At 63.6% G+C, this 112156-nt stretch carries 112 protein-coding genes and 1 pseudogene (2 of these 113 running past the window's edge); 57 read left to right on the forward strand and 56 right to left on the reverse strand.

The features are described 5' to 3' along the window. The 5 genes from NKH38_RS04420 to NKH38_RS04440 all read right to left on the reverse strand — a co-directional run. Nucleotides 1-13, reverse strand: partial view of a DUF2277 domain-containing protein gene (locus NKH38_RS04420; RefSeq protein ID WP_023668432.1) — the beginning only. It extends 254 nt beyond the left edge of the window; 13 of the gene's 267 nt are visible here — the first part of the coding sequence; the start codon lies at nucleotides 11-13; the stop codon falls past the left edge of the window. A 38-nt stretch (nucleotides 14-51) separates the two neighbouring features. Beyond that, entirely contained in the window at nucleotides 52-303 is a 252-nt protein-coding gene (locus NKH38_RS04425) for an exodeoxyribonuclease VII small subunit (protein ID WP_023668433.1), read from the reverse strand. A gap of 3 nt (nucleotides 304-306) precedes the next feature. Beyond that, on the reverse strand, nucleotides 307-1233 hold the full coding sequence (locus NKH38_RS04430; protein ID WP_023747548.1) for a histone deacetylase family protein: 927 nt from the start codon (nucleotides 1231-1233) through the stop codon (nucleotides 307-309). Between the two features lie 71 nt (nucleotides 1234-1304). Continuing rightward, the gene (locus NKH38_RS04435) at nucleotides 1305-2288 is read right to left on the reverse strand and encodes a hypothetical protein (RefSeq protein WP_352760752.1); all 984 of its coding nucleotides are present in this window, start codon (nucleotides 2286-2288) and stop codon (nucleotides 1305-1307) included. A gap of 94 nt (nucleotides 2289-2382) precedes the next feature. Continuing rightward, nucleotides 2383-2991 (reverse strand): TetR/AcrR family transcriptional regulator, encoded by a 609-nt coding sequence (locus tag NKH38_RS04440; protein ID WP_352760905.1) that lies wholly within the window; start codon nucleotides 2989-2991, stop codon nucleotides 2383-2385. A gap of 118 nt (nucleotides 2992-3109) precedes the next feature. On the opposite strand from NKH38_RS04440, the gene NKH38_RS04445 reads away from it, so the two are divergent. Then, nucleotides 3110-4333 carry an MFS transporter gene (locus NKH38_RS04445; protein ID WP_031209622.1) on the forward strand — a complete coding sequence of 408 codons (1224 nt, stop codon included), beginning with the start codon at nucleotides 3110-3112 and terminating at the stop codon, nucleotides 4331-4333. Nucleotides 4334-4652: 319 nt separating this feature from the next. Here NKH38_RS04445 and ribB read toward each other — a convergent pair whose 3' ends face one another. Together ribB and aroC are read right to left on the reverse strand one after the other, a co-directional pair. Beyond that, a complete protein-coding gene (gene ribB / locus NKH38_RS04450) occupies nucleotides 4653-5753 on the reverse strand; it encodes a 3,4-dihydroxy-2-butanone-4-phosphate synthase (protein WP_023668438.1) in 1101 nt (366 codons plus the stop codon). Nucleotides 5754-5827: 74 nt separating this feature from the next. Continuing rightward, nucleotides 5828-6942 (reverse strand): annotated as a pseudogene (aroC, locus tag NKH38_RS04455) (chorismate synthase). A gap of 184 nt (nucleotides 6943-7126) precedes the next feature. Between aroC and NKH38_RS04460 the strand changes: the two are divergent. Beyond that, entirely contained in the window at nucleotides 7127-7381 is a 255-nt protein-coding gene (locus tag NKH38_RS04460; RefSeq protein ID WP_352760759.1) for a DUF1344 domain-containing protein, read from the forward strand. 82 nt (nucleotides 7382-7463) lie between these two features. On the opposite strand, the gene NKH38_RS04465 is transcribed toward NKH38_RS04460, so the two are convergent. The 3 genes from NKH38_RS04465 to mddA form a co-directional block, all read right to left on the reverse strand. Then, complete coding sequence (locus NKH38_RS04465; RefSeq protein ID WP_352760762.1) at nucleotides 7464-8051, reverse strand: histidine phosphatase family protein; 588 nt, start codon at nucleotides 8049-8051, stop codon at nucleotides 7464-7466. Nucleotides 8052-8097: 46 nt separating this feature from the next. Continuing rightward, the gene (fabI, locus tag NKH38_RS04470) at nucleotides 8098-8919 is read right to left on the reverse strand and encodes an enoyl-ACP reductase FabI (RefSeq protein ID WP_352760765.1); all 822 of its coding nucleotides are present in this window, start codon (nucleotides 8917-8919) and stop codon (nucleotides 8098-8100) included. Between the two features lie 224 nt (nucleotides 8920-9143). Continuing rightward, entirely contained in the window at nucleotides 9144-9878 is a 735-nt protein-coding gene (gene mddA / locus NKH38_RS04475) for a methanethiol S-methyltransferase (RefSeq protein ID WP_352760768.1), read from the reverse strand. Between the two features lie 187 nt (nucleotides 9879-10065). Between mddA and NKH38_RS04480 the strand changes: the two genes are divergently transcribed. Further along, on the forward strand, nucleotides 10066-10701 hold the full coding sequence (locus tag NKH38_RS04480) for a TetR/AcrR family transcriptional regulator (RefSeq protein WP_023818972.1): 636 nt from the start codon (nucleotides 10066-10068) through the stop codon (nucleotides 10699-10701). A gap of 19 nt (nucleotides 10702-10720) precedes the next feature. On the opposite strand, the gene NKH38_RS04485 is transcribed toward NKH38_RS04480, so the two are convergent. Together NKH38_RS04485 and NKH38_RS04490 are read right to left on the reverse strand one after the other, a co-directional pair. Beyond that, nucleotides 10721-11650, reverse strand: a complete 930-nt coding sequence (locus tag NKH38_RS04485) for a DnaJ C-terminal domain-containing protein (RefSeq protein WP_352760770.1) — start codon at nucleotides 11648-11650, stop codon at nucleotides 10721-10723. Between the two features lie 123 nt (nucleotides 11651-11773). Then, nucleotides 11774-12235 carry an RT0821/Lpp0805 family surface protein gene (locus NKH38_RS04490; protein WP_023687129.1) on the reverse strand — a complete coding sequence of 154 codons (462 nt, stop codon included), beginning with the start codon at nucleotides 12233-12235 and terminating at the stop codon, nucleotides 11774-11776. A gap of 28 nt (nucleotides 12236-12263) precedes the next feature. On the opposite strand from NKH38_RS04490, the gene pdxH reads away from it, so the two are divergent. Next, a complete protein-coding gene (gene pdxH / locus NKH38_RS04495; protein ID WP_081725434.1) occupies nucleotides 12264-12893 on the forward strand; it encodes a pyridoxamine 5'-phosphate oxidase in 630 nt (209 codons plus the stop codon). Between the two features lie 8 nt (nucleotides 12894-12901). Here pdxH and NKH38_RS04500 read toward each other — a convergent pair whose 3' ends face one another. After that, the gene (locus tag NKH38_RS04500; RefSeq protein ID WP_031197384.1) at nucleotides 12902-13654 is read right to left on the reverse strand and encodes a crotonase/enoyl-CoA hydratase family protein; all 753 of its coding nucleotides are present in this window, start codon (nucleotides 13652-13654) and stop codon (nucleotides 12902-12904) included. A 31-nt stretch (nucleotides 13655-13685) separates the two neighbouring features. Beyond that, the gene (locus NKH38_RS04505; RefSeq protein WP_352760776.1) at nucleotides 13686-15455 is read right to left on the reverse strand and encodes an acyl-CoA dehydrogenase family protein; all 1770 of its coding nucleotides are present in this window, start codon (nucleotides 15453-15455) and stop codon (nucleotides 13686-13688) included. Nucleotides 15456-15903: 448 nt separating this feature from the next. On the opposite strand from NKH38_RS04505, the gene NKH38_RS04510 reads away from it, so the two are divergent. Further along, nucleotides 15904-17016 carry a glycoside hydrolase family 25 protein gene (locus NKH38_RS04510; RefSeq protein ID WP_352760908.1) on the forward strand — a complete coding sequence of 371 codons (1113 nt, stop codon included), beginning with the start codon at nucleotides 15904-15906 and terminating at the stop codon, nucleotides 17014-17016. Nucleotides 17017-17019: 3 nt separating this feature from the next. On the opposite strand, the gene purD is transcribed toward NKH38_RS04510, so the two are convergent. Next, on the reverse strand, nucleotides 17020-18306 hold the full coding sequence (purD, locus tag NKH38_RS04515; RefSeq protein ID WP_352760779.1) for a phosphoribosylamine--glycine ligase: 1287 nt from the start codon (nucleotides 18304-18306) through the stop codon (nucleotides 17020-17022). A gap of 133 nt (nucleotides 18307-18439) precedes the next feature. Next, on the reverse strand, nucleotides 18440-19234 hold the full coding sequence (locus tag NKH38_RS04520) for a phytanoyl-CoA dioxygenase family protein (RefSeq protein ID WP_352652549.1): 795 nt from the start codon (nucleotides 19232-19234) through the stop codon (nucleotides 18440-18442). A 91-nt stretch (nucleotides 19235-19325) separates the two neighbouring features. On the opposite strand from NKH38_RS04520, the gene NKH38_RS04525 reads away from it, so the two are divergent. Continuing rightward, on the forward strand, nucleotides 19326-20237 hold the full coding sequence (locus tag NKH38_RS04525; protein WP_352760783.1) for a LysR family transcriptional regulator: 912 nt from the start codon (nucleotides 19326-19328) through the stop codon (nucleotides 20235-20237). A gap of 51 nt (nucleotides 20238-20288) precedes the next feature. After that, the gene (gene ubiA / locus NKH38_RS04530; protein WP_023706640.1) at nucleotides 20289-21272 is read left to right on the forward strand and encodes a 4-hydroxybenzoate octaprenyltransferase; all 984 of its coding nucleotides are present in this window, start codon (nucleotides 20289-20291) and stop codon (nucleotides 21270-21272) included. A 173-nt stretch (nucleotides 21273-21445) separates the two neighbouring features. Here the strand turns inward: ubiA and NKH38_RS04535 are convergent, their stop codons facing one another. The 3 genes from NKH38_RS04535 to NKH38_RS04545 all read right to left on the reverse strand — a co-directional run bounded on the left by NKH38_RS04535 (nucleotide 21446) and on the right by NKH38_RS04545 (nucleotide 24611). Beyond that, complete coding sequence (locus NKH38_RS04535; protein ID WP_352498423.1) at nucleotides 21446-22012, reverse strand: DUF6101 family protein; 567 nt, start codon at nucleotides 22010-22012, stop codon at nucleotides 21446-21448. Nucleotides 22013-22196: 184 nt separating this feature from the next. After that, nucleotides 22197-23627 carry an FAD-binding oxidoreductase gene (locus NKH38_RS04540; protein ID WP_352760787.1) on the reverse strand — a complete coding sequence of 477 codons (1431 nt, stop codon included), beginning with the start codon at nucleotides 23625-23627 and terminating at the stop codon, nucleotides 22197-22199. 18 nt (nucleotides 23628-23645) lie between these two features. Next, entirely contained in the window at nucleotides 23646-24611 is a 966-nt protein-coding gene (locus NKH38_RS04545; RefSeq protein ID WP_352760790.1) for an L-threonylcarbamoyladenylate synthase, read from the reverse strand. 371 nt (nucleotides 24612-24982) lie between these two features. Here NKH38_RS04545 and NKH38_RS04550 point away from each other — a divergent pair, with 371 nt between their 5' ends. Continuing rightward, on the forward strand, nucleotides 24983-25435 hold the full coding sequence (locus NKH38_RS04550; RefSeq protein ID WP_352760793.1) for a hypothetical protein: 453 nt from the start codon (nucleotides 24983-24985) through the stop codon (nucleotides 25433-25435). A gap of 165 nt (nucleotides 25436-25600) precedes the next feature. Beyond that, nucleotides 25601-25984 carry a hypothetical protein gene (locus NKH38_RS04555; protein ID WP_245270717.1) on the forward strand — a complete coding sequence of 128 codons (384 nt, stop codon included), beginning with the start codon at nucleotides 25601-25603 and terminating at the stop codon, nucleotides 25982-25984. Nucleotides 25985-26104: 120 nt separating this feature from the next. Here the strand turns inward: NKH38_RS04555 and glyS are convergent, their stop codons facing one another. From glyS to NKH38_RS04570, 3 genes are all read right to left on the reverse strand, one after another. Further along, a complete protein-coding gene (gene glyS, locus NKH38_RS04560; RefSeq protein WP_352760796.1) occupies nucleotides 26105-28573 on the reverse strand; it encodes a glycine--tRNA ligase subunit beta in 2469 nt (822 codons plus the stop codon). A gap of 306 nt (nucleotides 28574-28879) precedes the next feature. Then, complete coding sequence (locus NKH38_RS04565) at nucleotides 28880-29281, reverse strand: endonuclease domain-containing protein (RefSeq protein ID WP_023668463.1); 402 nt, start codon at nucleotides 29279-29281, stop codon at nucleotides 28880-28882. A 397-nt stretch (nucleotides 29282-29678) separates the two neighbouring features. Next, nucleotides 29679-30623, reverse strand: a complete 945-nt coding sequence (locus tag NKH38_RS04570) for a glycine--tRNA ligase subunit alpha (protein WP_352760800.1) — start codon at nucleotides 30621-30623, stop codon at nucleotides 29679-29681. 176 nt (nucleotides 30624-30799) lie between these two features. Here NKH38_RS04570 and NKH38_RS04575 point away from each other — a divergent pair, with 176 nt between their 5' ends. Further along, nucleotides 30800-31261, forward strand: coding sequence for a GNAT family N-acetyltransferase (locus NKH38_RS04575; protein ID WP_023687114.1), 462 nt, complete (start codon nucleotides 30800-30802; stop codon nucleotides 31259-31261). A gap of 204 nt (nucleotides 31262-31465) precedes the next feature. Here the strand turns inward: NKH38_RS04575 and NKH38_RS04580 are convergent, their stop codons facing one another. From NKH38_RS04580 to NKH38_RS04600, 5 genes are all read right to left on the reverse strand, one after another. Further along, nucleotides 31466-33241, reverse strand: a complete 1776-nt coding sequence (locus tag NKH38_RS04580; RefSeq protein WP_023692102.1) for a tetratricopeptide repeat protein — start codon at nucleotides 33239-33241, stop codon at nucleotides 31466-31468. A 192-nt stretch (nucleotides 33242-33433) separates the two neighbouring features. Then, a complete protein-coding gene (locus tag NKH38_RS04585) occupies nucleotides 33434-33850 on the reverse strand; it encodes a DUF1284 domain-containing protein (RefSeq protein WP_023692103.1) in 417 nt (138 codons plus the stop codon). Nucleotides 33851-33959: 109 nt separating this feature from the next. Continuing rightward, nucleotides 33960-34553 (reverse strand): biotin transporter BioY, encoded by a 594-nt coding sequence (locus NKH38_RS04590; protein ID WP_023826012.1) that lies wholly within the window; start codon nucleotides 34551-34553, stop codon nucleotides 33960-33962. 349 nt (nucleotides 34554-34902) lie between these two features. Then, entirely contained in the window at nucleotides 34903-35571 is a 669-nt protein-coding gene (locus tag NKH38_RS04595; protein WP_023687112.1) for a GntR family transcriptional regulator, read from the reverse strand. Between the two features lie 87 nt (nucleotides 35572-35658). Next, nucleotides 35659-36675 (reverse strand): polyprenyl synthetase family protein, encoded by a 1017-nt coding sequence (locus NKH38_RS04600; protein ID WP_023668471.1) that lies wholly within the window; start codon nucleotides 36673-36675, stop codon nucleotides 35659-35661. A 221-nt stretch (nucleotides 36676-36896) separates the two neighbouring features. Between NKH38_RS04600 and NKH38_RS04605 the strand changes: the two genes are divergently transcribed. The 7 genes from NKH38_RS04605 (at nucleotide 36897) to NKH38_RS04635 (ending at nucleotide 41169) form a co-directional block, all read left to right on the forward strand. Beyond that, a complete protein-coding gene (locus NKH38_RS04605; RefSeq protein WP_023692106.1) occupies nucleotides 36897-37121 on the forward strand; it encodes a putative signal transducing protein in 225 nt (74 codons plus the stop codon). After that, nucleotides 37121-37915, forward strand: a complete 795-nt coding sequence (locus NKH38_RS04610; RefSeq protein ID WP_023668473.1) for a tRNA1(Val) (adenine(37)-N6)-methyltransferase — start codon at nucleotides 37121-37123, stop codon at nucleotides 37913-37915. Before NKH38_RS04605 ends, NKH38_RS04610 begins: the two co-directional genes overlap by 1 nt. A gap of 121 nt (nucleotides 37916-38036) precedes the next feature. Continuing rightward, nucleotides 38037-38894, forward strand: a complete 858-nt coding sequence (locus NKH38_RS04615) for a S49 family peptidase (protein ID WP_352760808.1) — start codon at nucleotides 38037-38039, stop codon at nucleotides 38892-38894. Between the two features lie 72 nt (nucleotides 38895-38966). Continuing rightward, complete coding sequence (locus NKH38_RS04620) at nucleotides 38967-39152, forward strand: membrane protein (protein WP_023668475.1); 186 nt, start codon at nucleotides 38967-38969, stop codon at nucleotides 39150-39152. A gap of 26 nt (nucleotides 39153-39178) precedes the next feature. Beyond that, complete coding sequence (locus tag NKH38_RS04625) at nucleotides 39179-40072, forward strand: 4-(cytidine 5'-diphospho)-2-C-methyl-D-erythritol kinase (RefSeq protein ID WP_352760812.1); 894 nt, start codon at nucleotides 39179-39181, stop codon at nucleotides 40070-40072. Further along, nucleotides 40059-40613: a molybdenum cofactor biosynthesis protein B gene (moaB, locus tag NKH38_RS04630; protein ID WP_352760815.1), complete on the forward strand. Its 555-nt coding sequence runs from the start codon at nucleotides 40059-40061 to the stop codon at nucleotides 40611-40613. The genes NKH38_RS04625 and moaB overlap by 14 nt, the downstream gene beginning before the upstream one ends. Before the next feature lie 124 nt (nucleotides 40614-40737). Further along, nucleotides 40738-41169, forward strand: a complete 432-nt coding sequence (locus NKH38_RS04635) for a GFA family protein (protein WP_352658811.1) — start codon at nucleotides 40738-40740, stop codon at nucleotides 41167-41169. Here the strand turns inward: NKH38_RS04635 and NKH38_RS04640 are convergent. Together NKH38_RS04640 and NKH38_RS04645 are read right to left on the reverse strand one after the other, a co-directional pair. Next, nucleotides 41159-42133, reverse strand: a complete 975-nt coding sequence (locus tag NKH38_RS04640; protein ID WP_023823457.1) for a hypothetical protein — start codon at nucleotides 42131-42133, stop codon at nucleotides 41159-41161. The genes NKH38_RS04635 and NKH38_RS04640 overlap by 11 nt on opposite strands. Nucleotides 42134-42386: 253 nt before the next feature. Further along, complete coding sequence (locus NKH38_RS04645; protein WP_352711091.1) at nucleotides 42387-42890, reverse strand: glycosyltransferase; 504 nt, start codon at nucleotides 42888-42890, stop codon at nucleotides 42387-42389. 150 nt (nucleotides 42891-43040) lie between these two features. On the opposite strand from NKH38_RS04645, the gene NKH38_RS04650 reads away from it, so the two are divergent. Further along, nucleotides 43041-44195 carry a PA0069 family radical SAM protein gene (locus NKH38_RS04650; RefSeq protein WP_352460056.1) on the forward strand — a complete coding sequence of 385 codons (1155 nt, stop codon included), beginning with the start codon at nucleotides 43041-43043 and terminating at the stop codon, nucleotides 44193-44195. Nucleotides 44196-44349: 154 nt separating this feature from the next. Further along, nucleotides 44350-45048: a ribonuclease HII gene (gene rnhB / locus NKH38_RS04655; RefSeq protein WP_023726390.1), complete on the forward strand. Its 699-nt coding sequence runs from the start codon at nucleotides 44350-44352 to the stop codon at nucleotides 45046-45048. 246 nt (nucleotides 45049-45294) lie between these two features. Here rnhB and NKH38_RS04660 read toward each other — a convergent pair whose 3' ends face one another. The 7 genes from NKH38_RS04660 to NKH38_RS04690 form a co-directional block, all read right to left on the reverse strand. Continuing rightward, nucleotides 45295-45786 carry a F0F1 ATP synthase subunit B gene (locus NKH38_RS04660; RefSeq protein ID WP_023732127.1) on the reverse strand — a complete coding sequence of 164 codons (492 nt, stop codon included), beginning with the start codon at nucleotides 45784-45786 and terminating at the stop codon, nucleotides 45295-45297. Between the two features lie 10 nt (nucleotides 45787-45796). After that, nucleotides 45797-46396 carry a F0F1 ATP synthase subunit B gene (locus NKH38_RS04665; protein ID WP_023684380.1) on the reverse strand — a complete coding sequence of 200 codons (600 nt, stop codon included), beginning with the start codon at nucleotides 46394-46396 and terminating at the stop codon, nucleotides 45797-45799. 92 nt (nucleotides 46397-46488) lie between these two features. Next, nucleotides 46489-46713 (reverse strand): F0F1 ATP synthase subunit C, encoded by a 225-nt coding sequence (locus NKH38_RS04670; RefSeq protein ID WP_006206606.1) that lies wholly within the window; start codon nucleotides 46711-46713, stop codon nucleotides 46489-46491. 68 nt (nucleotides 46714-46781) lie between these two features. Continuing rightward, a complete protein-coding gene (locus NKH38_RS04675) occupies nucleotides 46782-47540 on the reverse strand; it encodes a F0F1 ATP synthase subunit A (protein WP_023668485.1) in 759 nt (252 codons plus the stop codon). A gap of 65 nt (nucleotides 47541-47605) precedes the next feature. After that, nucleotides 47606-47998 carry an AtpZ/AtpI family protein gene (locus tag NKH38_RS04680; protein WP_023668486.1) on the reverse strand — a complete coding sequence of 131 codons (393 nt, stop codon included), beginning with the start codon at nucleotides 47996-47998 and terminating at the stop codon, nucleotides 47606-47608. Nucleotides 47999-48263: 265 nt separating this feature from the next. Further along, a complete protein-coding gene (locus NKH38_RS04685) occupies nucleotides 48264-49448 on the reverse strand; it encodes a cell wall hydrolase (RefSeq protein ID WP_352444409.1) in 1185 nt (394 codons plus the stop codon). 136 nt (nucleotides 49449-49584) lie between these two features. Then, complete coding sequence (locus tag NKH38_RS04690) at nucleotides 49585-50880, reverse strand: MFS transporter (RefSeq protein WP_023754075.1); 1296 nt, start codon at nucleotides 50878-50880, stop codon at nucleotides 49585-49587. A 117-nt stretch (nucleotides 50881-50997) separates the two neighbouring features. Between NKH38_RS04690 and NKH38_RS04695 the strand changes: the two genes are divergently transcribed. Next, nucleotides 50998-51906: a LysR substrate-binding domain-containing protein gene (locus NKH38_RS04695; RefSeq protein WP_023732130.1), complete on the forward strand. Its 909-nt coding sequence runs from the start codon at nucleotides 50998-51000 to the stop codon at nucleotides 51904-51906. 234 nt (nucleotides 51907-52140) lie between these two features. Here NKH38_RS04695 and der read toward each other — a convergent pair whose 3' ends face one another. Both der and NKH38_RS04705 read right to left on the reverse strand, forming a co-directional pair. Further along, nucleotides 52141-53571, reverse strand: coding sequence for a ribosome biogenesis GTPase Der (gene der, locus NKH38_RS04700; protein WP_023668490.1), 1431 nt, complete (start codon nucleotides 53569-53571; stop codon nucleotides 52141-52143). A 76-nt stretch (nucleotides 53572-53647) separates the two neighbouring features. Continuing rightward, complete coding sequence (locus tag NKH38_RS04705; protein ID WP_352760827.1) at nucleotides 53648-54310, reverse strand: tetratricopeptide repeat protein; 663 nt, start codon at nucleotides 54308-54310, stop codon at nucleotides 53648-53650. Nucleotides 54311-54503: 193 nt separating this feature from the next. On the opposite strand from NKH38_RS04705, the gene NKH38_RS04710 reads away from it, so the two are divergent. Then, nucleotides 54504-55508 carry a polysaccharide deacetylase family protein gene (locus NKH38_RS04710; protein WP_352760830.1) on the forward strand — a complete coding sequence of 335 codons (1005 nt, stop codon included), beginning with the start codon at nucleotides 54504-54506 and terminating at the stop codon, nucleotides 55506-55508. A gap of 26 nt (nucleotides 55509-55534) precedes the next feature. On the opposite strand, the gene sbmA is transcribed toward NKH38_RS04710, so the two are convergent. The 3 genes from sbmA to NKH38_RS04725 form a co-directional block, all read right to left on the reverse strand. Beyond that, nucleotides 55535-56803: a peptide antibiotic transporter SbmA gene (gene sbmA, locus NKH38_RS04715; protein WP_023704870.1), complete on the reverse strand. Its 1269-nt coding sequence runs from the start codon at nucleotides 56801-56803 to the stop codon at nucleotides 55535-55537. 115 nt (nucleotides 56804-56918) lie between these two features. Continuing rightward, nucleotides 56919-58076 (reverse strand): YbfB/YjiJ family MFS transporter, encoded by a 1158-nt coding sequence (locus NKH38_RS04720; protein ID WP_352760833.1) that lies wholly within the window; start codon nucleotides 58074-58076, stop codon nucleotides 56919-56921. A gap of 82 nt (nucleotides 58077-58158) precedes the next feature. Further along, nucleotides 58159-58362, reverse strand: coding sequence for a hypothetical protein (locus NKH38_RS04725; RefSeq protein ID WP_023692120.1), 204 nt, complete (start codon nucleotides 58360-58362; stop codon nucleotides 58159-58161). Between the two features lie 95 nt (nucleotides 58363-58457). Here NKH38_RS04725 and NKH38_RS04730 point away from each other — a divergent pair, with 95 nt between their 5' ends. From NKH38_RS04730 to NKH38_RS04740, 3 genes are all read left to right on the forward strand, one after another. After that, nucleotides 58458-59372: a LysR substrate-binding domain-containing protein gene (locus tag NKH38_RS04730; RefSeq protein ID WP_352760836.1), complete on the forward strand. Its 915-nt coding sequence runs from the start codon at nucleotides 58458-58460 to the stop codon at nucleotides 59370-59372. 85 nt (nucleotides 59373-59457) lie between these two features. Further along, a complete protein-coding gene (locus tag NKH38_RS04735) occupies nucleotides 59458-60714 on the forward strand; it encodes an aminopeptidase (protein WP_023684389.1) in 1257 nt (418 codons plus the stop codon). 15 nt (nucleotides 60715-60729) lie between these two features. Next, nucleotides 60730-61086 carry a DUF488 domain-containing protein gene (locus NKH38_RS04740; RefSeq protein WP_023704867.1) on the forward strand — a complete coding sequence of 119 codons (357 nt, stop codon included), beginning with the start codon at nucleotides 60730-60732 and terminating at the stop codon, nucleotides 61084-61086. Nucleotides 61087-61224: 138 nt separating this feature from the next. On the opposite strand, the gene NKH38_RS04745 is transcribed toward NKH38_RS04740, so the two are convergent. Next, nucleotides 61225-61572, reverse strand: a complete 348-nt coding sequence (locus NKH38_RS04745) for an ArsC family reductase (RefSeq protein WP_023687095.1) — start codon at nucleotides 61570-61572, stop codon at nucleotides 61225-61227. Between the two features lie 165 nt (nucleotides 61573-61737). On the opposite strand from NKH38_RS04745, the gene NKH38_RS04750 reads away from it, so the two are divergent. Together NKH38_RS04750 and NKH38_RS04755 are read left to right on the forward strand one after the other, a co-directional pair. Beyond that, entirely contained in the window at nucleotides 61738-62094 is a 357-nt protein-coding gene (locus tag NKH38_RS04750) for an ArsR/SmtB family transcription factor (RefSeq protein ID WP_023684392.1), read from the forward strand. Beyond that, the gene (locus NKH38_RS04755; protein WP_023668501.1) at nucleotides 62091-62570 is read left to right on the forward strand and encodes an SRPBCC family protein; all 480 of its coding nucleotides are present in this window, start codon (nucleotides 62091-62093) and stop codon (nucleotides 62568-62570) included. Before NKH38_RS04750 ends, NKH38_RS04755 begins: the two co-directional genes overlap by 4 nt. Before the next feature lie 89 nt (nucleotides 62571-62659). Here the strand turns inward: NKH38_RS04755 and NKH38_RS04760 are convergent, their stop codons facing one another. Further along, on the reverse strand, nucleotides 62660-63013 hold the full coding sequence (locus tag NKH38_RS04760) for a nuclear transport factor 2 family protein (RefSeq protein ID WP_023684393.1): 354 nt from the start codon (nucleotides 63011-63013) through the stop codon (nucleotides 62660-62662). A gap of 186 nt (nucleotides 63014-63199) precedes the next feature. Between NKH38_RS04760 and NKH38_RS04765 the strand changes: the two genes are divergently transcribed. Continuing rightward, nucleotides 63200-63904 carry an SOS response-associated peptidase gene (locus tag NKH38_RS04765; RefSeq protein WP_023684394.1) on the forward strand — a complete coding sequence of 235 codons (705 nt, stop codon included), beginning with the start codon at nucleotides 63200-63202 and terminating at the stop codon, nucleotides 63902-63904. Between the two features lie 440 nt (nucleotides 63905-64344). Here NKH38_RS04765 and NKH38_RS04770 read toward each other — a convergent pair whose 3' ends face one another. From NKH38_RS04770 to NKH38_RS04795, 6 genes are all read right to left on the reverse strand, one after another. Next, the gene (locus NKH38_RS04770) at nucleotides 64345-65430 is read right to left on the reverse strand and encodes an ABC transporter ATP-binding protein (RefSeq protein ID WP_352760844.1); all 1086 of its coding nucleotides are present in this window, start codon (nucleotides 65428-65430) and stop codon (nucleotides 64345-64347) included. Beyond that, nucleotides 65420-66019 carry a helix-turn-helix domain-containing protein gene (locus tag NKH38_RS04775; protein ID WP_023684396.1) on the reverse strand — a complete coding sequence of 200 codons (600 nt, stop codon included), beginning with the start codon at nucleotides 66017-66019 and terminating at the stop codon, nucleotides 65420-65422. Before NKH38_RS04775 ends, NKH38_RS04770 begins: the two co-directional genes overlap by 11 nt. A 281-nt stretch (nucleotides 66020-66300) precedes the next feature. Next, nucleotides 66301-67407 carry an ABC transporter substrate-binding protein gene (locus NKH38_RS04780; RefSeq protein WP_023668506.1) on the reverse strand — a complete coding sequence of 369 codons (1107 nt, stop codon included), beginning with the start codon at nucleotides 67405-67407 and terminating at the stop codon, nucleotides 66301-66303. 25 nt (nucleotides 67408-67432) lie between these two features. Continuing rightward, nucleotides 67433-68260 carry an ABC transporter permease gene (locus NKH38_RS04785; protein WP_502896591.1) on the reverse strand — a complete coding sequence of 276 codons (828 nt, stop codon included), beginning with the start codon at nucleotides 68258-68260 and terminating at the stop codon, nucleotides 67433-67435. Then, a complete protein-coding gene (locus tag NKH38_RS04790; protein ID WP_023747934.1) occupies nucleotides 68257-69138 on the reverse strand; it encodes an ABC transporter permease in 882 nt (293 codons plus the stop codon). Before NKH38_RS04790 ends, NKH38_RS04785 begins: the two co-directional genes overlap by 4 nt. 96 nt (nucleotides 69139-69234) lie before the next feature. Beyond that, nucleotides 69235-70512: an NAD(P)/FAD-dependent oxidoreductase gene (locus NKH38_RS04795; protein ID WP_352760849.1), complete on the reverse strand. Its 1278-nt coding sequence runs from the start codon at nucleotides 70510-70512 to the stop codon at nucleotides 69235-69237. A gap of 176 nt (nucleotides 70513-70688) precedes the next feature. On the opposite strand from NKH38_RS04795, the gene NKH38_RS04800 reads away from it, so the two are divergent. The 7 genes from NKH38_RS04800 (at nucleotide 70689) to NKH38_RS04830 (ending at nucleotide 78835) form a co-directional block, all read left to right on the forward strand. Further along, entirely contained in the window at nucleotides 70689-71846 is a 1158-nt protein-coding gene (locus NKH38_RS04800; protein WP_023729292.1) for a fumarylacetoacetate hydrolase family protein, read from the forward strand. 138 nt (nucleotides 71847-71984) lie between these two features. Then, entirely contained in the window at nucleotides 71985-73529 is a 1545-nt protein-coding gene (locus NKH38_RS04805; protein WP_050589233.1) for a sugar ABC transporter ATP-binding protein, read from the forward strand. Further along, entirely contained in the window at nucleotides 73526-74455 is a 930-nt protein-coding gene (locus NKH38_RS04810) for an ABC transporter permease (protein WP_352760854.1), read from the forward strand. The genes NKH38_RS04805 and NKH38_RS04810 overlap by 4 nt, the downstream gene beginning before the upstream one ends. Before the next feature lie 394 nt (nucleotides 74456-74849). Continuing rightward, nucleotides 74850-75782 carry a substrate-binding domain-containing protein gene (locus tag NKH38_RS04815; RefSeq protein ID WP_023687083.1) on the forward strand — a complete coding sequence of 311 codons (933 nt, stop codon included), beginning with the start codon at nucleotides 74850-74852 and terminating at the stop codon, nucleotides 75780-75782. Nucleotides 75783-75890: 108 nt separating this feature from the next. Beyond that, the gene (locus tag NKH38_RS04820; RefSeq protein ID WP_023668514.1) at nucleotides 75891-76877 is read left to right on the forward strand and encodes an ABC transporter permease; all 987 of its coding nucleotides are present in this window, start codon (nucleotides 75891-75893) and stop codon (nucleotides 76875-76877) included. A gap of 4 nt (nucleotides 76878-76881) precedes the next feature. Next, a complete protein-coding gene (locus NKH38_RS04825; protein ID WP_023668515.1) occupies nucleotides 76882-77676 on the forward strand; it encodes an ATP-binding cassette domain-containing protein in 795 nt (264 codons plus the stop codon). Nucleotides 77677-77812: 136 nt separating this feature from the next. Beyond that, nucleotides 77813-78835 (forward strand): LacI family DNA-binding transcriptional regulator, encoded by a 1023-nt coding sequence (locus NKH38_RS04830; RefSeq protein ID WP_023668516.1) that lies wholly within the window; start codon nucleotides 77813-77815, stop codon nucleotides 78833-78835. A 436-nt stretch (nucleotides 78836-79271) separates the two neighbouring features. On the opposite strand, the gene NKH38_RS04835 is transcribed toward NKH38_RS04830, so the two are convergent. After that, nucleotides 79272-79853: a TetR/AcrR family transcriptional regulator gene (locus tag NKH38_RS04835; RefSeq protein WP_023668517.1), complete on the reverse strand. Its 582-nt coding sequence runs from the start codon at nucleotides 79851-79853 to the stop codon at nucleotides 79272-79274. A gap of 242 nt (nucleotides 79854-80095) precedes the next feature. On the opposite strand from NKH38_RS04835, the gene NKH38_RS04840 reads away from it, so the two are divergent. The 8 genes from NKH38_RS04840 (at nucleotide 80096) to NKH38_RS04875 (ending at nucleotide 90399) form a co-directional block, all read left to right on the forward strand. After that, nucleotides 80096-80356, forward strand: coding sequence for a hypothetical protein (locus NKH38_RS04840; protein WP_352760860.1), 261 nt, complete (start codon nucleotides 80096-80098; stop codon nucleotides 80354-80356). Next, nucleotides 80350-83538, forward strand: a complete 3189-nt coding sequence (locus NKH38_RS04845; RefSeq protein ID WP_352760863.1) for an efflux RND transporter permease subunit — start codon at nucleotides 80350-80352, stop codon at nucleotides 83536-83538. Before NKH38_RS04840 ends, NKH38_RS04845 begins: the two co-directional genes overlap by 7 nt. Nucleotides 83539-83552: 14 nt before the next feature. Next, on the forward strand, nucleotides 83553-84707 hold the full coding sequence (locus NKH38_RS04850; RefSeq protein WP_023692135.1) for an efflux RND transporter periplasmic adaptor subunit: 1155 nt from the start codon (nucleotides 83553-83555) through the stop codon (nucleotides 84705-84707). Nucleotides 84708-84887: 180 nt separating this feature from the next. Further along, nucleotides 84888-85595 carry a GntR family transcriptional regulator gene (locus NKH38_RS04855; protein ID WP_352760867.1) on the forward strand — a complete coding sequence of 236 codons (708 nt, stop codon included), beginning with the start codon at nucleotides 84888-84890 and terminating at the stop codon, nucleotides 85593-85595. A gap of 17 nt (nucleotides 85596-85612) precedes the next feature. After that, on the forward strand, nucleotides 85613-86716 hold the full coding sequence (locus tag NKH38_RS04860) for a mandelate racemase/muconate lactonizing enzyme family protein (protein WP_352760870.1): 1104 nt from the start codon (nucleotides 85613-85615) through the stop codon (nucleotides 86714-86716). A 161-nt stretch (nucleotides 86717-86877) separates the two neighbouring features. Beyond that, nucleotides 86878-88200, forward strand: a complete 1323-nt coding sequence (locus NKH38_RS04865; RefSeq protein ID WP_023668524.1) for an NAD(P)H-dependent oxidoreductase — start codon at nucleotides 86878-86880, stop codon at nucleotides 88198-88200. Nucleotides 88201-88220: 20 nt separating this feature from the next. Further along, a complete protein-coding gene (locus NKH38_RS04870) occupies nucleotides 88221-89708 on the forward strand; it encodes a xylulokinase (RefSeq protein ID WP_352760874.1) in 1488 nt (495 codons plus the stop codon). A 97-nt stretch (nucleotides 89709-89805) separates the two neighbouring features. Next, nucleotides 89806-90399 (forward strand): hypothetical protein, encoded by a 594-nt coding sequence (locus NKH38_RS04875; RefSeq protein ID WP_031204575.1) that lies wholly within the window; start codon nucleotides 89806-89808, stop codon nucleotides 90397-90399. A 17-nt stretch (nucleotides 90400-90416) separates the two neighbouring features. On the opposite strand, the gene NKH38_RS04880 is transcribed toward NKH38_RS04875, so the two are convergent. After that, a complete protein-coding gene (locus NKH38_RS04880; protein ID WP_023668527.1) occupies nucleotides 90417-91379 on the reverse strand; it encodes a sugar-binding transcriptional regulator in 963 nt (320 codons plus the stop codon). A 285-nt stretch (nucleotides 91380-91664) separates the two neighbouring features. Here NKH38_RS04880 and NKH38_RS04885 point away from each other — a divergent pair, with 285 nt between their 5' ends. The 10 genes from NKH38_RS04885 to NKH38_RS04930 all read left to right on the forward strand — a co-directional run bounded on the left by NKH38_RS04885 (nucleotide 91665) and on the right by NKH38_RS04930 (nucleotide 103347). Continuing rightward, the gene (locus tag NKH38_RS04885; protein WP_050588086.1) at nucleotides 91665-92648 is read left to right on the forward strand and encodes an ABC transporter permease; all 984 of its coding nucleotides are present in this window, start codon (nucleotides 91665-91667) and stop codon (nucleotides 92646-92648) included. Nucleotides 92649-92777: 129 nt separating this feature from the next. Continuing rightward, entirely contained in the window at nucleotides 92778-93716 is a 939-nt protein-coding gene (locus tag NKH38_RS04890; protein WP_023684414.1) for a sugar ABC transporter substrate-binding protein, read from the forward strand. A gap of 29 nt (nucleotides 93717-93745) precedes the next feature. Further along, on the forward strand, nucleotides 93746-95254 hold the full coding sequence (locus NKH38_RS04895) for a sugar ABC transporter ATP-binding protein (protein WP_023752582.1): 1509 nt from the start codon (nucleotides 93746-93748) through the stop codon (nucleotides 95252-95254). Nucleotides 95255-95360: 106 nt separating this feature from the next. Then, a complete protein-coding gene (locus NKH38_RS04900) occupies nucleotides 95361-96125 on the forward strand; it encodes an SDR family oxidoreductase (protein ID WP_023752581.1) in 765 nt (254 codons plus the stop codon). Further along, nucleotides 96103-96921, forward strand: coding sequence for a glucose 1-dehydrogenase (locus NKH38_RS04905; protein ID WP_050586867.1), 819 nt, complete (start codon nucleotides 96103-96105; stop codon nucleotides 96919-96921). The genes NKH38_RS04900 and NKH38_RS04905 overlap by 23 nt, the downstream gene beginning before the upstream one ends. A gap of 425 nt (nucleotides 96922-97346) precedes the next feature. Further along, complete coding sequence (locus NKH38_RS04910; protein WP_023709181.1) at nucleotides 97347-98321, forward strand: ABC transporter substrate-binding protein; 975 nt, start codon at nucleotides 97347-97349, stop codon at nucleotides 98319-98321. Between the two features lie 70 nt (nucleotides 98322-98391). Continuing rightward, the gene (locus NKH38_RS04915; RefSeq protein WP_023825995.1) at nucleotides 98392-99471 is read left to right on the forward strand and encodes a quaternary amine ABC transporter ATP-binding protein; all 1080 of its coding nucleotides are present in this window, start codon (nucleotides 98392-98394) and stop codon (nucleotides 99469-99471) included. Then, nucleotides 99468-101447, forward strand: a complete 1980-nt coding sequence (locus NKH38_RS04920; RefSeq protein ID WP_023834836.1) for an ABC transporter permease — start codon at nucleotides 99468-99470, stop codon at nucleotides 101445-101447. Before NKH38_RS04915 ends, NKH38_RS04920 begins: the two co-directional genes overlap by 4 nt. A 7-nt stretch (nucleotides 101448-101454) precedes the next feature. Further along, nucleotides 101455-102255: a hypothetical protein gene (locus NKH38_RS04925; RefSeq protein WP_023825993.1), complete on the forward strand. Its 801-nt coding sequence runs from the start codon at nucleotides 101455-101457 to the stop codon at nucleotides 102253-102255. Between the two features lie 297 nt (nucleotides 102256-102552). Continuing rightward, complete coding sequence (locus NKH38_RS04930) at nucleotides 102553-103347, forward strand: hypothetical protein (RefSeq protein ID WP_352760882.1); 795 nt, start codon at nucleotides 102553-102555, stop codon at nucleotides 103345-103347. Nucleotides 103348-103388: 41 nt separating this feature from the next. On the opposite strand, the gene NKH38_RS04935 is transcribed toward NKH38_RS04930, so the two are convergent. Beyond that, nucleotides 103389-104747 carry a trimethylamine monooxygenase gene (locus NKH38_RS04935; protein ID WP_023819016.1) on the reverse strand — a complete coding sequence of 453 codons (1359 nt, stop codon included), beginning with the start codon at nucleotides 104745-104747 and terminating at the stop codon, nucleotides 103389-103391. Nucleotides 104748-105014: 267 nt separating this feature from the next. Between NKH38_RS04935 and NKH38_RS04940 the strand changes: the two genes are divergently transcribed. After that, nucleotides 105015-105725, forward strand: coding sequence for a helix-turn-helix domain-containing protein (locus NKH38_RS04940; RefSeq protein WP_023687066.1), 711 nt, complete (start codon nucleotides 105015-105017; stop codon nucleotides 105723-105725). Between the two features lie 165 nt (nucleotides 105726-105890). On the opposite strand, the gene NKH38_RS04945 is transcribed toward NKH38_RS04940, so the two are convergent. From NKH38_RS04945 to NKH38_RS04960, 4 genes are read right to left on the reverse strand one after another with little or no spacing between them, the layout of a single operon-like run. After that, nucleotides 105891-106931 carry a heme-dependent oxidative N-demethylase family protein gene (locus NKH38_RS04945; RefSeq protein ID WP_023735617.1) on the reverse strand — a complete coding sequence of 347 codons (1041 nt, stop codon included), beginning with the start codon at nucleotides 106929-106931 and terminating at the stop codon, nucleotides 105891-105893. 9 nt (nucleotides 106932-106940) lie between these two features. Then, a complete protein-coding gene (locus tag NKH38_RS04950) occupies nucleotides 106941-107906 on the reverse strand; it encodes a PDR/VanB family oxidoreductase (RefSeq protein WP_352760887.1) in 966 nt (321 codons plus the stop codon). Further along, on the reverse strand, nucleotides 107903-108499 hold the full coding sequence (locus NKH38_RS04955; RefSeq protein ID WP_023668542.1) for a dimethylamine monooxygenase subunit DmmA family protein: 597 nt from the start codon (nucleotides 108497-108499) through the stop codon (nucleotides 107903-107905). The genes NKH38_RS04950 and NKH38_RS04955 overlap by 4 nt, the downstream gene beginning before the upstream one ends. A 42-nt stretch (nucleotides 108500-108541) precedes the next feature. Further along, nucleotides 108542-109675 (reverse strand): aminomethyl transferase family protein, encoded by a 1134-nt coding sequence (locus NKH38_RS04960; RefSeq protein ID WP_023668543.1) that lies wholly within the window; start codon nucleotides 109673-109675, stop codon nucleotides 108542-108544. A 184-nt stretch (nucleotides 109676-109859) separates the two neighbouring features. Between NKH38_RS04960 and NKH38_RS04965 the strand changes: the two genes are divergently transcribed. The 4 genes in view from NKH38_RS04965 to NKH38_RS04980 are tightly spaced (at most 28 nt apart) and all read left to right on the forward strand, a layout consistent with a single transcriptional unit that may run on beyond the window. After that, nucleotides 109860-110246, forward strand: a complete 387-nt coding sequence (locus tag NKH38_RS04965; protein WP_245261080.1) for a hypothetical protein — start codon at nucleotides 109860-109862, stop codon at nucleotides 110244-110246. A 28-nt stretch (nucleotides 110247-110274) separates the two neighbouring features. Beyond that, nucleotides 110275-110652 (forward strand): hypothetical protein, encoded by a 378-nt coding sequence (locus tag NKH38_RS04970; protein WP_023668545.1) that lies wholly within the window; start codon nucleotides 110275-110277, stop codon nucleotides 110650-110652. A gap of 27 nt (nucleotides 110653-110679) precedes the next feature. Then, nucleotides 110680-110841 carry a hypothetical protein gene (locus tag NKH38_RS04975; RefSeq protein WP_023668546.1) on the forward strand — a complete coding sequence of 54 codons (162 nt, stop codon included), beginning with the start codon at nucleotides 110680-110682 and terminating at the stop codon, nucleotides 110839-110841. Nucleotides 110842-110855: 14 nt separating this feature from the next. After that, nucleotides 110856-112156: the 5' portion of an APC family permease gene (locus tag NKH38_RS04980; protein ID WP_023668547.1), read on the forward strand. The gene runs 94 nt beyond the window's last position; only the first 1301 of its 1395 coding nucleotides appear in the window; the start codon lies at nucleotides 110856-110858; its stop codon lies off the right edge, out of view.

Genomic DNA, 112156 nt, shown 5'->3' on the forward strand with positions numbered 1-112156 from the left:
TGTTTCTGCACATGCTTGAACTCCTATCTGCTTTATGCCCGCCCCATTCCACTACTCCGCGTCGAGCGGCTCCGTTCCCACCGGTTTGCCATCACGCGACAGCCTGATCTTCTCTACCTTGTCTTCGGCGGCCTTCAGCAGCCGGTCGCAATGGGCCTTCAGCGCCTCGCCGCGCTCATAGATCTTGATCGACTGGTCGAGCGGCACGTCGCCGCGTTCCAGATCATCGACAATCTTTTCCAGCGCGTCGAGTGCCTGCTCGAAGCTCATCGCCTTGACGTCTTCGTTTGCTTCGCCAGCCATACTTTATCCCTTCATCAGCCGCCCGACATGGGCAGCGACCGAAAATGCCAATCCCTGCAGATCGTAGCCGCCCTCAAGCAGGCTGACGAGCCGGTTGCCGCTGTGGCGCCCGGCGCGTTCCAGCAACTGGCCGGTCGCCCAGTCGAAATCGTCCTCGCTGAGGTTGATCTCGGCCAGCGGATCGCGATGGTGGGCGTCGAACCCTGCGGAAATGATGATCAGATCGGGCGCGAAATTGTCGAGCGCCGGCAGGACGCGCGACAGCAAGGCATCGCGAAACATGTCCGAGCCGGTCTGCGGCGCCAGCGGGGCGTTGACGATGTTGCCGGCGCCGGTTTCGCTCTTGGCGCCGGTGCCGGGATAGAGCGGCATCTGGTGCGTCGAACAATAGAGCACCGAGGGATCGTCCCAGAAGATGTCCTGCGTGCCGTTGCCGTGATGGACATCCCAATCGACGATAGCGACGCGCTCGGCGCCGTGTTTCTTTTGCGCATAACGCGCGGCAATCGCCGCGGTGTTGAACAGGCAAAAGCCCATCGCCGTGGTCTTTTCGGCGTGGTGGCCGGGCGGACGTGAGGCGACGAAGGCATTGGCGACGCGGCCCTCGAAGACGTCGTCGACAGCGGCGTTGGCGGCACCGATGGCGGTCACCACCGCCTGCCAGCTTTTCGGGCTGGCGCTGGTGTCGGCGTCGATCGAGGCAATGCCGCTTTCAGGGATCGCGGCGCGGACGCGGGCGACGAAATCCTCGGGGTGGGCGTAGAGGATTGTGGCCTCGTCGCCTTGCGGCGCCGTTACCCGATCGAGTGCGGTGAAGGCCTCGTCGTCGAGCACGCGCTCGATAGCGCGCAAGCGGTCCGGCCGCTCCGGATGACCGGGGGGCGTCAGATGTTCGAGGAAGATCGGATGGGTGTAGAGCCTGGTGACCATGACCCGATATAGGCGCGCCCGGCCGCTTTGACCATGGTTTGACGCCTCACCGTCCCGACGTTCAACAGGGATTACACCCCGGGCGCGGGCTGCGTCCAGCGCGAGCCGCCGAAGGAGGCCAGCGCCTTATCCCTGAGTTCCCTGAACTTGGACGACCCCTCGGCCAGCCGCTGGTCCCATTCGGCGTTCGGCACCTGGCCTTCGATGGTCTTGAAATAGACCTGCATCAGGCAGGCTATGGCGAAGGGTTCGATGAAGGCCGCCTTGAAGGCCCAGGCAAGGAGGATGGCGAGCACGAAGGCCCAGCCGCCGAGCTGCCCCGGAATGAACCACATGATGGCGGCGGCCGGCGCCAGCATCAAAAGGAAGATGACGAAGGACACACCCCACATAATGACCGCCAGCCAGACGGCGTTCTTGACCATGGTCTTGCCGTTCTGGGCATAGAGCACGACGCCTTGCCGGGCGGTTTCGAAGGGCGACGACGAGTTGATACGGATGTTGTAGCCGAGGATGATCTCGTCAACATAGGTCAGCGACAGGCGGATGACCATATTGATGAAAGCGACCAGGCCGCCGAGGCCCGGAATGGGCAGGAAGGCGGCGATGCCGCCGATCAGGCCGGTGATGGCGCGGATGGCGCCCTTGACCAGCTGGTCGACCACGAAAAGGATGTTGGCCTCGGCGAAACGTTCCTTCACCACACCCTTGGCGTAGGCGATCTGGTCCTGGCCATTGGGAATCTCGCGGCCATCGATCAGATGGACCATGACGGCGATATGGCCGGCCTTGACGACATAGAGGATGTATTCGCGGATCCAGTACAGCGCGATCGAAACGACGCCGATGCCGACGATGCCGCCCCAGAGCGCAAAAGACAGCGGCCCGTCGGGATCGGTGGAGATGTGGCCGACGCCATAGCCGACGGAGGCGCCGCTGCCGGTCGCCACGATATAGGCGAGCGTGATGCCGAAATAGACGATCATGCGAAGGGCAATGAAAGGCCATGTCCTGATCATGATGGACACCGACCTGCCGATTTCGAAATCCCACATGCGCCCGAATCTCCCCTCAGAGATGGACGGCGAGGATGAACCCGGGCCGGGAATTGTCAATCTCGGCAAATGCCGGGTCTCGGCCGACCAGATTTCAGGCCGGCTGCGAGTCCTGTTTTTTGAGAAGGCCTTCAAGCAGTTGCTGGAAGGCTGCCACCACGGTCTTCGACGTCGCTTCGGGGTCGTTCGAATTGGCGATGCGCTGCGCCGCCTGGCTGCTGGCGCCGTTGATCAGCCGGGCGGCGGTTTCGGGGTCGACGCCGGGGACGACCACCCCCTCCTGCTGCAGAGCCGTCAGATGATCGGTCATCGAGCCGACGCAGGCATTGGCGTTCGGCCATTGCGCCGGATCGCCGAGCACAGCCGGACCGTCGCGAAACATGATGCGCTGGATTTCCGGCTCCAGCGCCATCTCGATATAGGTCGTGCATTCGTCGACGAAACGCTGCCAGCGGCTTGGCGCCCGCGACGCAATCTCATGGATGCGGACGGCCATCTCGCCATCGATTTCGGCGATGACGGCCTGCAGCAGGCCCTTCTTGTCGCCGAAATGATGATAGAGCGCACCGCGCGTCAGCCCGGCCGAGGCGGTGAAATCATCCATCGAGGCCTCGGCATAGCCGATCGTGCCGAAAGCGTGGCGGGCCGCCGTGATCAGCTTGGCGCGCGTTTCGGCAATCATCTCCTTGCGGGGTCTGTGCATGGTTCTGGCCTTATTCATATACGCTTCGTATGCCAATTGACATACGCGGCGTATGGATTACATACATTCATACGCATCGTATGTAATTGTCGAATTGGCCTTTGTCGAGGAGCCAGCAATGCAAAACCCATACTCGGAAATCTTTCGTGCCCCTGGAGCCAAGGGGTTTGCCGCCGCGGGCTTCCTCGCGCGGCTGCCGATCGCCATGGCGCCGATCGGCATCGTGGCCATGCTCTCGCAGACACGTGGCGAATACTGGCTGGCGGGAGCTGTCTCGGCGACTTTCGCGCTGAGCAACGCTTTCGTGGCGCCGCAGATATCACGGCTGGTCGATCGCCTTGGCCAGACGCGGATCGTGGTTCCGACCACCATCCTCACCGTGCTCGCCTTCGCGGTGCTGATTGCCGCAGCCAATCGGGACTGGCCGGTGTGGACGCTGTTCGTGTCGGCGCTGGCGGCCGCCGCCATGCCCAGCATGCCGGCCATGGTGCGCGCGCGCTGGACAGAGATTTTCCGCGGCCGGCCGCAGATGAACACCGCATTCGCCTTCGAGTCGGCTGCGGACGAACTGGTCTATATCGCCGGCGCGTCGCTGTCGGTAGGCTTGAGCGCCGCGCTCTTCCCCGAAGCCGGCGTCCTGGTGAGCACGGTGTTCCTCGCCCTTGGCTCGACCGCCTTCATCCTGCAACGCTCGACCGAACCGCAAGTGCGGCCGGTGGACCATGTCTCCAGCGGCTCGGCAATCCGCTTGCGGCCGGTGCAGATCATCACCTTCGCCCTGATCTTCGTCGGCGCCACCTTCGCGACGACGGAAGTGAGCACGGTGGCGATCACCAAGGAACTCGGCCAGCCGGGCGCCGCCAGCCTCGTCATCGGCGTCTATGCGCTGGGATCGTTCGTGCTCGGCCTCGTCGTCGGTGCGCTCAACATGAAAGCGCCGCTGCAGCGCCAGTTGGCCCTCGCGGTCGCCCTCGTCGCGCTCGGCACGCTGCTGCCGCTCACCGCCGGCACGGTGCCGCTGCTGGCGCTGACCGTTTTCATCAGCGGCGTGGCGATCTCGCCGACCTTCATCACCGCCTTCGGCCTGATCGAGCGGCACGTGCCGGAAGCGATGCTGACCGAAGGCATCACCTGGGTGATGACCGGCATCGGCATCGGCATGGCGCTGGGTTCGTTTGCCGCCGGCGCGGTGGTGGATGAGTTCGGCGCCAGGAACGGGTTCTGGGTCTCGGTGGCGGCCGGCGTCATCGCATTGGTCACGGTGTTGCTGGGCCAGCGCAGCCTGGCCACCCACACATGCGAGCTGGACGGATGCGACGCGGCCGCCGTTCCCGCGGAGTAAGGACGCGGCCTGACGTTCGCTTTGGAGACCACCGCAAACGTTCGGAATTAGGTGAGGCCTCTGGCGTCGTCATCACGGAGCGACGCGAAGCGAAGCGCAGACCCGAGGACCCATTCCGTTACCTTGACCGAAGGGTGCAGCGGAGCAGAATTCTGCACCGTTGCAACGCGTCGAAGTCGCGGCATGGGTCCTATGTCTGCGCCGCGTCGCTTCGCTCCTTGCTTCGCCATAGGATGACGACCGCGGAAAGGCTTCGGCCAATCACAAACGCATGTGACCTGCCCGCGCAATCCTTCCGACGCGCCATCCACCTGAGAAACTAGATAATCTCAGTTTTCGCGATGTGAATCCCAAAGCCTTCAAGCCCGACATAGTGGCGCTCGCGCGAGGCGATCAGGTTGATCGAGGAAATGCCGAGGTCCTTCAGGATCTGGGCGCCGAGGCCGATTTCTCGCCACTCGTTCTCACGGCGGCGGGCCTCTTCGTGGTCCTCACGGTCGGCACTCATCGGCCGGTTGCGCTCCTGATGGGCGACGCCGACCGAACCCTCTCGGAGGTAAACGATGACGCCGCGCTTGCGTTCGCCCATCGCCTTCATAATGGCGTCGAGCCGGTGGCTGGTGCCGAACACGTCGGTCACCACATCCTCGGAATGCAGCCGCACCGGGACGTCCTCGCCGTCACGGATGTCGCCGAAAACGACCGCGACATGGTGCATGGAATCCCAAGGCAGCGTGTAGGTGAAGACCTGCGCCTTGCCGCCGAGTGTGTCGATTTCGGAGCAGGCGACGCGTTCGACCAGCGTTTCCTTGCGCTGCCGGTAGGCGATGAGGTCGGCGACCGAGACCTGCTTGAGGCCGTGTTCCTCGGCAAAGCTCGCCACCTGCGGGCCGCGCTTGACGGTGCCGTCGTCATTGACCAACTCCGAGATCACGCCAACCGGCGGCAGGCCGGCAAGTTTGCACAAGTCAACCGCGGCTTCGGTATGGCCCGAGCGCATCAGCACGCCGCCTTCCCTAGCGATCAGCGGGAAGATGTGGCCGGGCCGGACGAAATCCGAACCGCCGACATTGCCGTTGGCCAGGTTGCGCACGGTCAGCGTGCGGTCCTCGGCCGAAATGCCGGTGGTGGTGCCATGCTTGAAATCCACGCTGACGGTAAAGGCCGTGGTGTGGGCGGAATCATTGTCGGCGACCATCGGCTGCAGATTGAGCCGCTTGGCCTCCTCGCGCGGCATCGGCGTGCAGACGATGCCGGAGGTGTGACGGATGATGAAGGCCATTTTCTCCGGGCTGCAATGCACGGCGGCAACGATCAGGTCGCCCTCGTTCTCACGCCCGTCATCGTCCATGACGACGACGATCTCGCCGCGCTCGAAGGCGCGGATGGCTTCGACGATTTTCTTCTGATCGTATGGCATTGGCTCGCTTCGCTCGCAGGGAATAGGGGTTGGGCAGTAGGAGTTAGGGAAGGAAGGATGGGCTGGCCTATTACCTAATCCCTACTGCCTAATCCCCGCCTGTCTGTCCCCGGTGCCGCAGATAATGGTCGGCGATGGCGCAGGCAACCATGGCTTCGCCGATCGGCACGGCGCGGATGCCGACGCAGGGGTCGTGGCGGCCCTTGGTCATGACGTCGACGTCGTTGCCGTCCTTGTCGATGGATTTTCGCGGCGTCAGGATCGACGAGGTCGGCTTGACGGCGAAGCGGGCGACGATCGCCTGGCCGGTCGAGATGCCGCCCAGAATGCCGCCGGCATTGTTGGACAGGAAGACCGGCTTGCCGTCATTGCCGATGCGCATCTCGTCGGCATTCTGTTCGCCGGTGATGCGCGCGGCCTCGAAGCCGTTGCCGATCTCGACGCCCTTGACGGCGTTGATCGACATCAGGCCGGACGCGATGTCCTGGTCGAGCTTGGCATAGATCGGCGCGCCAAGGCCGGCTGGCACGCCGTCGGCGATGATTTCAATAACCGCGCCCACCGAGGAGCCGGATTTGCGGATGCCGTCGAGATAGCTGGTGAAGACCGGAACCGAGGCCGGATCGGGGGTGAAGAACGGGTTTTCGGCGTCACCGATGAAATTCCAGTTCCAGTTGGCGCGGTCGATCGATTTTTCGCCCATCGAGACCAGCGCGCCGCGCACCACCATTCCGGGCACCACCTTACGGGCGAGCGCGCCGGCGGCCACGCGCGCGGCCGTCTCGCGCGCCGAGGAACGACCGCCGCCGCGATGGTCGCGCACGCCGTATTTGACTTCATAGGTGTAGTCGGCGTGGCCGGGACGGTACTGGCGGGCAATCTCGCCATAGTCCTTGGAGCGCTGGTCAACATTCTCGATCAGCATCGAGACGGGCGTGCCGGTGGTGATCATCGTCTCGCCGTCCTCGTCGAGGATGAAGCCGGATAGCACGTTCACCTCGTCCGGTTCGCGGCGCTGGGTCACAAAACGCGACTGGCCGGGACGGCGCTTGTCGAGTTCGGCCTGTATCTCTTGCCGTGTGAAGCGGATCCCGGGCGGGCAGCCGTCGACGACACAGCCGAGCGACGGGCCATGGCTTTCGCCCCAGGTGGTGACGCGGAAGAGATGGCCGAACGTGTTGTGAGACATGAATTTTAGCCCTGCCCGGCAGCGGAACCGGATCAAGGGTGCGTTCTATTGGCGTTTTCCACAGCGGTCAAACTGTGATCCGGCGGTTTTAGTTTTGACACATTCGGTTGGTTTCTGCTCTCTTCCATCCGCCCGTTGAAAGCTCGCCGCCATCTGTGCAGGCGCAATGACAAAGAGGACGACGATGCGTACCCTGATTGGCGCTGCTGCCGCCATGTTGCTGATTTCCACCGCCGCCTATGCCGGCCAGATCGAAGGCCTGATCAAGAAGGTCGACAAGGACGCGCTGACGCTGACGCTGGAGGACGGCAAGTCCTTCAAGCTCAACGCCGAGACCGATCTCGATTCGCTGAAGCCGGGCATGGATATCGTCATTGCCTATGACGTGACGAATGGCGAGAACGTCGTCACCGATATGGAACTGCCCGACACCGAATAAGACCGACGCCGAACAGGGTCTTGCCGCTCGGCGGAGCCCTGCCCGGATAAACAGGACAGTCGTCCTGTTTATCTGCTCCAACCTAGAGCCAATCCAGACGCCCGTCCTGCAGCCTGAGCACCCGGTCCTGCCGCACTTCCAGGTTTGCCGCTTCGTGTTCGGAAACACCTTCGACCATCCTGAACAGGGTCCGCACGACGCCACCATGCGTGACGCAGACCGTCTGGCGGTCGAGCGCGTCGAACCACGGCTTCACCCGTTCGAGCAGCATCTGGTAGCTTTCGGCGCCCTCCCCCGGCGGCTGGAAATTCCATTTGTTGCGCCGTCGCGCCTTCGCCGAGCCCGGCATTCGCGTATCGAGTTCGGCATAGGTAAAGCCCTGCCAGTCGCCAAAGTGCACCTCGACCAGACGCGGGTCGGTGCGGTAGGCATCGGGATCGAGTTGCATCGCCAAGCGTAGCCGCTGCATCGTCTCGCGCGTCCGCTTCATCGGACTGGCGACAAAGTCGAAATCCTCAGGGTTCTGGATCAGCTCGGCCAGCCGCCGCCCATTGCGGGTCGTCTGCTCGCGGCCGAGTGCGTTGAGATCGGTGTCGGCCTGGCCCTGCAGCCGCGACTCGGCATTCCACTGCGTCTGGCCATGGCGCACGATGTAGACGAGCGGAACCATCAGGTCTTCCGGAAATCAGGACAGGCAGGCGGAAACCGCGGCAGAACTATTCCTTGACGGTCGAAATATCCGGCGCGTCGACCGACTTCATGCCGACGACGTGATAGCCGGAATCGACATGGTGCACCTCGCCGGTGACGCCACGCGACAGGTCCGACAGGAAATAGACGGCGGAATCGCCGACTTCTTCCTGGGTGACGGTCTGCTTGAGCGGCGAATTGTATTCGTTCCACTTCAAAATGTAGCGGAAGTCGCCGATGCCCGAAGCAGCCAAGGTCTTGATCGGCCCGGCCGAGATAGCGTTGACGCGGATCTTCTTGCCGCCGAGGTCGACGGCGAGATAGCGCACGCTGGCTTCGAGCGCTGCCTTGGCGACACCCATGACGTTGTAATGCGGCATAACCTTTTCGGCGCCATAATAGGTCAGCGTCAGCAGCGAGCCGCCATCGGTCATCAGCGCTTCGGCGCGCTTGGCGATGGTGGTGAAGGAATAGACCGAAATGTCCATGGTGCGCAGGAAATTGTCGCGCGTCGTCTCGACATAGCGTCCGGTCAACTCGTCCTTGTCGGAAAAGGCGATGGCATGGACGAGGAAGTCGAGCTTGCCGCCCCAATGCCTAGCGACATTGGCAAACACCTCGTCGAGGCTCGCCGGATCAGTGACATCGCAATGACCGGCGACAAAGGCGCCCAATTCCGCAGCCAGCGGCTCGACGCGCTTCTTGAACGCCTCGCCCTGATAGGTCAGCGCGATCTCGGCGCCATGGTCGACGCAGGCCTTGGCGATGCCGTAGGCAATCGATCTGTTGTTGGCGACGCCCAGTATAAGCCCGCGCTTGCCGGCCATTAGGCCCTGTCCACCCGCCATGTCAGCGCTCTCCGAAAGGTTTTCTGCTTTGGAGTGCCTATCGCACAGGCAGAAAGGCGCATCAAGCACAGACGGGGCGCGCGTTCAATTCAGACACTCGGCGTGACAACGAATGGGGGATAATAAGGTTGTTGTGAGATTTGAACGCCTCACTGCGGCCAGCGCGCCTTGATGGCCCAGGCCCGGCCGACCAGCCGAATCGGCTGGCCGGCAACGCATCGGCCCTATCCAGCCATTTTGCGCCAGGGAATGAGCATTCCCACCTGCTTGCGGTAGCTTCGGTACTGATCGCCGAACATCGCGACGAGATCGCGTTCCTCGAGGAAGATGCCGAGCAAGATGTAGCCGGTGCTGCCCACCGCGAACAGGAGATGGCCCCATGTCATGGACGGCGTCGCCCAGAAGGCCAGGAGGAAGCCGACATAGAGCGGGTGCCGGACCCATTTGTAGAACAGCGGCGTCCTGAACACGGGCGGCGCCGGTTCGCTCTTGCGCAAAGCGGCGAGAACCTGGCGCAGGCCGAACAGTTCGAAATGGTTGATCAGAAAGGTGCTGGTCAACAATACCGCCCAGCCGAGCCAGAACACGCCATGGATGACGGCGACCCAGACCGGGTTCTCGACCGTCCAGACGAGACCGGGAATCCGCCGCCATTGCCAGTAGAGCAGCAGCAGGATGAGGCTGGCCAAAAGCACATAGGTGCTGCGTTCGGCCGCGTGCGGGACAATCCGTGTCCACCAGCGCTTGAAAACCGGCCGCGCCATGATGCTGTGCTGGGCGGCGAAAAGGCCGAGCAGCAGTGCATTGCCGATGACGGCTTCGACCGGACTTCCAGCGACTCCGGAATCGATCGATTTCGGCACGACCATGTTGCCGACGAAACCGACCGCATAGAGAAACGAACCGAGAAAAATCAGGTATGCGGCAACGCCGTAGATAAGGGTGATTACGCCCGCCATGACTGCCCCTCCATGCAAGCATCAGGATTCGGTCGGTCGACCGAATTCAGTGTCAAAAACCATAAATTCTCTGACGAGTCAACTTGATCGGTCGCTCGACCGAGATAGAGTGGAGGGACGTCCAGCCCCCGACAGGAGAAGCTATGATCCGCCCAGATTGCACCGCTACCAGCGGCAGCCACGCCGCATGACGGACGCTGCCGAAGCCGTTACCCCGCCGCAGAACAAGCAAAAGCGCGACACGCGCGCCGAACTGATTTCGGCTGCCGAGTTATGCCTCCATCGAGGCGGTTATGCCGATCTGTCGACGCGCCGCGTTGCCGAGATCGCCGGCGTTCCGCTCAGCCAGATCCATTACCATTTCGGCTCCAAGGAACGGCTGTTCCTGGCCCTGCTCGACCATCTGAACGAGGGCCTGCTGAAGCGCCAGGCGGAGACTTTTGCGGCACCGATGCCGCTGTGGCAACGCTGGGAGCGCGCTTGCGATTTCCTCGACGATGATCTGGCGTCCGGCTATGTCCGGATCCTGCACGAGATGATCGCGGCAAGCCTGTCGAGCCCCGAGATCGCCAAGGCGGTGCGCCGCGACCTGCGCGGCTGGTTCGAACTGCTGGACGGACTGGCGCAAGAGGCGGAGCGGCGGTTCGGCGGCCTCGGGCCATTCTCCGCCGCCGAAGTAACCAGCCTGGTCAGCGCCGCCTTCCTCGGCAGCGAGACGATGATCCTGCTTGAGATCGAGAGCCCGCATGTCCCGGTGCGGCAGGCGTTGCGCCGCTTCGGCGAAACCATCCGGCGGATGGAGGAAGTGGCGCCCGGCAGTTAGCCAGCGAAGTCGAGCCGCGTCAGCCTTTGCGGCTGCGCATCAGCGCTTCGAGTTCGCTGTCGCCGCCTTCCGGCAGCATGATGCGAACATGGGCGTAGAGATCGCCATGGCCGCCGGCCTTTTCCGGCAAGCCCCTGCCCTTCAGGCGCAGCACCTTATCGGAACTCGACCAGGCCGGAATGTTGACCGCCAGCTTGCCGGTCGGCGTGTCGACCGGCACCTTGGCGCCCAGCACCGCGTCGGCCAACGCTACCTCCAGATCGGCATGCAAGTCACGGCCCTCGATGCGGTAGCGCGGGTGCCTGCGGATACGGATCTTGACCAGCGCATCGCCCGGCTGTCCCGGCCCCTGCTCGCCCTGGCCCTTCAGCCGGATGGTCTGGCCATCCTCGACATAGACCGGCAGCTTGACCGCGATCTTGCGGCCGTCGGGGAACATCGCCGTCACCTTTTCGGCGGTCGCTATCTCCTCGATGGTGACGTCGAGCGTGACGTTCAGATCGGCGGCGGTCGCCTGCTGGCGGCGGTCGCCTGTTCCGGCGCCGCGCGCGCCGGAAAAGGCGTCGCCGAAGATCTGGCTGAAGATATCGCTGTTGCCGTCGAACGGATCGCCGCCCGGACGCCCCGATCGGAATTCGAAGCGCGAGCCGCCGGCGCCCTGCTGGCGGCGGAAGCCACCGAACGGATCGCCGCCGCCGGCTGCGCCCTCGAAGCCCTGGAATTTCGGCTTGCCGTCGGCGTCGATCTCGCCGCGGTCGAAGGCCGCACGGTTCTTCTCGTCGCCGACGACCTCATAGGCCTGATTGGCGGCGGCAAAACGGTCCTTGGCCTTGGGATCATTCGGATTCTGGTCCGGATGATACTTCTTGGCGAGCTTGCGGTAAGCCGATTTTATGTCCTTGGCCGATGCGTTCTTGGCAACGCCCAGCACCTCATAGGGGTCGCGCATGCGTCCTGCCCTGGAAATGAGTTAAATCCACGTTGGCCCTTATATGCGCTCCCATAGGAAGAAATTCCAGTGGCGCGCAGGCTTATCGAGGGTTGAAATTGCGATGCCCGCAAACCTCGAAAATCAGAGCGGTTTGAAGTCCTGCATGTGCCAGCCGCCGGCCGCGGCGATGCACAATTGCCCCTTGAACAAAGCGACGCCGTCGAAGCTTTCGCGCGAGGCGGTAAAGCTGCGGCAGGCCTGGCCGTTGTCCTGCACTTCGGCGAGTTCGGTGATGGAGCCCCGCGAGCCGGTGTCGGCATTCGCCCACGGCACGGCCTGGCCGCGAAGCTCCTCGATGTCGGCCGAAGACACCGCATTGCCGATCGTGGTCTGGTCGGAAGCGCTGTCGGCGTCCGTCGATGTCACCCTGGCCGGCGCGCTTGAGGTGACGATGGAACGATCGACCTCGGCCTTTTCCAGGCTGAAGCCGCCGGCGCCGCAGGCGGCAAGCGGCAGTGCGATAATCACGATCACGGCTTTCGAACTGGCCGAAGCGATAACGCTCCATTGCCCGCTGTCAAAAGCTTGCGCGATACGCGACAATCGGCAACCTCCTGAAGCTCGAGACAATTTGAGAAAAACTATGAGTGACACTGAGTTAACAAGTAGTGACTTTACCGAAGCCGCCGAGCCGTTCCGGCTCTTTGCTGAGTGGCTGGAGGACGCCAAGAAAAGCGAAATCAACGACGCCAACGGCGTAGCACTTGCAACCGTCGATGCCGACGGCATGCCGGATGTGCGGATGGTGCTGCTCAAGGGCTTCGATGAAAGCGGCTTTGTCTTCTACACGAATTTCGAGAGCGCCAAGGGCCGCGAGATTCTTGGCAGCATGAAGGCGGCGATGTGCTTCCACTGGAAATCGCTGCGCCGCCAGGTGCGCATACGCGGTCCGGTGGAGATCGTCAGCGACGCTGAAGCCGACGCCTATTACGCGACGCGGCCGCGCGGCAGCCGGATCGGCGCATGGGCTTCGAAACAGTCGCGGCCGCTGGAAAGCCGCTTTGCCCTGGAGAAGGCGGTGGCCGAATACACGGCGCGCTACCCTATCGGCGAAATCCCGCGGCCAAAGCACTGGTCGGGCTTCCGCATCGTGCCGCAGGCGATCGAGTTCTGGCACGACCGGCCGTTCCGGCTGCACGATCGGCTGGTCTTTTCGCGCAACGCCGAAGGCGGCTGGGACAAGACACGGCTTTATCCCTGAGGAGAGGTTCAGGCCTTCTTGCGTGTCATGAAGGCCGTCAACGCGGCGCGCGCTTCGTCGGACTTCAGCCGCTCGGAGAAATGCTCGCTCTCCACCTTGATGCGGGCGACAAGCTCGTCGCGCGGGGCGCGCATCAGGTCACGAGCGATCTTCAGCGCCTGCGGCGGCTTGGCGGCGATCGCGCCGGCCGCTGCGAGTACCGCGGCTTCTAGCCCGTCCTCCTCGACCACCTCATAGATCAGGCCGGCGGCCTTGGCGCGTTCGGCGGAAAAACCTTCGCCGAGCCCAAGCAGCGCGAAGCCGCCCTGCCTGCCGAGGATGAGCGGCGCCAGCAGGCTGGAGCCCGCCTCCGGCACCAGGCCGAGGTCGACGAAGGGTGTGCGGAACACAGTGCGCGGCGTGGCGAAAGTCAGGTCGCAATGCAAATTGAGCGTGGTGCCGATGCCGACCGCAATGCCGTCGACGCCGGAGACCATCGGCTTCTCCGTTTTGGCCAGCGCCATCAGGAAGTCCCAGACCTCGTTGCCGCCCTCACCGCCGGTGGCGATGACCAGGAAATCGGCGAGATCGTTGCCGGAAGAGAAGGCGCCAGGCACACCGAGGAAGACATGGACGCGAACCGCCGGGTGGGCATCGCCATCGGCCAGCGCCTTGGACATTGTCGCGTACATGGCGCGCGTCAGTGCGTTCTTCTTGTCGGGACGGTTCATGCGGATGATCTGGATGGCGCCCTGGCGCTCGACGAGGATATGGTCTGTCACGGTCATTCTTCCCTGGTGAGCGCTCTGGTATTCAGGCCGTTATCAGCGCCTTGCCGGCGGTAGCGAGGCTCTCGGCGCCATCGATGACGCGTTCCTTCAAGGCGCTGACTTCGCCGAGCAGGTTTTCGGCGAAAAAGCGGCAAAGGGCGATGCGGCTCTGCTGGGCAAGTCCGCCACGCGCCAGATAAGCGCCGCCGGCAGCAAGCGAGATCAGCCTGAGATAGGGGGTCGCACCGGCTTGCGCTTCGTCCAGACGGCCGTCGGCCAGCAGCTTCTGCAGGAAGCGCGTCGCCTCGGTGAGATCGTCGAACGCCTGGTCAAGCGCTTCGGCGGTGCGGCCGAAGCCCTGCAGGTTCGAGGTCCGCACCTCGTCGGCGATGGCCTTCAGTTCGGCGATATAGCCATGCACATGCTCGCCGCCGCCAAGCGGCAATTTGCGGGCTACAAGGTCGATCGCCTGGATGCCGTTGGTGCCTTCATAGATCGGCGCAATGCGGGCGTCGCGATAGAGCGCGGCCGCGCCCGTCTCCTCGATGAAGCCCATGCCGCCGTGGACCTGGACGCCGAGCGATGCGACATCGACGCCTATATCGGTGGAAAAGGCCTTGGCCAGCGGCGTCAGCAGATTGGCGCGATCGCGCCAATGCGCGGCCTCCTCGCCTGTCGACACACGCGCGAAGTCGATGGCATAGGCGCAGGAATACGAGATGGCGCGGGCGATCTGGGTCAAAGCCTTCATGGTCAAGAGATTGCGCTGCACGTCGGGGTGATGGACGATCGGCGCCATCCCGGCGCCTGAAAAGTCCGATGCCTTGCCCTGGCGGCGCTCATTGGCATAGGCGATCGCCTTCTGCGTCGCGGCTTCGGCCACTGCCACGCCCTGCATGCCGACGCAAAGCCTCGCGTTGTTCATCATGGTGAACATGCAGGCGAGCCCCTTGTTCTCCTCGCCGATCAGCCAACCGATGGCGCCGGGCGCAGCACCCTGGAACCCGTCGCCATAGATCATGGTGCAGGTCGGCGAGGCATGGATGCCGAGCTTGTGCTCGAGGCCCGAACAGAAGACGTCGTTGCGGGCGCCGAGCGAGCCGTCATCATTGACCAGGAATTTCGGCACCAAAAACAACGAAATGCCGCGCGTGCCGGCCGGCGCATCCGGCAGCCGCGCCAGCACCAGATGGATGATGTTGTCGGTGAAATCATGCTCGCCATAGGTGATGAAGATCTTCTGGCCGAAGATGCGGTAGGTGCCGTCGCCGGCAGGCTCGGCGCGGGTGCGCAGAGCGGCGAGATCGGAACCGGCCTGCGGCTCGGTCAGGTTCATCGTCCCCATCCACTCGCCGGAGACGAGCTTTGCCAGATACTTTGCCTTCAGCGCTTCGGAGGCATGCTTGTCCAGCGCCTCGACGGCGCCCATGGTCAGCGTCGGGCCGATGCCGAAGGCCATGGCGGCGGAGTTCCACATTTCGAGCGCGGCAACGCCGAGCATGGTCGGCAGGCCCTGGCCACCGAATTCTTCCGGTCCGGACAGCGCGTTCCAGCCACCGCCGATCCAGCTGCGGTAAAGCGCCCTCCAGCCGGGCGGCGTGGTCACGGCTGCATCCTTCAGCACCGCGCCGTGCTCGTCGCCGATCTTGTAGAGCGGCGCCACTTCCTCGCTGGCGAAGCGGCCGGCCTCGGACAGGATGGCGTCGACAAGGTCTTCGCCGAGGTCGCCGAACGCGCCGCGGTCGAGCGCCGGCTTGAGTCCGGCGACATGCTTGAGCGTGAACGAAATGTCGTCGACCGGGGCCTTGTACATGCCGCTTTCTCCTCCGCTGCTCCGACCGCTCGATCCTAGGACCCGGGCCGATGCAAAACCATCCGCCTCTGGGCGGCCTCCGGCGTTCTTTTTACGTAAACGTCAAACTTTGTCACGCGGATTTTCATCGAACTTCGTCGTCCACAGGTGGAGCGGGACCGTAGCGGACGCCGAGTACCATGTCGCGACCTCGCGCTAGGGGCGCAACGGTGCAGAATTCCGCGCCGTGGCAACGCTTCGAAGTCGCGGAATGCATACTATGGTCCGCGCCGCGTCGCTTCGCTCCTTGCTTCGCCATAGAATGAAGAAATCGCGAGAGCGACAGGACTCCTGCCCGAAAGCACTTCCTTAACCATACCGGTCCACCATCGGTGTTTGGTCAGCGGGGATCCCCTGTTTGAAAACGCCGGCGCATCTTCTTCGCCGCTCAGCGATCGCTCTCGCGGCGATGATGGCGCTGACGTCAGCGGCTACAGCCTCGGACTTTTCCGAGCCTTGGCGGGATGGCGACCGCGCGCTGGTGGTCGACGCCTATGAATACAATTCCATCGACTGGGCGCAGCTTGCCACCGACAAGCGCATTGTCGGCTTCATCAACAAGGCCTCCGACGGGCTGCCGCCGCCCTATTTCTGCTACGGCGACGAGCCTACGGTCAAACTCTGCAAGACATTGTGGAAACGCTTTGCGGTGACGCGCGAGCTGTTTCAGACGCGCAAGGTGGTGGCCAAGGCGCTCGGCCTGAAATGGGGCGCGTATCATCTTGCCCGCCCCGGCAATCCGCTCGAGCAGGCCAACAGTTTCATCGATTTCGCCGAGCCAGCCCCTGACGATCTGCTCGCCCTCGATCTCGAAGGCAACGACCCCTCGCAATGGATGTCGCTCGAGGATGCCGAGGAATTCGTGCGCCAGGTGCACCGGCGCCTCGGCCGTTTCCCGATCCTCTACACCAACGGCAAGACCGCCCAGTACATCGCCGACAACCGCTACCAATACCGTCTGCTGTCGCGGCTGCCGCTCTGGTATGCGCGCTACAAGCCCGACATCGACGTGCATTTTCCGATGGGCAACTGGCAGGGCTATGCGCTGTGGCAGTTCTCGGCGCAGGCCAATTGCGGGCGCCTGCGCTGCCCCTACCGCGTCGCCGGCACGCCCTACGACATCGACGTCAACGTCGCGCCGATGGACGCGGCGGCACTGCGCCAGCAATGGCCCTTCGGCGGCCTGATCGACGTGCCGCCCGACTACCTCGCCTCGATACCGGTGCCGGTGTCGCGCGCGGCCGGGCTCGCCGGCAAAGTCACCATCACATACGCCGATGTGGCGACGCCACCGACGGTCGAGGAAATGGTGGCGGTGCTCGGCGCGCGCTGGCAGACATTCCGCGCCGCCTTCCGCATGCCGGTGGTCAAGACGGTGCCGCGCCGCGCGCGCTTCGGCATTGCCGAGTATGTCGCCTGGAAGCGGACCACGTATCGTTCGGAGGCTCTGCTCGAGGCCGCCTTCTCGCAGGCCGCCGACCCGGTCAGCACCGCTTCGACGGAACTGGTTCGCGAGCGCTGAGGCTTATGTGGCGGCGCTGGCCTTTTCCCGCGCCACCGCCTGCCAGCCTATGTCGCGGCGGCAGAAGCCTTGCGGCCAGTCGATACGGTCGAGCGCGGCGTAAGCGCGGCATTGCGCTTCACCCACCGTCTTGCCTGATGCCGTGACGTTGAGCACGCGGCCGCCATTGGCGACCAGCGCGCCGCCATTGATGGCAGTGCCGGCATGGAAAATCTCAACGCCTTCGCCAGCGGCTTCGTCGAGACCCCGAATGACCGAGCCTTTTTCCGGCGTCCCGGGATAGCCCTGTGCCGCCATCACCACGGTCAGCGCGGCATCGTCGCGCCAGCGGATCGAACTGTGCGCCAACTGGCCATCGGCGGCGGCGTTGAGCAGCACCAGCAGATCGTCCTTCAGCCGCATCATCAGCACCTGGCATTCGGGATCGCCGAAGCGGGTGTTGTATTCGATCAGCTTCGGCCCTTTGTCGGTGATCATCAGCCCGGCGAAGAGAATGCCGGCGAACGGCGCGCCAAGCTCGGCCATGCCGCGGATGGTCGGCTCGACGATCTCGCGCATGGTGCGCTCGACCATGTCAGGGCTCATCACCGGCGCCGGCGAATAGGCGCCCATGCCGCCGGTGTTGGGGCCGGTGTCGCCGTCGCCGACGCGCTTGTGGTCCTGCGCGGTGCCGAAGGGCAGTGCCGTGGTGCCGTCGCACAAGCAGAAGAAACTCGCCTCCTCGCCGGTCATGAATTCCTCGACCACGACCTCAGCGCCGGCGTCGCCAAAGGCGCCGTCGAAACAGGCATCGAGCGCGGCTTGCGCCTCATCCAGCGTCATGGCGATGGTGACGCCCTTGCCGGCGGCAAGCCCGTCGGCCTTGATGACGATCGGCGCGCCGACCTTTTCGACATAGGCTTTCGCCGAGGCAAGATCGGTGAAGCGGCCATAGGCGGCGGTCGGGATGCCGTATTTGGCGCAAAGGTCCTTGGTAAAACCTTTCGAGCCTTCGAGCCGCGCTGCCCGCTTCGACGGGCCGAAGACGCGGATGCCCTGCTCACGCAGATCGTCGGCAATGCCGGCGACCAGCGGCCCTTCCGGCCCGACGACGACGAGATCGATCGCGTTGTCCTGGCAGAAGCTGGCAACAGCGGCATGGTCGGCGATGTCGAGCTTGACCAGTTCGGCCTCGTGGGCGATGCCCGGATTGCCGGGCGCGGCATAGAGCCTGGTCAAAAGCGGCGAGGCCGCGATCTTCCAGGCCAGGGCATGTTCGCGGCCGCCGGAGCCGATTAACAAAACGCGCATGCCGATGTCCCTTGTCATTTCACGACAGGGACTGCGCTATTGCCCCGGGCGGCGCGGGTCAAGAGTTTTACCTTGCGCCATACCGGTTGCGCACGGGAACGTCGCGCCGAGAGCACGGCGTCCCCGGCCGGTATCAGCTCTGGAAGACCACTGGAAACCAGTCCTCGCGCAGTTTCTGGCCGGGCTTCATGTCATGGCCGGCATAGGGCGGCGAGGTACGGCCGGGGCGCTCGACATAGCGCGCATCGTCGCCGACCCAGCGCAGCGACAGCGCCCGGCGCCGCGCCGCGGTCGGATTGCCGCGCGCACCATGCGCGGTGCGGAAGTCGAACAGGATGGCGTCCCCCGGTTCCATCTCCCATTCGAGCACCTTCAGCGACGGGTCCTTGTCTGGATCCGGCACGGGGAGGTAGTCGCCCTCGCCGGCATAGAAATTGCTGTCATCTAGCCAGCGCACCGGCAGGATCATCTTGTCCCATTTGTGCGAGCCGGCGATCAGCCGCAGCGTCGCTTCCTTGACCGGATCGATCGGAATCCAGAAGCTGACGGTCTGGGTGCCATCGACGAAGTAATACGGGATGTCCTGGTGCCAAGGCGTCGGCTTTTGCGTGCCCGGTTCCTTGACCAGCACATGGTCGTGGAAGAACTGGGCGCTGCGCGACTGCATCGCCGCTGCCGCGAGTTCCGCGGCCGGGGAATTGCGCACCACGTCGACGAATTCGGGAATGCGCTCCCAATTGCAGTAATCGTCGAAGAAGCTGCCCTTGCCGTTGGCGATGTCCGAAGCCGTGGCGCTGCGGTTTTGCATGTTGCGCTCGATGCCGGCGGCGATGGTGCCGACCCAGTCCTTGAAGGCGCCGCGTATGCAGACCGCGCCGTCGCGCTGGTAGTCGGCAATCGCTGCGGCATCAATATGTCTGGCGGCCATCTCATGTCTTCCCTGTTTCGATGACCGACTATCGCAGTCGCCGCACATCGCGTAAAATAATAACTTCTCATCTCTCTTATAGTTTTAGACTATGAATCTGACCCTCACCCAGCTGCGTTACCTCGTCGCCGTCGCACGGCATGGCAGCGTCACCGCGGCCGCGCGGATGCTGAACGTCTCACAGCCGTCGATCTCGGTGGCGATCGACAATGTCGAAGCGACGCTCGGCCAGAAACTGTTCGTGCGCCAGCGCGGCAGCGGCATTGCGCTGACCTCGTTCGGCCGCAGCGCGGTGGCGAAGGCAAAGCAGGTGCTGGCCGAAGCGGACGAACTGGTTGGGCTCGGGACGCGCGACGCCGATGTCGGGGGCGAACTTGTGCTCGGCTGTTTCGAGGATCTGGCGCCCTATTTCGCGCCGGCGCTGATCCGCGCTTTTTCGCAACGCTGCCCGGCGGTCACCGTGGTGGTCCGCGACGAGACCTTCGAGACGCTGGGCCGGCGGCTCGGCGATGCGGCAATCGATCTCGGCCTGACCTACGATCTCGGCCTGCCCTCGCACTTCGCCCGCATCCTGCTGCATGAGCTGCGGCCACACGCGCTTCTGCCGCAAGGCCACGCACTGGCCAGCCAGGCGAGCGTCAGCCTGGCGGAGCTGGCGACCCATCCCTTGATCACCACCGACCAGCCGCACAGCTGGCAGCATATGCTGGACCTGTTCCTCAGCCGCGGCCTGTCGCCGGTCTCGCAATCGACGGCGAGTTCGTTCGAACTGCAGCGCAGCATGGTCGCCAACGGCTTCGGCGTCGCGGTGAGCTACACCAGGCCCTATGGCGACAGGAGTTATGACGGGCTGCCGCTGGTCTGCAAGCCGCTGTCCGATCCGCTGCCGATGCAGCGCATCATCCTCACCCATGACACAAGGCAAAGGCTGTCGAAGGCGGCGCTGGCCTTCACGGAGGTGGCGAAGGCATGGTTTGCCAGCCACGATATTTTCACCGCCTGAGCGACAATGCGGCCGCTTGACGGCGCACGCCGCTGCTGCCACTCCAGCACGATGGAAACCATCCAGTCGAAAGCCGCACAGGGCCGCGTCGCCGACGCGCCGAGCGGCCATTGGGTCTACAAGATATTGCCGCGCTGGCTGTGGCCTTACGCGCAGCTTGCGCGCTGGGACCGGCCGATCGGCTGGCAATTGCTGCTGTGGCCCTGCTGGTGGTCGGCAGCGCTTGCGGCCAGCGCCTATCCCCGCCCGGCAGACCCGTTGCTCACATTGCTGCCGTCGCCGTGGTTCCTGTTCCTGTTCTTTGTCGGCGCCGTCGCCATGCGTGGCGCCGGCTGCACCTATAACGACATTGTCGACCAGGACATCGACAACAAGGTCGAGCGCACGCGCTCGCGGCCATTGCCGGCCGGCAAGGTGACGCGCCGCCAAGCCTGGGCGTTCCTGGTCATCCAGGCCTTGCTGGGCCTGGTCGTGCTGCTGCAGTTCAACGACTTCGCCATTCCGCTCGGCATCGTCTCGCTGGTCATCGTTGCCGTCTATCCCTTCATGAAGCGCTTCACCAACTGGCCGCAATTGGTGCTCGGGCTCGCCTTCTCCTGGGGTGCGCTGATGGGCTGGGCGGTCGAGTTCGGCGATCTCGATGGCCCGGCCATCATGCTCTATATCGGCTCGATCCTGTGGGTGATCGGCTACGACACCATCTATGCACATCAGGACAAGGAAGACGACGCCATCGTCGGCGTGCGCTCGACGGCGCGGCTGTTCGGCGACAACACCAAGACCTGGCTGGTCGGGCTTTATGGCGGCACGCTGGTCTGCTTCGCCATCGCCTTCGCCTCGGCGCAGGTGCCGGTGGTGGCGCTGGCCGGGCTGATCGCCGCCGGCGCCCATATGGCGCGGCAGATAGCGGTTCTGGATATCGACGATCCCGATCAATGCCTGCGGCTGTTCAAATCCAACAACCAGGTCGGCTGGTTGATCTTCATCGGCCTGATCGGCGGTGCGCTGTGGGTGGCGCTAAAGCCGCTGGTGTAGGCTCCCTCTTCCTTCTCTCCTTGTGGGAGAAGGTGGATCGACGCGCAGCGCCGAGACGGATGAGGGGTGCTCCAGCGGAGTGAGGCGTTGGCGTTCCCTGGAACACCCCTCATCCGTCTTGCCGCTTCGCGGCAATCCACCTTCCCCCACAAGGGGGGAAGGAGAAGAGCGCTCTATTCTCTCGAAATAATCTCCTGGCCGTCGATCACCAGCCTCAGCCCGAGATTGCCGGCCCTGCGGCGGGCGAGGAAGCGCGGGCGGCGCGTGGTCGAGACCCGGCCTTTGCGGCGATCCTTGGCCGGCAGCGCCTTGATGGCGGCGCCCAGCGATTCCTCAAGCGTGCGGGCAATTCCGTCGGATTCGATCAAAAGCATCTGCAGCCGATAGGCATCGGCCCAGGCGCGCCAGTCGGCGGCGACGTCTTCGAGATCGTCGGCCACCAGCAGCGGCACCGACAGCATCGGGTCGTTGTGTAGGAGTTCCAGGGTTACCGTGACATTGCCTTCCGGATCCTCCATCGCGCGGGCGGCGACGCCGCGAAACGCGTTGGCGGGCAGCGCGATGATCGCCGGCACGCCGCTCATCTCGAGCGTGCGGCGGATGACGGCGCCGCGCTGGTCGATGGTGAAGGTAACGTCGCCATAGTCGTCGCGCGTGGCATAGCTCACCACTTGCGGCAGGCGGAATGGGTCGAGGCGCATGTTGCGCCCGGCCCAGACGGGCTTCAATACACTGTTCATCTGCTGCCTTCCTGTGTTTCTCCTGAGAGCCGCTTTCACGGATCCCACCGGGCCAGTTTTCCCGGCCTCGTTGTGTGAAACATTAGCGCGAGCTTCTGCCGCCCGGCTTAAGAAAGTCAGTTAAATTTTGCTGATCTCAGGCGATGGTTATCGGAATGAGACCAGCCACAAAATGTTGAAAGGATCAGATAACCTTACCGGGATTCATGATGCCGGCCGGATCGAAGACGGCCTTCACCCGGCGCATCAGCTCGATCGCCATGGGCGGCGCGGTGGCGATCAGCTCGTCGCGCTTCAACTGGCCGATGCCATGCTCGGCCGAGATCGAACCGTGGAAGGAGCGCACGACATCGTGCACGGCATGGTTCATGGCGTGGTAGAGGCCGAGAAACGCTTCGTCGTCACCGCCCTCCGGCCGGGAGATGTTGTAGTGCAGATTGCCGTCGCCCATATGACCGAAGCAGACCACGCGCGCCTGCGGACTGACCGAAGCCACTGCACCGGCCGCCTTTTCGATAAACGCCGGGATGGATGCCACCGGCACCGAAATATCATGCTTGATCGAAGCACCTTCGGGCTTTTGCGAATCCGGCAGCACCTCGCGGAAGTTCCAGAACGCGTCGCCCTGCGCCAGGCTGGCCGCGATCACCGCGTCGCCGACGATGCCTTGTTCGAGGCCTGCCGACAGCACTTCTTCGATCAGCCCCCTGGCGTCCTCGGCCGAACGGCCCGACGACACCTGCATCAACACATACCATGGCCAATCCTGCGCCAGCGGCCGCGTGACGCCCTGCGCATGGCGCAGCGTGAAATCATACGGACGCTGGCCGATCAGCTCGAAGGCGGTGAGTGCCGCCCCTGCCCGGTCCATCGCCAGGCTGAACAGCGAAAGCGCTGCTTCCGGCGACGACAGGCCGGCAAAGGCCACTTCGCGCCCCTTGGGCTTGGGAAACAGTTTCAGCACCGCTGCGGTGATGATGCCGAGCGTGCCTTCGGCGCCGACGAACAGGTTCTTCAGATCGTAGCCGGTGTTGTCCTTCTTCAATTTGCGCAGATCGTCGAAGACCTCGCCGGTCGGCAGCACCACTTCGACGCCGAGGCAGAGTTCGCGCGCATTGCCATAGGCAAGCACGCCGGTGCCGCCGGCATTGGACGAGAGATTGCCGCCGATCTGGCAGGACCCTTGCGCGGCGAGCGACAGCGGAAACAGCCGGTCGGCGGCATCGGCCGCTTCCTGCAGCGTCTGCAGGATAACGCCGGCCTCGACGGTTACCGTGTTGGAGAAGACGTCGATCTCGCGAATGCGGTTCAGCCGCGACAAAGAAAGCACGATCTCGCGGCCGGATGCGTCAGGCACCTGGGCGCCGACCAGCCCGGTGTTGCCGCTTTGCGGCACGACCGGCGTTCCCGTCTCGCTCGCCAGCCGCATGATACGGCTCACCTCGTCGACGCTGCCGGGACGCAGCACCAAGGCGGTCCTGCCATGCCACAGACCGCGCCGCTCGGTAAGATACGGTGCAATATCGGCTTGGTCGCTCAGTGCATATTTTTCGCCGACAATGGCAGTGAAGCGGTCGATGAGGGCGGGATCGAGATCGAAGGGGGAGTCGTTCATGGGCGCAAACTATGGCGCTCAGCCGAGCTTGTCACGGGGGGCAGCGGCACGAAACAGCCGATCGTTGATCGCCTCGCCGAGCCCATCGAACGGGATCGGCTCGACGGCGATCGTCGCCGCACCGCTGCGGTCGAGTTCCTGCAAATACGCGAACAGATTGCTTGCGGCTTCGCGCAAATCGCCTGATGCCGACAGGTTGCGCAAGGCGGCCGCCGCTTGCCAGCCTTCGGCGCGGCGGACGCCAAAGGCCAGCAAGGCCTCGCCTTCAACCACGTTTTGCGCGTCGAGCCGCACCGCGGCGCCCGGCGCATAATGCGACGCCAGCATGCCGGGTGCCTCGATGCCGGCTGTCGCGCCGCGCTGCAGCTTGATGCCGGTGACGGCCTCGATATCGGCGGCAGCGATGCCGCCTGGCCTCAGCAGCCGCACGCTGTTGCCTTCGACCTTGACGATGGTCGATTCCAGCCCGACCGGGGTGGCGCCGCCATCGACCACCAGCCGGATTTTGGCGCCGAGATCGGCCGCCACGGCTTGCGCTGTCGTCGCGCTTATCTTGCCCGAAGAGTTCGCGCTGGGCGCGGCCAGCGGCCGGCCGAGCCTGGCGATCAGCTCGCCGCCGAAGCCCCTCGGCATGCGCAGCGCGATCGTATCGAGCCCGGCGGTGACCAGCGGATGGATGCCGTTGCCGGGTCGGAGCGGCAGCACCAGCGTCAGCGGCCCCGGCCAGAACGCCTCGGCCAGCCGCTTCGAAAGCGGGTCGAAGATCGCAATGCGCTCGGCCATCGCGAGATCGGCGACATGGGCGATCAGCGGGTTGAAGCGCGGCCGGCCCTTGGCTTCGAAAATGCGGGCGACGCCGACGCCATTGGTCGCGTCGCTGGCCAGTCCATAGACGGTCTCCGTCGGGATGGCGACGACGTCGCCGCCCTCAAGCAGCGCCAACGCCTGCTCCATCGCTTCGCCGACGGATAGTATCTCAGCCACTCGCTTCACCTCACAGGCACCGGACCTAAAGCGCGTCGCGCTGAACCGGATTCATGCGACGCGCTTTAGGTCTTTGTTTGATGCATGTCGTTCTCTCAAAACCGGGGCCACTTTTGAGCGACATGCATTAGAGCGGTTCAGCGGTTCGCTGAAACGCTCTAAGTATTTGTTTTTGCGGAATTCCGGACGGAAAACCGCTACTCACTTTTCCTGGAATTGCTCTAATACGGCAGTGGTTTTCGGGCAAGCCGGCTTTGGCGAATTATCAATGCCTAAAATGCTATGTTTCCCTGCAAGCCGGCATCAATCCACTGGGGTTAAGGCTATTTGCGGTTAGGGCTGGCGGCTTGTCGGGCAAGGGGACGGTTTCGATGTCGATGCGTGTGCTTGGAGCGCTTGGTTTCACCCTGGCGGCGATGACCGGTGGGGCGCACGCCTCGTCGATCGTCTTTCTCGGCGTCTCGACCTCGACGCCATCAGTCATCAAGGTTGGCGGATCCGAACCGGTCAGGACCGCCTCGTCGCCATCGATCGTCGCGCTCGGCGATGCCCAGCCCGATGTGACTTATGAAAAGGTCGCGGCGATCCCCGAAAAGCCTAGGCAGGACCCGATGATCATTCGCGGCGGCGTCGTCGGCGGTGCCTTCGCCGCGCCGGCTCCGGCCAGTGCGAGCACTTCAGCGCCGGCAGCGGAGACGACGGCAGAGACCGCACCAGCAGGAACTGCAACGGCATCGAACGGCAAGCCCGAGTCGCAACCGGCAGCGCCGCAGCCGGCAGCAACACCGCAGCAGCCGATCGAGGGCGTCGGCAAAGCCGAGTAGGCCATTCAGCCAAGACGGTCGGCCAAGACAGTCGGCCGATCCATTCCGCTTGACGCCGATCGACGCCCCGGCGCACGATCGGCTTGGCGGCGGCGGCCCCAATTTCGCCAATCGGGTTTGGCATGAGCGCGCCGGGTTCTAGGAGAGCGAGGGGTTATCATGAACATGACGAAATCTTTGACTATTGCCGGCCTGTTGCTGGCGTCACCTATAGGTGTCGGCGGCGCGCAGGCCGGTGACGAGCTAGGGTCCTACGTCGCGCGCATTTCCGATCGCGACCACCATGCCAGCGACGGCTATGAGCTGAGCAGCGCAGCACAGATGGTGCGGCAGGACCGTGCCAACTGGCACAAGTTCCACCGGCGCGATGCCGGCGACCAGGGCGATGACTGGTTCCGCAGCAATGATGATCGCGCGTATCTGGAACGCATGCTGAAGCGCGGTGGCGCGATGAGCTCCTCGACACGGAACGCCATCGTCAATGGCGAGCCGCTGATCCAGGTCGACGTCTATTCAGACAGCGTGCATGTCAGCATTCTGGAGGATTGATTTCGTCAACCTCGGGAGGACTGACGGAGTCAGCCTCGAGACTGACACGTTGGTTCCGGACAAGAAGGGCGGCGTGTGAGCACCGCCCTTGTCGTCGCTGTCTTCGGGCTTATCTGCCCTTTAGCCAGCTATCCTGGAAAAATCCGCGACCTGATCGGTGGCCGTGCGGATGCGAGCCAGCAGCGCCAGGCGGTTGGCGCGCACGGCCTGGTCCTCATCATTCACGAGAACGCGTTCAAAGAATGAATCAACCGCTTCACGCAACACGCTAAGCGCCAGCATGGCGGCGGAAAAGTCTTCGTTTTGAATCGCTTCGCCGGCTTCTCTCTCCGCCTGATTCACCGCCGCAAACAGCGATTTCTCGGCCTCCTCGCGAAACAGCGCCGGCTCAACAGTCGCGGCGACGCGCGTTTTCTTCTTCTCCTCGGCAGCCAGAATGTTGGCCGCCCGCTTGGCGCCGGCGAGCAGGTTCTTGCCGTCCTCGGTGTCGAGGAAGGACCCTAGAGCTTCGACGCGACGCACGATCTGCAGGAGGTCGTCCGACTGCGATTGGCCGATCTCCCCCCTTGTGGGGGAGATGCCCGGCAGGGCAGAGGGGGGCGCGCCAGAATGAGAGGTCGGCGGGACAGCGCCCCCCTCTGTCGGCTTCGCCGCCTCCACAAGGGGGGAGATTGGCGCGCTTCCACCACCTGCCAGCACGGCGTCAATGAGATCATGCCGAGCGCCCTGGTCGCGGAGATAGACTTTCAGGCGGTCGTGGAAGAAGGCGAGGAGGTCGGGGCCAAAGGCCCGTCCAGCCTTGGACGCGAGATAACTCGCCGTTTGATAGGCACTGTCGAAGAGCGATGTCAGCGGCAGTGAGATCCCATTCTCGATCAGGATTCTCACCACGCCCAGTGCGGCCCTTCTCAGCGCGTAAGGATCCTTCGAGCCCGTGGGCTTTTCATCGATCGCCCAGAACCCGACCAGCGTATCGATTTTGTCGGCGAGTGCGACGGCAATCGACACCGGATCGGTCGGCACGCGGTCGGACGGACCTTGCGGCTTGTAGTGTTCCTCGATCGCCGCGGCCACGGACGGATGCTCACCCTGCAGCAGCGCATACTTGCGCCCCATGGCGCCTTGCAGTTCCGGAAACTCGCCCACTGCTTCGGTCGTGAGGTCGGCTTTGGCCAGCACAGCGGCGCGAGCGGCGAGCGCGGTAATCTCCCCCCTTGAGGGGGAGATGTCGCCGAAGGCGACAGAGGGGGTCGTCTCGCGTGGAGCGCCAACTCCCTCTTTCTTCGAGAGACCGGACGGCGTCGCGGCAGCCGAAGCGACCCCCTCTGGCCTGCCGGCCATCTCCCCCTCAAGGGGGGAGATCGACTGCGCCACTGTTGGCGCCAGTTCCTCCGCCAGCCGCTTGATGCGCTCTACCCGCTCGCCTTGCGTGCCGAGCTTGGCGTGGAAAGTCACCCCGAGATGGTCGAGGCGGGCCATGCGTTGGTCGAGCGGCTTTTTCAGATCGAGCCCGAACTTTTCCGCCGATGCTTCAAGCTGCTCGAGATCGGGCAGATCGCCCTGGTCGGTCCGCCAGAAATACAGCGCATCCGACAGGCGCGCGCGCACCACCTTGCCGTTGCCGTGCGCGATCTCCTTGCCGCCATCCTTCGCCTCGATGTTGGCGGTGAGGATGAAGCGGTTGGAAAGGTTTTCGCCGTCGCCTTGCGGACGGGTGACAAAGCATTTCTGATTGGCGCGAATGGTCAGCCGCACCACCTCGGGCGGAATGGCAAGAAAGGCCTGCTCGAATTCGCCCATCAGCACCACCGGCCATTCGACCAGGCCCGACACTTCTTCCAACAACCCTTCGTCCTCGACCAGGTCGAGCCCGTTGGCGAAGGCGAGGTTGCGGGCGTCGGCAAGGATGATCTCCTTGCGGCGGTCGCCATCGAGCACGACCTTGGCTGCTTCGAGCTTGGTCACGTAATCGTCGAAGCGGCGCACGGTGATTTCACCCGGCGCCATGAAACGATGGCCGTAGGTGATATTGCCCGAGCGGATGCCATCGATCTCGAAATCGACCACCACCGGCTCCTCGGTCTCCGGGCCGAAGGTGCACAGGATCGTCTGCAGCGGCCGCACCCAGCGCAGCGAACCGGGCTTGGCTGAAGCCGGCCCCCAGCGCATCGATGTCGGCCACGGGAAGCTGCGGATGATGGCCGGCACCAGTTCGGCGACGATTTCTTCCGCCGCCCTGCCCGGCTTCGAAATATGGGCGACGTAGAAATCTCCCTTCTTCGGATCGGAATGGACATGCGCCTCGGCAACCGAGGCAAGGCCTGCCTTGCGCAGAAAACCCTGCACCGCCTGTTCCGGCGCCGTCGTCGACGGCCCCTTGATCTCCTCGTGGATATCCTTCGAGCGTGCGGTCAGGCCCCTGACATCGAGCGCCAGGCGCCGCGGCGTCCAGTATTCGCGCGCGGCGTCATAGGTCAGACCCGCCTCGACCAGACCGTCGGTCAGCATCTTCCTGAGATCGCCCGCCGCCTTGCGCTGCATGCGGGCGGGAATTTCCTCGGAGCGGAGTTCCAGCAACAAATCCGGCATCAGAGTTTCTCCACCCGCATGCCTTCTCCCTGATTGCGCGTCCTCGCGCCTCCGGCGCTGCGGTTGCGCGGCCGGGCGGGGATTTCCTCGGAGCGAAGTTCTAGCAAAAGATCAGGCATCAGAGTTTCTCCACCCGCATGCCTTCTTCCTGATTGCGCGTCCTCGCGCCTCCGGCGCTGCGGACGCGCGGCTGGGCGGGGATCTCTTCCGAGCGGAGTTCTAGAAGCAGATCAGGCATGGTCAGGCTCCCACCCTCCCCTCGATGGGGAGGGTCGGCGCGCAGCGCCGGGGTGGGGTGGCGACCTCTCAGCCGCCGATACCTTCGGCACCATCGCGCAAACGCAGGTGTGATTTTCGTTCTTCCACCGCCGCATAGATCGTATCGAGCACGGAATCCAGTTCGTTTTTGATTTCATGGTTCCAGAAGCGGATGACGCGGTAGCCTTGGCTCTCGAACCATTTCGTTCGACGCTCGTCATGGTGCTGCTGGTCATCGAAGCTGTGATGGGCACCGTCCACCTCAATGATCAGCTTCAGCCGGTGGGAGATGAAATCAGGGAAGTAAACGCCTACCGACGCCTGCCTGCGAAAATGAGTGCCTTCTACTGGAATGCGCCACAGATGCCGCCACAGGATGCGTTCCTCGTCGGTCATCGCCGCGCGAAGCCTTTGCGCAGACTGCAGCTTGAATCGATCGAGTTTTGGCATGGAACGTCGCGCTGTCACCCCCACCCGCCGCTTCGCGGCGACCTCCCCCATCTAGGGGGAGGTAAGAGGGCATAGCAACTCGGCTGACCGCTGTTTCCAGAAATTTTGACCGCCCCTGTCGGGCCGCAACCAGCCCGCCCGTCCTTGGATCAAAGATTTCCATGAACCAAACGCAGCGCTGAAGCGACCAACGCTCAGGCAGGGACCTATTGGCTGAACGACCATGAAAACGGCATCGAGACTTCTCCAGATCATCGCGCTTAGCGCCTGTTTCGCCGCGCAGGTGCATGGCGCCTTCTCGATGCCGGGCGTACGGCAGGCTATGCGGACCATGGCGGGGTCGACTGGCCCGATGTTGGCCCCAATCAACATTTCCCTCGAAATGATGAAGTGAGCCTCAGGCGGCGAGGCCGCCGGCCTGGGTTTGGAGGAACGCCTCGCCGCAGGCCTTCGCCAGATTGCGCACCCGCAGGATGTAGCTCTGCCGCTCGGTCACCGAAATCACGCCGCGCGCGTCGAGCAGGTTGAAGACGTGGCTGGCCTTGATGCACTGGTCATAGGCCGGGAAGACCATGCGGTGCATCGGCAGATTGTCGTTCGAAGCCGGGGCGCCGGCCGCGAGCAGCGCCTTGCATTCGGCTTCGGCGTCCTCGAAATGCCTGAGCAGCATGGCGGTGTTGGCATATTCGAAATTGTGCCTGGAATATTCCTGCTCGGCCTGCAGGAAGACATTGCCATAGGTGACTTTTTCGGCGCCTTCTCGGCCATTGAAGTTGAGGTCGTAGACATTGTCGACGCCCTGCACATACATGGCCAGCCGCTCCAGGCCGTAGGTCAGTTCTCCCGCCACCGGCGCGCATTCGATGCCGCAGACCTGCTGGAAATAGGTGAACTGCGACACTTCCATCCCGTCGCACCAGCACTCCCAGCCGAGCCCCCAGGCGCCAAGCGTCGGGCTTGCCCAGTCGTCCTCGACGAAGCGAATGTCGTGCAGCAACGGATCGACGCCGATCGCCTTGAGCGAGCCGAGATAGAGTTCCTGCAGGTTCGGCGGGTTGGGCTTCAGGATCACCTGGTACTGGTAATAATGCTGCAGCCGGTTGGGGTTTTCGCCGTAGCGGCCGTCCTTGGGCCGGCGCGAGGGCTGGACGTAGGCGGCGTTCCAGCCCTTGGGCCCGAGCGCGCGCAGCGTGGTGGCCGGATGGAAGGTGCCGGCGCCGACTTCCATGTCGTAAGGCTGCAGGATGACGCAGCCATAGGCGGCCCAGTAATTGTGCAGGGTCAGGATCAGCCCCTGGAACGAGCGGCTGGGATGCATATGGGCTGGACTGTCTGACGTCACGGCGGCCTCGGAAAGCGCTGAAATGATGCCATTCCCTAGTTGCCGGGCCGGTAGGCGTCAAGGCAGCGCCTATCGCCGCCTTGATGAGAGGTTGAACGCTTTGCTTCGGACTGGCCCATTGCCGGACGGTGCCGGTGGCCGTTTGCTCGCCCAGCTTCAACGACAAAGGTTCAGCCATGCAAGGCCAGTTCACCGTACGCCCCGTCACCCGAGAGGATTACGAGCAATGGCTGCCGCTGTGGGACGGCTACAATGCGTTTTACGGCCGCTCGGGCGAGACCGCCCTGCCCGGTGACATCACTGCAATGACATGGTCGCGCTTCTTCGATGCCTATGAGCCGATGCATGCGCTGGTCGCCGAGAGCGAAGGCAAGCTTCTCGGCCTTGTCCACTATCTCTACCACCGCACCACGACGGCGATTTCGCCGAACTGCTATCTGCAGGATCTCTTCACCAATGAGGCGTCGCGCGGCAAGGGCGTCGGCCGGGCACTGATCGAAGACGTCTATACCAGGGCGCAAACCGCAGGCTCCAGCCGCGTCTACTGGCTGACACACGAAACCAACCACACGGCGATGAAGCTCTACGACAAGATCGGCGATCTCTCGGGGTTCGTCGTCTACCGAAAGCTGTTCTAGAATGAGCGCCAACGCTGGGTCTGCGCCGCGTCGCTTCGCTCCTTGCTCCGCCATAGAATGACGATCGCGATAGGGCGTCTCTATCTCTTTGTTTCTGTCGCAATTCCGAACGGAAAACCGCGCACACTTTCCTGGAATTGCTCTAAGACGCCAAGCCGAAAAACGGGGCTCAGCGAGCCCCGTTTCATCAGAAGTATGGCCCGATCACCCCTTCGGCGCTGGCGGGGTGGCCGGCTTGACCTTCGGGGTTTCCTGCGCCGTGTTGGATTCGATCGGCGGCAGGCCCTTCATCAGCTTCTGCTGCAAAATGGCAAGCACATCGGGATCCGGCTTCAGGTCGCGCGCCTGATTCCACTGGAAAGTGGCTTCGAGCTTGCGGCCGACGCGCCAATAGGCATCGCCGAGATGGTCGTTGAGCACCGGATCTTCCGGCTTGAGCGACACGGCGCGCTCCATTTCGCGCACGGCGTCGTCGAACCGGCCCATGCGGAAATAGGCCCAGCCCAGCGAATCGACGATGTAGCCGTCGCTCGGCCTGAGGTCGACGGCCTTCTGGATCATCGCCAGGCCTTCCTTGAGGTTCATGTTCATGTCGACCCAGGAATAGCCGAGATAGTTCAGCACCTGCGGTTGGTCGGGGAACAGCTCAAGCGCCTTGAGGAAGTTCGGTTCGGCCTTCGGCCATTCCTTCAGCCGCTCATAGGCGATGCCGCGCTGATAGTAGATGTTCCAGTTGGCATTGGTCGGCGTCTTCAGCACCGCGACCGCCTTGTCGTAGAGAGTGGCGGCGGAGCGGAAATCCTCCTTCGAGGCATAGACCCCGCCCAGCGCCAGATAGGCGCGCATGTCATCGGGGTGAGCTTCGACGAATGCTTTGAGATGGGCGATAGCCTCGTCGTGACGGTTGAGATCGGCAAGGTTGAGGCCGAGCTGCAGGTCGGAAAGCTCCTTCAGCGGCGAGGAGGCTGGAATGCGGCTATAGAGCGCAATGGCGCCTTCGCCGTCCTTCAGCTGCTCCGCAACGGCGGCAAGCTGCACCAAAGCGGCGTCGCTGTCGGGCTTGAGCGCGAGCGCATATTGCAGATAGAGGCGCACGAACGGCTCGCCGCCGCCGCGATTGAGCGCGATGGCGAGGTCGAGCAGGATTTCAGCGGCGCCTTCGGAGGGACTGGCGACGAAGGGCTCGATCTTGTCGCCCTTGCTGATCCTGTCGCGAAGCGCCTGGATGTCGAGCTTGCCGGGCGCGAACGCCTCGGCCTTGTCGAGCACGTAGAGCGCCTTGTTCTTGTTTCCCTTGCGCGCCAGGAAAGACGCGTAGGCCTGGGCGTTGCGCATCCATGTCTCGGGCGCGGCACCGCCGGCCGTGACGTCGGTCAGGGTCGCGTCATAAAGCGCGTCGGCCTTGTCCGATAGGCCTGCGGCATCGGCGATCAGCGCGCGGTGGAAGGACTTGAACAGGCCGAACCAGTCAGGCCCCTGCAGTTTGTCGATCGAGGCCATCGCCCCGGTGGGGTCGCCGGCGCCCTCTTGTGCCCAGCCGGACATGACGCCGGAAATCAGCCGGTCGAGATCGGATTCGAGCGACAGCTTGAGCCAGTACTGCGCCTTGGTGAAATCCTTCTTGTGGAAGGAATCGACCGCCAGAGCCAGACGCGAGAAGCGCTCGACGTCGGGAACTGCCTTGAGCTTGTCGGCATAGACCAGCGATTCCTCGAAGCGGCCTTGCGCGATCAGCGACAGCATCAGGCTTTGCTGCAGCGAGGTGTCGCCGGGATTGAAGGCGAGCGCCTGCTTGTAATAAGCGATGGCATTGTCGAGGTCGTTGTCGCCTTCGGCGATGCGGGCGGCGAGATAGGCGCCCGAGAAGGAGGTGATCTTGACCGGGTCGGTCGATTCCTTGGCGTAGGCAGGCAATGGAGAAATCGCCATCCCTGCCATAATTGCCAGCCCCGCGAGCCAGCGCGCACGTCCTTGCCGCATCGTATCCCTTTCAGCCAAGCGCCATCCCGCGTCGGCGCGGAGAAGCCATAGACTCGATGTTTCCTGACCAAGCATGGCCTTTTTGGGGTCAGGCTTCAATCCGGGCCGAATTCACAATCGGGTCACCCGATTAACAAACCATGGCGACACACACACTGTCGGTTCGAGATAATAGCAGATCGGGGTTGGGAGCTACAGCCTGACATCGCGATATCCGCGTGCCGCTATCGTGCTGCACAGGCCGGCCCACTCGCAACCCTGGCAGGCCTCACGCGTCACGCCGGCTGAAAAGGCCGCGCGCAAGGCGGCAAGCGTTGCCGCGTCGAGGCTGAAACGGACGCCCGCCTCGATGGGCCGGGCCAGCAGCTTGCCGACATCGCGTGCTGCCAGTTCGTCCCGGCCTGCGGCGCTTTCGCGCAAGCAGTGGGGCTCGGCCTCGCCGAGCAGCGGCCGACAGATGTCGTCGGGGCCGGAGACGATCAGAATATCCTCGCCCCGGCCCAGACGTTTCGCGATCACGTCATAGTTGGCGACGAAGGCTGCGCTGTACCCTTCGCCGATATAGGTCAGCAGGCAAAGCAGATGGTGGGAGCGCAGCCGGACGGTCATCGGTCAGGACGCGCCAGCGGAGCCTGTTCCATCCCGATGGTATCGGGATGGGGCTCCATCTTTTTGTTTGAGCATGATCTCTTCCGAAACCGGACTCCACTTTTCGGGATCATGCTCCTGCCGGGTCCGCCTTGTTGCTCCAAAACAGCTTGAGCGTCGCGGCGCCGAGCGCCGATTTCAGCAGGCCGCCGACGAGGAACGGCAGGAAACCGAAGGCGATGGCCTGTTCGAGGCCGATCATGACGGCGAGCCAGGCCGTTCCGAGAACCAGGCAGGCGAGGTTGCCGAGGACCATGCCGGCGAAGGCGAGCAGCACGCGGTTGCCGTTCCAGCCGCGTTCGGCCAGCCAGCCGACAAGCGCGCCGACGAGCGGGAAGGCGAAGAGATAACCGCCCGTTGCCCCGACGAAATACGACGCGCCCGCTGCCCCTCCGGACAGGACAGGAAAGCCCACGGCGCCCTCGGCGAGCCAGGCGATGATGGTCATGGCGCCAAGCCGCCAGCCATAAAGTGCGCCGACCAGCGTCACGGCGAAGGTCTGCATGGTGACCGGCACCGGCACCATCGGCACCTCGATCTGGGACAACAGCGCCAGAAACAGCGTACCGAGGACGACGGCCGCGGCCTGCCAGCTATGCGAGCGGGTTTGCAGGCGCAACGGGCTGAAGGACGGCTTGGACGGCGAAAAGGCGATGTCGGTCATGGTGCTTCCTAGCTGGTTTGAAATTATAGATAATTTTGTTGTTCGATCTATCGAATCCATATTTGCGCGGGAATGGCAACCCTCACCCCTAACAAGGCTTGGGCTTGCGTGTCGAATAAAGGACATTTGGAAAGGCTGGCGGGACAGCACCCCCCTCTGGCCTGCCGGCCATCTCCCCCGCAAGTGGGGAGATCGGATGTCGCCTCTGCTTTCGCCAATGGCCGACGTTGCAGGACTAACGCAACGGCAAAGCTGTTGATCTCCCCCCTTGCGGGGGAGATGTCCGGCAGGACAGAGGGGGGTGTGAAGGATCGCTACGCGCAGAATCCGACGACTTGTCCCTTCGTCCCTACCCGACGATGGCAAACGCTTCGCGCATCTTGCCCGACGCGGTCTTGACTGGTTTCTGGCCGATCCACTGCACGTGCCGGCCAAGCGTGGCGGCGGCCGATTCGGTATTGCCCTGCCGCAGCGCGCTCAGGATCGCGCGATGATCCTGGTCGGTGCGGATTTCCCATTCCGAGCGCCATGCGGCGAACAGGAAGCGGGCGCTTGCGGCGTGCAAATCGTCGATGGTGGCGATGAGCCGCGGCATGCCGCAGGGCGCCAGGATCAGCCGGTGGAAGGTGCGGTTGGCCTCCTCCCAAGAGCGGACATCGCGGGATTTGTCGCCGGCCTTTGTGGCTTCTTCGGCAAGGTTGAGAATGGAAGCCGTCAGATGCGGCGCGGCATGGCGCAGCGCCAGCACTTCGAGCGCTGCCCGCATTTCGGCGACTTCCCTTACCTCGCCGAGATCGAAAGCGGCGACGCGCACGCCCCGCCTGGGCTCACTGACCGCCAGCCCTTGCGCCTCCAGGCGCCGAAAGGCCTCGCGCACCGGGACATGGCTGGTCTGGAATTCCTCGGCGATGTGATCCTGCCGCAGCCGGGCGCCGGGTTCGATCGCACCCGATATGATGCGATCCGCCAGCACCTTGCTGATGCGCACGGCGATGGTGTCGTCTGCGGTCTTTGCCATGTTTTATAGATAATTTGCACTGCTGCCGATTGTCGAGCGGTGATTGCCCGATTTTGCGTGCAATCTTGCTTTGGCGCCAGGCGCGGGTCAGTTCACCCGGCTGATGCAGAAGTCGATGACGTCGATCAGCGCCGATTTCTGCGGCGTCGCTTCCAGCGGCGCCAGCGCGTCGCGGGCGATCTCGCCGAAATGGCGGGCGCGGCCGATGGTGTCGGCAATGGCGCCATGGCGGGTCATCAGGCCGATCGCCTTTTCCAGGCCGGCATCGTCGGTGACATTGTCCTCGATGGCGCGCTTCCAGAAGGTGCGCTCGGCCTTGGTGCCGCGCCGGTAGGCGAGGATAACCGGCAGCGTCACCTTGCCCTCGCGGAAATCGTCACCGACATTCTTGCCCAGCTCCTGGCTGGAGCCGCCATAATCCAGCGCATCGTCGATGAGCTGGAAGGCAAGGCCGAGATTCATGCCGTAGGAGCGCAATGCGGCGCGATCGTTGCGCGTCGCCGATGCGATGACCGGACCGACCTCGGCGGCAGCCGAGAACAGCGCCGCGGTCTTGGCCTTGATGACCGCGAAATGCTCGTCCTCGGTGGTATCCAGGTTCTTGGCGGCGGCCAGCTGCATCACCTCGCCCTCGGCGATGATCGAGGCGGCGCTGGACAGGATGTCGAGCGCTTCCAGCGAACCGACATCGACCATCATGCGAAAAGCCTGGCCGAGCAGGAAATCGCCGACCAGCACGCTCGCCTGGTTGCCCCAGATCATGCGGGCAGTCTTTTTGCCGCGCCGCATGCCGCTCTCGTCGACGACGTCGTCATGGAGCAGCGTGGCGGTGTGCATGAACTCGACCGCGGTGGCGAGCTTGACGTGGCCCTCGCCGGAATAGCCGAACATCTGGGCCGCCGCGAGCGTCAGCATGGGACGCAGCCTTTTGCCGCCCGACGAGATCAGATGATTGGCGACCTCCGGGATCATCTCGACGTCGGAGCCGGCCTTGGACAGGATCAGTTTGTTGACGCGCCCCATATCGGCTGCTGTCAGGTCGATGAGATCCTTGATGGAGGCGGGTTCCCGCTTCCCGTTTTCGATGTTGAGAACGACACCCACCAACAAACACTCCCGTCTTTGATCACGCGTGCGACGGCACCCTGGTCCCGCCTGGGACTCTAGGGCGGCACATACGGGCACGGCAAGAGGCGAATTGGCGCGGCTGCGGTGACGGCGTGTCAACCTTAGCGACCGCATGCCGTTGCCCGAAAACCGCTCCACACTTTTCGGCGCCATGCTCCAGCGTTTACATCAACGCTGCAACCTGCGAACTTCGTCCGATGATAGAACTCGTGCGCACCAACGATGCCGTGATCATCTCCTTCGTCGAATCGCTGATGCGCGATGCCGGGATTGCCTGCTTCGTCGCCGACCAGAACATGAGCATTCTCGAAGGGTCGATCGGTCTTTTGCAGAAGCGCGTCATGGTCGATGCCGACCAGGCCGATCAGGCGCGGCGCATCTTGAAAGACGCCGGCATCGAGAACGAAATCCGCCAGACATAATGGCTGAAGCGAGCGCGCTTACCAGCGATACGCCGGCCCATACGGTCGATGCCTTCCATCGCGGCCGCTTCTGGCTGGTCCAGCCCAGGACAGGGCATCGCGCCGGGATGGATGCCATGATGCTGGCGGCAGCAGTTCCATCCGGCTTTGCTGGACGCCTCGCCGATTTCGGCGCCGGCGCCGGTGCGGCGGGTCTTGCCGTGCTGTCGCGCTGCCCAGAGGCGCAGGTCGTGCTCGTCGAACGGTCGACCGAGATGGCAGGCTTCGCCACAACCACGCTCGCCCATCCCGGCAATGCGCATCTCGGCAATCGCGCCTCGGTGCTGACCGCCGACGTCACGCTGTCGGGCCGGGCGCGGACGCAAGCCGGCCTTGCCGACAATTCCTTCGATTTCGTCATCATGAACCCGCCCTTCAACGCGGCGCAGGACCGCGCCACGCCAGATCCGCTGCGGCGGCAAGCGCATGTCATGGACGACGGGCTGTTCGAGAGCTGGATCCGAAGTGCGGCTGCCGTCGCCAAGCCGCGCGGGGGCCTGGCCGTCATTGCGCGGCCGGAACAGCTTGGCGACCTCCTCCATGCGCTGTCGGGCCGCTTCGGCGACGCCGAGATGCTGGCCGTGCATCCGCGCCCGGAAGCGGCCGCAATCCGCATTGTCGTCAGGGCAGCGCTCGGCGCGCGCGGCAAGCTGTCGATCCGCCAGCCTTTGATGCTGCATGGGCAAACGGGCGACGGCCCGTCGGAACGAACCGAGATGATCAACAACGGACTGGCGTCGCTGTTTGGCGATTGATTTTGGGCCCGTCAGTGTCGTTGCCGCAAAACCGGCACACAGTTGGCTGACATGGATTGCAGCATTGCCGTTGACCGGCAAATCCCTACATGCGTTGAAGCCATTTGGAGACAGCCACCTCGTGAAACGCCTTTTCAACCGCCTGCTGCCGAAATCCTGGCGATCCAGCGTCGTCACCATTCCCGTCATCAGGCTGCATGGCACCATCATGGCCGGCGGCGGCCCGTTCCGGCCGAGCCTGTCCTTGGCGTCCACCGCCGCCCTCATCGAAAAGGCGTTCCTGTTCGATGCGCCCGCCGTCGCCATTTCGATCAATTCGCCTGGCGGCTCGCCGGTGCAGTCGCGGCTGATCTTCAAGCGCATCCGTGACCTCGCGGTCGAGAAGAACAAGAAGGTGCTGGTCTTCGTCGAGGATGTGGCGGCCTCGGGCGGCTACATGATCGCGGTCGCCGGCGACGAGATCTTTGCCGATCCGTCCTCCATCGTCGGTTCGATCGGCGTCGTCTCGGCCTCGTTCGGCTTTCCCGAGTTGATGAAGAAGATCGGTGTCGAGCGTCGCGTCCACACCGCCGGCCAGAACAAGGCGGTGCTCGACCCGTTCAAGCCGGAAAAGAAGGAAGACGTCGAGCGCCTGAAGGCGCTGCAGCTGGAAGTGCACGAGACCTTCATCGATCTGGTCAGGGAACGCCGTGGCACCAAGCTGAAGGACGATCCGGACCTGTTCACCGGCCTGTTCTGGACCGGCAAGAAAGGGCTGGAGCTTGGCCTCGTCGATGCGTTGAGCGACATGCGCACGGTACTGAAAACCCGCTTCGGCGTGAAAACCCAGCTCAGGCTGGTCACCGCGCCGCGTGGCCTGTTCGGCCGCATCGGCCTGTTCGGCTCGAACTTTTCAGCGCCCGATATTGCCGCCGCCGCCGCCAGCGGCGTGATCGATGCGGCGGAAGAGCGCGCATTGTGGGCGCGCTTCGGGCTTTGAAAAAGCGGGGAAAGCGTCTAGCATAAGCGCTTGACAGTCTGCCTTGCCGCCTTGCGAGGGAGGAGCTTTGAAATGCCACAGATCATTTTCTTCGCAGTTGTCGGCGCAGCCGCTTATTTCGGCTACCGCACCTTCGTCCGCGAGGCCGAACGTGTGACCGCCAAGGTGCGGCGTACCGAAAAGCAGGCAGCCAACGGCACCAACGGCACGCTGGTCCAGGATCCCAAGACCGGCGAATACCGCCTGGCCAAGGACTGAGCATCATCCCGTCAGCAGCCGACAGTTTGGATGCCGCAGCCCGGACGTGGCTTGCGCCCGCCAAGATAAATCTGGCGCTGCACGTCACCGGCAGGCGCGCCGACGGCTACCATCTGCTCGAGAGTCTGGTCGTTTTCACCCGCTTCGGCGACAGGGTCGAGATCGAGCCTGCCGACGCCGACCGGTTCTCCGTATCGGGCCGTTACGCGACTTCCGTGCCGATCGACGACAGCAATCTGGTGGTGAAGGCGCGCGAGGCGCTGCGCAGGCAGGCCGGCCAGCAGCGCACGCCGCCGGTTGCCATCCGGCTGGAAAAGAACCTGCCGGTCGCATCCGGCGTCGGCGGCGGCTCAAGCGACGCGGCCGCCGTTCTGCACGGTCTTATCAGGACATGGGGTCTCGACATCGGTGAGGCCGAACTGAGCCGGATCGGTCTCACGCTCGGCGCCGACGTGCCGATGTGTCTTGCGGCAAAACCGCTGGTTGCGCGTGGCGTCGGCGATGAGCTGTCGCCAATTGCGGATTTTCCTGCGCTGGCCTTGGTGCTGGTCAATCCCGGCGTCGCCGTCTCCACGCCCGATGTGTTCAATGCACTTGAAAAACGCGACAATGAAGGACTGCCGCCGCTGCCGCGCGGTTTCGATTTCCACGGCGTCCGCAATTGGCTGGAGATCACCCGCAACGATCTTGAGGAACCGGCGCAAGCAATACAGCCGCCCATCGGCAGAGCGCTTTCCCTGCTGAACAGGGCCGGATCTGGATTCTCGCGCATGTCGGGATCCGGCGCGACATGCTTCGGGCTGTTCGAGACCGGCAATGTCGCCAAGCGCGCCGCCGCCGAGATTCGCAGTCGCGAACCGGAGTGGTTTGTCGCCGCGACACGAAGCATCGCTTCGGAGGGGGCCGATGGCCAAAATTGACGAGAGCCGGCCGTTCATCCCGGTGCGCATCGCGGTGCTGACGGTGTCCGATACGCGCAGCCTTGCCGACGACAAATCCGGCCAGACGCTGGCTGATCGCATCGCCGAGGCCGGCCATGTCCTGGCCGCGCGCGACATCGTCACCGACGACCGGGAGAAAATCCGCGACAAGGTGCTGGGCTGGTCGCGCGACGAAGACATCGATGTCGTCATCACCACCGGCGGCACCGGTTTTACCGGCCGCGACGTGACGCCGGAGGCGCTGGAGCCGATCTTCGAGAAGCGCATGGATGGCTTTTCCGAAGTGTTCCACCGCATTTCCTACGACAAGATCGGCACCTCGACAGTGCAGAGCCGGGCGACGGGCGGCGTCGTCAACGCCACCTTCGTCTTCGTGCTGCCGGGCTCGCCCGGCGCCTGCAAGGACGCCTGGGACGGCATCCTGAAACCGCAGCTCGACTACCGCCACATGCCCTGCAACTTCGTCGAGATCATGCCGCGCCTGGACGAGCATTTGCGGCGCGGCAATGCCGCCTCGTAAACCAAGGCAAAGCCGGCCAAGTGCTGCCTTTGTCAGGCAGAATGGCGGCTGCGCCTTCGAGAGGTCATTTCCTCCGGGTCGTCGGGCGGATAGTCTGTCGCCAAGTCAAGACGGAAGAGATCCAATGAGCGCGCACCGCGGCGGCTGCCATTGCGGCAACATCCACCTGACCTTCGAAACCGGAATTGAGCCGTCCGAGATGGAGATCCGCGCCTGCCAATGCGCCTTCTGCGTCCGGCATGGCTCACGCGCCGCCGCCGATCCGCAGGGGCGATTGATCGTCGCGGTCGAGGACGAGGCCCGGCTGCACCGATACCGGTTCGGATTGCGCACCGCCGATTATCTCATCTGCCGGGACTGCGGCGTCTATGTCGCTGCTGTGACCACCGACGGCGAACCGAGAGCGATCGTCATCGTCAATGCGCTGGATGACCGGCCGCGGTTCAACCGCGAGCCGGTCCCAATGGACTATGATGCCGAGAACAAAGAGGGTCGCATTGCCCGGCGGCAAGCGCGCTGGATGCCGGTCGAGATCCGCTCCGGCGTCAGCGGATGACCGGCTCGCCGTGGAAGCGGCGGCGCGAGGGCGGCGAGACGCCGAAGCCGACCTCCATCATCAGCCGTGGCGTGGTGGACGGCACGGTGCCCATGTGGAAGCCGAACGGGTCCTCGACGAAGCCGAGCCCGGCCTCGCCGGTCAGCGTGACCGGGCTGTCCTCGCCATAGACCTTGAGCACGTCTTGCGCCGGATGGCCGACCAGCAGCGTCAGCTGGTGCTTGAGACTGCGCCTGTTGTGGCTGCCTTTGACATAGACATGCGGACCGGTGCCGGCATCGCAGGGTTTCAGATAGAAGAAGAATTTCAGCATCCGCCAGTCGTCGAGATCGAAATGATATTTGCCGAGCGAGGCAAGGTTCTTGTCGGCGTCGGAAGCCTCGCCGGTCGGAAAGCTCCACCAGACACGCGTGGTGATCAGCTTTGCCTGCCCGCCCAGATAGTGCTGGGCGATGTCGAGCAGCAGCGGGTCGTTCTGGATGGCGAGTGCCGCCTTGCAGCCGAGGATGCGCTCGAAATAGTGTCCGCTGAGCAAAGAGCGGCCGAACCGCTTCTCGGCTTCTGCGTGTTCTCCGGGCATGAATTCGAGCCGGCGGTCGAAATTGCCGAAGCACGGCGTGCTCTGAGCAAAGCTGGCGATCTCTTCGTGGATTGCCTGCGGAAGGACCAGTCCGGAGAACAGGCCATCGGTGCGCAGCGCCGCGACGATCGACTTGAGGTCGACGCCCCTGAACATCGTCGCTCCGGCACTCTGCGCGGGGCGCGCGGCTTTGGCGCCAAGCCAGTGCAGCTTGCGCGCCGGCATGGTGCGGGCAAGCACGAACATCGGCAGCCATGCGGGATTTTCGCGCAGGTCGGACAGATAGGTCGGGATACGCACCGCAATGCGGCGGAGCAGGCTGCCGTTGCGGGCAATGGCTTCCAGACTGGGGGCGCCGGATTTGTCAGGGGACGAAAGGTTCATCGGGGTCCTCAGATATGAACGGCAGCAACGACGACGCGGCGCTTGCTTACCGCTCCGGCACTACCCAAACCCCGATATCCCGCATCAACGGAATGCTAATCCCGCGTCAGCTTTTGTGCAATGCACAATAGCTTTTTGCGGCGAAAAAGAGGGATGGTGCTGCGACCGTGCCAATGCGGATGAGACGCCGACGCTGCCCCTCATCCGCCCTTCGGGCACCCTTCTCCCTGGGAACGGGGAGAAGGGAGAAACATCACTTCTTCGGCGCCAGCCAGATTTCGGCGTCGAGCCGCCTGGTGGCGAGACCGCGCGCAAGGGCTTCGGCGCTGTGCGCGTTCTTCGACAGGGCAGCGGCCTGGCGCTTGCTGATGACCAGCCCTTCGGCCAGCGCCCGGTTGCCCGAAAACACCCGTGACAGGAACGGCGTGCGGCTGCCGCGCGCACGGGAAAAGCGCGCCGGCATGGTTTGCCGCGCCGTGTGAGCGACGACGTCGTCGATCCAGCCGTCGGCCAGCCTTGCGCCGGGTTCCAGAAACAGCAGCCAGTCACCCTTCGCCTGCCTGATTCCCGCGGCAATGCCGCCGGCCACGAAGTGGCAGCCGGCATGATCGGCAACCCGATGCGTCTGGTCGGTCGAGCCGGTGTCGCAGACGATGACATCGCGCACCACGCCCTCGACCGCGCCGCCGATCAACGAGGCGAGCGTGCGGGCAAGGCCTTCTTCGTCATCCCGGGTTTCGATGAGAACGCTGAGCATTTTTAGCCGAATAGCGGAAAGCCCGGCGCAGCGCCAGTTTCGCATGGCCCAACGAAAAAGTTCTTGCTTTGTTCTCATCCGGGAAATAGGATTATTTTCATGAACAGAGCGATTCGACAGCCAGCCGACAGTCCTTGGGAAAGGGCAAAAATGGAACATATCGTGCGTGCGGACATTGCTGCTTTCGGAGCAGGGCGAGCCGAGATGGCCAATGCGATGATCGATCAGAGCGGCATGCGCGTCCGGCCGGATCGCAACCGCGGCCGTTCCGCGGGCATCAACCCATCCGGCCGGTTCGAGCCGGTCAGCCGGCATGTGTTCGACGACGGCTGGAATTCGCTGGAGGAATTGCCGCCGTTCAAGACCGAAGTGCAGGTCGAGAAGCCGCGCACCATCATCACCCGCAACGAATCGCCCGACATTTCCTTCGACCGCTCGATCAACCCCTATCGCGGCTGCGAGCATGGCTGTGTCTATTGTTTCGCCCGGCCGGCGCATTCCTTCATGGGCCTGTCGCCGGGGCTGGATTTCGAAGCGAAGCTGTTTGCCAAGCCGGATGCGGCGCGGCTGCTCGACAAGGAACTGTCGAAGGATGGCTATCAGCCGCGCACCATCGCCATCGGCACCAACACTGATCCCTACCAGCCGATCGAGAAACAATACCGGATCATGCGCGAGATCCTCGAAGTGCTGGAGGCGCGCGGCCATCCGGTCGGCATCGTCACCAAATCCCATCTGGTGACGCGCGACATCGACATCTTGTCGCGCATGGCCGAACGGGGCTTGGCCAAGGTGGCGCTGTCGGTGACAACGATGGACCGCATGCTGGCGCGCACCATGGAGCCACGCGCGTCGACGCCGACCAAGCGGCTTGAGGCGATCCGGCAGCTTTCCGATGCCGGCATCCCGGCCTCTGTCATGGTGGCGCCGATCATTCCCGGCCTGACCGACCAGGAGATGGAGCGCATCCTCGATTCGGCACGCGCCGCAGGCGCCCGCGAGGCCGGCTATGTCATCCTGCGCCTGCCGCTCGAGGTGGCGCCGATCTTCAAGGACTGGCTGCTGCGCCATTATCCCGACCGCTACCGGCATGTGATGTCGCTGATCCGTTCGATGCGCGACGGCAAGGACTATGATTCGGAATGGGGCAAGCGGATGAAAGGCGCCGGCCCCTATGCCTGGCAGATCGGCCGGCGCTTCGAGATCACGGCCAAGCGGCTCGGCCTCAACGCCGAGCGGCGCACGCTCCGAACCGACCAGTTTGTCGCCGCCGCCAAGGCGACCGAGCAGCTGATGCTGCTCTGAGAGTAGCGCCTGCCCTGCCCTCGTGGTTGGCAGGCGACCCAAGAATCCCGTCCGGCCTGTCCCCCGGCCTGCAGACGGTGCCCTCCCGGTCTTGCCCCACTCGACCTTGGAGGGACTTGCGGAGAATCGGAGCCGATGCGAACCTCGCCGCAACATGGCTCGCGCGCGTTCCGATTCTCCGCTTCTTTTCGAAATCGTCGAAAAGCCCGACTTCTCCTTCGAGACGAAGGCGATGGCTGAAGGCCTTTGGCCGGTGGCAGGCATGGACGAGGCCGGCCGCGGTCCGCTGGCCGGGCCGGTGGTGGCGGCGGCGGTGATCCTCGATCCCGCCAACATTCCCGACGGGCTAGACGATTCCAAACGGCTCAACCATTTGCAGCGCGAGGCGCTGTTCCTGAAAATCCTGGGGTCAGCGCTCGGCGTGTCGATGGCCTCGGTCAGCGCCGAAGGCATTGACGGCAGCAATATCCTCAAGGCCAGCCTGGAAGCCATGCGCCGCGCCCTTGCCGGCCTGCCGATCCAGGCAAAGCTGGCGCTGGCCGATGGCCGCGATGTGCCGCCGGGTCTCCTCTGCGAAGGCCGCGCGCTGATCAAGGGCGACCAGCGCTCGCAATCGATCGCCGCCGCCTCGATCGTAGCCAAGGTGATGCGCGACCGCATGATGTGCGGCTGCGGCAGCCATCACGAGCGCTACGGGTTCGAGGTCCACATGGGCTACGCCACCGTGCGGCACCGCACCGCGATCGAAGCGCATGGGCCGGTGGCAAGGCTGCACCGGGCATCATTCGCGCCGTTCAGGCTGGGTGGGGTTGAGGTGGTTGAGGAAGAAGGGTTTGTCGGGTTGGACAGCTAATCTCCCCCCTTGAGGGGGAGATGGCCGGCAGGCCAGAGGGGGGCGCCGCGCGTCAAGCGCTAGCCCTTCTTGGTCGCAGAAAGAGCGTCGCGCCTGGTCGAACGGACCCCCTCTGTCGCCTTTGGCGACATCTCCCCCTCGAGGGGGGAGATCAGGCGCACCACCGCCTTCGCCAATCTCCGTCGCCGCTCAACAAAAAAGCCGCCAGGTTGCCCGGGCGGCTTGATGTCAGCGAGTTAACCCCGCTCAGTTCAGCCTGGCCTTCACGTCCTGCAGCGCGGACTTGAAAAGATCCGCGCCGGCCTTGGCGTCGATCTTGCCGGCGAGCAGCGTGCGGGCCGCCTCGACGGCGATGTCGACGGCGCTGGCGCGCACTTCGGCGACGGCTTCGCGTTCTGCCTGGCCGATCTTCTGCTCGGCAAGCGCAGTGCGGCGGGTGACATAGTCTTCGGTCTTCTTGTGCGCCTCGGCGGCAAGCATGTCGGCCTCGCGCTTGGCGGCAGCGACGATGGCTGCGGCCTCCTGCTCGGCTTCCTTGCGCTTCTTCTGGTACTGTCCGAGCAATTGCTGGGCCTCTTCGCGCAACCGGCGGGCTTCCGCAAGCTCGTCGCTGATCTTGATCGCGCGGGCGTCGAGCGACTTGGCGATCAGGCCCGGCACCTTGATGTAAACGGCAACGCCGAGGAAAATGACGAGGGCAACCGTTGCCCAGAGCGTTGCGAGAGATGTGGCGTCCATAATGTGCTCCTCACCGGGCCACGGATTTGACCGCAGCCGAGATCTCGGCCTTGCTCGTCTTGCCGCCGACAAGCGCATCGACGATGGCTGAAGCGGTGTCCTCGGCAATCGTGCCGACTTCCTTCATGGCGTTGGCCTTGATGGAAGCAATGCTGGCCTCGGCCTCGCCGAGCTTCTTGTCGAGGGCGGCCTCGACCTTCTTGCGGGCAGCCTCGGCTTCAGCCTTGGCAGCGTCGTTGGCCTGCTGGCCGATCGCGTTGGCCTTGGCCTTGGCTTCCGCCAGTTCCTGCTCGTAAGCGGCAACGGCGGCGTCGGCCTCGCCCTTCAGCTTGGCGGCCTGGTCGAGGTCCTGCGTGATGCGATCGCTGCGGACGTCGATGATGCCGCCAAGGCGCGGCATCACCACCTTCTTCAGGAACAAATAGAACAGCCCGAACGTGATCGCCAGCCACAGAAGCTGGGACGGAAACGTCGCCGGATCGAATGGCGGGAACGTGCCGTGCGCCTCGGCAGGCACGCCGGTGCCGGAATGCGTGTCGCCTTCCGTACCGGTGTGGGCGCCTTCAGCGGCGGGTGCGGACTCTTGCGCAAACGCAGATGTCACGAACATGGACTATCCCCTGATATCAGGCATGGCCGCAGGAATGCGGCCAGCCAATTCTTCCCAAAGCTCGTCCGACCGATAATTGGCCGAACAGGGGCTCAGCCGAACAAGGCGAGAAGCGCGATGAGAAGCGAGAAAATGCCCAGAGCTTCGGTCACGGCGAAGCCGAAAATCAGGCGGCCGAACTGGCCATCGGCGGCCGACGGATTGCGCAGGGCGCCCGCCAGGTAGCTGCCGAAGATGTTGCCGAGGCCAATGCCCGCGCCGCCCATGCCCAGGCAAGCGATACCGGCGCCGATGTACTTTGCTGCTTCTGCGTCCATTTTAAACTCCTTTGGATCTGTAATTCCGTTGCAATTCCATCCGGCGAAAGATGCCGGAAATTCTAAGGTCAGTGCCCGGGATGCAGGGCGTCGTTCAGATACATGCAGGTCAGCACCGCAAAGACGTAGGCCTGCAGGAAAGCGACCAGCAATTCCAGCGCGGTCAGCGCGACTGCCATGGCCAGCGGCAACACCGAACCGGCAACGCCGACGGCGCCGAGCGCGCTCAGGCTGACGACGAAGCCCGAAAACACCTTCAGGGTGATGTGGCCGGCCAGCATGTTGGCGAACAGACGAACCGAGAGGCTGACCGGGCGCGACACGAAGGAGATCACCTCGATCAGCACCACCAGCGGTAACAGGAACACCGGAACGCCGTGCGGCACGAAGAGCTTGAGGAAGCCCAGACCGTGCTTCGTGAAGCCGTAGACAACGACGGTTCCGATCACGAGGGCTGCGAGGCCGAAGGTGACGATGATGTGGCTGGTGACGGTGAAGAAGTAGGGGAAAAGGCCAAGCAGGTTGGCGACCAGCACGAACATGAACAGCGAGAACACGAAGGGGAAGAACTTCATGCCCTGCGTTCCGGCGGCGTCGCGCAGCATGTTGGAGACGAACTCGTAGCCCATTTCCGAAACCGACTGCAGGCGCCCGGGAACAAGGCTGCGGCTGGAGGTCGAGAGGTACAGAAACGCCGATGCGACGAGCACGGTCGCGACCATGAACAGGGACGAATTGGTGAAGGACAGGTCATAGCCTCCGATATTGATCGGAATCAGCTTGACGATATGGAACTGGTGGATCGGATCGACCTTGTCAGCAGCCATTTACATCCCCGTCAAAACCGCGAGCGGCCTTAAGTGTCCTTGTGCGCCATTGGCGGCGCGCCATTTCATTCTTTCGGATCGTGCGACTTCTCGCTTTTTCCGAATTCCGCCACAACACCTGACGAACGCAGGACATTGAGCACGCCGGCGCCAAAGCCCAGCAACAAGCCGACGACCAGACCCCATGGCGAGGTTCCCGCCACGCGATCCAGAAACCAGCCAAGGCCCACACCCACCACTATCCCGGCGATGAACTCGCTGGACAGCTTGAGCGCCTGGCCATATCCGGCCGTCGCTTTCGCGCCGTCATTCCCCTCGAGCTGATCCGGCCGTCTTGTCGCAAGCGATGCTCCAAGCTCACGCCGGCGGCGTTCGAGATCTTCGTCGCGGATGTCGGCCTCGTGCTTGCTGCCGCGGCCGGTTTCTCCGGTTCCGTCTGGCCCGTTCTTGTCGGCCATCGTAACCCCCCTGCCCGGTCAGACCGTCACCGTCCGTCCGCTTCTAAAGTCGCCGGCAACATAGTTAGAGGGTTTGCGCCCGTCAAGCCACGGGCGGGACTTCAAAGCCATGTATTTTTTCTATTGGAATCAATTACTTGGCGAGGTGCGACATCGTGCCCGGCACTATCGGGTCGGCACATGCCCCGAATCCGTCCGGCGACCGCTGTCCGATTTCGGCTTCCAGGGCCTTTGCGGTTCGTTTGCGACAGGCAAGCCGAAGGGCTCAGCTCCAGCCGCCGCCATAGGTGCGGTAGAAGATATGCAGGCCGATCTTGGTCATCTTCTGCATCGTGCGCGCCCAGCCCGGATGGACGTAGTTGGCGTAGTAGTGGGTCGATGAGCCGACTTCGGGAATGAATATCTTGCCGGCGGTGACCGCCATCGCGACGTCCTGCGCGGTCTTGTAATGGGCGGGGCTCTCGATGCGCTTCTTGCGGCCGTCGCAGGCGAAGGAGAACTGGCAGCGGTTCAGCCAGTTGTCGTTCTGGTAGACGACGCCGCAAATCGAGTTCGGATAGGCCGGATTGCGGACTCGGTTGAGAATGACCTGCGCGACGGCGGCCTGGCCGCGCACGGATTCGCCGCGCGCCTCGAAATAGATGCCGTTGGCGAGGCAGGCCTGCTCCTTCGTGGAGAAGACGCTGGCCGGCAGCGGGTTCTGAATCCACGAGTGGTCACCCTTGGCCATCGGCGGAATGAAGCGCCCGCTGCTCGGCTCCTCGTCCTGCAGCAGCGCCTCGAAGGGTGAGGCCTTGGCGTAATCGGGTTCGGCCTGGGCATAGGCGGTGGCCAGCACGTCCGGTCTGTCATTGTTGACCAACGCGGCAAGCATGGCCGGCACGCCGGGATCGGGCTTCTTGTCCAGGTTGGTATGGAAGGCCTGGGCGATCTGGATTTCCTTGCCCTTGATGCCGGGCTTGGCGAAGGCGAGCTTCAGGCCGCTGTCCATGCTCGGCCGCAGCAGCGAGGACGTGCGCTGAAAGATCGAGCCGGCATTGAAGTTCTTCGGCGGCGCCACCGGCGAGACCTGGATGATGCGGCCCTTCTTGTCGGCGCGCATCACGCGGTCTTCGTCGGGCGTGACGCCGGCGACATTGCCCTTGCCGCGAAACGAGACCTTGCCGACGCCGGGCAGGCGTACGCCCGAGCCCGAGAGCGAACCGGTGGTGACGGAATCGATGAAAGGCATTTCGGCGGCATGAACCGAGCCGGCGACGGATCGCTCGACATAAGAGTTCCAGCGGGTGCCCGAAGCTTCGAGGCCGGAAATCAGGCTGCCCATGTCCTGGTAGGCGACGACGGTCGGAAAGCCGATCCAGATGCCGAGCCCGATGACCAATGGCGATACGAAGGAACGTTTTTTCTCACCGGCGGCGGCGGCCAGCCGCTTCAGGACACGTCGATGCACGGGGAACTCTCCAGAAACGCAACTGAGCCACTGGAGAGCCAAAGTGAAGCATTAACCTTGATGCGGGGTTAACGCGGTCGATCGTGTTGTTCCGAAGCGGCCCGAAATGGGACGCCGTTTGCCGGCCGGCAGCCCGTCAGTTCGGCCGCAGGAAAATTGGCCATGCAATCATGGCGCAGAGCGCGCCCACCAGCCAGACGCCAGGCCACGACCAGATGAGCAGCAAAGCCGGAATGGCGGTCGGCACCACGAAGAAGGCGATGAAGACGAAGCTGTTGGCAAGACCGAGCGCGGTTCCGGCGCGGCTGGCGCCGGCAAGCGTGGCGAGTTCGGTGTAGGCGACGCCATGCCAGGCGGAGACCGAAATGCCGGCAACGACCAGCAGCACGTCGATCGCCGGGATCAACGCGGCATGGGCGTCTGGCGTGGCTCCTGCCGCCAGGACCAGCAGGCAGACGGCCGCGAAGCCAAGCGCGCTCGTCATGCTGCAGAGGCGCAGGAACCAGCGGCGGTTGCCATGGCGGTCGGTGAAGCGGCCGCTCCAGACGCGCATCACCATCGCGCCGGTCTGCACCGCGGCAAGGCTGGCGCTGATCGTGAGCGTGGCCATGCCGGCGAAATCGTGCAGGAAGACGGAGGCGAAGGTGAGCACCGCCACTTGCGGAAAGCAGAGCAGGCCGATGGCGGTGGCGATGCGCCAGACCTCGACATTGCGCAGCGGCGCCGGACCGCCCGACTTTGCCATGGCCATGCTGCCGGCATTGTCCAATTCCGGCGGCTGGTGCAGCCATCGCCAGGCAAACAGCGCAGAGACGGCGTTCATGGCGGCCAGCAGCCCGAAGACCGCCGCGAAACCGTGCACCGATGCCAGCGACGGCAGGACCAGCGCGCCGAGCCCGCCGCCGAGCGGCACCGCGGTCTGCCTGATGCTCATGGCAAAGCCACGTTCGCCTTCGTGGAACCAGGCCATGATGGCGCGGCCGCTGGAACCGTTGACGCTGCCGCCGAGCAGGCCGGTGACCAGAAGGCATGCGGCCAGCATTGCGACGCCAGGCACATAGGTCACTGAGGGCACGATGAACAACGCCATCAGGGCGAGCCACGCCGCGGTCGCACCAAGGCCGGTCAATAGCACGCCGCGATCGCCCCAGCGGTCGGTGAGCAGACCCCAGGGCAGTTCGCTCAAGGCAACGCCCAGTCCGAGAAGGCCGAGGACCAGGCCGAGATTGCCATTGCTCAAGTGATAGCCCGACCGCAGAAACACCGCCGCCGCCGGTATGCCGGCGAAGGTGGCGGAGAAACTGGCATTGGCGGCAACGCCGATGCCAAGCACCTTCCAGCGATGATTGGCGCGAAATCGTTCAGCCTTCGACCTGACGGCGGCGGCTCGGCCAACCCGGCCTGGCTCACAATTTGCGTCGGCAATCGACATGGCGGGACTCCTGTTGATGCCCTCTCGGGACCTTGACACCTCGTCTTTACCGCCATAACTTCATCCCGAATATCGGGAATTTTTTGACAATCGTTCCCGAAAAACAGGATCGTTGAGATGCGCCGCGTAACCTTCGACCTCGATGTCCTCCGAAGCTTCGTCACCGGCATGGAACTCGGCAGCTTCGCCAAGGCCGCCGACCGGCTTGGACGCTCGACCTCGGCGGTGAGCGCGCAACTGAAGAAGCTGGAGGACCAGGCGGCGACGCCGATCTTCCGCAAGTCGGGCCGCGGACTGGCGTTGACCGAAGCCGGCGAAACCATGCTCGGCTATGCCAGGCGGCTGCTCGAGTTGAACGACGAGGCGGCCTCGGCCATCCACGACGTGGAACTGGAAGGCTGGGTCAGGCTCGGCCTGCAGGAGGATTTCGGCGAGGCGGTGCTGCCGGAGGTGCTCGGACGCTTCGCCCGCGCGCACCCCAAGGTCAAGATCGAGGCGCGGATCGGGCGCAGCTATGAACTCGCCGAGCGGATCACATCAGGCAATCTCGACATTGCGCTGGCCTGGGACAGCGGCCAGGCGCTGCCTTACAGCCGGCATGTCGGCGGCGCGCAATTGCGCTGGATCGGGCCGGCAAAGCTGATCGAGACCAGGCTGCGCGAGGGCGAGGCACTGCCGCTGGTGGCGCTGGAAGCGCCATGCCTGCTGCGCACAGTGACGACGGAAACGCTCGACCGCGCCGGCCTGCCATGGCGGATGGCCTTCTCCAGCCCCAGCCTTGGCGGCATCTGGGCGGCGGTCGCCGCCGGCCTCGGCCTGACGATCCGCACCGATATCGGTCTGCCGGCCAATGTCAGGGCGATGGCGCCGCAAACGCTGGGCTTACCCGCGCTGCCGACCATGGCGCTGGTGCTGCACCAGAAAGACGCCGAACTGGACCCGGTGGCGGCGCGGCTGGCGGATATATTGTGGCACGCGGCGGTGGCGGCGCTGCCGCAGGACGAGCGGTTGAGAGAGGTCGCTTAGACGGAAGCGGCTGTCCAGCGTAGCGTTCCGTCACACCCCCCTCTGTCCTGCCGGACATCTCCCCCGCAAGGGGGGAGATTGGATCTCGCGAATGCTTTCGCCAATTTTCAACGTTGCAAGAGAGGCTCCAAAGACGAAACGACTGATCTCCCCCCCTTGCGGGGGAGATGCCCGGCAGGGCAGAGGGGGGTGCTGTCCCGCCAATCTTGCGGAGAATTCCGCAACCGTCATCGCTCACTTGCGCTTGTTCGCTCTCCCCGCGAACGGGTTGTCCGAAGTCCGCAGCGCTATCCGGATCGGCACGCCGGGCATGTCGAAGGCTTCGCGCAGGCTGTTGGAGAGGTAGCGCACGTAGGATTGCGGCATCGCGTCGGGCCGCGAGCACTGGACGACGAAACCCGGCGGCCGGGTCTTGGCCTGGGTGACATATTTGACCTTGAGCCGGCGGCCGGCGACGGCGGGTGGGGGGTGATGCGCCAGAATGCTTTCCAGCCAACGGTTGAGCTTGCCGGTGGAAACGCGGCTGTTCCACACCTTGTGCGTCTTGATGACGGCATCCATCAGCTTGTCGAGGCTGCGGCCGGTCTCGGCCGAAACCGTCACCGCCTGGATGCCGCGCACCTGCGGCAAAAGCCGTGTGGTCTTTTCGCGCAGTTCCGTCAGCAGTTCCTGCGGATTGTCGATCAGGTCCCATTTGTTGAAGGCGATGACCGGCGCCCTGCCCTCGCGGATGATCAGGTCGGCGATCTGCAGATCCTGCTTCTCGAACGGGATGGTGGCGTCGAGCACGATGATGACGATCTCGGCAAAGCGGATGGCGCGCAAGCCGTCCTGCACCGACATCACTTCCAGCTTCTCGTGGATCCTGGCCTTGCGGCGCATGCCGGCAGTGTCGAACAGTTTTAGCCGGCGGCCATGCCAGTCCCAGTCGACGGAGATGGAATCGCGGGTGATGCCGGCTTCCGGGCCGGTCAGCAGCCGCTCCTCGCCGATCAACGCGTTGATCAGCGTCGACTTGCCGGCATTGGGCCGGCCGACGACGGCGATGCGCATCGGCTTGGTGTCGTCATAGGCGGGTTCGGCGTCGGGATCGGTGATGTCCTCGCCGATCAGCACCTCGCTGGCGGCGACGTCCTCGGCCTCGTCTTCTTCCTCGCCGAAGGCGCGGTCTTTGCCCAGCGCCTCGATCACCGCGTCGCGCAGATCGGGCATGCCCTGGCCGTGCTCGGCCGAGACCGGGATCGGCTCGCCCAAGCCCAGTTCCCAGGCTTCCAGCATGCCGCCCTGGGCGCCCTTGGCCTCGGCCTTGTTGGCGACCAGCACGACCGGCTTGCCGGACTTGCGCACGATCTCGGCAAAGGTGCGGTCGTCGGGCAAAAGCCCGGACTTGGCGTCGATGGTGAAGAAGATCAGGTCGGCTTCGCGGATCGCGATCTCGGTCTGCGCGCGCATGCGGCCGGGCAGCGTCGAGGCGGCGGCGTCTTCGAAACCGGCGGTGTCGATGACATCGAAATGCAGATCGTAGAGTTTGGCCGCGTGGACGCGACGGTCGCGGGTGACGCCCGGCGTGTCGTCGACAAGCGCCAGCTTCCGTCCCACCAATCGGTTGAAAAGCGTCGATTTGCCGACATTGGGCCGGCCGATAATGGCGACTTTGAAGCTCATCCGGCTATCCATATCATCGCCCAAACCGCAGCGCGCCCTTGGGTCAGGCCCGAGGGCAGGCTTTGGGCGATGCGTATCATGACGCGCCCGAGCCGCGGATCAATTCCGACATCAGCGTCGCCCGCTGGCGCGCGTTGCGCGGGGCGCCGTCATCGGCGGCGATCTGGTCGAACAGTTTCAGCGCATCCTGGGTCTTGCCTTCCTTCCAGGCGGCAAGGCCGAGCGCTTCGCGCGCTGTGTGGCGCAGCGTGTTGTTGTCGGCGGTCAGCGCCTCGACGCGGCTGGAGACGTCGGCGAAGGAGCCGTGATCGATGAGCAGCAGGGCGGCCCGCAGGCGCGCCATGTCGCGAATGCCCTGGGGAATGGCGTTGTCGGCGGCGACGCCATCGAAATCGGCGACGGCGGCGGCAAAGTCGCCCTTGTCGGCCTTGACGGTTGCCGCGCGCATGCGGGCGAGCAGCGGATAGGCGCCGTAGCCGTCCTTTTCCAGCTGTTCGAGGGCGGTCAGCGCCTCGTCGCTCTTGCCGTCATTGGCAAGCTTCAGCGCCTGCGAGAAGGCATCGCCCGAGCGGTTGGCGCGGGTCTCATCCCAATAGCGGTAGCCGACGAAGGCAGCGGTGCCGAGCACCACCAGGATAGCAAGGCCAAGCAGCGCCGGACCGAAACGATCCCACAGCGCCTGCGCCTTTTCGCGGCGCATCTCGTCGTTGACTTCGCGGATAAAACTGTCGTCGGACATCAATCAAAACCATTGCTGCCCCAACAGGGGCGCTTCTTGAGCCCGCGTTTTAGCGAAATTTCGCGGGCATGGAAGGGGCTGGGCAGGAAAATCGGCTAATCGCCGGGCGCATAGCTGCCGACTTTGATCGCACCCACGCCACATTTTGCCGATAGCCGGCTTTGACTGCCTCCAGATCAAGCCCAGATTGCCGATGCTACGTTTGTCCCGCGTTGTTGCGTTTTCCTCAGCCGTGCTTGCCACGGCTGGTGCGGCTTTCGCCGACCCGCCGGCGCCGCCGGCCCCGGCAAAGCCGAAGCAAATCGTCATCATCTCGTTCGACAGCGCCCGCGAGATTTCGCAATGGCAGCGCAGCCGGGCACTGGCCAAGCGCACCGGCGCGCATTTCACCTACTTTCTGTCCTGCGTGTTCCTGCTGTCGCCGCAGACGCGGGCCGAATACACCGCGCCGGCCAGGTCCGCGGGCAAATCCAACATCGGCTTTGCCGTCTCGAAGCAGGAAGTCGCGGACCGACTCGACCAGATCGGGCTTGCCGCTGCGGAGGGCCATGACATTGCCAGCCATGGCTGCGGCCATTTCGACGGCAAGGACTGGAGCAAGGCCGACTGGCTGAAGGAATTCGCCTCGTTCGGGCACATTCTGGAGAACGCCTATGCGATCAACGGCATTGCGCCCGAGCCGGCAGGCTGGCGCGCTATCGCCCATGCCGTTGTCGGCTTTCGCGCACCCTACCTCTCGACCGGCAAAGGGCTCTACGAGGCCTTGGGTGAAGCCGGCTACCACTATGACGCCAGCGGCGTTTCGAATGGCCCGGTCGAGCCGCCGACCGGCGGCGGCCTGACCCGCTTTTCGCTGCCGCAGATCCCGGAAGGCCCGAACTCAAGGCCGGTGATCGCCATGGACTACAATCTTTATGTCCGGCATTCCGGCGGCTTCGAGCGGCCGAGCCAGGCAGCCGAGTTCAGCGATCGGACCTACCAGGCCTTCCGTGCTGCCTTCGACAAGCAATATCAGGGCAAGCGCATCCCATTGGTGCTGAGCTTCCACTTCACCTTGATGAACAACGGCGCCTACTGGAACGCGCTGGAGCGCTTTGCCGACGAGACGTGCGTGAAAGCCGACGTCGAATGCATCAGTTTTCGCGATTATGTGCAGCGGCAACGTGGTAGCGAGAGGCAGGCGGCGGTGGGCGGCTGAGCCGCCAACCGTCTATGCAGATAGGATCAAGCCGGGTCGGGTTCCTTTGCCTGTTCCTGACGCTCCATGAAGTGGCGGTCAATGTCGGGCAGCGGCTCGCCGCGAATCGTCGCCTCGAAGGCGCGAAGGCGCTTGTGAACTGACAGAAGCTCGACAATCGTCGACCAAGAATTGACGAGATACTGGAATGAGTTGGTTACCTGACTGAAGGCTGAACTGACCTGGTTGATGAGACCCAGCGTCAGCGTTCCAGCGATCATGGAAGGCACCATCAGGAAGTAGGAGAAGACGTTGTTGGTCTGAAGATAAAGATAGCGGACCACGTTGAAATACACATAGTGGAAATACAGGCGAAAGTAGTTTTGCCGCACACTCGCAAACAGCTCCGCGACGGTCGGCGGCTGCGCCCGGGCCGGATCGTCCTCACCGTAGACGAGTTCCTTGCGATATGCTGCCTCGACGCGCTGGTTACGAAACTGCAAGCCAGGAAGCTTGATGCCTGCGGTCGCAATGATGACTGTACCGAAGACTGCCCAGAAGATCGCAGCCAAAACCAGCGGCTGAGGAACATGACCGATCAATGGCAACTCTGTGACATGCTTAGAATAACTGAGCAGGATCGGCATGAAAGCGATAAGCGTCATGATGGAATCGACGAAGCTAGTGCCAAGGTCTTCCATTATCTTGGAAAACCGCATCGTGTCTTCCTGCACACGCTGTGCAGCGCCCTCAATATGGCGCAGCTTCGGCCAATAGGACATGTAGTAATTGTTCATCGCAGTGCGCCAGCGAAACACCCAGTGGCTGACGAAGAAGTTTGTCAAAACGAACACGGTAACCGCGACAAGAGCGATACCGAGGAAAGTGATTATTTGAGCGTAAAGATCAGCCTCGGTTGCCTTGACCGTTTTGCTAACGATGCCCTGAATGAGGTCCCAGAATGGTCCATACCATGCGTTGATCGCCACGCTTACCTGCACCTGAAAGTAGGTCGTGAACAGGAGCAGCGAACTGCCGAGGATAGACCATTGGTCCCACGGGTGCGGAGAATACCAGTGCCAGAAGCCATAGAATATCAAAACGCCAAGCGCATAGTAGATGTAGAACCAGAGGAACGGAGGCGACCAGAACACCGAGACGCCTATGATGGGCGGCGCGTCGGCAAGAGCCGGAGGCAAGCCGAGAAACGCGCCAAGCTGGTCAGCACCGAGGAACCAGGCTGCCACGAGAACCGCAGTCCAGACGACGGCCGAGATGAAAAACAGCTTCGGCTGCGGGAAGAAGGATACGAACACTGTGGTGAAATCCTCGGTCGGTGCGCAAATCAGCGGGGTTCGGCGGGCATAAAGTCACACATTAGGTGGAAAGCAAATGCCCGTACCCGATGCCCGGCATCGAGCAAGACCACAATCATGGCGATTTTGGCGCGGCCGACCAGGTGATCCCAGCAGATACCAGCAATACGCCAGCAGCGACGATCGAGGCCAGGAAGAAGTTGCCCGAGGCTTGCGCCAGCAGTCCGGCGACGATCGGGCCGACGATCTGGCCGATGCCGAAGGAAGCGGTCATCAGCGCAAAAATCCGGCGCGGCGCCTCCGGCACGAGCTGCCTTGCCGTCTGCAGGCCGAGCGCGGTGATGGCGATGAAGGTGCCGCCGAGCAGGACGCCCGCCAGCAGCGGCCCGGCGGTGCCGCCGATGGCGACGCTGGCGGTGACGCCGACCACCTCGACCAGGCAGCCCAAGGCATAGGCGGTATAAAGCCCGATCCGTGCCGCTACCTTCTGCCACAGCCAGACCGAGGGAAAGCCGGCAAGGCCGGTGACCATCCAGACGCTTGCCTCGAAGACGCGGCCGCCGCCGCCCTGGCGCACGATGGCGACCAGGAAGGTCGCCGTCACCACATAGCCGAAGCCGAACAGGCCGTAGGCAACGATGACTTTTGCCAACGACCGGTCCCTCGGCAGTGCCGGTTCGCGGTCGGCCACGCCGCGGCCAGGTGCGGTGCCGCCGGCGAGCAAGGCGACCATCGCAAGGCCGCCGGCGGAAATCGCTGCCGACCACAGCCAGCCCGAAGCCCAGCCGGCATGTTCGGTGACCAGAACCGCCATCAGCGCTGAGGATGCCGCGATGCCGAGGCCGACGCCGCCGAAATGCAGCGCCTGCAGGTCGCTTCTGTTGGCGGCTGCCAGGTGACCGAAGACGATCGAGGCCATGAACACCATGACGAAGGCGCTGGCGAGACCGGCAAGGAAGCGGAGGACGACAAAGGCGGTCATCGTCTCGCTCAGCCCCATCAGGGCGGCGAGCGCAGCACTGGCGGCAAGGCCGCCAAACATCAGCAGGCGCTCGCGCCCATGCGCCCAGCCGCCTGCCGCCGCAAGCGCGCCGACGAGGTAGCCGAGATAATTGGCCGACGCGATCCAGCCGGCATCGGCCGGCGACAGATGCAGTTCTTCCATCATTCCGGGCAGGATCGGCGTGTAGACGAAACGGCCAATGCCCATGGCGACGGCCATGGCGATCATGCCGGCTACGGCTAGACGCAAGGGTGATGGCGCAGCGTTCATTGCAGCGCACAATAGATTTGGCGGCCGCCGAAACAATCCGCTTTGTGTTGGGCCAGTGGCTCGCGACTAATGTCTAAGAATCTCAACCACAGCCGATTGCGCCGGTCTCGTAGGCGGTGCGGCGCGCCGTCAGGCGAAACGGCATGTCGCCGAGTTCGCGCTCCGACATGGTGTCGAGCACGGGATGCGACAGCGGATCGGTCACCCAATTGAGGACATCCCCGTCATGGCGCCGCCGCGTGTAGCCGGCGGCAAAGACTTTGAGCAATGATACGATCGTCACCATCCTCGCCTCCTCGGTCTGGTTGTCTTCGCTAGAATCTGCCCTGTCTCGCCGTCTTTCAATTGAGATTTCGGCCGCGCCGGTTTAGAAAAACTGGAATGGCTATGCTGAACCGCGTCCATCTCAACGGCCTGCGCGCCGTCGAAACCGTCGCCCGCCTCGGCTCGCTGGCGGCCGCTGCCGGCGAGCTCAACGTCTCCGTCAGCGCCGTCAGCCAGCAGATCAACCGCACCGAAAGGCAGCTTGGACAGGCGCTGTTCGAACGAACGGCGAGCGGGCTGGTGCTGACCGAGTTCGGCACGGTTTTTTCCGCCCGGCTTGGCGCCGGTTTTCGCGAGCTGGCGCAAGCGGTGGCGCTGGCGGACGAGGCAAGCCAGTGCACGCTGGTGGTTTCGGTGGCGCCGGCCTTCGCTTCGAAATGGCTGCTGCCGCGATTGTCGCGGCATTTCGACCGCCATCCCAACGTGCTGCTGCGCATCGACGCCTCGGTGCGGCTGGCCGATCTCGAGCGCTCCGACATCGACATCGCCATCCGGCTTGGCGACGGCAAATGGCCGGGCGGCCGGGCGGAACTTTTGTTGGCGCAGGAAGTCTTTCCGGTCTGCGCGCCGGTGATCGCCAAGAAACTGAAGTCGATCGAAGACCTGGCGCAGACCTGCGCCATCACCGACGAACGGGCGATGATCAACTGGGAGAGCTGGTTCAAGGCTGCCGGGGCCGAGCCGGTCAGCTTCCGCAAGGGCGCGCGCTTCACCGACCCGATGCTGTGCCTGGAATCGGCGATCGCCGGCCATGGCGTCATGCTCGGCTGGCAATTGCTGGCCGCCGATGCGCTGGCCGACGGCCGCCTCGTCGCGCCTTTCGGCGTGCGGGCGCAGAGCGGCCTCGGCTACTGGCTGGTGACCTCGGCGACCAAGACCGAAAGCCGCAAGGTGCGCGATTTCAAGATCTGGATCCGCGAGGAAATCGCGGCGACCGTGGCGCAGTTTAGCGCGCTGGAAAGCGCTGCCTAGGGCTGTCCGTCGCGACGGTGCTGGAAAGGACAGCCGCGCCGGCCTATGTTGGAACTCTCACTCCCGGACCAAGGCAGGCAGGATCATGACCACACATTCGCGCGGCGTTTCCGCAACGATCGACCCGGTGAAGCTCGACAGGCTGGCGGAAGTCGCCATCAAGGTCGGGCTGCAATTGCAGCCGGGGCAGGATCTGGTGCTGACCTCGTCGATCGCCGCACTGCCGCTGACCAGGCGCATCGTTGAGCACGCTTATAAAGCGGGCGCCGGCCTGGTGACGCCGATCTTCAACGATGACGAGATCACGCTGGCGCGCTTCCGCTACGGCGCGGATGCCGGCTTCGACCGCGCCGCCGGCTGGATGTATGAAGGCATGGCGAAGGCCTTTTCCAACAATGCGGCGCGGCTTGCCGTGCGCGGCGAGGACCCGTCGCTGTTGTCGGCGCAGGACCCGGCGAAAGTGGCGCGCGCCAACAAGGCGAACTCGATGGCCTACCAGCCGGCGCTGGAAAAGATCACCGGCTTCGACATCAACTGGAACATCGTCGCCTACCCGGATCTCGCCTGGGCAAAACAGGTCTTCCCCGGCGATGCCGACGATGTCGCCGTGGTGAAGCTCGCCGATGCGATCTTTTCGGCATCACGGGTCGATGTGGAAGACCCGATCGCAAACTGGACGGCGCACAATGCAGCGCTGCGCGGCCGCACAAAGTGGCTGAACGAGCACAATTTCCATGATCTGCATTTCAGCGGCCCGGGCACCGACCTCACCGTCGGGCTGGCCGATGGCCATGAATGGATGGGCGGCGCCTCGACTGCCAAGAACGGCGTCACCTGCAATCCGAACATCCCGACCGAGGAGGTCTTCACCACGCCGCATGCACGGCGCGTCTCCGGCCGTGTATCCTCGACCAAGCCGCTGTCCTACCAGGGCACGCTGATCGACGATATCTCGGTGCGTTTCGAAGAGGGCAGGATCGTCGAGGCCAAGGCTTCGAAGGGCGAGGACGTGCTGAAGAAAGTGCTCGACACCGACGAGGGTTCGCGCCGGCTCGGCGAGGTGGCGCTGGTGCCGCATTCCTCGCCGATCTCGGCCAGCGGCCTGCTGTTCTTCAACACGCTGTTCGACGAGAACGCCGCCTGCCACATCGCGCTCGGGCAGTGCTATTCAAAATGCTTCGTCGACGGCGCCTCGCTCACCCAGGACGAAATCGCCCAGCGCGGCGGCAACAAGAGTTTTATCCACATCGACTGGATGATCGGCTCCGACAAGATCGACATAGACGGCGTGCACAAGGATGGCCGCAAGGTGCCGGTGATGCGCAAGGGTGAGTGGGCGTAAGCTCGCGGAGGGCGGATGGCCTTCGACCTGACGGTCAAGCGAATTTACGAAGCACCCGCGCCCGATGATGGGCAGCGGGTGCTGGTTGATCGCATCTGGCCGCGCGGCATCAGCAAGGAGGATGCCGCGCTGACGCTGTGGCTGAAGGAGATCGCGCCGAGCGATGAATTGCGGAGGTGGTTCGGACATGAGCCGGCGCGATGGGCGGAGTTTCAGGTGCGGTATTCGGTCGAGCTGGATGGGAATAGAGAAGCGGTGGCGAAACTGCGTGGCTTGCTCGGCAAGGCCAAGGTGACGCTGCTTTATGGCGCACATGACGAGGCGCATAACAATGCGGTGGCGTTGGCGGGGTATTTGCGCTGGACGGGTTGAGAGACAGCGAACCGCTGCATACGCCGCAAGCGAAAGCCTTCACAATTAGCGATCGCCCTCCACGCGTTCGTCATCCTCGTGTCTGCGCTGCGTCGCTTCGCTCCTTGCTACGCCATAGGCTGACGAGGCAGGGCTACGCTACTTCACCACCCCTTCATAAGCCTCCGGCTTGAACCCCACCAAAATCTCATCCCCGACCTCGAGCACCGGGCGCTTGATCATCGTCGGGTTGGCCAGCATCAGCTTCCTGGCCTTCTTCTCGTCGAGCCCTTGCTTGTGCTTGTCGGGCAGTTCGCGGAAGGTCGTGCTGCCCTTGTTGAGCAGCTTTTCCCAGCCAACCTTGCCGATCCATCCATCCAGTCTGCCCACCTCTATCCCCTCGGCCCGGTAGTCGTGAAAACGGTAAGGCACATCGTGGCCCTCCAGCCAGGTGCGCGCCTTCCTGATCGTGTCGCAGGTGGTGATGCCGTACATGGTGATCGTCAAAACGCACTTCCCTTGGGCTGGTGGTCGAATCCGCCGGACAGCCTAAAACCGTCCTTCCCGCTTTGCCAGCACCCCGGTCACATCAGCCCATTTTTAGGGCTTGCCAATACTAAGGAATTTTCCTAAGTATCTTTCTATACCCGTCGACGGACCTCAGGATCGCCCATGCCAAGCCTCCACGCCCCAACTACAAGTCTCCCGCCGATCGACGGCATCTTCCGCGCGCTGGCTGACCCGACGCGGCGGCGCGTGGTCGAGCGGTTGAACCGCAGTCCGGCCTCGGTCAGCGAGTTGGCGCAGCCTTTCGAGATGGCGCTGCCTTCCTTCATCGAGCATCTGAAAGTGCTGGAAGGCTGCGGTCTGGTGCGATCGGAAAAAATCGGCCGCACCAGGACCTATCAGCTGGCGCCCGAACCGCTGCAGCTCGCCGAAAACTGGCTGGCCGAACAGCGCACGCTGTGGGAGCGCCGACTCAATCAATTCGACGCCTATGTGATGAGCCTCAAGGAGCAAGAAAAGTGAGCTATCCCTTCAAGCCCGACCCCAGACTGGACCTTGTGCTGGAGCGCAAGCTCGACGCGCCGCGCGAACTCTTGTGGAGCGCGATGACGGTGCCGGAGCATGTCAAGCAATGGTTCACGCCCAAGCCCTGGCTGATCACCGATTGCGAGATCGACCTTCGTCCGGGCGGACTGTTCCGGACGCGCATGCAATCGCCCGACGGCAAGGAGGTCAACGACCGCCATTGCTGCTATCTCGAGATCGTGCCGAACGAGCGGCTGGTGTGGACCGATGCGCTGCTGCCGGGCTATCGGCCCTCCGGCGAGCCCTTCATCACCGCAGTCATTTCGCTTCAGTCGGATGACAAGGGCACGCGCTACACGGCAACGGCCATCCATCGCGACGAGGCTACCCGCAACAATCATGAAGAGATGGGGTTCTTCGACGGCTGGGGCACGGTGGCCGATCAGTTGGCGCAGTATGTGAAGACCATTTGAGCTTTTCCCACTGCGGCCAGGACTTTGTCCCGGCCGCCTGGTTTTTGGGTCGTGCAGCGAAGTGCGCCGGAACCCTACGGCACCCGGGCTCAGTAGTAGAAGCGCTCTTCGGTGATCTTGCCGTTCTTGACCGTGTACAGGCCAACCTCGTCCATGGTGACCCGTTCGCCGGTCGCCTTGGGTGTTATGTCGAACTTGAAGCGCACCGCGAACTGGTCGCCGTTGACATAGGGGCCTTCGACAGAGCCGCCATGGACTTCGTGGTTCTCTTGCCACCATTCGCCCTTTTGCCTGAGAGCCTCCTTGCCACGGGCGATGGCCATCGGCCCCTCCATGGCTTCGAGGCTGACGATATCATCGGCATTGTACTTTTCACCAGCACCCAGGTGATCCCCCTGCTGGAGCATTTCAGTGAAATCCTTGGCAACATCCGCGATGGTCATGTGTGTTCCTCCTGTTCAGACTGGTTTGAAGTAGGGAAGCGCTTGCCGGCCCGCCACCTTTACCCGCACGACAGCTGACAAGGTGTGTCAGGACGATGATATAGCGCGGCTGTGTGACGACGATTGCGGCGGCGTCGGACAGCGACTTCGGTTGCAGACAAAAGCCAATTCCGCAATGCTGGGTGCATGTGCAACCTCTACAACATCACGACGACGCAAGAGGCGGTCCGCCAATGGACCCGCACATTGCGCGATATCAGCGGCAACCTCGAACCTTCGCTTGATGTCTATCCCAATCAACCTGGGCTTGTCGTTCGCAACAGGACGGATGGGGAGCGTGAACTGGCGAAACTGCTTTGGGGGTTGCCAACGCCGCCCGAGCGCATGAAAGGTAAGGCCGACTACGGCACCACCAACGTTCGCAATCCGCAATATTCGCACTGGCAGCAATATGTGGGCGTCGAGCACAGATGTGTCGTGCCGGTGACCAGCTTTGCCGAGCCCAGCCCTGCGGCGAACGATAAAGACCCGGAAACAGGAATCCAGCGAAATTACTGGTTTGCCCGTGGCGAGAGCCGGCCGCTGTTCTTCTTCGCTGGTTTCTGGACGTCTTGGCAGGGCGTGCGAAAGGTCAAGGACGGTCCCGGCGACTTCGAGCTATACGCCTTCATGACCACCAAGCCTAATGCTCTCATTGCGCCGATACATGAGAAGGCTATGCCCGTGATCCTCACCACGCCGGAGGAAACCGAGGCTTGGCTGACGGCGCCATGGTCGGAAGCACGGCGTTTGCAGCGGACGGCGCCCAACGACGCGTTGGTGATCGTTGAGAAGCCAGCCACACAGATCAAGTTCCCACCACAGGCCCCGGCCCAAGGGTCTCTGTTTTAGCCCGAAATCGGCTCTCCTCAATCGTCGTCTCGCCAGATTACCCGGCGAACCATGCGGATTTCGACAAGACGTCTGACGCGAATTTTAAGGCGTTCAGCAGCGCTTGGCAGAATGATGCCTGCATCGAGCTCACGACCTTTGCAGCGCTCGCACCGCATGTGCCGCTCCACATCCCAAAAGGGGATATCACCAACCAGCTTTGCGAGATCGCCAGGCAGATAGTGTCGAGTGATGTTGCAGTTCCGACATCGAACACGAATTAGCTGCCCGACTTCATGCGCCAAGCAGAGGGTTTGCACATTTCGGCGCGGTCGGGTGCTTAGTTCGGGCATCCCGCAAAGTAGGAATATGTTCCTTTGCGAGTCAATTCACACTTAATTCCACCTTGGCGATCTTCACAGCAGGTTAAATCCAACCGTCGATGAAGGGATTGGGTTGGATCAGCTTCGCAGCATAGGGCAGTTGGCACCACGGCGCAGGCTGATATGCGCCACGTCGCCGACGCTGAATTGAAAGCCCTCGGCCTGGCGCGGCGCATCGATCACCACCGGCAATCCCTGCCCCAGCTCAGCATGCAGCCGCAGCGTGCGGCCGTGGAAGACGATGGAGTTGACGCGCGCCGGCGCGGTGCCGGCGGCGGCATCGGTGGTGGCCAGCAAGTCCTCGGGGCGAACGCCGATGGTGCGCTCAGTGCCTTCGCCGGGTGTGTCGCCGGTTTCAGATGTTGCTTCCAGCGAAAGCCCGCCAGCGGCGAAGCGCAGGCGGTCGCCGTCGCGGCCGATGAAGCGCGATTGCAAGAGGTTCATGGTGCCGATGAAGCTTGCGACGAATTTCGTCGCCGGCCGGTCGTAAAGCGTAGCCGGCGGCGCGATCTGCTCGATGCGGCCCTTGTTCATGACGACGATGCGGTCGGAGATCGACAGCGCTTCGGTCTGGTCGTGGGTGACCATGACGAAGGTGGTGCCGAGCCGCGACTGCAGCCGCTTCAGTTCGACCTGCATCTGTTCGCGCAGATGCGCATCGAGCGCCGACAGCGGTTCATCGAGCAACAGAACGCGCGGCTCGCAGACTATGGCTCGGGCGAGCGCGACGCGCTGGCGCTGGCCACCCGACAGTTCGGAAACGCGGGCGCCGAGCTTGTCGGCGAGGCCGACCATGTCGAGGGCTTCGCGGACGCGCTTTGCCTGCTCGGCGCCGGACAGTTTGCGCAGCGACAGGCCGAAGCCGACATTCTCGGCGACGTTCATATGCGGGAACAGCGCATAATCCTGGAACACGGTGTTGACGGGACGCTCGAAGGGCCTCAGCGCGGTGATGTCGCGACCATCGAGCAGCACCTTGCCGCCCGAGGGGCTTTCGAAACCGGCAATGACGCGCAGGCTGGTGGTCTTGCCGCAGCCCGACGGCCCGAGCAGCGTGATGAACTCACCGCTGATAATATCGAGATCGACGGCATCGAGCCCGACAATGCCGCCGGGGAAAACCTTCGAGACCGTGTCCAGCCGCACCAGGGCGTCAGGCGCCATCGCGAACCTCGGACGGCTTGGTGGTGTTGACCCAGAGGATCTGGCAAGGCTCGGTGCCGGGATTGCGGAAGGCGTGCAGAAGCGTGCTCTTGAAGGCAAAGGAGTCGCCGCTCTTCAGCACGTATTTTGTCGAGTCCACCACCAGTTCGACCTCGCCCGACAGGACATAGCCGAACTCGTGACCGATATGCGCATAGGCTTCCGCCGTGCCGCCATCGGCTTCCACGGTCACCAAGAGGCCGGTCAGCGCCGCGCCCGGCGGCGACAGCAGCGCCTTGGCGATGCCTTCCGACTTGACCGGGAGCTGCCGCCTTTTGTCGGCGCGCACGCAATAGAGATCGTTGGCGGCTTCGTTGCCGTCGGTGATCAGCGCCGAAGGCTCGATGTCGAGCGCGGCCGCAAGCGGCCAGATCACCTTGACGCGCAGCGAAGACAGGCCGCGCTCGATCTGGCTCAGCGCACCGATGGAGACGCCGGCTTTTGCTGCCAGCTCGGCCAACGACAAATTGCGCTCCAGCCGCAGCGCCCGCACGCGCCGGCCGACGCGAATGTCGGCGTCGGCCTTTGGTTTCGCTTCAAGCATGTCCATCAGTTGGTCCTTGTTGCAGTCTTTGGCGCGGCGGCAAGACCCGCGGGCTTCAGGAGATTAGTCACAATTACCTGCCGTCGGCGCTGCCCCTCATTGTCCTGCCGGACATTTCTCCCCGTATAGTGACGGGGAGAAAGCGGCTGGTCGCAAACTCGGCGCCATTTCTGCAACGTTTGCGATTTGCGAAATCGCTGGTGACAGCGCCCCTCTCCCCGTCACTATACGGGGAGAGGATGCCGGCAGGCAGGTGAGGGGCAGCGCAACCGTCGGCGATGGATCCCTCAGCCGCCCGCCTTCACTTTCTCGAACATCTTCGCCACATCGTCGTTCTGCTTCATCGGGCCGGTGAAGATGGTGGTCTTCAGCATCACCTCCGGGTCCGCCGGCAATTGCAGCTTGTCCAGTTCGTCCTTCGCCACGCCGGCGAAGGCGGTGCTCAGCGAGCTGCCATAGCCGTAGGCCTGGATCAGGTACTTACCCGAGTCGGCGTCGAGCCGGCTGTTGATGAAGTCATAGGCGAGGTCGACGTTTTTGGCGTCCTTGAGCATGACGAAGCCGCAGGCCCAGGTCAGCATGCCCTCCTTCGGCTTCATGAACTCGACCGGCACGCCCTGCTTCTTCAGCGAGGTTGCCGACGCGTTCCAGGTCATGGCGGCGACCAGCTGGCCGCTGGCCAGCGCCTGTTCGACCGAGGTCATGTCGGTGGTGTAGTTGGAGAGCAGCGGACGCTGCTCGCGCAATTTTTCCGCCACCTTGTCCATCTGCTCCGGCGTCATATCGAAGGGGTTTACGCCGGCCAGAAGTGCTGCAACGATCGGCGTGTCATGCACGGCATCGATGGTCGCCATGCGGCCGGCATATTGCTTGTCCCACAGAAGGTTCCAGCTCGCTTCCGGGTTCTTCACCAGATCGGTGCGGTAGAGGATCGAGGTGTTGCCCCAATCCCACGGCACCATCCAGACCTTGCCGTCGCCGGCCTGGATGTCGGGCAGGTTCTTGAACACCGGGAAGATCGAATCCCAGTTCTTGATGCGCTTGGTATCGATCGGCTGCAGCAGGCCTTCCTTGTTCCAGCGCGCCACCTTGTCGTAGCAGGGATGGGCGATATCGGGGCGGAAGCCGGCCTTGACCTTGGTGAAGGCATCGTCGTCGTCGCCGAAGATCGAGGCCTCGACGCCATCGGGATGGGCCGTCAGGAAGCTCTTGTTGAAGTCTGGCAGTTCATAGCCGGACCAAGTGAAATATTGCAGCTTGTCGGCGGCGAAGGCGACAGTGGACGACAGGACGATTGCAAGCGCGGCAAGCCCGGTGCGGGCTGTCTTTGCAGTGATCGATTTCGGGCCAGTGATCGATTTCAGCCCAGTAATTGATTTCGGGTCGAATGCCATTTCGGTTCTCCTCTTTTGTTATGGTTCAGGCTGGACTGGTGGGCGCCGTCCGACGGGCTGTGCTCAGCCCGCGATGGCGCAGGATTTCGGCGATGCCGGCGATGATGACGGACACAGCAAGGATAGCTGTCCCCAGCGCCATCACGGTCGGCAGCGAGCGAGGAAAACGCAGTTGGCTCCAGATGTAGAGCGGCAGCGTCGGCTCGGTGCCGGCGAGGAAGAAGACGACGATGAACTCGTCGAAGGAGATCAGAAAGGCCAGCATGAAGGCCGAGACGATGGCCGGCAGCGAGAGCGGCAACATCACCCGCCGGAAGGTCGTCCAGTCGGAAGCGCCGAGATCGAGTGCGGCCTCGCGAATGGTTTTCGGAATTGCGGCAAACCGGCTGCGCATGATCACCACGGTGGTCGGCAGCGCCACCAGTATGTGGCCGAGAACGATGGCGATGCGCGACGGGCCGAGGCCGATGAGATTGATGAGGATCAGCAACGATATGCCGACGATGACGCCGGGGATCAGGATCGGCAGCCTGGAGATGGCGCTGATGGTGGCGGCGAGCGGCGAACGACCGTAGAGGTCCATATAGGAGACGGTGATGCCGCAGAGCGTGGCGCCGGCGGCGGCCACGACGCCAATGACGAGACTGTTCAAAAGCGCGCCGGACAGCGCCGGATTGCCATAGAGCGTGGCATACCATTCGAGCGTGAAGCCCTGCAGCGGAAACGCGGCCTGGATGGAGTTGTTGAAGGAAAACAGCGGGATCAACAGCACCGGCAGATAGAGGAAGACGAGATAGGCAAGCACATAGACGCCGAGCCAGCCGCGGCCATCATCTCTCCGCGCCGCGCTCATGTGCGGCTGCCGAATTTGCGGTCGGCGCCGCGTGCGACCAGCACCACGCAGAGGATGACCAGCATCACGCAGACTGAAAGTGCCGCCCCGAACGGCCAGTCATTGGCCTTGCCGAACTGCGACTGGATCAATGTGCCGATCATGGTGCTGGCGGGACCGCCGACCATGGCCGGGGTGACATAGTCGCCGACCGTCGGCACAAAGACGACGAGGGCGGCCGCCAGAACGCCCGGCATCGAATTGGGCAAGACGACGCGGCGAAACGCCGTGAACGGTCTGGCGCCGAGATCGGAGGCGGCTTCGAGCAGTGATTTCGGGATGGTGTCCAGCGCCACATAGATCGGCAGGATGGCGAAGGGCGCATAGGCATGCGCCAGCGTGACGACCACCGCCGCCGGCGTGTTGAGGAAGGCCAGCGTCGGCTCCGACCAGATGCCGCTTTCGATCAGCGCCGAGTTCAAGACGCCGTTGTAGGCGAGCACGATCTTCCAGGCGAAGACGCGCAGGAGATAGCTGGTCCAGAACGGCAGGGTCACCAGAAACAAAAGCAGGCTGCGGCGGCGGCCGGCATAGAAGGCGAGATAGTAGGCGACGGGATAGGCGGTGACGACGGTCGCCAGCGTCACCAGGCCGGCGATCACCAGCGAGCGCAGCGTCACCGTCCAGTAGAGCGGATCGGAGACCACGGTGATGAAGTTGCCTGCCGTGAAGCCGGCGCCGAGCAGCGAACCGTCATTGCCGCGAAGTGAGAGGAAGAGCACAAGGCCAAGGGCAAACAGGATCAGGAACAAGGTGACCAGCCCGCCCGGCAGCAACATGGCGAAGCGGAAGCCTCGGGACGACCCTGCCGGCGCTTCTGTTGCAACGATGCTCGACATCGGACTGCTCAACGGAAATATGAAATCGCCTTAGCTTTTTTCATATTTGTGAAACTGTCAAGCTGAATCCACGAGGCCTAGGCGACCGGCGCCCAATCAGCGCCCGAAGGCGTCGAGCATCCGGTACCAGGCGATGGTCGCGGCGACGCCGACCTGGCGGAAGGCGTGGAACGGGATCGGCCGGATCGGCGACAGCGGGAACGGCAATTGATTGACATCGCCGCCCGCGAGGTAGCCCGCCATGCGTTTTCCCAGCGCGGTCATCAGGCCGACGCCCCTGCCCTGGCAACCAACCACGGCGAGCAGGCCCTTTTCCGGCTCATGGATGTGCGGCAGGTGATCCGGTGTCATCGCCACGCGGCCGAACCAGCGCTTCTCGATGACGACATCGGAGAGCGCCGGATAGAGCCGCACCAGCGCGAGCTGCAGATGCGCCCAGTCGGCCTCGCTCCTCGGCCGCGCCATGCGGCCGCGGCCGCCAAGCACCAGATGGCCGTCGGCTGTCTTGCGGTAGTAGACGAGAATGCGCCTGGAGTCGGACACCGCCTGCCCTTCCGGCAGGATCGTCGCCGCAAGGTTGGATGACAGCGGCGCGGTCGCGACCTGGAAGGAATGCAGCGGCACGATCGTTTCCGCGAGGCCCGGAAGCAGTCCATCGGTATAGGCGTTCGTCGCCAGGACAACCGCTTTCGCCCGCACCTCGGCGCCGCTTTCGGTTGAGACACGCCAAAGGCCGGCCTCCTTGCGGAGTTTCACCACCTTCTGCCGCTCGGCAATGCTGGCGCCGGCGGCGGCGGCGATGCGCGCCAGTTCCACTGTATAGGCGAGCGGATCGATGATGCCGGCGCGGCGGTCGAGCCAGCCGCCGAGATAGCCTTGCGCGCCGGTCATAGCGGCGATCTCGCTTTCATTCAGAAGCCGGACATCGGCGCCACGCGCCCGCCATTGACGATCCCTGTTCGCCGCCGCTTTCAATGCGGTTTCGGTATGCGCGGCCTGGATCCAGCCATTGCGCGTGAACGGCACCGCCAGCTTTTCGTCGCGGATGAGATCGAACACCGTATCCGCCGCCGAGGCGGCGAAATCGACTAACGCCTGGCCACGCTCGGGGCCGAAATGCTCGAGCAGCCATTCGGGATCATATTTCAGGCCGGGAATGACCTGGCCGCCATTGAGGCCCGAGGCACCCTGGCCGATCTCGCCGGCCTCCAGCACCTGTACACCGAGACCGAGCCGGGCTGCGTGCAAGGCGGTCGACAGGCCCATGAAGCCGCCGCCGACGATGGCAACGTCGACCGGCGCAGTGACGAGCAACTGGAAGGCGGATGCGGTCTGCGGCTTCTGCCAGATCGGAACGGAAAACGGTGTGGGCAAGGCTTCACCTGGAGTATGCGGAAAATGAAAATTCTAGTGCTAGTTTCATTTTTTTGAAAGAGCGGGCCTCATGTCAGAACCGACAATTGCCTGCGCCACGGGATAGACCTTTGGCGTGAATCCGGTGAAAGTGCCGCGGCCCAGCTGCCATCTCGATCATCAAAGGACCGTAAGCCATGACGAACCCAACGCAGCTTCCCGCCGACGGGCTCTTCATCGGCCGAGCCAGGGCAAGCGATGCCTCGCATCCGCTGGTGGTCACCGTGCGCGACGGCATTGTTTTCAACATCACCTCGACCACCGCACCCACCGTGCGCGACATTTGCGAGATGGTCGATCCGGCCGGACACGTGCGCTCTGCCAAGGGCAAACCGATCGGTTCGCTCGATGCGATCGCCGCCAACAGTTTTCAGGCTACCCGCGACCCGGCAAAGCCCTATCTGCTCTCGCCTGTCGACCTGCAGGCGGTGAAGGCGTCGGGCGTGACCTTCGTGGTCAGCCTGCTCGAACGCGTCATCGAAGAGCAGGCGCGCGGCTCGGCGGAAAAGGCCGACGCCATCCGCGCCGACATTGCCGGGCTGATCGGCCACGATCTGTCGAAGCTGAAGCCCGGCTCGCCCGAAGCTATGGAGATCAAGGCCAAGCTCATCCAGCGCGGCGCCTGGTCGCAATATCTGGAAGTCGGCATCGGCCCCGACGCCGAGATCTTTACCAAATGCCAGCCGATGGCGTCCGTCGGCTTCGGCGCCGATGTCGGGCTGCATCCTGTCTCCACCTGGAACAACCCCGAGCCGGAGATCGCCATGATCGCCGCCAGCACCGGCAGGATCGTCGGCGCGACCATCGGCAACGACGTCAATCTGCGCGACGTCGAGGGACGCTCGGCGCTGCTGCTCGGCAAGGCCAAGGACAACAATGCCTCGGCCTCGCTTGGGCCCTTCATCCGGTTGTTCGACGCAAGCTTTTCCATCGACGATGTCAAGCGCGCCACGGTGCGGCTGCAGGTCGAGGGCGAGGACGGGTTTTCGCTGGAGGGCGCGAGCTCGATGGCCGAGATCAGCCGTTCGCCCGAAGAGCTGGTCGCGGCCGCCATGGGGCCGCACCACCAGTATCCCGACGGCTTGGCGCTTTATCTCGGCACCATGTTCGTGCCGTCGAAGGATCGCGGCGAGAAGGGCAAGGGATTCACCCACAAGATCGGCGATATCGTCACCATCTCGTCGGAGAAATTCGGCGCGCTGGTGAACCGCGTGCTTCTGTCGCCCGATTGCCCGCACTGGACCTACGGCGCCAGCCATCTCATGCGGGACCTCGCCAAGGCCGACCTGATCTGATTTCGGAGCAGCCAGGACGAACGGATAGCCGATAAACGTTCCTATCCGGTTCCTGTAAGCCGTTTGTTAGCGGAATCCGGGTGACTGTATCGGAAATTCGCTCCAGGATCGGGGCGCGGTCTGTGGGGGCCGAATCGCATGCTCGGTTTGCCGATGATATCGGTGCGCAATCTCGCCATGCGTTATGGCGGGGTTGTCGCGCTCAGGGATATGAACCTGTCTGTCGGACAGGGGACCATCCATGCTGTCGTCGGTGAAAGCGGCGCCGGAAAGTCGACGCTGGTGAAGGTGCTTGCCGGCGTGCTCCGGCCCAACAGCGGCACCATCCGCGTCGGCGACCAGATCGTCACCGTCGACAGCCCGATCGCTGCACGCAAGCACAGCTTCGGCGTCGTCCACCAGGGGCTCGGCCTGTTTGCCGACCGCTCGGTACTGGCCAATCTGTTCGTCAATCGCGAGCCGTTGCGCAATGGCTTCGTCTCCAGGCGCGAGATGGAGGCACGCAGCCGCACCTTGCTTCGGCAACTCAAGCTCGACCTCGATGTCCACGCTCCTGTGGGACAACTCGGCATGGGCGAACGGCAATATGTCGAACTCGGCCGCGCAATTCTGGAAGGCCCGAGGCTGCTGATCCTCGATGAACCGAATTCTGCGCTCGACCGGCGCCAGACCGAGCACCTGTTCACCGTACTAAGTGACCTCAAGGCCAAGGGCACGAGCGTGCTCTATGTCTCGCACCGGCTGGAGGATGTGTTTGCGATCGCAGACCAGGTCACCGTGATGCGCAACGGCCGTGACGTGCTGACAAGTGAGCGCTCGGCGTTGAGCGAAGCCGATGTGATCGACGCCATGATCGGCCAGCAGCGCGGCAGCCTGTTCCCGCCTGCACTGCCGGCCAATGCCAGCACGATAAGGCCGCGGATCACGGTGGAGGGTCTGAGCGGCGGCCGGATTTCCGGCGTCAGCTTCACCGCCCGCTCCGGCGAGATCCTCGGCTTGGCCGGGCTTGAGGGGTCGGGCGTTGAAGACCTGTTCGAGATGCTGTTTGGCCTGCGCGAGGCGCAAAGCGGCAGGGTGCGGCTCCCCGACGGCTACGGCTTGCCTGGAAATCCGACCGAAGCGGCGCGGCGCGGCATCGGCCTGGTGCCGGCCAACCGCCTGTGCAACGGCCTGATGCCCGACCGGTCGCTGGCCTTCAACATAGGCAACATCGCTACCGGCGCCCGCAACTGGGGGTCTCGCCGCTACTCGCCCAAGGCCGCGATCACCGCCGCCGCAAGGCAGATCGATGCGCTGCGCATCAAGGGCCTGCCGGACGCGCCGGTGAATTCGCTGCTGGCCGGCGATCAGCAGAAGATCGTAGTCGCCAAATGGCTGGAGACGGCGCCGCAAGTGCTGCTCCTAGACAATCCGGCTGGCGGTATCGAGGCGGCTGCCAAGCGCAAGATCTATGCGCTGATCCGGCAGATGGCAGCCAATGGCTGTATCGTTTTGCTGCGTTCGGTCGAGCCGTCCGAACTGACCAACCTCAGCAACCGCGTCCTTGTCTTCCACCGCGGCCGGGTCGCCGGCGAGCTGTCCGGCGCCGAGATGAAGCGAAGGACAGTGCTGCAACTGACCACCACCGGCGAGATGCCGGAGGCGGAGCGGCCGAAAAAGAAACTCGTGGGAGCCATGGCATGACACGATTGGATCCCATGCTACAGCTTGCCGGTTCGGCTGCCCACCCGAAGCGCAGCCTTCGCCTGCCCGTCGAACTCAGGCCGCTCATCGGGCTCGTTGTCCTGGTGGCGATTACAGGCTTTGCCCGGCCGGATTTCCTCGATGACGCCAATGTGCTGTCGTTGCTGGAAACCGCTGCGTATCCCGGCATGCTGGCGATCGGCATGGTGTTCGTGCTCGCACTCCGCGAGATCGACCTTTCCGTCGGCTGGATATTCCATCTCGCGGCCCTTCTCACCGCATTCCTTCTGGCCGCCGGCATCGACCCGTGGCTTGCCGCCCTTGCCGGCGTGCTGCTCGGCGCCGGGCTCGGCCTCGTCAACGGCCTGCTGGTGGTGGCGCTGCGACTGCCGGCCATCGTCGTTACGCTGGGCACCTTTGCAATGTTCCGGGGCCTGGCGGCGGTGGCCGTCAAGATGCAAGCGACAGCTCCGGCCAGCCCAGGCGGCGACTTCTTTGAGATCGTTCACGGCAAGCTGTTCGGCCTTGTGCCGACGGCTGTCTTTGTCTTCGTCGCAATGGCGGTGGTGATGCACCTCGTGCTTCACCGCAGCCGCTTCGGCTACCGGATCCAGGCCGTCGGCAGCAATCCGCAGGCGGCGCTCTATGCCGGCATCCCGACAGGTGCTGTGCGGCTGCAGACGCTGGTGCTGATGGGCATCGTCTCGGGGCTGGCGGGCGCGCTGTGGCTTGGCTCTCCCGTTACCGACGTCGACCAAGGCGGCGGTTTCGTGCTGATGGCGATTGCCGCGGCGATCATCGGCGGCACCTCGCTTTCCGGCGGGCGCGGCACCGTCTTCGGTGCGGTGATCGGCATGCTGATCGTCCAGGTCATCTTGAGCGGCGTGACCCTGTTCGGCATCGACGCCGCATGGAGCCCTTCGTGATCGGCGCGGTGATGGTGCTGGCGCTCGCGCTCGACCGGCTGGCCAAGGTGCTGCGCAACCGCCAGGCCGAGCGCTTCCAGGAAAATCCGCGCGCCTGAGTTTAAGCCCCGCCTGCTTGCCGGGAAATATCTCTATCTCTTGGTTGACTCAATTCCGGACGGAAAACCGTTTCACACTTTTCCTGGAATTGCCCTCTAACTGATGCGATCTGATGGGATCGATGATGGCGCGTTGCATCGCGCCACCATCCATTGGGCGGATGAAGGCTTGCCATCGGCCGCAAAAGAAGATGCTCTGCGCATCCGGGTCGGCGCTGGCAGGAGGAGAGGATCAAGGGCATCGCCCGGATCATCGCCGGACGTGGAGGTCGTTTTTCAACATGGGAGGAAAGCAAATGCTGACGAGGCTACGATTACTCGTGCTTGGCTTGATTGTGGCGCTGGCCGTTCCGGCGGCAGCACAGGCCAAGACGTTCTACTGGATTTCGCATGGCGGCCCGGCCGACCCGGTCTGGACCTACTTCCTGGCCGGCGCCAAGCAATGGGCGAAGGACACCGGCAACACCGTCAACACCTCGTTCCACAATGGCGACGTTGCCTCGCAGCAGGAGGCCGTGCGCGCCGCGATCTCGGCAAAGGCCGACGGCATCGTCACCACCAGCCCCGATCCGGGCAGCCTGATCGAAATCGCCAAGGAAGCCAACACGGCCAAGATCCCGATCATCAACTTCAACACGCCCGATCCCAAGGCAAGCTTCGACGCCTATGTCGGCGGCGACAACGTCACCTTCGGCAAGCACTGGGCGCAATATCTGGTCGACAAGGGCCTGGTGAAGAAGGGCGACTTCGTCTGGATGCCGGTCGAAATCCCCGGCGCCACCTACGGCGTCCAGGAAGAGGAAGGCATCAAGAGCGTCTTCGAACCGCTGGGGATCACCTATGAGATCACCGAAGCGACCCTCGACCAGGCCGAAGCCATCAACCGCATGGTCGACTATCTCACCGCCAACAAGGCCAAGGTCAAGGCAATCATCGGCCTCGGCGATCTGGTCACCGGCTCGATCAAGCGGGTGTTCGACCAGGCCGGCATCAAGCCGGGCGAAATCCCGGTCGTCGGCTGGGGCAACTCGCTCGACACTACCCAGGAAGTGCTGACCGGCTACGTCAATGCCGGCCAGTGGCAGGACCCGCAGGCGACCAGCTACGTCGCGCTGTCGCTGGCCAACATGGCGGCGTCAGGCATTCCTCCGGGCTTCAACGTCATCACCGGCGCGCTCTATGAAAAGGACACCGCGCAGGTCTACGACGACATCCTGTCGGGCAAATAACCCAGACCTTCAACAGTCGCGGCCGCAGCCGCGGTCGCGACTGTCTTTTCGCCGAGCCCTTCGCGTTGCGCGCTGGGCTCAGCCTTCCCTTCCTGTCGCAGGTTATCAGTGGAAAACCGTTCGCTCATCCAACGCCTGATCGCGAGGCCGGAATTCGGGCCCTTCGTTCTGCTCATCGTCGAAATCGCGGTGTTCTGGAGCATCAACCACGATTTCCTGTCGCCGCAGAACATCTCCAACACGCTGGCCTTCACCGTCGAGCTCGGGCTGATCGCGCTGGCGATGACGCTGTTGATGACGTCGGGTGAATTCGATCTGTCGGTCGGCTCGCTGTTCGGCTTTTCGCCGGTGCTGATGTGGACGCTGTTCAACAGCGGCCTGACCTCGCTGGAGGTCGGCTTCCTCGCCGCGCTGCTGATCGCGGCCTTCATCGGCCTGGTCAATGGCTGGTTCGTCACGCAGCTGAAAATCCCATCCTTCCTGGTGACGCTCGGCATGCTGCTGGTCGTGCGCGGCACCGCGCTGTTCGTCACCGACGGCTTTCCGCAGCGGACGTGGAGCGCCGAGGGCAGCTGGCTGGCCGAAGCGCTGGTCGGTGATTTCTTCATCGGCCCGTTCCGCATCTATATGTCGCTCTTCTGGTTCATCGCGGCGGCCATCGCACTGGGCTACGTGCTGACGCAAAGCCGGACCGGCAACTGGATCCAGGCAGCCGGCGGCAATCCAGGCGCCGCAAGGGCGCGCGGCGTCAACGTCAGCGGCGTCAAGATCGGCCTGTTCGTGCTGTCGTCGGTGATGGCTTCGCTTGCCGGCGTCATCTCGTCGCTGCGCACGTCGGCCGCCAACCCCAACAGCGGCACCGGCTACGAGCTCGAAGTCATCGCCATGGTGGTGATCGGCGGCACGGCGCTGACCGGTGGGCGCGGCACCATCATCGGCACCGTGCTCGGCATCCTCATCCTGCGCGTCATGCGCAACGGCATCGTGCTGATCGGCGTGCCCGGGCTGGCCTACAACATCTTCATCGGCGCCATCATCCTCGGCATGATGGCGCTGCACTCATGGCTGGAACGCCGGCATCAGGCAGGGACCTAGAACCATGGCTGAACCGCTCATCCGCATGTCCAACATCAAAAAGTCCTACGGGCGCGTGCAGGCGCTCGAAGACGCCAATTTTCATGTCAACGAAAGGGAGATCGTCGGCCTGCTCGGCGACAATGGCGCCGGCAAATCGACGCTGATCAAGGTGTTGTCGGGGGCGGTGCCGCTGACCAGCGGCGACATTTTCATCCGCGGCAAGAAGGTCAATCTGCGCAGCACCAGCGACGCCATCGCGCACGGCATCGAGACGATCTACCAGGATTCGGCACTGGTGACGCAGCTGTCGATCGCGCGCAACCTGTTCCTCGGCCGCGAGCCGATCAAACCGCCGCGCTTTTTGAACCGCATGGACCAGGAGGCGATGAACAATGTCGCTCGCGACCTGCTGAAACAGGTCGGCATCTCCAAGAACATCCCGCCGACGACGCCGATCGGCTCCCTGTCCGGCGGCGAGCGGCAGGCCGTCGCCATCGCGCGCGCCATGCACTTCGACAGCGACCTGATCATCCTCGACGAGCCGACCAACAATCTCGGCGTCGCCGAGACGCAAGGCGTGCTGAGCTTCGTGCGCAACGCGCGCGATTCCGGGCATTCCTGCATCTTCATCGCCCACAACATCCACCATGTCTTCCAGGTGGTTGACCGCATCGTCGTCATGCGCCGGGGCAAGGTGGTGGCCGACGACATCGACCCGAAGAAGACCAGCGTGGCCGAGGTCGAACGCATCATCACCGGGATGTCGGACAAGGAGATCCGCGACGCCATCATCGAAGGCGGGCCATCGCACGGCTGAACCGTCTTCGCGCCGTCTGGCACGGAAACGCATCCGCTCTAACTCGTTGTAGAGCATGACCTTTTGACAAAACGGTTCCCGTTTGTCCGAGAAAACCGGTTCCCACTTTTCGGGATCATGCTCTATGACTACAGCCATGAAAGCCACCGTTGCCGACATAGCCAGGAGCTGCGGCCTGTCGACCGCGACCGTCGACCGGGTTCTGAACAACCGGGCCGGCGCGAGCGCCGCCAACCGCCAACGGGTGATGGAGGCGGCCAAGCAGCTCGGCTATTTGCCGGTGGTCGATCAGGTGACGCTGCCGTCGCGGCCGGCGCATCTTGAATTCTTCCTGCCGATCGGCGCCAACGGTTTCATGATCGACCTCGCCGGGCACATCGAGGACTATGCGGGGCGCCTGCCGCTGGTCGCCTCGTGCCGGATCCACAATCTCGGCGGCATCTCGCCGGCAGCGCTGCAGGCGGCGGTTGAAAATCTGTCGCTGAAGGCCAATGGCGTCGGCGTCATTGCCGTCGATCATCCGCGAACGCGCAACATATTGCGCGATGTGGTCGAGGCAGGCATCCGCCTTGTCACGCTGGTCTCCGACGTTCCAGCCGCCCCGCGTTCGGCCTATGTCGGCATCGACAACCGGGTTGCCGGACGCACGGCGGCGCTGTTGATGGGGCGCTTCCTCAATGGCCGCCAGGGTCATCTGGCGATGGTCGTCGGCTCGCGTTCCTATCGCGGGCACGAGGAGCGCGAGATGGGCTTTCGGTCGGTGCTGACAGAGGAATTCCCCAATCTCACGGTCTCGAGTGCGGTCGAGATCAATGACGAACCGGAGGGCAGCTACACCGCAACGATGCAGGCGCTGCACAACGAGCCGGAACTGCTCGGCATCTACTGCGTCGGCGCCGGGCGCTCAGGTGTGGCGAGAGCGCTGCTCGAGGCCAAGCCAAAGAAGAAGCCGGTCTTCATCTGCCACGACCTGACCAAGGAAACGCGCGGCTATCTCGTCGACGACCTCGCCGATGTCGTCATCGACCAGAATGCGCGGCTGATCGCGGAGCAATCTGTGATCCGCCTGCTCGGCTCGATCGCGTCCGCCGCGCCCTACCTGACGAAGAAGTTCATCGAGCCACGGCTGATCTTCAAGGAAAACGTACCGGTGCAGTGATTTCGCGCCGTGGCGGTTTTTCCGATTTGTATGACAAGTCGGGCAGATGCCGCAAATCTGCACAGCAGCCATGCAACTTTCATTGTTGCCGAATCATTGGGCAACCCGTACTCATCTGGGTGTCGGCCATCTACTCCTCCCAGATGCGATGCCGACGCTGAGCGCGGTGCACCTCCTCCCGCATCTCGCTCGAAATCGAGCCCGCTGCCACCTCCTCCCGGCAGCGGGCTTTTTTCATTCTCAAATGAAACTTGGCATATCCAAAGCCCTCACCCGGATTGCCGAAACCGAATTGCAGAGCAATTCGCTGCAATCCGACCTCTCGCCAAAGCGAAAGGAGATCATCAGCGCCGGCGCCAGCCTCTTCTCCCCTCGGGGAGGAGCTAGCCGCGAAGCGGCCGGATGAGGGGGCCTTGCAAACTCGGTGAGCTGGAATTCAGCGCGCCCTGAAAGAGCTGATCAGGCCTTCAGCCATGCGCACGAACTGCGTGCTGGGGCCCTGGCAGCCCATGGTCTGCACGCTGACGCGCGCCCCTTCGAACAGCAGCGACAGCGTATCGGCCAGAAGCTCGGCCTGACCGATGCCCGCATCCCGGCACAGCGCAACAAGGCGATCGCGCTGAGCGCTCTTGAGCTCCTTGATCACGCTCCTGGCCGGATGGTCCGGCTCGGTCAATTCGGCGGCGGCATTGGCCATGTCGCAGCCGCGACCGTCAGCCGCCAGGCAAGCAGCGGCCATGCGAATCCAGGCATGCAGCTGGGCGAGCTTGTCGCCGGGATGCTCAGCCTCGAATTGATCCCACATCGCGGCGCCTTTAGCCGCCGACGCGCGCAGGCATTGGACGATCAGTTCGTCCTTGGACTCAAAATGACGGTAGAGCGTCATCTTGTTGGTGCCGGCGGCTTCCGTGATGGCGTCGACACCGACGCCCTTGATGCCATGCTTGTGAAACATGTCCTGCGCCGTCTCCAGGATTCGATCCCGGGGGCGCACACGATCGGTAATGCCGTCTGCCATTGCAGTCTCCTTGTCTCCCTAAAAATTCGGTTCACCTCTTGACTAGGGTGTTACCGGTCTGTAACTATCCGAATGTTACTTACTGGTAACACCTATGTGGCCTTCAGTCAATAACAAGGCCGTGAACTGGTCCTGCCAGATCACAAAGGGTGAAAATTGCAGGTCATGCGGCTCCGGCCGGTGAAGAGATGAAAACCGGTTCGCGATCATCCGATGCGAATCGCTGGAATGGAGACGCTCCAATGTCGCAGCGCAAGGATTTGACCATCGATGAAGCCATCCGGGATCCGATGATCCGGCTGGTGATGAAAGCGGACCGCGTCAACCCGCGCGCCTTCGAAGCGATGCTGAGGACCGTGGCCGATGAGCAGGGCCTCAGCGGCGCGGCGCCGCCTTCGTATTTTTTGCAGGACCCGGGCTCAGTGCGCAGCAGGCGGCTGTCCCGGTCTGCCCATTCTTTTAAAGAGGCCGGTTCTTCTAAAGAGGTTTGCGTGTCGTGGTAAATTATTTCATCCATCGTCCGATCTTCGCCTCGGCCATCGCCATCATCATGGTGCTCGCCGGGACGATTTGTTATTTCCTTTTGCCGGTTTCGCAGTTTCCCGACATCACGCCGCCGCAGGTCGTGGTCAGCGCCCATTATCCGGGCGCCAGCGCGCAAGTGGTCGCCGATACGGTGACGACGCCGCTGGAGCAGCAGATCAACGGCGTCGAAGGCATGACCTACATGTCGTCGTCGAGCTCCAATGACGGCTCCTCGACCATCACCATCACCTTCGATGTCGGCTATTCCTTGAGCACCGCGGCCGTCGACGTCCAGAACCGCGTCTCGCAAGCGGCCTCGTCGCTGCCGGCGATCGTCAACCAGGGCGGCGTGACGATCAAGAAGCAGAACCCGAATTTCGTCCTCATCGTCAACCTGACCTCGCCCGACAGTTCGGTCGATCCGGTGGCGCTGAGCAACCTCGCCTATCTGCAGGTCGTCGATCCGCTGAAGCGGCTGCCTGGCGTCGGCGACGTCCAGATATTCGGCGAGCGCCGCTATTCGATGCGCGTCTGGCTCGACCCGGACAAGCTCGCCAATCTCGGCATCACCGCTGTCGACGTCCAGAACGCCATCTCGGAACAGAACGTCCAGGTGGCGGCCGGCAAGATCGGCCAGTCGCCGGCGCCCGCCGGCACCGCCTTCGAGATGCAGGTGAACGCCGTCGGCCGCCTGAGCGACCCCAAGGAGTTCGGCGACATCATCGTGCGCGCCAACACCGGCACCGGCTCGCTGGTGCGGCTCCGCGACGTCGCCCGCATCGAGCTCGGCGCGTTGCAATATTCGTCGTCGGCCTTCTTCGGCAAGGACCCCACGGTGGTGCTGGCCGTCTACCAGATGCCGGGTTCCAACGCCCTCGATCTGCAGCAGCACGTCAAGGACAAGATGCAGGAACTGTCGGCACGGTTCCCCAAGGGCGTCTCCTACGCCATGCACTACGACACGACGCGCTTCGTGTCGGCATCGATGCATGACGTGCTGATCACGCTTGGCGAAGCGCTGGTGCTGGTCGTGGCCGTGGTGTTCATCTTCCTGCAGAGTTGGCGCACGACGATCATCCCGACCATCGCCATTCCGGTGTCGCTGGTGGCGACGATGGTCGTCATGGAAATGATGGGCTTCTCGCTCAACATGCTCTCCCTGCTCGGCATGGTGCTGGCCATCGGCCTCGTCGTCGACGACGCCATCGTGGTGGTCGAAAATGTCGAGCGACAATTGGAGGCGGGCCTCAAACCGCTGGCGGCGACCAAGGCCGCGATGGCCGAGGTCACCGGACCGATCATCGCCACCACCGCAGTGCTGATGGCCGTCTTCGTGCCCGTCGCCTTCATTCCCGGCGTCTCCGGCAAGCTCTACAATCAGTTCGCGCTGACGGTGGCGATTTCGGTCGGCATATCCGCCTTCAACTCGCTGACGCTCAGCCCGGCGCTGAGTGCCGCCTTCCTGCGCCATCGCGGCGAGACGCAGTTCGCCCCGTTCCGCTGGTTCAACACGGGCTTCGACAGACTGTCGCATGCCTATGCGCACGGTGTGCGTATCCTCATCCGGCTGCGCTGGATCATGCTCGGTCTGTTCGCGGCCGGCCTGGTGGCCACCTACTTCGTCTGGCAGAAGCTGCCCTCGACCTTCCTTCCGGTCGAGGACCAGGGTTACTTCTTCGTCGTCATCCAGCTGCCTGACGGCGCCTCGCTGGAGCGCACCGACGCGGTGGCCCAGAAGGCGCGCGACATATTGCAGGCTACGCCCGGGGTCGAGATTGTCGGCTCGATCAGCGGCCTGAACTTCCTGACCAGTGCCGCGCAGTCGAACTCGGCTGTCGAGTTCGCCATCCTGAAGCCGTGGGAAGAGCGCGGCCCCGACCAGAGCGCGTCGAAGCTCGTCGCCGACGTGCGCGGCAAGCTGATGCAGATTCCGGAAGCCTTCGCGCTGTCCTTCGATCCGCCTTCGATCCCGGGTATCGGCACCACGGGCGGCTTCGAATTCGTCGTCGAGGATCTCACCGGGCGCGGCAGTTCAGCCCTCAACGACGCGACGCAAGCCGTGATCGCCGAGGCGCGCAAGCAGCCGGAAATCAACCCGCAGCAGCTGTTCTCGCCGTTCTCGACTTCGACGCCGCAGTTCAACTACGACCTCGACCGCAGCAAGGCCAAACTGCTCGGCCTCAACCTGCCCGACGTCTTCAACACGCTGCAGATCTATCTCGGCTCGCTCTACGTCAACGACTTCAACCTGTTCGGCCGCACCTTCCGGGTGACCATCCAGGCCGACAAGGATGCACGTGCCGACGCAGGCGACCTTTCGCGGCTCTATGTGCGCAACGCCTCCGGCGGCATGGTGCCGCTGAGCACACTGGGCAAACTGGTGCCGTTCGTCGGCCCGGAAACCGTGCCGCACTACAACAACAACGCCTCGGCCACGATCAATGGCGGCGCAGCCCCCGGCTTCTCGTCGGGCCAGGCGGTTGCCGCGATGGAACGGGCCGCCGCCACCGCTTTGCCCAGGGATTTCGGTTTCGAATGGACCGGCATCACCTTCCAGGAGCTCAAGGCAGGATCGATCGCGTCGGTCGTCTTCGGCCTCGCCATCGTCTTCGTCTTCCTGATCCTGGCGATGCAGTATGAGAGCTGGGCGATGCCGTTCATGGTGCTGCTGGCGGTGCCACTGGCCCTGTTCGGCGCCTTCGCAGCCCTGTTCCTGCGCGGCATGCAGATCGACGTCTACTCGCAGATCGGCTTCGTCATGCTGATCGGCCTCGCCGCCAAGAACGCGATCCTGATCGTCGAGTTTGCAAGGCGGCGGCGCGAGGAAGGCTTGAGCATTGTCGACGCGGCGATGGAAGCCGCGCGGCTGAGGCTGCGGCCGATCCTGATGACGGCCTTCGCCTTCATCCTCGGCGTGCTGCCGCTGATGTTTGCGACGGGTGCGGGTGCGGCAAGCCGGCAGTCGATCGGCACCACCGTGTTTGGCGGCATGGTGGCGGCGACCATCCTGTCGCTGGTGTTCGTGCCGGTCTTCTACGCGGTCATCGAGCAGCTGCGCGAAGGCCGCGTGCGCAGCGAACCGAACGCCGCTCATGACCAGGACAATAATGAACCGACTGCCGAACCAGCGCCGATGCGCCTGGCCGAAGCAGCCGAATAGAATTGGAGACCAAAATGCGTAAATGGAAAATAGCTTTGGGAACGGCCGTCGCCCTGGGAGCGATCTCGGTGGCAAGCGTCCACTTCCTCGACATGGGCAATCTCAGCCTCAATGCCGGCACGGCGGCAGCGACGGCAGCACCTGCGGCATTCGTCATGCCGGTGCCGGTGACGAGCGTGGTCAAGAAGACGATCCCGATCTACCTCGACTACGCCGCCCGCATCGAGGCGATCCGCAGCGTCACCTTGCAGGCCCGCGTGCCCGGCTATCTGCAGGAGCAGACGGCTAAGGACGGCGCGGATGTGCGCCAGGGTGATCTGCTCTACAAGATCTCGCCTGACGACTTCAAGGCGGCTCTCGACCAGGCCAAGGCCGAAGTGCAGCGCGACCAGGCGAGCCTCGACTATGCGCGCTCCAATCTCGGCCGCGGCTCCGAACTCGCCAAGAGCGGCTATCTGGCCAAGGATGGGTTCGACCAGCGTACGAGCACCTTGCGCCAGGCCGAAGCGTCGCTTGCCGTCAACCAGGCGGCGGTGCGCACGGCCGAGCTCAATTTGAGCTACGCCGAAATCCACGCTCCGTTTGCCGGCCGCGTCGGCCGCAACCAGGCTTCGGTCGGCACGCTGGTCAGCGTCGCCGGCACGGTGCTGAACACGCTGGTGCAGCTCGACCCGATCTACGTCACCTTCAATCCGAGCGAGACGGACCTGGCCGAAATCGAACGGGCCCGGGCCGCCGGCCCGATCGAGGTCGAGGTGCTACTGCCCGGCGAGACCGAAGCCAGCCAGAAGGGCGAACTCACCTTCATCGACAACACGGTCGACCACTCGACCGGCACGATTACGGCGCGCGCCACCATCGGCAATGCGAAGTTCTCGCTGCTGCCGGGCCAGTATGTCCGCGTGCGGCTGCACATCAAGCAGCTGCCCGACGCGCTGATGGTGCCGCAGGTGGCGCTGGGTTCGAGCCAGCTCGGCAAATATGTCTATGTCGTCGGCAAGGGCAACACGGTCGACCAGCGCATCGTCTCGCTTGGCGCGACCAGCGGCGACCTTGTGGCGGTCCTCAGCGGCGTTGCCGAAGGCGACCAGGTGATAACGGGCAATCTGCAGAAGATCGGACCAGGAATGCCGATCTCGCCGTTGCCCCAGGAGAAACCGGCCAGCTGATAACCCCCATCAGCCCCGGTCCTGCGGCGCCTTCGGCTTCCACGCCGAGGGCGCCGTTTTTTTATGGAGCGCCGCACGCCGTTTTTGGAGTAACCGCAAGGCACAAGAATCCGGAACAGACATATTGTAGGATTGTCGACAATCTGCTTGTCTGTTTCCGGCTCTCACTGGAGTGACGGAATGGCCAAGCTGGACTTCAATCCGATCGCGGATACGACACGCCGAGCCGAGATCGTTGCGCTGTTGCGGCGGGCGATCCTGACCGGCCAGCTGGAACCCGGCCAAAAGCTGAGCGAGCTGAGGATCGCTGAGCAGATGCGGGTCAGCCGCGCGCCTTTGCGCGAAGCTATGCGCGAGCTGGTGCAGGAAGGCATCCTGACCAGCATTCCCTATGCCGGCACCTTCGTCATCGATGTCACCGCCAAGGACATTGACGACGCCTACTCGCTGAACAAAGTGCTCGATGAATTCGCCATCGAGCGGACATGGAAGCTGCGCGACCAGCGCTTCTTCGATGAACTCGACCGCCGCCACGAAGCGGTGAAGCAGGCAACGCGCGCGCGCGACACCACCCGCCAGATCGAGACCGCACTGCAATTGCACGGGCTGATCTATGAATGGGCCGACAATTCGGTGCTGCTGGAAACCTGGCAGCGGCTGACCAGCCGGCTGCAGATGTACTTTGCCCTGCACCAGCAGGCCCGCAACGAGCCGGTGCCGGCCGAAGATCTCCACGAAACCTATGTGCGGCTCTTGAAGGGCGCCGACATGCGCGCTGCCCAGCGCCATGCGCGCGAGCATATCGACCTCGATTTCGAAGACCTGCTTGCCTATGCGCGTGGCCTCGATCAGCGGAACATCGAAGGACTGACCCTCCTCAACGCCTAGAGACAACGGACAGACAAGTGCAGATCAAAACCATCAAGGCCTATCGCGTCGTGCAGCCCTTCGTGGACGGGCCCTACCGCATGTCAAAGGGGCGGGTTGCAGACTGCTTCGATGCGGTGATCGTCGCCATCACCTCCGACAGCGGCGTGACCGGCTGGGGCGAGATGGCGCCGCTCGGCAATTTCTATTCGGCCGCCTTTCCGGCGGGAACGCGCGCGGGCGTGGTCGAGATCGCGCCGCACCTGATCGGCCAGGACCCGCGTGGCCTCGCCGGCATCGGCCGATTGATGGATACGGTGTTCAAGGGGCATCCCTACATCAAGTCGGCGCTCGACATGGCCTGCTGGGATCTGGCGGCCCGGGCCGCCGACGTGCCGCTGGTGACCATGCTTGGCGGCCGCGAGAGCGACATGGCGGAGACCTACCGCGTCGTCACCCACGGCACGCTCGACCAGATGGCGGCACTGGCCAAAAGGATCATCGCCCAGGGCTGCCGCCGGCTGCAGGTCAAGGTCGGCGGCAATGTGCATGAAGACATCGAGCGGGTGAGCGCAGTCGCTTCGGCCGTGCCGAAAGGCACGGTGATTTTCTGCGACGCCAATGCCGGCTGGACACCCTACCAGGCGCGGCAGTTCGCCGATGCAACGCGCGGCATCGACTACACGTTCGAGCAGCCCTGCACGACGATCGAGGAGAACATGTCGGTGCGCCGCATGCTCGACAAGCCGATGGTGCTGGACGAGAGCGTCATCTCGCTCGAGGCGATGCTGGAAATCCATCGCCTGGGCGCCGCCGACGGGCTGACGCTGAAGATCTCGCGGCTTGGCGGCGTAACCAGGACAAGGCAAATCCGCGACGTCGCCGTCGATCTCGGTTTCATGATCACCGTCGAGGATACGGGCGGCGCCGAGATCGACACGGCGGCGATGGCGCATCTGTCGCTGTCGACGCCGGAAGAACGCCGGCTGCACGCCATCGCCTTCCATGAGTGGGTGACGGTGCGCACGGCCTCCAACGCCCCACCGGTCACCGGCAGCCACATGGGCATTCCCGACGGGCCCGGCCTCGGCATCGATGTCGTGCCCGACCTGCTCGGCAAGCCTTACCTAGAGATCGGCTGAGATCAAGCGCAGCATGAAGCTGTCACCCCACGAATCCTCCGTGGGAGATTTGGTCCTGCAGCCATTCTCCGATTTGCGGGTTGAAATATTTTTCAAATGGAAATAGGAATGTTCAAAATGATCATTTGACGCTGCGGCGCGTCATGACTGGAGGAAGCGATATGGCCCATCCGCAATTTGCAGCGGAACTTCTGCAGCGCGCTGAAGCCCAAGGGCCCATCACCATCGGACTCGCCGGCGCCGGGCAGATGGGCACCGACATCGTCGTCCAGGTGGCGCTGATGCCGGGCATGCGGATCGGTGCCATTTCCGAGGTGCGGCCGCAAGCGGCGATCGATGCCGCACTGCTCGCCGGCCATGACCGCTCCGACATCGTCCAGGCTGCGAACGCCTCTGCCATCGACCGCGCCATCGAGGCCGGCAAGATCGCTGTCACCGAAGATCTGCATGCGCTGGCCGCGGCCGGCCGCATTGATGTCATCATCGACGCGACAGGCAATCCCAACATCGGCACGCTGTTTGCGCTCGAAGTGATGAAGAACGGCAAGCACATCGTTATGCTCAATGTCGAGGCGGACATTACGATCGGCCGCTTCCTCAAGGAGGAAGCGCGCAAGGCCGGCGTGGTCTACACCGGTGCGGCCGGCGACGAACCCGCCTGCACGCTGGAGATCATCGGCTTCGCCAAGAGCCTCGGCTTCAACATCATCGCCGCCGGCAAGGGCAAAAACAACCCGCTCAAGATCGACGCCATGCCCGCCGACTACGAGAAGGAAGCGGCCGAGCGCAACATGAATGCGCGCATGCTGGTCGAGTTCGTCGACGGTTCCAAGACGGCGATCGAGATGGTGGCTATCGCCAACGCCACCGGGCTGGTGCCCGACGTGCCGGGCATGCACGGCCCGACGGCCACGCTGGAGGAACTGGCCAGCGTGCTTTGCCCGCGCGAGGATGGCGGCGTGCTGCACCGCAAGGGCGTGGTCGACTATTCCATCGGCAAGGGCGTGGCGCCCGGCGTGTTCTGCATCATCGAAACGAGGCATCCGCGCGTGCTGGAGCGCATGGTCGACCTCAAGGTCGGCAAGGGCCCCTATTTCACGATCTACCGTCCCTATCACCTGACAAGCCTTGAAGTGCCACTGTCGGCGGCGCGCGCCGTGGTCTACAAACGCGCCGACATGGAGCCGCTCGACCACCCGGTGGCCGAAGCGGTGGCGGTGGCCAAGAGCGATCTCGGCGCGGGCCAATCGCTCGGCATGATCGGCGAGAACGACTATCGCGGCTTCGCCATGACCTGGGAGGACGCCCGCGCCAAGGGCGCGCTGCCGCTCGGGATTGCCGAACGCGCCAAGGTGGTCAAGCCGGTCAAGACCGGCGACTTCCTCACCTATGAAAATTGTGTACCCGACGATTCGATGGTGATAACGCAGATCCGCCGCCGTCTCGACCAGTCGGACGGACAGTTTGTGACCAACGCCGCCTGAACCTTCGGGATCTCCCTGTGATGGACGATGTCGTTATCGGGATCGATGCCTCGACGACGGCGGTGAAGGCAATCGCCTTCACCCGCGACGGCGCGGAGCTGTTCCAGGCGCGCGAGGCCTATCCGCTGGCCAATCCGAAGCCCGGCCATTTCGAGCAGGATGCCGAACATTGGTGGGCAGCCCTCATCAGTGCGCTGAAGCAGGTCGCCGACAAGGTCGGCGCCGCGCGCGTGGCGGCAATTGCCATAGCCCATCAGCGCGAGACCTTCACCCTGATCGATCAGGCCGGCACGCCGCTCATCCCGGCGATCCTGTGGCTTGACGAGCGCGCCCGGCCTCAAGTCGCCAAGCTGTCGGCCGAGCTTGGCCGCGAGACGATCCGCGACTGGAGCGGCAAGCCGCCGGATCCGACGCCGGCGCTCTATGCCATCGCCTGGCTGGCGGAACACCAGCCGCAGGTGCTGGCCAACGCCGCCGCCCTGGTCGATGTTCATGGCTTCTTCGTTCACCGGCTGACCGCACGGCTGGTAACCAGCACGGCAAGTGCCGACCCGCTCGGCTTGCTCGATGTCGCGACAGGCGAATGGCACGCTGAGCTTGTGGCGGCTGCAGGGCTGCAGCCACGGCAGTTGCCGGCGCTGATCGGCCCAGGCGAAATCTGCGGCGGCCTTGCCGAAAGCATTGCCCAGCTGACTGGCCTCAAAGCGGGCACGCCAATTGTCGCCGGCGCCGGCGATGGCCAGGCCATGGGTCTCGGCATGGGCGTCTATGGTGCCGGCAAGAGCTATCTCTCGCTCGGCTCCGGTGTCGTCTGCGGCTGCTATTCCGGCACAGTCACCACATCGGACGCGTTTCGCACGCTGGTCTCGCCCACCGGTTCGGGCTTCATGCTGGAAACCGTGCTGCGCTCGGGCATGCAACTGGTCGACTGGATCGTGCGCACCACCGGCGCGTCTTCCGCGGCAGAACTGGAGAAGGGTGCGGTCGATGTTGCGGCCGGCGGCGACGGTCTTTTGGTCATGCCCTATTGGGCCGGCGTCATGAGCCCCTATTGGGATGGCGCGGCGCGCGGCGCCGTTGTTGGCCTGTCGCTCGACCATGAGCCCAGGCATCTCTTCCGCGCCACGCTGGAAGGCATCGCTTTGGAGCAGGCCATCGCCAGCGAGGCGATGGAGGCCGAAAGCGGCGGCAAGCCGGGAGAGATGATTGCCGCCGGCGGCGGCACCAATTCGGCGCTGCTGATGAAGATCATGGCCAGCGTGCTGGAGCGGCCGCTGTTCGTGTCGCCGGTCAACGAGGCGGCGGCCCTTGGCGCGGCCATGCTGGCGGCTTCGGCGATCGGCTGGTTCGCCTCGGCGGAAGACGCCGCCAAGGCAATGGCGGCGGCGCCGGCCAGGCGTGTCGATCCGGATATGACGCTGGTGCCGGCTTACCGGGCGCGCAAGGCGATCTACCGCGACCTCTATCACGCGACACGCGACATCCACGCGCGGCTCGGTGCGATCTGAGTTCAAGCGCAGCTTGCCTGCGTGAGGCTCCCATGCCCAACCTGCCCAGCTTGCCGATTTTGCGTCCTGCCCGGCCAATGCTAGACTCATCGGGCTCATGAAAGCAGTATTTCACCTTGCCGCCCTGCCCTGGATTGTCGCGCTTGCGGCAGCTCCAATGACGGCGCGTGCGCAGGACGAGCCGCCCTTCGAAGTCACGCTCGACATGGACAATGACGGCAGGATGGATCGGGCCGCGATCGCAGCGGATTCCGACACCGGGCTGGCGGATCTCTCGATCTATCTGGCTGCCGGCGAAGGAAAGCTCGATCCTTCGCGCAAGCCTGACTTTGTCAAAAAGGCGCTGACACAGGACCGTGTTCTCGGGCTCGAAAGCAAGGGCAAGGGATCGCTTGTCGTCACCTCGTGCTTCGGCTGCGGCGCCAACAAATCATGGGATGCGACGCTGACCATCGTCTGGCGCGGCGGTAAACTCCTTGTCGCCGGCTACAGTCGCGACTGGGACTGGAATGTGCAGAAAGCCGACGGCTCGGTCGAGACGACGCTGGGCGGCTGCGACATCAATTTTCTCACCGGCAAAGGCACCGCTTCAAAGGACCTGGACGACGGCAAACCGGTCGCGGGAAAATTCGTGCCGATCGCACTGGCCGACTGGTCGGACGACAATCGTCCGGAGCCCTGCGAATTCTGACCGACGCCGGACAGCGCTCAACGGTTGAGCAGGCCTTTGGCCGCATCTTCATCGGTAATGAGCACCGAAATCCTGGTGTTGGCGAGCGCCGCGCGCATGACGGCGACCTTCTCCTGACCGCCTGACACCAGGATGATGCTCGGAATATCGGACAGATCCTGCAGCGGATAGGCGCAGACGCGGCGGTTGACCTCATGGTCGACAGGGTGGCCCTCGGCGTCGATGAAATGGCACAAGAGGTCGCCGACCGCGCCGGCCGCCTGCAATTCCTCTAGTTCGCTCGGTTTGATGAAGCCGTAATTGGCGATCGGGCTGTCCTTGGAAAACGAGCCGACGCTGAGCACGGCGATGTTGGCGCGGCGCGCGCGGAAGACGACATCCTGAACGCTGCGCTGGCTCATGAAGGCATCGCGCTGTTCCGGCTTGTCGGCATAGACCGGCACCGGCAGCAGGAAACATTCAGCGCCGATCTTTTCGGCGAACTCCCAGGCGCTTTCGGTCGGGTTGAGCGGCTGCGCGTGGGTGAGGCCGCCGAGCATCGAGACGACCGTCGTCCTGGCGATCGGCCGCCTCGGCAATTCGTTGATGGCGAATTTCAGCGTCCGGCCCCAGCCCAGCGCAATGACGTCGCCGGCATTGACGTTGTCGGCGAGATAGGCAGCGGCCGCGTGGCCGATCATCAGCGGCGCGTTGCTGCGGTCGGCGGCCGACGGCACCACGACCGCCTGGCTTAGCCCAAAGCGCTGCTTCAGGCTCTCCTCGAGCTGCACGCATTCGACGACACTGTCGCGAATGCGGAACTGCACGATGCCCTCCTCGCGGGCAGCGGAGAGAATGCGGTGCACCTTGATGCGGCCGACGCCGAGGATCTCGGAGATGCGCTCCTGCGTCAGACCCTCGACATAGTAGTGCCAGGCGGCGCGGGCCTTGAGCTCGGCATCGGGGAAGCGCGAAGCCTTCTCATTTTCGACGGTCGCCATCTTTTGCCCTCCCGCGGCAGATTTCGGAAATCTTTTCCGCAAGCGCCGCCGCCTGGCCTTCCCTAGGACAAACCGCCCTGTGGCGCAAACCGTCGCCGAATGGCGCAACGGCTCTTGACAATTTTCTAATGAACAGTTTAGCTGAACAAAATTGTATATCAAAGATAAATTGTTCACAGGGAGGTGCCTGGTGAACAAGAGCGGACGGCAGGCCATCGCCGTTTCGCTGACGGAGGAGACGAAGTGGCCGTGAGTAATGATGCAAGCGAGTCGAAGGCTGGCGAGTTGAAAGCCGCGCCCGGCACTCAAGGTGCGACGGCCGCGAAGCTTTCGGCACTGTTTGCCGGAACCATGGGGCCGCTGATCGGGCTGCTGCTGCTTTGCCTGGCGCTGACGTTGACCACCGACACGTTCCTCACCGTGCGCAACATCCTCAACGTGCTCGACCAGATCACGGTGCTCGGCATCATGGCAATCGGCATGACGCTGGTGATCCTGATCGGCGGCATCGATCTCTCGGTCGGCTCGGTGCTGGCGCTGGCCGCCATGGTGATGGGCTTTGTCTCCCATCCCGACTATCTCAATCTCGGCCTTGCGGCCGGCGTCGTTGCAGCACTGGTCGTCGCCGGCCTTTGCGGACTGGTGTCCGGCCTGCTGGTGACCGTCACCCGGCTGCCGCCGTTCATCGCGACGCTGGCGATGATGTCGGTGGCGCGCGGCCTTGCCAACATGATCACCGACGGCTCGCAGATCGTCGGCTTTCCCGACTGGTTCACCAGCCTGTCGATCATCCGCCATTTCGGCTTCCTGTCGGTCACAGTCGGGGTGATGATGGTGCTGGCGATCGTCTTCGCCATCTTCCTCAACTACCGCGCCACCGGCCGCAGCCTTTACGCCATCGGCGGCAGCGCCGAGGTGGCGCGGCTCTCCGGCATTCCGGTGAAGTCGCTGACCAACTGGGTCTATGCCATCTGCGGCGTGCTTGCGGGTCTTGCAGGCATTGTGCTTGCCGCGCGGCTGGATTCGGTGCAGCCGAGTTCCGGCCTCGGCTATGAGCTCGACACCATCGCGGCGGTGGTGATCGGCGGCGCCAGCCTCTCGGGCGGCGTCGGCTCGATCGGCGGCACAGCGGTCGGCGTGCTCATCATCGGCGTGCTGCGCAACGGCCTCAATCTGCTCGGCGTCTCGCCCTTCATCCAGCAGGTGGTGATCGGCGTGGTGATCGCGCTGGCCGTCGCCAGCGACACCTGGCGGCGCAGGGCGCGATAGAGAGCGGGGCACAATTGAGAATTCGCCCGGAACGTCCGGGCGATAGACGGATCGGTCGATCCGAAACTGGGATGTTCCAAGGGGCGCGATGCGCTGGCGGGACAGTTTGACTATCAACGGAGGAAACATATGCTCACCAAACGTTCACTGCTGCTCGCCGCTGCCGCAATCATTCCCCTGCTCGGCCTGACCGACATGGCCTCGGCCAAGGAGGCCAAGAAACTCGGCCTCGCGGTGGCCAATTTGCAGGCCGACTTCTTCAACCAGATCAAGCAGTCGGTCGAAGCCTACGGCAAGGAGAAGGGCATCGAGATCGTCACCGTCGACGCCAAGGGCGATTCGGCAACGCAGGTCAGCCAGGTACAGGATTTGATCACGCAGAACATCGACGCGCTGATCTACATTCCGGCCGGCGCCACAGCCGCCACCGTGCCGACCAAGACCGCCAAGGCCGCCGGCATTCCGGTGGTCAATGTCGACCGCAACGCAGACGGCGCGCCCGGCGACACCTTCATCGCCACCAACAGCGTCGCCTCGGCGCAGGCGGTGTGCGACTACATCGCCAAGCAGGCCGGCGGCAAAGGCGAACTGATCATCATCCACGGCCAGAAGGGCACCACGCCGGAAGTGGATCGCTCGAAGGGCTGCGGCGAAGCGCTCAAGGCCTATCCCGATATCAAGGTGGTCGGCGAATTGTGGAGCGAAGGCTGGCACCAGGACGAAGGCTTCAAGCTGACGCAGGACCTGCTGCAGTCGCATCCCGATGTCTCCATCGTCATCGGCCAGGCCGATGCGCTGGCGCTGGGTGCGGCACAGGCGGTCAAGGTCGCCAATCCCGGCCACAAGGTCTGGGTTGCCGGCTTCGATGGCGACGTGGCCGCACTCAAGGCGCTGAAGGACGGCGTGTTCGACGTCACCGCGACGCAGCAGACGCAAGGCATGGGCCGTCTCGCCGTCGATGCGGCGATCAAGCTGGTGGCCGGCGAAAGCGTTCCGGCCGAGCAGCTGCAGGATGCGACGCTGACCACCAAGGACAATGTCGAGCAGTTCATCGCCAAGCATCCGTAACGAACGGCACCGCTTAAGAGAGCACCACGATGTCTCCTGATCCTCGCCACAGCGAAAGCCCGCACAACGGGCTCTTCGTCAACGGCCTTTGCAAGAGCTACGGACCGGTCCAGGTCCTGGCCGATGCAAGCTTTGAGGTGCGGCCGGGCGAGGTCGTGGCGCTGCTCGGCGAAAACGGCGCCGGCAAGTCGACGGTGTCCAACATCATCGCCGGCTCGACCCGGCCCGACGCGGGCACCATCATCTGGCGGGGGAAGCCCTATTCCCCCGCCTCGCCTGCCGCGGCAATCGATGCCGGCGTCGGCATGATCCACCAGGAACTGAAGCTGCTGCCGGATCTGTCGGTGGCGGAGAACGTCTATGTCGGGCGCCTGCCGATGCGCGGCGGCCGCATCGACCGCGCCGAGATGAACGCCAGGGCCTCGGCGCAGTTGAAGCGGCTTGGCCTCGACGTCTCGCCCGAGCGCAATGTGGGCACGCTGCGCATCGCCGCCCAGCAGCAGGTCGAGATCGCCAAGGCCCTGACGCTGAATGCCGAATTGCTGATCTTCGACGAACCGACCGCAGCGCTCGGCGGCGAGGAAACGGAGCTTTTGTTCCAGCAGATCCGCAAGCTCAAGGCGGAAGGCATGTCCTTCATCTATATCAGCCATCGTCTCGACGAGATCGCGCAGATTGCCGACCGCGTGGTGGTGATGCGCGACGGACGCATCGTCGCCCGCCACGAGCGCGCCGATATTCCCGTGCGCACCGTGGTGGAGCAGATGGTCGGCCGCTCGGTCGAGCGGATGTTCCCGCACTTGACGCCGCCGCGCGAGGAAACACTGCTCGAGGTCGACAACCTGTCTTCGCCGGAGAAGAGTTTCAACAACGTCTCCTTCTCGGTCAAAGCAGGCGAGATCCTCGGCATTGCCGGGCTGATCGGCGCCGGCCGCACCGAACTGGTGCGGGCGATCGCCGGCGCCGATCCGATCTCGTCGGGCTCGGTGCGCGTTGCCGGCAAACCGGTGCATCTCAGCGGGCCGGCGGCAGCCATCAAGGCCGGCGTCGTGCTGGTGCCGGAAGACCGCAAGGCGCAAGGCGTCGTGCTCGACCAGACCATCGGCGAGAATTTGGCGTTCGGCAATTTCGACCATGTCGCGCCGAAAGGCTGGGTGTTTCCGAAAGCGGTGCAGAAATTCGCCGAAGCCGGCATCGCAAGGCTCGGGGTCAAGGGCAAACCTGGCCAGGCGGTCAGCAAGCTTTCCGGCGGCAACCAGCAGAAGGTGATCATCGCCAAATGGGTGTCGCGACCGCCGAAGGTGTTCATCCTCGATGAGCCGACGCGCGGCATCGATGTCGGTGCGCGCGCAGCGATCTACGACGTCATCGCCGACCTCGCCCGCTCCGGTATGGCGGTGGTGGTGGTCAGCTCCGACCTCGAGGAGGTGCTGGGGCTGTCGCACCGGGTGCTGGTGCTGAGCCGCGGCCGCCAGCGCGGCATTCTCGACCGCAGCGAGGCGAGCAATGTCGCGGTGATGGAACTCGCCACGAGCTGAGGACAGGAGTCGGAACAAAGCGCAGCAGGTGGTATCCTCCCAAGGACCGGACCGCGCGGGGCGCCAGCAAAAACTGGCGCCCCTTCATTTCAGGAGGGGGAACAACATGAAACTATTCGATCTCAGCGGCGACGTAGCGCTGGTAACAGGCGCCGGCAGCGGCATTGGCCAGGCCATTGCCATCGGGCTCGCCGAAGCCGGCGCCGACATAGCCTGTTTCGGCCACACCTCCAAGGGCGGGCTGGACGAGACGGCGCACAAGATTTCGGCACTTGGCCGCAAGGCGCTGGTGCTGACCGGAACGGTGACGTCGGAGGCCGATCTCGCGTCAGCGATCGAGCGCACCGAGAACGAACTCGGCGCGTTGACCATCGCCGTCAACAATGCCGGCATCGCCGGGGCCGAGCCGGCCGAGACGCTGCCGCTGGAAAAATGGCAGAATATCTACGACGTGAATGTCAGCGGCGTGTTCCTGTCCTGCCAGGCCGAGGCGCGCGCCATGCTGACGCGGCGCAAGGGCTCGATCATCAACATCGCCTCGATGTCGGGCTCGATCGTCAATCGCGGCCTGACCCAGGCGCATTACAATTCGTCGAAGGCGGCGGTCATCCACATGTCGAAAAGCCTCGCAATGGAATGGGCCGATCGCGGCCTGCGCGTCAATGTGGTGAGCCCAGGCTACACGCTGACGCCGATGAACAAGCGGCCGGAGGTCGCCGAACAGATCAAGATCTTCGAACGCGACACGCCCATGGGGCGCATGGCGACGCCGGAAGAAATGGTCGGCCCGACCGTGTTCCTGGCCAGCCGCGCCGCGAGTTACGTCACCGGCATCGACCTGATCGTCGATGGCGGCTTTGTCTGCTGGTAGGAGAAGAAAAGTGCAGAAGCGTTTTGAAGGCAAGACTGCGGTCATCACCGGCGCGAGCGGCGGCATCGGTGCGGCGATGGCGAAGCGCTTTGCCGAAGAAGGTGCCGCGGTCGTGGTCAGCGCCATCGATACCCGCGTCGAGGACGTCGCCGCCAGCCTGAAAGCCGCGGGCGCCAAGGTCGCGTCGATGCGCATGGACGTTACCAGGAAGGATGAGGTCACCGCGCTGTACGACCTCGCCGAGAAGGAATTCGGCCGCGTCGACATTTCGGTGCAGAATGCCGGCGTCATCACCATCGCCCGCATCGAGGCGATGACCGAGGCCGAGTGGGACAAGGTGATGGCGGTCAACACCAAGGGCGTGTTCCTGTGCTGTCAGGAAGCGATCGCCCGCATCCGCAAGCATGGCGATGGCGGCCGGCTGATCAACACGGCGTCGGGCCAGGCGCGGCAGGGTTTCATCTACACGCCGCACTATGCGGCGTCGAAGTTCGGCGTCGTCGGCATCACCCAGAGCCTGGCCAAGGAAGTAGCCAAGGAAAAGATCACCGTCAACGCGATTTGCCCCGGCATTATCGACACCGACATGTGGGCCTATAATGACGCAGCGTGGGGCAAGCTGATGGGTGACTACAAGCCCGGCGAGCTGATGGCCGAATGGGTGAAGAACATCCCGATGGGACGCGCCGGCAGCGGCGAGGACGTGTCCGGCCTGGTCAGCTTTCTCGCCAGCGACGACGCCACCTACATCACCGGCCAAACCATCAATGTGGATGGCGGCCTGATCATGTCGTGAACGTCAGCTCTGGCGGTTGGCAATCGACCAGTCTGAAATTCCGCAGTGCACAGGGCATCAGCCGTTGCGCCGCATGAACGTTGGTATATATAATTTCATCTCATGAAACGGCCTTGGCGGGGATGGGGCTCGCCGGCCGAGACCATGGGACCTTGATGGCTCGCACGTCTGAGAGCGCCGCTGGAGCGGCGATCGATCTGTTGACGATTGCTCACGCAGCAATCCATCCGATGCCATGACGCGGGCCCGCCCGGCATCACATAAACACCAAGTCGAGCAACCATTTCGCCTGCGCAAGTTGCGGCCGCGGCACTGGCTTGGTGCGAACGAGCTTGCGTAACGACCCGCCTTTCCAACACAATCAAGAAAAGACGCAAGAAGGGAACGATCAAGAAATTTCCACATGGTTTGACAGGAGAACAAGCATGTCATTTCGCAGTGTGATTTCGAACCTATCAATGGGAGCCTTGGCGCTTGCCGCCGCAAGTGCGCTTACATCACCGGTCCACGCAGCAGCACCTGAATCCAACGACCCGATCAAGATCGCGCTGTTCGACTGGACCAGCGTCAACCTCAACGCCAAGATCCTTGGCGGTATCCTCGAAAAGCTCGGCTATACCGTCGAATATCCGACCGCCGACTACCTCTCCAGCCTGACCACCGGTCTCACCAATGGCGACCTCGATGTCGGCCTGGAGTTCTGGGACACGACGGCCGGCGAGGCGATGAAGGCTTCAGACGCCACCGGCCAGACCGAGCGGCTGGGCAAGCTCGGGCCGAAGGCCAAGGAGGAATGGTGGTTTCCCGAATATATGAAGGAGAAATGCCCCGGCCTGCCCAATTGGGAAGCGCTGAAGGACCCGAAATGCGCCGAGGCGTTCTCGACGGCGGAGACGGCGCCGAAGGGCCGCTATCTCGGCGGCCCGGTAACCTGGGAGGGTTTTGACGACGAGCGCGTCGAGGCGCTGAAGCTGCCCTTCACCGTCATCCATGCCGGCACCGACGCGGCGATGTTCGCCGAACTGGACTCGGCCTATCAGCGCAAGGCGCCGATCATGCTGTGGATCTATTCGCCGCACTGGGCGCCGGCCAAGTACAAGGGCGAGTGGGTTGAATTCCCGGAGTATACGCCCGAATGCTACACCGATCCGAAATGGGGCACCAACCCGGATGCCAAATACGATTGCGGCAAGCCGCATGGCGAGATCTGGAAATACTCCTGGTCCGGCATGAAGGACAAATGGCCGGTCGCCTACAAGGTGGCCAAGGCCTACACGATCGACACCGATGAGCTCAACAAGATGAGCGGCGAGATCGACCTCGGCGGCAAGACGCCGGAAGACGTCGCGGCCGCCTGGATCGCCGCTCATGAAGCCGACTGGAAAGCCTGGGCGCAGTGATCGCCTGACTGGAAGCCAGACCCGGCCCTGGCGGCCGGGTCTTATCTCCATTTTCCAGAAGGACCATTGGATGACGGAAGCGACTGAACCGCAGGCGGCTGGCACGCCGGAGGATGCGCGGCCGATAAAGCTTGCCTGCCGTAATGTCTGGAAACTGTTCGGATCGAACGCGGCCAGCTTCATCCGCGAGCGTAACGGCAAGGCCAGCATCGACGATGTCGCTGCCGCCGGACTGGTGGGTGCGGTGCGCGCCGTCGATCTCGAAATACGCCAGGGCGAGATCTTCATCATCATGGGGCTGTCCGGCTCCGGCAAGTCGACGCTGGTGCGCTGCATGTCGCGGCTGGTCGAGCCGACCCACGGCAAGGTCGAATTCGAAGGCAACGACCTGCTCAAGATTTCCGATGCGGCGCTGATCGAACTGCGGCGTCATCGCATGGGTATGGTGTTCCAGAATTTTGCGCTGCTGCCGCATCTTAACGTGCTCGACAACATTGCCTTTCCCCTGAGCATCCAGGGCCAGGACCGACCGACGCGCGAAACGAGAGCGCGGGAGGTGATCGATCTCGTGGGCTTACGCGGCCGCGAGCATTTCTATCCGCGCGAACTCTCCGGCGGCCAGCAGCAGCGCGTCGGCATTGCCCGCAGCCTCGCGACCAAGCCGGAGATCTGGTTCCTCGACGAGCCGTTCTCGGCGCTCGACCCGCTGATCCGCCGCGAGATGCAGGACGAACTGATGCGGCTGCAGACCATGCTGCACAAGACCATCGTCTTCATCACCCATGATTTCGACGAGGCGATAAGGCTTGCCGACCGCATCGCCATCATGAAGGATGGAGAGGTCATCCAGACCGGCACGCCGGAACAGCTGGTTGTCAACCCGGCGACCGACTATGTCGCCGAATTCACCCGCGATGTCGACCGCGCCAAGGTGATTTCGGCGCGCAGCCTGATGCGTGCCTGCGATGGCGCCGAGCACGGCGGCACGGTTTTGCCCGACGCCAAGATCGCCAGCTTCTCGGCCAGCATTGTCGCGTCGGGTAAGCCCTTCGCCGTGGTCAACGGCAGCGGCAGGCCGATCGGCGAGGTGACGCCGCAATCGGTGATCGAGTTGCTGGCCGGTATCGAGCATACGAGAGCCGGCGCATGACGGTGACGGCAAGCGCCAGCCAAACGAGGCCACCGGTTCAGCGCTGGCTGCTGGTCTGGGCGCTGGCGCTGGCCGCCGTGCTGGTGGTGTTTCTGCTGCAGGACAGACTGCCCTGGGCCGTCAACTATCCGGCCGATGCGGTCGTTCCCGTCGCCGACTGGGTCAGTGCGCTGATGCGCTGGATCAAGCCGAACTTGTCCTGGCTGACCCGCTCGATCACCGCGGTGCTCGGCGTTCCCCTCGATTTCGCGCTCGACCTGCTGGCCAAGAATTTCAAGATTGGTCACGGCGCCGATGCCTATTTCCTGCCGCGCCTGTCCTGGATCGGCGTCTGCGTAGCCGCCTTCATCGCCGGGCACGCCGTGGGCGGTAGAAAACTCGGCATGCTGGTCGGCGGCTGCTTCCTCTACACCGCGCTGTTCGGCCAATGGACCAGCGCCATGCTGACACTGGCACTGATTTCCATCGCGGTGCCGTTCTGCATCGTCACCGGCCTGTTCGCCGGCATCTGGGCGTGGCGCAAGCCATGGGCCGAGCGGCTGATCATCTCACCTGCCCTCGATTTGATGCAGACCATCCCGACCTTCGCCTATCTCATCCCGATGCTGCTCCTGTTCGGCAACAGCCCGGTCTCGGCGATGATCGCCACCGCCATCTTCGCCACGCCGCCGATGGTGCGGGCGACGATGCTCGGCCTGTCGCGGGTGCCGTCAGAGATCGACGATTTCTCAGAGATGGCCGGCTGCACGGCGCGGCAGAAATTGTGGCGCGTGCTGCTGCCGTCGGCGCGGCCGACACTGATGATCGGCGTCAACCAGGTGATCATGCTGGCGCTGAACATGGTGATCATCGCCTCGATGATCGGCGCCGGCGGCCTCGGCTACGACGTGCTGCTGGCGCTGCGTGCGCTGAAGGTCGGCGAAGCGATGGAAGCCGGGCTCGCCATTGTGGCGCTCGCCATCGCGCTCGACCGGCTCAGCCAGGCGATCGCGCATAAGCAGGCAAAAGGCCACGTTCAACGGCAGGCGAACCAGAGCGTTTGGCGGCGCTATCCCAATCTGTCGCAGGCCATCGCCATCCTGGTCGTGACGACGCTGCTCGGCCTGTTCGTACCGGCCTTCGCGGCGGTGCCGAAGGCGATCACCTTCACCACTGCGCCACTGTGGAAGGCGGCGGTGAGCTGGGTGACGATCAACTTCTTCGACGTGATCGAAGCGTTTCGCGTGGCGCTCATCCTCAATGTACTGAACCCGCTGCGCGCCTTCTGCGAAGGCTTTCCGTGGCTCGGCGCGGTGGCCCTGCTCGGCCTCGCCGGCTACCAGTTCGGTGGCCTGCGTCTCGCCGCCTTCGTCGCCGCGCTGACCGCCTTCTGCGCCGTCACCGGCCTGTGGGAAAAGACCATGGCGACGGTTTATCTCTGCGGCATCTCGGCCTTCATCGCTTGCCTGATCGGCATCCCGATTGGCCTGATGGCCGCGCGCAGCGACCGCTTCGAAAAGATCGTCACGCCCATCATCGACACGCTGCAGGTGCTGCCGTCCTTCTGCTTCATCATTCCTGTGGTGATGCTGTTCCGGGTCGGCGACGTCACCGCCATGATCGCCACGGTCGCCTTCGCCGTGGTGCCGGCGATCCGCTACACCAATCACGGCATCCGGCAAGTGCCACCGGCGCTGATCGAGGCGGCGAAGGTTTCCGGCTGCACGCCGCGCCAGACCTTCTTTCGGGTACAATTGCCACTGGCGCTTCCCGAAATCATGCTGGGCGTCAACCAGACGATCCTGATGGCGCTGGCGATGATCATCATCTGCGCCATGGTCGGCACACGCGACCTCGGCCAGGAAGTCTTCATCGCGCTGTCCAAGGCCGATTCCGGACGCGGCATTGTCGCGGGTCTCGCCATCGCTTTCATCGGCATCGTCGCAGACCGGCTGTTCAATGCCTGGACGGCGAAGGCGCGGGCAAGACTAGGATAATTGTTGAATGTCCAATCCCGGCGAACCGCCTTTTGCCGTACTCGTCTTCGACATGGCCAAGACCGGCGAGCCGGACGGGGAGCACGTAGTTTCGGGGTTTGAGACGCTGGAGGCGGCGACGTCCTACGCCATTGCGCGGGTTCGCGCCTCGGTGGAGGAGTTGCGCAAGCCCGGCATCGCCACTGCTGAGCTTCGCCAGCTCTGGCAGCTCTATGGCGAAGACTGTTCGGTGCTGAACGCCGGAGTGCGCGGCAGCGATCTACTCGACGATTTCATTGCGACGCCGGCGACGCCAGCCGAGTGCAACTGGCAGGCGCTGGCGCCCAGGCTGCGCCGCTTCCGCGCCTCGCTGCTGATCTCCAACGGCAACAACGAATCCGTCTGGGCGGGCGGCTTCTTTCGCTCGATCTACAGGCTGACGCGAGACGGCCTCCTCGAGCGCTTTGGCGACGACGCCATTGCCGCCTTCAAAGCCAAGGGGATCGAGCCGGCGGAGCCGACGAAGCTCATGGTCGCCAATTACTTCGAGCTTCCCGACCCGCCCTACCCGCCGCCAGGCTTGACGCTGCGATCCTGGAAGGTCGAGGTCGGTTTTGTCTGCCACGACGTGAAGTTCGGTGGCGACGCCGCCGGAATCTTCGCCTGGCCGCAAGAGCCGACCGACTGGGCGCTCAGAACCATGCAGTTCCTGCTGATGGCCGACATGATGGCCATGCGCGGCGATGGCCCCGACTGGGCCAATGACTGCGAGATACTAACCGCCAAAGTGACCGAGACGGAGGCGCCTCCCGACTATCCGCTGGATTGAAGTGATGATCATCACCTGCCCCGTGGCCGGCACACGCGATCTCGGCCAGGAAGTGTTCATCGCACGGTCCAGGGTCGCGGCATTTTCGGGGGCTGGTAATAGCATGCCATCGACATCATCGCGGTCGGTCTTCGACCCCTGAGCCGCGAAAGCTCAAGCACGGCTCGGATAGAACGGTTTCGCCTCTTCTGGAGTTCGCCTCTTCTGGAAATGGCAGGCCGCGCTCCAGCTCTTGACTTTGACGCATTTTCGCGCGGAAAGCTGCTTCATCCTCGACCAGCCTGAGCTTGCTGCCGAATGCCCGATCAGCGCGAACCGCCTTTTACTGTCGTCGTCTTCGACATGGCCATGACCGGCGAGCATGTGGTTTCGGGGTTTGAGACGTTGGATGCGGCTACGTCCTACGCGATTGCTCGGGTTCGCGCCTCGGTGGAAGAGCTGCGCAAGCCCGGCATCGCAGCAGCCGAGCTCCGGCGGCACTGGCATATCCATGGTGAGGATTGCACGGTGCTGAACGCCAATGTGCGCGGCAGCGATCTGCTTGACGATTTCATCGCGACGCCGGGGACACCGGCCGAATGCGACTGGCGGGCGCTGGCGCCACGACTGCGCCGTTTCTACGCCGCTGTGAACGTCTTCAACAACGATGGCAAATCTATCCGGGTCAGCGGCTTTTTCCGCGCGACCTACCGGTTATGGCACGCTGGCCTGCTCGCACGATTTGGCGACGACGCCATCGCCTCCTTCAAAGCCAAAGGCATCACGCCGGCAGTGCCGACGAGAGTCTCGGTCGACCATCACTTCGAGCAGCCCGATCCGCCGCGCCCGCCGCCCAGCGATATCAGGCCGTTGCTGTCGTGGAAGGTGGAGATCGATTTCGGCTGCACCGATGTGAGGTTCGGCGCCAAAACCGACGGCGTCTTCGCCTGGCCCGAGGAGCCGACCGGCCGGGCACTCAACGACATGACACATCTGCTGATGGCTGACAGGCTGTCTATGTACGGCACCGGCCCGGAGGGCGCCTATTATAGCGAATTGGTGTGGGTCAAGGTGACGGAGACCGATGCGGCTCCCGACTACCCTCTGAATTGAAACCGGGCCGGTGCCGGCGCATTGTTTTGCATCACGCCGACCTATTCCGCCGCGACGCCCTTTACCTGAAGATAGCTTTCCATCGAGTCGTCCAGCGCCTGCAGCCAGGGCGTATGGTGCAATGGCGCCATGGTGCCGGTCATCAGCGAGCGGTAGGCGTGGTCGCGAAAGCTCATAATGTCTTCCGCCTTGTGGTGCTCCCATTCCATGAAGGTTTGGTTGACCGCCTCGACATCGAAACCGGGATAGTCGGTCTGGTCCATCAATTCCTTGGTGTAGTCGCCCTGGAACCAGATCATCTGCTCGGCGTCTTCCAGCGTCTCTTCGCGTGCCCGCCACTTGGCGCCGTGCTCGGCCATCGCCTGTACCGACGGCAGCTTGATGCGGCCCATGATGACGTCACGGGCGAACCAAGCCTGGGCGTCGAACATGTTGAAAGTGTAGAACTGGTCCTGCATGCCGATATAGGACAGTTTCGGGTTCTTCTCCCACACGACGCCCTCATAGAGCCCGTCCGGCCACATGCGATTGGCGGTCTTCAGTTTCAGCTCTTCCGTAAGGAACGGGAAGGAATGCAGATAGCCGGTGCACAGGATGATGGCGTCGACATCTTTTGTGGTGCCGTCCTTGAAGTGCGCCGTCTTGCCGACGACCTTCTGCAGCAGCGGCACTTCCTTCCAGTTCTCCGGCCATTTGAACCCCATCGGCTTGGAGCGGTAGCTGGAGGTGATCGATCTGGCGCCGTATTTGTAGCATTGCGAGCCGATGTCCTCGGCAGAATAGGAGCGGCCGATGATCAGTATGTCCTTGCCCTTGAACTCCATGGCGTCGCGAAAATCATGGCTGTGCAGGATACGGCCGTTGAAGGTCGAAAAGCCTTCGAAATAGGGAACGTTGGGAACCGAGAAATGCCCGGAAGCGACGACGACATTGTCGAACTCTTCGGAGTAGGTGACGTCGTTGGTGCGGTCATGCGCGGTGACAGTGAATTTCCTGCTCTCGTCCGAGAAGGTGACCATGCGCACCGGGCTGTTGAAGCGCACCCATTTGCGCAGGCCTGATTTCTCGACGCGACCCTTGATGTAATCCCACAAAACGGCGCGCGGCGGGTAGGATCCGATCGGGCGGCCGAAATGCTCCTCGAACGTATAGTCGGCGAATTCCAGGCATTCCTTCGGTCCGTTCGACCAGAGGTAGCGGTACATCGAGCCGTGGACGGGGTCGCCATGCTCGTCGAGGCCGGTGCGCCAGGTGTAGTTCCACAGGCCGCCCCAGTCCGACTGCTTTTCGAAGCAGACGATTTCGGGGATCTCGGCGCCCTTGTCGGCAGCCGACTTGAAGGCCCTGAGCTGGGCCAGACCGGATGGCCCCGCTCCAATGACGGCAACGCGCGTTTTCATGGCAGGCCTCCCGGTGTCATTCGATTTTTGGAATTGCTCTTACGAAACAAATTTCACTCACAGGACAGTAATTGCCTCTTGGATGCTGTCAACAGGCCTTGTGGAGAAACCGCGTTTCGCCCCAGCGGATTTCCGGAAAAACGGATGACGGCGTAAATCCTGTTCGGACACCATTCGACTTAAGGGGCTTGCTGCGCGGTTGCGTTTCTGTATCGGCACCGAATATGTTCACCTGGAGTGAAATAATCAGGGGGATTCGGAGGCGAGATGGCGAAGACAAGTTCCGACTCCAAGACTGCTTCGACAAGGGCAAAGCCACCGGCAAAGGCCTCCGTGGACGGAAAAACCATCCGCGCGCCGCTGACGCAGAACCCGCATGCCATTCGCGACACCCGCGAAAAAGTGCTGGAGGTGGCGATCGGGCGCGAGGTGCGCGCCTTCCGCAAGAAGCTCGGCATCACCGTCGCCGATCTCGCCGTCGCCACCGATATTTCGCTGGGCATGCTGTCGAAGATCGAGAACGGCATCACCTCGCCGTCGCTGACCACACTGCAGGCGCTGTCGAGGGCGCTCGGCGTTCCCGTCACCGCCTTCTTCCGCCGATTCGAGGAAGAGCGCAGCGCCGTCTTTGTCAAGGCCGGCGAAGGGCTAGATGTCGAACGCCGCGGCACCCGCGCCGGCCATCAATACAATCTGCTCGGCCATATCGGCTCCAACACCAGCGGCGTCGTCGTCGAGCCGTATCTGATTACGCTGACCGAGGATTCGGATGTGTTCCCGACCTTCCAGCATGAGGGCATGGAATTCCTCTATATGCTGGAGGGCGAGGTGGTGTACCGGCACGGCAGCAACCTCTATCCGATGAAGCCGGGCGACAGCCTGTTCTTCGACGCCGACGCGCCGCACGGGCCGGAGCAACTGACGAAACTTCCGATGCGGTATCTGTCGATTATTTGCTATCCGCAGAGCGCGGGGTAGTCGGACCGCCGCAGCCCCCTCACCCGGATTGCCAAGGCCGAATTGCAAGAGCAATTCGGGGCAATCCGACCTCTCCCCGAGGGGAGAGGAGTCTGGCGTCGGCGCTGGCGATCTCTTCTCCGCTCGGGGAGAAGGTGGCCGCGCAGCGGCCGGATGAGGGGGCCTTTAGTCCGGCCCGAACCCCGGTGACGTCGCACTGCCATCATCCAGCTTCGACAGCCATTCCACCAATGTCGGCCGATACCGCGTCAGGCCCTTGTAGGTGGCCAGCTCTTCCGGCAAATCCCGGATCACCCGGTGCAGTCGCCTTGCCCATTTCGGCTGTGTCACCAGTTCGTCCATCTTGATGAGATAGCAGCGGATCGGGAAGACGATGCCGTTCGAGCGCGGCAGCCGCCAGAAGCTTTGCAGTTCGACGCGCAGATGCACCTTGTCGGCGACATTTTCGGGCGTTACCGTCGCGCGGTCCGGGCCCCATTTGTGGTAATTCTCCGGACTGGTGTCGAGGCGCGGGTTTATGGTCATCGTCCAGTTCAGCCGCCGCGCCGGCTTGCCCTGCTGGATGTTGGTGAGGAACTTCAGCGCCCTGACGAAAATGCCCTTTTCATGCGCCAACGGCACCGGCGCGTGCCATTCGAAGAAATTCATGCCGATGTCGAAATCGAGCGACCAGTCGGCCTGAGTGGTGACCATGCCGGCGTCCATCCAAAGATTGCCGTCGCGCTGATCGAGAATGCAGAAATCACCCTGGCTCTGGCGGGTGATGTACTCCATCGGCCCGTAAGGCAGTGTCGAGGTGTCGCCGAAGGTGAAGGTGTCGTCGATGCCGAGCGGCCGGTTGATCCAGCGCCAGCGGTCGCCGTCGCGGGTCAGGGTGAAATGCTCGGGATAGCCAAGTGCCTGTTGCTCCATCAAAAGTTCGAGCAGGTCCCAGCCGGCCAGCGTCATATGCGGCAGCGACTGGCAGCGCAGCGGATCGTCGGCCAGCACCAGTGCACGGTCCTGCATCTCGGCGACATAGTGCTCGTCGACGTCGATCAGGTTTTCCAGAACGCTGCCCTTGGGGCCAACCACATGCGGCTCGATGTTGACCGCATACATGTAGGCGTCTTCGTGGAACGGGAACGGAAACCGCCTGATGTGTTCCGGGCTGTTCCTGAAGGTGAAATCGTCGCGAAACGTTTCCTTGCGAAAGGTGATGCCCAAGCTGGCCTCCTATCTTTCCAGGACCAGCGACTTGCCTTCGAAGCGCGACACGCACGGCATGATCTTGCAGCCGGAACGATGGTCTTCCTCGCTGAGCCAGTGGTCGTTGTGGATGAACTTGCCGTCATACGAGACGACGTTGGTCTCGCACTGGCCGCAGACACCGCCGCGGCAGAGATAGGGCGGATCGACGCCGGCGGCCTCGATCGCTTCGAGCAGGCTCTGCTGCTCGCCGACGCGGATGGTCTTGCCGCTGACGGCAAGTGTGACGTCGAACGGCAGGCCGGGCTGGGGTGCCGCGAAATGCTCGTAGTGCACGGTCTCCGCCGGCCAGCCGAGAGCCGCAGCGCGCTCGCGCACCCAGTTGATCATGCCGGCCGGGCCGCAGACATAGAGATGGGTGCCGAGCGGCTGCGAGGACAAGAGACGGTCGAGTTCGATGCGCTCGTCGCGGTCGTCGTGATAGGGCCGGACGCGACGGCCATAGCGCTCCTGCAGCACATCGGCATAGGTGCCGAGCGAGGCGGTGCGGCAGGTGTAGTGCAGCTCGAAATTGCCGCCGGACCCGGCGAGCTGCGCGGTCTGCGCCATGAACGGCGTGATCCCGATGCCGCCGGCAAGCATCAGATGCTTCTTTGCCCTGAGGTCGAGCGAGAACAGATTGACGGGGTAGCTGACCACCATCTCCAGGCCAGGCTTGACGCTCCGGTGCATGAACAACGAGCCGCCGCGGCCGACATCGTCGCGGCGCACCGAGATGGTGTATTCGCGGGTGTCGAGCGGCGATCCCATCAGCGAATAGGGATTGAGCCTTGTGCGGTCGCCATCGCGCATCTCGACCACGACATGGGCGCCGCCGGAAAAGGTCGGCAAAAGCTCACCGTCACGGCGGCGGAAATGGAAGCGCGTCACCAGTTCGTTGACCGGGACGACGTCGCTGACGACGACATCGAGCTTGGTGGTGCCGGTGCTCATGGGAAGACCTCCTCTATGGGAGGGATCTCCGAGCGATCCTCGGCATTTATGCAGACGCCCTGGAATGCTGCCAGCCGTCGCGAATAATGATCGCGCACCAGAAGCAGCAGGCCGCAATGCGCGCAGGTGGCCGGCTGCGTCGTCACATTTTCGGTGATGCCTTTGCAATGCACGCACTGCATGCGCCGCGCCAATGAGCCGCGATGCTCGGTCTGCATGGACGTATGATCGATGCCGGCTTCGAGCGCCACCTGCATGGCCTGGCCGATCAGCCCTTCGGTGCCGGCGAGATAGAGGCGCAGGCCCATATGCGCGTTGGCAAGCGTCTGCTTCAGCCGGGGCAGCAGGCTGGCGAAGGTTGGCGCGACATGAAATTGCGCGGACTTCAGTGCCTCAAGAGCGGCAACGTGCTTGCCGTCGGCCCCGGGAATGAAGACGATTTCGGCGCCGTCGAAGAAGCCGGGGGGCGCCGTCCTTGCCATATCGACGATCGCCAGCGCGCCTTCCGCATCCGCCACGAAAAGATGATGCTTGCCGGGCTGCGGGGACAGGGTTCCGTAAATGGGCCGGCTGATGATCGTTTTGGCTGCCATTCTCTACTTCGTACCTCGAAACCCCTCGCTGTCGATTGTGCCTCAGCCTTTCGCCGTGCGCTTGGTCTTTTTGGGATCGTCGAAGGGCAGAGGCTGCGCCGTCGCCCTGATCGAACCGCTCTTGTTGCGGATCTCGAGCTTGGTGTCCTTGACCGCGCAGTCGACGTCGAGGCGGGCGATGCCCATCGATTTCTCGACCAGCGGCGAATACATGGCGCAGGTGACCACGCCCACCTTTTTGCCGTCGCGATAGACCGGCGCGCCCTCATCCGCGGGTTGCTTGCCGTCGAGCAGCACGCCGTAGATCTTGAAGCGCTCCTTGCCCTTGAGGCGGTAATGCTCTTCGGCGCCGCGAAAGCCGGTCTTGCCGGGGCTGACGGTGAAGTCGAGGCCGAGCTCCCACAGCGTGTCGCCGGGGCCTTCGTTCTCGAACGGATATTTCTGCGAGTTGTCATAGGGATAAAACAGCAAATAACTTTCGACGCGCAGCATATCGAGCGTGGTGAAGCGGCACGGAATGATGCCGGCGCTCTTGCCCTCGTCGAGGATCCTGTCCCAGATCGTGCCGGCGTCCTGGCCGCGGCAGAATATCTCGTAGCCGCGCTCGCCGGTATAGCCGGTGCGCGAGATCATGACGGGAAAGCCGAACAGCTGCGTCTGCATATGATGGAAATAGTTGAGGTCGCGAATGCCCGGCACATGCTTTGAGAGATAGTCGACCGCGGTCGGTCCCTGCAGCGACAGGTCGTGCAGATTGTCGTCGAAGCGCAGCGATACGTCGCGGCCGACGGAAGCGCGCTGCAATTCCTCATGGCCGGTGCCGGAGCCGTGCACCACCATCCAGGCGTTCGGCCCGGTGCGGTAGAGGATGCAGTCGTCGGTGAATTTTCCGGCCTCGTTCAGCATGCAGGCATAGGCCGACTTGCCGGGATAGATCTTCTCCACGTCGCGCGTCGTTGCCAGGTCGATGAGGTGTGAGGCGTGCGGCCCGGTGATGTGAACCTTCTTCAGGCCCGACACATCCATCAGCCCGGCCCTGGTGCGGATGGCGGTGTATTCCTCGTCGGCGTCCTTGTCGTAGGTCCAGGCGGTGCCCATGCCGCTCCAGTCTTCGAGCTTCGAGCCTAACGCGCGATGGCGATCCGCCAGGGTCGAAAATCTCCAGGATGCCGTCATCCGCAAATCCTCCGTTCGAAAATTCTATTGTGTTCCCGGCTCCCTGCGCGAGGCGGGAGCATTTGGTCGAATATTGATCGCAAACGTCCTGATGCCGCAATACCCGGAAGCAAATAATTTCATTGTCAGGCAAAATTCGCGGCTGGGGACAAACGGTTAACCCAACGTAAAATCGGCTTGACAATTGCTGGATTCGGCCCGAATTTATGAAAAAAATTTCACTCTGTTGAAAGAGGGCAGCGGGCGGCCAATTCGGGGTCGGGCGCTGGAAAAGGGGAAACCGATGTCAGACCTGCAGCAGCGCATCGAAGCGCTGTACCGTTCCGACCTGCGCGGATCCGCGCTCCTGATCATCTGCCTTTGGGCGACGATCCTCTTCGTGCTTGTCATGACATGGCCCTACATCCCGGACACCGGGATCAAGATCGTCGTCGCTATCGCTGCCGCCGCCGTGCTGATCTTTAATACGGCCGCCATCCTGGCGATGGTCAATCACTACAAGGAAGACAAGGACTTCATCTACGGTCTCGACATCAAGAACGCCGACGCGGCCCGCAACCGCAAGTCCTGAAAACAGAACGTCCTGAGGGGTAGAAGTCATGTCGCGCTACACGCCGCCGGAACAAGGCAAGGCCGGGCAGATTTTCGATATCGTGGTCGTCGTGGTCGCCATTTTCGTGGCGCTGTGGCTGCCATTGAAACTCGGCCTGGCGGGTGCGGCGAAATCCATCGACGCGCTCGATGCCAAAACCTGGGAAGCGTTGGGACAGAACCCGACCATGGCCTCGATCTGGGAAAAGCTCGGCTATACGCCGGAGACCGCGCACGACATCATCCAGAACCGCTTCCACTACATCATCGACTGGCCGACGCTGATCATCATGGCGGCGGTGCTGATCGGCTATTTCGTCTTCCTGTTCCGCGCCTCCGACCGCGAATATCGCGACGTCATCAACGAAAAGTTCGACGACAAGTAACGCCAGAGATTTTGGGGAAGCACGCTCATGTGGGTCGCACTCTCTTACGCATCGTGGGGCATCTCGGTCGTGCTTGCGCTGTGGATGCTCTACGACTGGTTCAAGATCGACACGACCTATTCCGAGGAGGTGCTGACTTCCTCGCGCGAAGGCGAGCTTGAAGCCGCTTCCGAAAAACACCGGATCTGAGTGGGGATTGAACAATGACGATCACGCTTGAACCGGCAATACACGGCGACAGGGTTTCACTGCTACGCGTGCTCGGCCCGGCCCATGTCTGGGCGCTTGGCGTCGGCATCGTGCTGGTCGGCGAATTCACCGGCTGGAATTTCTCGGCCGACAAGGGCGGCGCACTGGCGGCGCTGATCGTCTGCTGGGTGGTCGGGCTCTTGTATACTTCGGTCGCCATGATCGACTCCGAGGTGACATCGACGGTTGCCGCCGCCGGCGGCCAATACGCGCAGGCCAAGCACATTGTCGGGCCGCTGATGGCCTTCAACGTCGCGCTGTTCCTGGTCTTTGCCTACACCATGCTGGAGGTTTCGGACGCCATCCTGCTCGGCGACACCATCGTCGCCAAGGCCGGCGTCGAAGGGCTCACCCACAACTCCTTCATTGCCGCCACCATCGTCGTGCTGGCATGGCTGAACTATCGCGGCGTGCTGATGACGCTCAACGTCAACTTCGTCATCACGGCGATAGCCTATGTCTCGATCGTTATCCTGTTCTTCTCGGTCAGCCCCTGGACGCAGGGTGCTGTGCTGAAGCTCAACGAACTGGTCACCCCCGGCAATGCGCTGCCCTATGGCTGGATCGGCGTCATCGCGGCCTTCCAGTTCGGCATCTGGTACTATCTCGGCATCGAAGGCACCACGCAGGCCGCCGAGGAAGTGCGCTCGCCGGCGCGTTCGCTGCCTTACGGCACCATGGCCGGCATGATCACGCTTTTGATCGCCGCCGCCATGACCTGGTATGTCTGCGCCTCGCTGATGCCCTGGGAGTACCTCGGTATCACCTATTATCCCTTGTGGGACGCCGGCAAGCTGACCGGCAGCCCGCTGCTGGAAAACCTGTTGTTCGTCGCCACGCTGCTCGCGGCACTGGCGTCGGCCAATGGCTGTATCAACGATGCGGCCCGCGCGTGGTTCTCGCTTGGACGCGACCGCTATCTGCCGACATGGTTCTCGGCCGTGCACCCGAAATACCGCACGCCCTATCGCTCGATCCTGTTCCTGTTGCCGATCGCGCTCGCCTTCGCCTTCATCGCCGACCTCAACCAGGCGATCACCTTCTCAATCCTGTCGGGCGTGCTGCAATACACCTTCATGAGCATAAACATCATGATGTTCCGCAAAAAGTGGCCGCTGGGCACGATCCGCCGCGGCTATACGCACCCGTTCCACCCGATCCCGGCGATCGTGCTGTTTTGCCTCTGCGTGGTGACCTTCTTTGCGATCTTCCTCGGCTACGGCACGCAGCTGATCGCCATGGTCGCCTTCTACTT

This window comes from Mesorhizobium sp. M1078, assembly GCF_040318615.1.
Lineage (GTDB): Bacteria > Pseudomonadota > Alphaproteobacteria > Rhizobiales > Rhizobiaceae > Mesorhizobium.

Coding starts and splice junctions, on each gene's coding strand:
- NKH38_RS04445 (WP_031209622.1), top strand. CDS start 3,110: ATGCAAAACCCATACTCGGAAATCTTTCGTGCCCCTGGAGCCAAGGGG.
- NKH38_RS04480 (WP_023818972.1), top strand. CDS start 10,066: ATGACGGACGCTGCCGAAGCCGTTACCCCGCCGCAGAACAAGCAAAAG.
- NKH38_RS04785 (WP_502896591.1), bottom strand. CDS start 68,260: ATGAGCGCGGCGCGGAGAGATGATGGCCGCGGCTGGCTCGGCGTCTAT.
- NKH38_RS04935 (WP_023819016.1), bottom strand. CDS start 104,747: ATGAAAACGCGCGTTGCCGTCATTGGAGCGGGGCCATCCGGTCTGGCC.
- NKH38_RS04550 (WP_352760793.1), top strand. CDS start 24,983: ATGTCGATGCGTGTGCTTGGAGCGCTTGGTTTCACCCTGGCGGCGATG.
- NKH38_RS04970 (WP_023668545.1), top strand. CDS start 110,275: ATGTCGCGCTACACGCCGCCGGAACAAGGCAAGGCCGGGCAGATTTTC.
- NKH38_RS04705 (WP_352760827.1), bottom strand. CDS start 54,310: ATGTCCGACGACAGTTTTATCCGCGAAGTCAACGACGAGATGCGCCGC.
- NKH38_RS04555 (WP_245270717.1), top strand. CDS start 25,601: ATGACGAAATCTTTGACTATTGCCGGCCTGTTGCTGGCGTCACCTATA.
- NKH38_RS04595 (WP_023687112.1), bottom strand. CDS start 35,571: ATGGCAAAGACCGCAGACGACACCATCGCCGTGCGCATCAGCAAGGTG.
- NKH38_RS04735 (WP_023684389.1), top strand. CDS start 59,458: ATGACCACACATTCGCGCGGCGTTTCCGCAACGATCGACCCGGTGAAG.
- NKH38_RS04565 (WP_023668463.1), bottom strand. CDS start 29,281: ATGCCAAAACTCGATCGATTCAAGCTGCAGTCTGCGCAAAGGCTTCGC.
- NKH38_RS04505 (WP_352760776.1), bottom strand. CDS start 15,455: ATGTACAAGGCCCCGGTCGACGACATTTCGTTCACGCTCAAGCATGTC.
- NKH38_RS04485 (WP_352760770.1), bottom strand. CDS start 11,650: ATGCGCGACCCCTATGAGGTGCTGGGCGTTGCCAAGAACGCATCGGCC.
- NKH38_RS04790 (WP_023747934.1), bottom strand. CDS start 69,138: ATGTCGAGCATCGTTGCAACAGAAGCGCCGGCAGGGTCGTCCCGAGGC.
- NKH38_RS04695 (WP_023732130.1), top strand. CDS start 50,998: ATGCGCCGCGTAACCTTCGACCTCGATGTCCTCCGAAGCTTCGTCACC.
- NKH38_RS04925 (WP_023825993.1), top strand. CDS start 101,455: ATGTCCAATCCCGGCGAACCGCCTTTTGCCGTACTCGTCTTCGACATG.
- NKH38_RS04805 (WP_050589233.1), top strand. CDS start 71,985: ATGCTCGGTTTGCCGATGATATCGGTGCGCAATCTCGCCATGCGTTAT.
- NKH38_RS04900 (WP_023752581.1), top strand. CDS start 95,361: ATGAAACTATTCGATCTCAGCGGCGACGTAGCGCTGGTAACAGGCGCC.
- NKH38_RS04880 (WP_023668527.1), bottom strand. CDS start 91,379: ATGGCGACCGTCGAAAATGAGAAGGCTTCGCGCTTCCCCGATGCCGAG.
- NKH38_RS04465 (WP_352760762.1), bottom strand. CDS start 8,051: ATGGTTCCGCTCGTCTACATCGTGCGCCATGGCCAGACGCAGTGGAAT.
- NKH38_RS04710 (WP_352760830.1), top strand. CDS start 54,504: ATGCTACGTTTGTCCCGCGTTGTTGCGTTTTCCTCAGCCGTGCTTGCC.
- NKH38_RS04540 (WP_352760787.1), bottom strand. CDS start 23,627: ATGAACGACTCCCCCTTCGATCTCGATCCCGCCCTCATCGACCGCTTC.
- NKH38_RS04520 (WP_352652549.1), bottom strand. CDS start 19,234: ATGGCCGCCAGACATATTGATGCCGCAGCGATTGCCGACTACCAGCGC.
- NKH38_RS04975 (WP_023668546.1), top strand. CDS start 110,680: ATGTGGGTCGCACTCTCTTACGCATCGTGGGGCATCTCGGTCGTGCTT.
- NKH38_RS04835 (WP_023668517.1), bottom strand. CDS start 79,853: ATGGCAGACGGCATTACCGATCGTGTGCGCCCCCGGGATCGAATCCTG.
- NKH38_RS04435 (WP_352760752.1), bottom strand. CDS start 2,288: ATGTGGGATTTCGAAATCGGCAGGTCGGTGTCCATCATGATCAGGACA.
- ubiA (WP_023706640.1), top strand. CDS start 20,289: ATGGAAACCATCCAGTCGAAAGCCGCACAGGGCCGCGTCGCCGACGCG.
- NKH38_RS04730 (WP_352760836.1), top strand. CDS start 58,458: ATGGCTATGCTGAACCGCGTCCATCTCAACGGCCTGCGCGCCGTCGAA.
- NKH38_RS04825 (WP_023668515.1), top strand. CDS start 76,882: ATGGCTGAACCGCTCATCCGCATGTCCAACATCAAAAAGTCCTACGGG.
- NKH38_RS04650 (WP_352460056.1), top strand. CDS start 43,041: ATGGAACATATCGTGCGTGCGGACATTGCTGCTTTCGGAGCAGGGCGA.
- NKH38_RS04855 (WP_352760867.1), top strand. CDS start 84,888: ATGGCCAAGCTGGACTTCAATCCGATCGCGGATACGACACGCCGAGCC.
- NKH38_RS04605 (WP_023692106.1), top strand. CDS start 36,897: ATGATAGAACTCGTGCGCACCAACGATGCCGTGATCATCTCCTTCGTC.
- NKH38_RS04760 (WP_023684393.1), bottom strand. CDS start 63,013: ATGACCATCGCGGATGTTGCCAAGGATTTCACTGAAATGCTCCAGCAG.
- ribB (WP_023668438.1), bottom strand. CDS start 5,753: ATGCCATACGATCAGAAGAAAATCGTCGAAGCCATCCGCGCCTTCGAG.
- NKH38_RS04425 (WP_023668433.1), bottom strand. CDS start 303: ATGGCTGGCGAAGCAAACGAAGACGTCAAGGCGATGAGCTTCGAGCAG.
- NKH38_RS04670 (WP_006206606.1), bottom strand. CDS start 46,713: ATGGACGCAGAAGCAGCAAAGTACATCGGCGCCGGTATCGCTTGCCTG.
- NKH38_RS04940 (WP_023687066.1), top strand. CDS start 105,015: ATGGCGAAGACAAGTTCCGACTCCAAGACTGCTTCGACAAGGGCAAAG.
- NKH38_RS04610 (WP_023668473.1), top strand. CDS start 37,121: ATGGCTGAAGCGAGCGCGCTTACCAGCGATACGCCGGCCCATACGGTC.
- NKH38_RS04590 (WP_023826012.1), bottom strand. CDS start 34,553: ATGACCGACATCGCCTTTTCGCCGTCCAAGCCGTCCTTCAGCCCGTTG.
- NKH38_RS04770 (WP_352760844.1), bottom strand. CDS start 65,430: ATGGCGCCTGACGCCCTGGTGCGGCTGGACACGGTCTCGAAGGTTTTC.
- NKH38_RS04440 (WP_352760905.1), bottom strand. CDS start 2,991: ATGCACAGACCCCGCAAGGAGATGATTGCCGAAACGCGCGCCAAGCTG.
- NKH38_RS04840 (WP_352760860.1), top strand. CDS start 80,096: ATGTCGCAGCGCAAGGATTTGACCATCGATGAAGCCATCCGGGATCCG.
- NKH38_RS04585 (WP_023692103.1), bottom strand. CDS start 33,850: ATGACCGTCCGGCTGCGCTCCCACCATCTGCTTTGCCTGCTGACCTAT.
- NKH38_RS04895 (WP_023752582.1), top strand. CDS start 93,746: ATGTCTCCTGATCCTCGCCACAGCGAAAGCCCGCACAACGGGCTCTTC.
- NKH38_RS04765 (WP_023684394.1), top strand. CDS start 63,200: ATGTGCAACCTCTACAACATCACGACGACGCAAGAGGCGGTCCGCCAA.
- NKH38_RS04575 (WP_023687114.1), top strand. CDS start 30,800: ATGCAAGGCCAGTTCACCGTACGCCCCGTCACCCGAGAGGATTACGAG.
- NKH38_RS04645 (WP_352711091.1), bottom strand. CDS start 42,890: ATGCTCAGCGTTCTCATCGAAACCCGGGATGACGAAGAAGGCCTTGCC.
- NKH38_RS04690 (WP_023754075.1), bottom strand. CDS start 50,880: ATGTCGATTGCCGACGCAAATTGTGAGCCAGGCCGGGTTGGCCGAGCC.
- NKH38_RS04915 (WP_023825995.1), top strand. CDS start 98,392: ATGACGGAAGCGACTGAACCGCAGGCGGCTGGCACGCCGGAGGATGCG.
- NKH38_RS04930 (WP_352760882.1), top strand. CDS start 102,553: ATGCCCGATCAGCGCGAACCGCCTTTTACTGTCGTCGTCTTCGACATG.
- NKH38_RS04890 (WP_023684414.1), top strand. CDS start 92,778: ATGCTCACCAAACGTTCACTGCTGCTCGCCGCTGCCGCAATCATTCCC.
- NKH38_RS04660 (WP_023732127.1), bottom strand. CDS start 45,786: ATGGACGCCACATCTCTCGCAACGCTCTGGGCAACGGTTGCCCTCGTC.
- NKH38_RS04750 (WP_023684392.1), top strand. CDS start 61,738: ATGCCAAGCCTCCACGCCCCAACTACAAGTCTCCCGCCGATCGACGGC.
- NKH38_RS04910 (WP_023709181.1), top strand. CDS start 97,347: ATGTCATTTCGCAGTGTGATTTCGAACCTATCAATGGGAGCCTTGGCG.
- NKH38_RS04740 (WP_023704867.1), top strand. CDS start 60,730: ATGGCCTTCGACCTGACGGTCAAGCGAATTTACGAAGCACCCGCGCCC.
- NKH38_RS04955 (WP_023668542.1), bottom strand. CDS start 108,499: ATGGCAGCCAAAACGATCATCAGCCGGCCCATTTACGGAACCCTGTCC.
- NKH38_RS04640 (WP_023823457.1), bottom strand. CDS start 42,133: ATGAACCTTTCGTCCCCTGACAAATCCGGCGCCCCCAGTCTGGAAGCC.
- NKH38_RS04580 (WP_023692102.1), bottom strand. CDS start 33,241: ATGCGGCAAGGACGTGCGCGCTGGCTCGCGGGGCTGGCAATTATGGCA.
- NKH38_RS04780 (WP_023668506.1), bottom strand. CDS start 67,407: ATGGCATTCGACCCGAAATCAATTACTGGGCTGAAATCGATCACTGGC.
- NKH38_RS04635 (WP_352658811.1), top strand. CDS start 40,738: ATGAGCGCGCACCGCGGCGGCTGCCATTGCGGCAACATCCACCTGACC.
- NKH38_RS04865 (WP_023668524.1), top strand. CDS start 86,878: ATGGCCCATCCGCAATTTGCAGCGGAACTTCTGCAGCGCGCTGAAGCC.
- rnhB (WP_023726390.1), top strand. CDS start 44,350: ATGGCTCGCGCGCGTTCCGATTCTCCGCTTCTTTTCGAAATCGTCGAA.
- moaB (WP_352760815.1), top strand. CDS start 40,059: ATGGCCAAAATTGACGAGAGCCGGCCGTTCATCCCGGTGCGCATCGCG.
- NKH38_RS04800 (WP_023729292.1), top strand. CDS start 70,689: ATGACGAACCCAACGCAGCTTCCCGCCGACGGGCTCTTCATCGGCCGA.
- NKH38_RS04720 (WP_352760833.1), bottom strand. CDS start 58,076: ATGAACGCTGCGCCATCACCCTTGCGTCTAGCCGTAGCCGGCATGATC.
- mddA (WP_352760768.1), bottom strand. CDS start 9,878: ATGGCGGGCGTAATCACCCTTATCTACGGCGTTGCCGCATACCTGATT.
- NKH38_RS04460 (WP_352760759.1), top strand. CDS start 7,127: ATGCGTACCCTGATTGGCGCTGCTGCCGCCATGTTGCTGATTTCCACC.
- NKH38_RS04430 (WP_023747548.1), bottom strand. CDS start 1,233: ATGGTCACCAGGCTCTACACCCATCCGATCTTCCTCGAACATCTGACG.
- NKH38_RS04870 (WP_352760874.1), top strand. CDS start 88,221: ATGGACGATGTCGTTATCGGGATCGATGCCTCGACGACGGCGGTGAAG.
- NKH38_RS04950 (WP_352760887.1), bottom strand. CDS start 107,906: ATGAGCACCGGCACCACCAAGCTCGATGTCGTCGTCAGCGACGTCGTC.
- NKH38_RS04675 (WP_023668485.1), bottom strand. CDS start 47,540: ATGGCTGCTGACAAGGTCGATCCGATCCACCAGTTCCATATCGTCAAG.
- NKH38_RS04850 (WP_023692135.1), top strand. CDS start 83,553: ATGCGTAAATGGAAAATAGCTTTGGGAACGGCCGTCGCCCTGGGAGCG.
- NKH38_RS04920 (WP_023834836.1), top strand. CDS start 99,468: ATGACGGTGACGGCAAGCGCCAGCCAAACGAGGCCACCGGTTCAGCGC.
- NKH38_RS04830 (WP_023668516.1), top strand. CDS start 77,813: ATGAAAGCCACCGTTGCCGACATAGCCAGGAGCTGCGGCCTGTCGACC.
- NKH38_RS04875 (WP_031204575.1), top strand. CDS start 89,806: ATGAAAGCAGTATTTCACCTTGCCGCCCTGCCCTGGATTGTCGCGCTT.
- NKH38_RS04510 (WP_352760908.1), top strand. CDS start 15,904: ATGATGGCGCTGACGTCAGCGGCTACAGCCTCGGACTTTTCCGAGCCT.
- NKH38_RS04620 (WP_023668475.1), top strand. CDS start 38,967: ATGCCACAGATCATTTTCTTCGCAGTTGTCGGCGCAGCCGCTTATTTC.
- purD (WP_352760779.1), bottom strand. CDS start 18,306: ATGCGCGTTTTGTTAATCGGCTCCGGCGGCCGCGAACATGCCCTGGCC.
- NKH38_RS04525 (WP_352760783.1), top strand. CDS start 19,326: ATGAATCTGACCCTCACCCAGCTGCGTTACCTCGTCGCCGTCGCACGG.
- NKH38_RS04775 (WP_023684396.1), bottom strand. CDS start 66,019: ATGGACATGCTTGAAGCGAAACCAAAGGCCGACGCCGACATTCGCGTC.
- der (WP_023668490.1), bottom strand. CDS start 53,571: ATGAGCTTCAAAGTCGCCATTATCGGCCGGCCCAATGTCGGCAAATCG.
- glyS (WP_352760796.1), bottom strand. CDS start 28,573: ATGCCGGATTTGTTGCTGGAACTCCGCTCCGAGGAAATTCCCGCCCGC.
- NKH38_RS04905 (WP_050586867.1), top strand. CDS start 96,103: ATGGCGGCTTTGTCTGCTGGTAGGAGAAGAAAAGTGCAGAAGCGTTTT.
- NKH38_RS04960 (WP_023668543.1), bottom strand. CDS start 109,675: ATGACGGCATCCTGGAGATTTTCGACCCTGGCGGATCGCCATCGCGCG.
- NKH38_RS04665 (WP_023684380.1), bottom strand. CDS start 46,396: ATGTTCGTGACATCTGCGTTTGCGCAAGAGTCCGCACCCGCCGCTGAA.
- NKH38_RS04815 (WP_023687083.1), top strand. CDS start 74,850: ATGCTGACGAGGCTACGATTACTCGTGCTTGGCTTGATTGTGGCGCTG.
- NKH38_RS04680 (WP_023668486.1), bottom strand. CDS start 47,998: ATGGCCGACAAGAACGGGCCAGACGGAACCGGAGAAACCGGCCGCGGC.
- NKH38_RS04725 (WP_023692120.1), bottom strand. CDS start 58,362: ATGGTGACGATCGTATCATTGCTCAAAGTCTTTGCCGCCGGCTACACG.
- fabI (WP_352760765.1), bottom strand. CDS start 8,919: ATGGCGGGTGGACAGGGCCTAATGGCCGGCAAGCGCGGGCTTATACTG.
- NKH38_RS04810 (WP_352760854.1), top strand. CDS start 73,526: ATGACACGATTGGATCCCATGCTACAGCTTGCCGGTTCGGCTGCCCAC.
- NKH38_RS04535 (WP_352498423.1), bottom strand. CDS start 22,012: ATGAACAGTGTATTGAAGCCCGTCTGGGCCGGGCGCAACATGCGCCTC.